Genomic DNA, 92,986 nt, shown 5'->3' with positions numbered 1-92,986 from the left:
CCCCGGCGCAGGCGGGGGCGGGCGGCGGCGTGCCATGACATGGCATGTTGGCGGCCCACGTGAGAGCACCAAGCCTTCCAAGCCAGGGTGATGCAGCGCGGTGCACGGTCCGAAGGAGCAGTTCAATCAGGCCGATCGACTCACCTGATCGGTTGCCCGATGGCAAGGAGGTTGCCCTCGCTGTCTCTGAACCAGGCACCTTTCTCGCCCAGGCCACCCTTGGACGGGTAGTTCCCCTGGACCTCGGCGATCCCGTTGATGGTCTTGAGGCCGGGAAGATCGTATTCTTCGAACACGACTCCCAGCTGCCGCAGCTCGCTAACGGTTGCCTGGATGTCATCGACCTCCCAGGCCATTTGTGTGTGATTGCCAGAGGCCGAGCCAGCCGACTCGAAAAGTACGAAGTAGCTGTTGCCGCACTTGTAGCGCAGGCCGCCGGGCCGTTCCTCAACTGGCTCAAGACCGAGCTTGCTCGAGTAGAAGGATCTCGCTCGCGCGAGGTCTTGCGCAGGAATCCTGGCCGCGACGTCACTGTTCTGAAGCATGGGAAACCCTCCTGGTCAAGGCTGGACCTGTGACTAGCTTAGGCGTGGGACGGGCGCTAGAGAAAGGGGTAGCAGCATGACGGTACTGGTTTTGGGATTGCTCATTTTTCTGGGTTCGCACTCGGTACGCATGGTTGCCGACCCATGGCGCACCGCGCAGATTGCCAGGCTCGGCCCCCGTCGCTGGAAAGGCTTGTACACCCTGGTTTCGATTGCCGGCCTGGCGCTGGTTGTCTGGGGCTACGGCCTGGCCAGCGCGGATCCTGTGATGGCCTGGACGGCGCCGGTGTGGGGGCGGCACGTTGCCGCATTGCTCACGATCCCGGCCTTTGTGCTGATTGCGGCGGCCTATGTGCCTCGCAACCGCATCAAGGCTGCGCTTGGCCATCCGATGCTGGCAGGCGTGCAGGCCTGGGCCCTGGGGCACCTTCTTGCCAACGGAACACTCGCGGCAGTGGTGCTGTTTGGCGCGTTCCTGGCGTGGGCGGTGGCGGACTTCGTGTCAGCGCGCCGGCGGGACCGGGAAGCAGGAACCAGCTACCCGGCCGGGACACCTGCGCGCGATGCGATGGTGGCGGTCGTCGGGCTGGCAGGCTGGGTGCTGTTCGGATTCGTGCTTCACGAATGGATGACTGGCGTGCGGGCGTTCGGATAGGCGAAGAATCTGGTCGTCAGCAGGACAGGTCGGGCAGCGCCTCATCCCGGCAGCGCAAAGGGATTAAACCCGGTCCGTTGATAGCCCTCCGCCGTCACAGCATCGTCCAGCGCCAGGGAGGCAAGGTCATCGGCCACGGCCTCGGCCTGCGGGTCGCGTTCCAGTGAGATCACCTTCAGGTAACCGTGGCACACCCCGCAGCTTTCGGCGCGCACCGTAGCTTCGGCGGTGTCGAAGCTGAGGTAGTCAAGCTCCGAGGCTTCGCCGCAGTTGGTGCATTTCGCCCGCACCATGTGCCACTGGCTCTCGCAGAGCGCGCAATGCAGATAGCGCATGCCCTGGCGGTCGCCGATCAGGATCAGGCTTGCCACGGGGGCAGTGCCGCAGACCGGGCAGGATGCGTGCTCGGCCGGGCCGCTGTCGGGCACGGGCGCCGCCCGCGCGGCGCTGGCACATTGCAGCGAGAGCGCAGCCCAGAGGAAGGGCGCGATTGCTGCCGGCACCGCATCAAAGCGGCCCTCGGTCAGCGCCTGGGCGGCGCCAAGGCGCGCATCCGCAGGGAGGGCGCGCAGCGCCGCAAGATGCGGGGCGACCGGGGCGGGAACATCGTGCGCGAGCCGCTCGATCAACCGATCAAGCAGGGCGCCCCAATGCCCCTCCTGCGGGATGGCCCTGGCGTCTGCCGGGGCGGACACATCGGCCTCGGCCACAAGCGATGCCTGCACCTCGGCCACGCGGGCGGCCAGGCGCAGGTAATCGGCAAGGTCGTGCCCTTCGGCCAGCGCGCGCAGGCGTGCGGCGCGGCGGCTGTAAAGACCGGCAAGGTCTGGCTGGATCAGCGGCGTGAAATGCCGGGAGGCCTCGTCCGATAGCAGTGTTCCCGGCGTGGCCTGATGCTGGTTCATGCCTCGTTCCCCTTCGCTTGCGCCGCTTTCGACTCCTTTGCCTGCAACTCGCCATACCAGCGGTCATGGTGCTGCCTGGCCCAGGCGCGCGAGACGTAGCCCGTCACCATGCCGGTGATCGAGCCGCGGACCCAGATCGCCAGATAGATGTGGCCCACGATCAGCAGGATCAGGCCGATCCCCGCGACGGAATGGGCCAGGATCGCCAGGCGGAGCACGGGAATCGGGAAATACTCGGCGAAATAGGCGCGCCACATGATCAGGCCGGAGACCAGCAGGGCCAGGATCGAAGCCATAATGAGCCAGAACAGCACCTTCTGGCCGGCGTTGTACTTGCCGATCTGCAGCGGTTCGCCACCATGCTGGTTCAGCAGCACTTCCCTGGCGCGGCGGAACCAGATCGCGTCGGTGCGCGCGGGCATGTTGTGGCCGACAAAGCGCCAGAACATGTAGCACAGCCCCGCGAACACCGCGATGCCCAGGAACGGGTGGAGCAGCCGTGCCATCTGCGGCGTGCCAAGGAAGCCGCTCAGCCAGCTCACCGTCGGGAAGAACCACGAGATTCCCGAAACCGCCGCAAGGAAGAAGCAGAGCACGATCGCCCAGTGACACAGCCGCTCGGCGAATTTCGTGCGCAGGATCCTGTCGTTGTTGGTCGCCATTTCCGGTCTCCGCTTATGCTGCGCCGTCAGTCGGGGCGTCGTGTTCGTCTGATTCGGTGATGTTGGGGCCGACCGCCATGAAATGCGCCGCCATGCCCACGACCGCCGCCGCGCCGACGAAGCCGGCTACGGGTTTCAGGCCATCCTTCCAGCCGGAGACCACCGAGCTGATCTCCGGGTCCTTCGGCAAGCCCGCGTAACGCTTCGGGTCGTCGGCATGTTGCAGCACATACATCACGTGGGTGCCGCCGACCCCCGCCGGGTCATACAGGCCGGCCCTGGCATAGCCGCGCTCATTCAACTCGGCCACGCGCTCGCCGGCAAGGGATTGCATCTCTGCCTTCGAGCCAAAGGCGATGGCGCCGGTCGGGCAGGTCTTGACGCAGGCAGGCTCCTGCCCGACCGAGACGCGGTCCGAGCACAGCGTGCACTTGTAGGCCTTGTTGTCCAGCTTGGAAATACGCGGCACGTCGAAGGGGCAGCCCGCGACGCAATAGCCGCAGCCGATGCACAGGTCGGACTGGAAGTCGACGATGCCGTTGGCGTACTGGACGATGGCGCCCGGCGCCGGGCAGGCTTTCAGGCAGCCGGGATCCTCGCAATGCATGCAGCCGTCCTTGCGGATCAGCCATTCCAGCTTGCCCGCCTGGTCCTCATGCTCGGTGAAGCGCATCAGGGTCCAGGTGTTGGGCGACAGGTCGCGCGGATTGTCGTAGACGCCGACATTCTCCTGCACGTCGCCGCGCAGGTCGTTCCATTCGTTGCAGGCGACCTGGCACGCCTTGCAGCCGATGCAGATCGACACGTCGATCAGCTTGGCCACTTCCATCTGATGGTCGCGGATACGAGGGGCGGGTGTCAGCTCCGACGAGGCCGAGCTACGGATGATGTTCTGCGAGTTCATGTTTGCGCTCCCGCCACTTTTTCAATGTTTACAAGGAATGCCTTGAATTCCGGCGTTTGCGAATTGGCGTCGCCGACACCGGGCGCAAGCGTGTTGGCGAGATAGCCCTTGCGGGTCGCCCCCTCGAAGCCCCAATGGCAGGGGATGCCGATCTGATCGACCGCCTGCCCGGCCACCCGGAGCGTGCGCATGCGCTTGGTCACCACGGCCTTGGCAGTGATATGGCCGCGCTTGGTCGTGATCTTCACTGTGTCGCCATGCGCGATGCCCTTGTCCGCGGCCAGCTTTTCGCCGATCTCGACGAATTGCTCGGGCTGGAGCATGGCGTTCAGGTGCGAGTGCTTGGTCCAGTGGCGGAACAGTTCCGTGATGGAATAGGTCGTGGCGACATAGGGGAACTCGGTGCGGTTGCCCATCCGCTGCGCATCGTTCTGGAAGATGCGGGCGGTCGGGTTGTGCGTGACCTTGTCGTGCAGGGGGTTCTTGGCGATCGGGCTTTCAACCGGCTCGTAATGCTCGGGGAAGGGGCCGTCGGTCATGCCGCCGACGGAGAACAGGCGCCCGACGCCTTCGGGCAGCATGATGAAGGGTCCGACGGGCGTGCCGGGCGCCGCAGTGAGCGGAAAGTCGGGCACGTCAGCGCCCACCCATTTCTCGCCGTTCCAATGCAGGATCTGGCGCTTGGGGTCCCAGGGGTTCCCCATCTCGTCCATCGAGGCGCGGTTGTAGAGGATGCGGCGGTTCGCGGGCCACGACCAGGCCCAGCCCGGCGTGTTGCCCAGGCCGGTGTCGGTGTTGTCGCGCCTGGCCATCTGGTTGCCCGCCTCGGTCCAGGAACCGGCGAAGATCCAGCAGTAGCTTGAGGTGGTGCCGTCGTCGCGCAGTTGGGCGAAAGAATCCAGCAACTGGCCCTTGCGCAGGATCTTCTTGCCGGTCTCGTCGAACACGTCTGCCAGCGCGTAGCCGTTGGCTTCCTTGGCCATTTCCTCGGGATGCGGGCTGTGCGGATCGTGATAGGTCGCCTCGTCCCAGGTCATGTGCAGCACCTGTTCCGGGCAGGCGCCGCCTTCCTTCTCGTAGAGCCGCCGCAGCTCCATCATGATGCCGCCGAGGATGGCCGGGTCATGACGCGCCTCGCCCGGCGGCTGCTGGCCCGCGTAGTGCCATTGCAGCCAGCGGCCGGAGTTCACGACCGTCCCGTCTTCCTCGGCAAAGCAGCTCGACGGCAGCCGGAAGACCTCGGTCATGATCTCTTCGGTCTTGACGTCGTTGAACTTGCCTTCGTTGCGCCAGAAGTTGGAGGTCTCGGTCACCAGCGGGTCGATGACCACGAGGAACTTCAGTTTCGACAGCGCGGCCGAGGTCTTGTTCTTGTCAGGCATCGCCGCCAGCGGGTTGAACCCCTGGACGACATAGCCGTTGACCTTGCCCTCGTACATCAGGTCGAAATAGGCCAGCATGTCGTAGCTGCGGTCCCATTTCGGCAGCAGGTCGAAGGCCCAGTTGTTTTCCGCAGTGGCATGCTTGCCGAACAGGTTCTTCTGCAATGAGACGAAGAACTTGGGCAGGTTCTTCCAGTAGTTCACCTGATCGGGCAGCACGGCCTTGGGCGTGGCATCGGCCAGGTATTGCTTCAGGGTCTGCTGCCTGTCGGCGGGCAGGTCCATGTAGCCCGGCAGCCGCACCGACAGCAGGCCAAGGTCGGTATAGCCCTGGATGTTGGAATGCCCGCGCAGCGCATTGACGCCGCCGCCGGACATACCGACATTGCCCAGCAGCAGCTGGATCATCGCGGCGCCGCGGATGATCTGCGCGCCACCGGTGTGGTGCGTCCAGCCGAGTGCGTAAAGCCAGGTCAGGGTCTTGTCCTTCGCCGAGCACGAGCCGACGATCTCGGCGATCTGCAGGAAGTCGGCCTTGCGGACGCCGGTGATCTCCTCGACCTTCTCGGGCGTGTAGCGTGACACGTGCTGCTTCAGCAGGCTCAGCACGCAGCGCGGATGGCGCATCGAGGGATCGCGTTTCGCGTTCCCCGCCGCGTCCAGCTCATAGTTCCAGGAGGATTTGTCGTAGACGAGCTTCTGCGGATCGAAGCCCGAGAACAACCCTTCGTCGAAGCCGAAATCCTCGCGTACGATCAGCGACGCGTTGGTGTACGCGCGTACATAGTCGTGCTGGATCTTGTCGTGCTGCAGCAGCCAGTTGACCATGCCCATCAGGAATGCCGTGTCCGACCCCGCCCGGATCGGTGAGAAGATATCGGCAACCGAGGCGGTGCGGTTGAAGCGCGGATCAATGACGATGACCTTGGCCTTGTTCCTGATCTTGGCCTCGATCACCCACTTGAAGCCGACCGGATGGGCCTCGGCCGGGTTGCCGCCCATGACGATGACGACATTGGCGTTCTTGATGTCCACCCAGTGATTCGTCATCGCGCCGCGCCCGAAGGACGGCCCCAGCGCCGAAACCGTTGGCCCGTGGCACAGGCGCGCCTGGCAGTCCAGCGCCAGCATGCCCAGCGATCGGGCAAACTTGAAGTCGAGAACCCCGGTTTCGTTAGATGCCGCCGACGAGGCGAGCATGCCCGAACTGAGCCAGCGGTTGACCAGCTGGCCCTTGTCGTTGCGCGCGATGAAGTTCTTGTCGCGGTCGTCCTTCAGCAGGCGGGCGATGCGCCTGGTCGCATCGTCCCAACTGATGCGCACCCACTCCTTTGATCCCGGCGCGCGATATTCCGGATACTGCAACCGGTTCTTCGAATGGACGATGTCCAGCAGCCCGGCGCCCTTGGGACAGAGCGAACCACGGCTGACCGGGTGATCGGGATCCCCCTCGATGTGGAAGATGCGGGGCTTCGCGTTCCTGGCGCCGTCACCCAGCGAATACATCAGCAGGCCGCACCCGACCGAGCAATAGGTGCAGTTGTTGCGCGTCTCTTTCGCACGCAGCAGCTTGTAGGGGCGCACGCCGGCAGGCGCCTGCGCCCAGGCAGTACCCAGGCCCAGCGCCGAGGCCGAGACGGCAACAGATCCAAAGCCAAGGATCTTGAGGAACTGCCGACGTCCGATATTGGTGGTGTAGGTCATCGTGGTCTCATCGTCATTTCTTCTTCCGCCCATCCCTGCTGCCAGGGGTGGGGGCGATCGCATTCGAGACCCGCAGCTTCATTTGGGCGCACGTATCCTCGGGGCGTCCGGATCGCGATCGATCACGGAGATGCCCCGTCCGGCACGTCCCTGAGGTGCATGCGCAAGAGGATGACCAACCACAAATGACGTCGCGGCGCCGGTCACGACGCGACGTCATCCGTGCCGGTTTTCCGCGCGCACGGCTCCACGAGCGGAGGAATGCCGCTCAGGTTCGAATGCAGACTAATTTGGATAAGCGATGAGAATGAGCCCGAAACGCCCTGCGGATTGCCCTGCAGATGCGCGGCCCCACCGGGGCACGACGTCGGGACGGGTATCGCTCGCTGAGGAGCGTAGCACGACCGGCCGATTACTCCAAATAGGGGAAAGTCCGGTTCGGCGCGGGCGGCTCATGCCCCAAGGAAGCGTCACGCTTGACTTCCATGCTGGCCGTTTCTACCAATGATATTGAACAGAACGGCAATTGGCCTGTGCCGCTGGCATTCCTGCATGCGGCGAGGGCTTGAAGATCTTTGCACTCCATGGGCTGGCAGAGGCCAGATGAGTGATGACGCAAGAGCTGACATTTCGCGCCCTGCTGTACCGCTACTTCTTCTTCGGCTGGCTGTACCGGGACGCCAGCAAGGGCAACCGCGCTGAACGAGCCCTCGCCTGGCATTTCAACAAGGCGCGCGCGCATTGGCTGCTAACCTACATGCGGCGCTGGCTCTGGTGCGGTGTCTGCTGCTATGGGCTGGGTAGCGTGGTGGAGTTGGTGCTGTCCGCGCCTGCGCTGTCAGCACTCTTCTACGTGCCCGGAGCGCTCTGCGTGCCGGTCAATGTTGTCATCGTGGTGCTCTGGGTCGGCCTGAAGACGCTGCCCGGGCCGCTGTAAGCGGCGACCGGCTGGGCTGGCATCCGGCTGCGACGCCAGGAATGGCGCATGGGCGACCACTTCGCCCCCTCAATCCGCCGTTGCGCCCGACCGTTTCACGACTGTCGCCCACTTCCGAATCTCGCTATCCACAAACTTCCCCGTCTCAACCGGAGTCATCGGCATCGGCTCCGACCCGCGATCCGTAATGAACTTGTGCAGTTCGGGCGATTGCAGTGCCTTCACCGTCTCCGCATTGAGCTGATTGACGATTGCCGGCGGCGTGCCCGCGGGCGCCATCATCACCGCCCATCCAAGCGCTTCGAAACCCGGTACGCCTTCCTCACGCACGGTTGGCACCGACCGCAACTGCGGCACGCGCTTTGACGTTGTTACAGCAAGCGGCACGGCCTTGCTGGTCTGGATCAGCGGCAGGGCGGCGGTCACGGAATCGACCATCAGCGGAATCTGGTTGCCCAGGAAATCCGCCTGCGCGGGGCCGCTGCCCTTGTAGGGAATATGCACGATAAACACGCCGGTCTGCGCTTTGAGCATCTCGGCAGACAGGTGCTGCGTGCCGCCGATGCCAGCGCTGGCATAGCTGTACTTGCCCGGTGCGGCCTTGGCCTTGGCGATCAGGTCGCGCAATGACGTGAAGCCCGATTGTGGCGTAGCCAGGAACACCAGCGGCACCGAGAACACACCCGAGATCGGCGCGAAGTCCTGACGCGGATCGTAATTGGTCTTCTTGTACAGCGTCTGGTTGATGGCCATCGCGCTGCCGCCCATGACGAGCGTGTAGCCGTCTGCCGGGGCTTTCGCGGCCACTTCCATGCCGATGTTGCCGCCGGCGCCGGCGCGGTTTTCCACCACGATTGACTGGCCTAGCTGCTTGCCCAGCCTCTCGGCCAGGGCGCGCGCGAAGATGTCAGTGGCCTGTCCGGGCGGGAACGGCACGATCAGCTTGATGGGGCGGTCCGGATAGGCGGCGTGGGCGGTGCTGGCGACGGCCAGCAGCAGCGCAACAATGTGTTTGCTCGACGGCTTCAACGGAATCTCCTCGAATGATTGTCGGTGTGTGACGAGGCGCCCGGATCCCGGAAGAGGGCAAGGTGACGCGCGCGTCTAATATCGATGTTATGGGTCAAATGCCTGGGCGCGCACCGCGCTTCGCCCGGCCCCAGGATCAACTGTCAAATTTTATTGAACATTTTGTCAATGTGAAGAGGGATTGTATAGCGCATTTATCCAAGCAAGAATGCTAGGCTGACCGCGATGGGGACCTTTCACGCCCGAGGAAGAGCTTCTGCTTCCTTCTGTCGCACCGTCGTCGGCGATGCGCTGAGTCTTCATCGCCGGTACCGACGTTCGGGATTCCGGCACGCGCCATCCTGCGTGCTGCGCTATGTGGCAGCCCTGCCGGCATCGCGTGACGCCAGCCCGACATAAGCTACGATTATTCACAGACGGCTCGTGCCTCGAAACAGCCCATGGAGACCAACAATGCAGACGCCTGATCAATCCCAAGGCATCGATTTCCCGCTTGAGGGCGTGCGCGTACTCGACTTGTCGCGCGTGTTTGCGGGGCCGCTGTGTGGTCAGGTACTGGCCGATTTCGGCGCAGAGGTGGTCAAGGTGGAGCACCCCGGCCGCGGCGACGACACGCGCGACTGGGGCATGCGCATCGGCAAGACCGAGACCACCTACTACAACAGCATGAACCGCAACAAGCGGTCCATCACGCTGGATCTGCAGAGCAAGGAAGGCGTGCAGATTGTCTACGACCTGCTGCCGCAGTTCGACGTGGTCATCCACAATTTCAAGACCGGCGGGGCCGAGAAGCTGGGCCTTGGCTACGAACAGCTCAAGGCGATCAAGCCCGAGCTGATCTACTGCGCGGTTTCCGGCTACAACACCAGCGGCCCCGAGGCCAAGCGTCCCGGCTACGACCTGGTGATCCAGGGTGAGGCCGGCCTCATGGCGCTCAACGGCGAAGCCGACACGCCGCCGCTGAAGTTCGGCGTAGCCGTGGTGGACCTGATGACCGGCATGTATGCCGCGCAGGCGGTGCTGGCTGCCTTGTTCCGCCGCGAGCGCAAGGGCAAGGGCCAGCTGATCGAGATGGCGCTGTACGACTGCGGGCTGATGGTCACCGGCTACTACGGCCTGGACGCCATGCTGCTCGGGCGCGACCCCGCCCGCTATGGCAATGCCCATCCGTCCATCGTGCCCTATGGCATGTTCGAGTCCGCCGATGGCCCGCTGATCATCGCGGTGGGCAACAACAGCCAGTTCGACAAGTTCTGCCGCCAGGTCATCGAGCGTCCGGACATCGTCGAGGACCCGCGCTATGCCACCAATGTGGAGCGCGCCAGAAACCGCGAGACGCTGACCCCGCTGATCACGGGCCTGATCCGCAGCTTTGCGCGCGACCTGCTGCTCGAGCGCATGACCGCCTGCGGCATTCCCTGCGGCAAGGTGGCGGGACTGCACGAGGCTTTGACCAGCGAACGGACCCGCGAGGGCGGTCTGCTGCGCGAGATGCCCCATCCCGTGGCAGGCAGCACGCACGTGTTCGCGCCCCCATATCGTCTGGATGGCCAGCGCCTGCCGATCCGCAACGCGCCGCCCACGCTGGGCGAGGGCACGCGGGCGGTACTGCAGAACCTGCTGCAGATGAGCGATGAGCAGTTGCAGGACCTGCAGGCCCGCGGCGTGCTGACGCTGCCCGAGGCACCGCAGCAAGCCTGAGTATTCGCGCCGCGCGGACGCTCATGGGCGTCCGCGCAGCCCTGCCCGGCAAGGGGGGCTTGGGTTCCCTTGCACTGATTCAAACTGGAACAACATCGTGCGCACTCGAAATTTCACCCGTATGGTCCACTCCCGGCGTCGTGCCATTCTGGCCCTGGCCGCAGTGCCGCTGCTCGCCGGCAGCGCTTTCGCGCAATCCTGGCCCAGCAAGCCGATCAAGCTTGTCGTGCCGTTCCCGCCGGGCGGGCCCACGGATACGGCGTCGCGCATCGTCGGCCAGAAGCTGGCCGAGCGCCTGAAGCAGCCCGTCGTGGTCGAGAACCGCGCCGGTGCATCGGGTTCCATCGCTGCCGCGCAGGTAGCCAAGAGCGCGCCTGACGGCTACACGCTGATGATGCTGGCCACGCCCACGCTGCTGGCGCCGCACCTGTACAAGAAAGCGGGCTACGACACGACCAAGGACTTCACGCCCGTGGCCACGGTCTATGACCTGCCGATCGTGGTGGTGGTCAACCCGACGCTGCTGCCCAACGTGACCGACCTGCCCAAGCTGATCGCACAGGCCAAGGCACAGCCGGGCAAGCTCAACTACACCAGCTCCGGCGCGGGCAGCTTCGGCCACCTGAGCATGGAACTGCTCAAGCAGATGGGCGGCTTCGAGATGCAGCACGTGCCCTACAAGGGCGGCGTGCCCGCCATCAGCGACACCCTCGGTGGCCAGGTCCCGATCATGTACGCCGACCTCGTCGCCGCGCTGCCGCACATCCAGGCGGGCAAGCTGCGCGCCATCGCGGTCGGCTCGCCGCAGCGCGTGAGCATGCTGCCGGACGTCAAGACCATTGCCGAGCAAGGCTTCAAGGGCTACGACGCCGTTTCCTGGGGCGGCCTGCTGGCGCCGCCGGGAACGCCCAAGGAGGTGGTGGACCGCGTGTCGGGCGAGGTCGGCAAGATCCTGGCCGACAAGGATGTACAGGACAAGTTGCTGAAGGCCGGCGCCATTGCCAACTACCAGGCGCCGGCGCAGATGGGCCAGCGCATCCAGCAGGACTATTCCAAGTGGGGCAAGGTGATCCGCGAGAAAGGCATCGCGGTCGAGTAAGCGTCTGCAAGCCGGGCACGCTGCAATGGCGTGCCCGGTGCCAGTTGGCGAGGTTGGAGTGGCCTTCGCCGCGGGAAGTGGGTGCCACGGGCTACCAGGAGTCTTCCCCCGACACTTCTCATTTGCTCTTCAATCCGTTTGCCTTCTGCGCGTTCTCCAGGGCTTGCTTGTTGCACGCCAGCCCTATAACTCTCAGTCAGATTCCATATTGGAATTTAAATAATGGCCTCGGTAAAGTGGTGCGCACAAGGTGCAGGACGCCGTTGTCCTGACCAGCACACTGAGGAGACCAGGCCATGCCAGGCAACACCGAGCAGCAAGCGCAGGCAACATCGCACGCCGGCGACAAGCAGAGCGCAGTCCGGCGCTATGAAGTAACGCGCTCGGCGGCGATCTCCATCGAGGTCTACGAGCTGGGTGCCGGCCCGGCCATCGTCTTGCTGCCGTCGCTCGGCCGCGGCGCAACTGACATGCTGGAACTGGCCGAGCCGCTTGCGGCTGCCGGTTATCGCGTGCTCTGCCCGGAGCCGCGCGGCAATGGCCGCAGCGTCGGCCCGCTTGCCGACAAGACGTTGCACGACTGGGCAGGCGATATCGCGGCCGTGATCGAGCATGCCGGCCAGGCGCCGGTCGTGATCGTCGGGCATGCCCATGGCAACTGGATCGCCCGCACCGTGGCCAGCGACCGGCCCGACCTGGTGCGCGCGCTGGTCCTGCTGGCCGGCTCGGCGGGCAAGGTGCCGAAGGACGTCGATGCCGTGCCGATTCCGCCGGAGGTACGCGCCCAGATCGAGCGCTGCGGCGATACCAGCCTGCCGGACGCGGTGCGCCTGGAAAGCCTGCGCGCCGTATTCTTCGCGCCGTGCAATGATCCTGCACCGTGGCTGCAAGGCTGGAACACGGAGCTGATGACGATGCAGACGCTGGCTCAGAAGCGCACACCGGTCGATGACTTCTTCGCTGGCGGCAACGTGCCGATCCTGAATGTGCAGGCTGAGTACGATGTGATTGCACCGCAGCGCTATGCCAATGTGCTGCGTGACTACCTGGGTGAGCGCGTGACCAACCTCACCATCCGCGATGCCGCGCATGCCTTGCTGCCGGAGCGGCTGGACGAGGTTGTGGCGGCGATCATCGACTATGTGGCTGCGCTGTCTCCGGCGCGAAGCACGGTGGCTTGAAGGCGGCATGACGGTGCCGAGATGCGGCTTAGTAGCCGATCGGTTCGCTCATCACTTCGCTCACGACCCGCATGACCAGATCGCTGGGCGCCTGCTCACGCCAGATTGCATAGAGCTGGATGTGGCCAGCGGTCTGGCCGATCTCGCGGAACACCACGCCTGGCAGCCCGGCGCGGGCGTAGGAACGCGGCACCAGCGCCACGCCCAGGCCGAGCTTGACCATCTGGAAAGTGGTCAGCGGATTGCGCGCCGTATGCGCAATGACGGGACTGAAGCCGGCATGCAGGCATGAGGCGATCATGCCGTCGAACAGCGCCGGCGCGTGCTCACGCGAGAATGCCACCAGCGGCACGCCCTCGAGGTCGCGGAGCGCCAGCGCCGGCCTTGCGGCGAGTTCGTGGCCCTCGGGCACGACGATAGTGAAATACTCGGTGAAGATCGGCGTCTTGCCGAGGCCGCTGCGCGTCGGGATCGAATGCACGATGCCGATATCGAGCTTGCCCTGCATCACGGCATGCGCCTGGTCGGCCGAGCCCATGTCGGTCACGGCGATATGCAGTCCGGGAAAACGCTCTGCCATGCGCGTCAGGATGGTAGGCAGCACATGGAAGATGCCTGACGTCACCATGCCGATCTGCAGTGTGCCGATGTCGCCGGCCGCCGTGCGCCGCGCGGTGGTCACGGCTACGCGCACCTGTTCGAGCACGGCGCGGCAGTCTGCCTGGAAGGCACGGCCCGCGTCGGTCAGGCGGACTTCCCGGCGATTGCGCACCAACAGCTCCACGCCCATCTCGTCTTCCAGTGCCTTGATTTGCTGGGAGAGCGGTGGCTGCGACATGTGCAGCCGCACCGCCGCCTTGCTGAAGTTCAACTCATCCGCGACGGTCACGAAATAGAGCAGTTGCCGGAGTTCCATGGTGCTGATTTCCTTGCGGGACAAGGTACTAGGATAGCCGCAACCAACCCGGGGTAGCGCGCTGCCGTGTCATATGCCAGCCCTATAACTCATGGTGCGAAACAGTATTGGACGGTCTGCCGGCCCGTCCCTACAGTGGCCTGCATAGCGCGGCGGCATGCGGACGAAAGGATCCGGAAGCCTTTGGAGACCGCGCAAAAACCAAGGAGACAGCCATGAACAGGACAGGCAGAACAGGGCGGCGTGCGGCGCTGGGTGGGATCGGCGCGATCGCGATGATGGCCATGATGGTCGGATCGCAGCCGGCGGCGTTCGCGAGCGAGGCGTATCCCAATCGCCCGATCAAGATGATCATCCCTTACACCCCGGGCGGCTCGATCGATACAGTCGGGCGCCTGGTGGCTGCACAGCTGCAGCGTCAGCTTGGGCAAGCGATCGTTATCGAGAACCGACCGGGCGCGTCGGGCATGATCGGGTCCGAAGCGGTGGCGAAGGCATCGGCTGACGGCTATACGCTGCTCTTCAATGCCTCCAGCCAGGTCTACCTGCCGCTGGTCGCGAAGAACGCCCCTTACGACGCCATCAGGGATTTCACCCCGATCGCACAGGTGGGGCATGTGCCGCTGATCGTCGTCGCCAACACCAGCCTCCCCACCAGCTCGCTGCGCGACCTGGTCAAGCTGGCGAAAGCCAAGCCGCGGACCTACACCTGGGCCACCTCCGGGCTAGGCACCACCAGCCACCTGGCCGAGGAGATGATCCTCCACGCCTTCAAGCTGGAGATGGATATCGTGTCCTACAAGGGCGCCGTGCCGCAGTTGAACGACGTGATGGGCGGTCACGTGTCGGCGGCGGTGTCGCCGATGCCAGGCGCATATCCGTTCGTCAAGGCGGGGCGGCTGAAGGTGCTGGCGGTCACCAGCAGCAAGCGTATTCCGCAGCTTCCCGGCGTGCCGACCGTTGCCGAGAGTGGCCTGCCCGGGTTCGAGCTGCTGTCGTGGTACGGGCTCTGGGGTCCCGCCAACCTGCCTGCGGAGATCACCCGCAAGCTGTCGCAGGAGGTCAACAAGGCCGTGCGCGAAGCCAGTCTTAAGACGCGCTTCGACGAACTGGCCTTTGAAACCGTGCAGTCCACGCCTGAACAGTTCAAGGTGGTGATCAAGGATGAGATCGACAAGGTCGCGGGCATCGTCAAGGCAGCCAGCATCCGTATCGATTGAGCGAAGGGCAGGGACAAGGACAAGCAAGCATGCATCAACAAACGCAATCGATGGCCATCACCCGGGAGCTCGCCGGATGGATCGCCGGCATCCGCAACGCCGACCTGCCGGACGCGGTCCGGCAGGCGGTCGCCGGACTCTCGCTGGATACGTTCGGCGCCGGCCTGACCGGGCATGACGAGCCCTGGTCGCAGGCTATCCGTGGCTGGGCCGACGATGGTTACCTCGCTCCGTGCGATGGCGGGGCACGCGCATGGGGCCGGCGAGGCAGGACGTACCGCGCCGCCGATGCCGCGCTGGTCAATGGCGCCGCTGCACACGCCTACGAGCTGGACGACTTCCATAATGCAAAGGTCCACTTGGGCGCGGTCGTATTGCCGGCGGTCTTCGCGTTGGCGGAGACGCTCGAGGTGCCGCCCGAGCGGGTCGAAACCGCTATTGCCGTCGGCTACGAAACCATGATCCGCTGCTCACTGGCGCTGCAGCCGGCGCTGGCCAGGATGAAGGGATGGCATATGACCGCCGTGTGCGCGCCACTGGGCGGAGCCGCGGCATCGGCGGTGATGCTGGGGCTCGACGCCGAGCGCACGGCGTGGGCGCTGGGTCTTGCCGGCACCCAGTCGGGCGGACTGTTTGCGTTCGCTTGCGACGGCGCGGATTCGAAGCGCTTCCATCCGGGGCGCGGCGCTCAGGCCGGCGTGATGGCTGCCGAACTGGCGGCGCGCGGCCTGACCGGCCCGACGCAGTTGTTCGAGACCGGGGACGGCGGCTGGCTCAAGGCGTTCTCGGAGTCGCCCAAACCGGAAAGGCTGCTGGCAGGGTTGGGCAGCGACTGGCACATGCCCCGGACCAACTTCAAGCCCTATGCTTGCTGCGGCAGTGCCCATGCGCATGTCGATGGTGCGCTGCGGCTGCGTGCCGACTGGGCGGGGCAGGGGCCGATTCGCGTCGGCATGCCGGCCGTTGTCGATGTGCAATGCGGCTACCGCTATGCGCCGGGCAGTGTGCTGAACGCGCAGATGAGCGCCCGTTACGCGCTGGCGGTGGCGCTGCTGGATGGCGAGGTGCTGCCGGCGCAGTTCGGGCAGGCCCGCCTGGCGGATCCGAAGATCATCGCGCTGGCCAACGCGATCGAGATCGTACGCGACCCCGAACTCGACGCGCTGTATCCGGCCAGCTTCTGTGGCTGGGTGGAGCTGATGTCGAAGAACGGTGAGCCGCTGCGTGCGTACCAGGCCAACCCGTCGGGTTCCGCGGAGAATTCGGCGCGCATGGCAGCCATCCGGGACAAGTTCCGCGCCTTGACGGCGGACGTGCTTGCGCCCGCGCAGGTTGAGGTGCTGATCGACGCATTTGGCAAGCTGGCGACGACGCCGGTGCGCCACATCCTCGCCGCCGCCGAATCCGTCGCCTGAAGCCGGAATGCCGGCGACCAGAATAGCTTTCATCAAACCAACAATGAAGCGGAGACAGCCCGGCCGACCCAGTCGCATCGCGCCCCATCGGTGCCCTGGCCTGCGTTCCGCTTCCGACCATCGACACGGAGCGCAAGCGAATGGAACGCCTCAAGCCACTGAAACCCGAAGAACTGACGCCCGAGCAGCAGGAAGTCCACGCGGCCATTGCCGCCGGTCCGCGCGGGCAGGTTCGCGGGCCGCTTGCGATGTGGCTGCACCGCCCGGGCCTGGCCAACCGCGCGCAGGCGCTGGGCCAGTACTGCCGCTATGACTCGTCGTTGCCGCCGCGGCTGTCGGAGCTGGCCATCCTGGTGATGGCCCGCATCTGGATGTCCGAATTCGAATGGTGGGCACACAAGCCCATCGCGCTGAAGGCAGGTGTGGCCGAAGACGTGGTCGAGGCGATCCGCACCGGCCGTGAGCCGGCCTTCGTCAAGGAGGATGAGCGCGTGATCCATGAGTTCCTGACTGTGCTGCACGCCACGCGCAATGTGCCGGACCAACTGTACCAGCGCGCGATGGCGGTGCTGGGCAAGGACCAGGTGGTGGACCTCGTTGGACTGGCGGGCTACTACACGCTGATCTCGATGACGATCAACGCTTTTGGTGTCATGCCCCCGGCCGGCAGCGCGCCGGAGCTGGTGCGCGCCTGAATTCCGTTCAAACCGTTACCCCGAAACACAAAAGGATTCCGTATGTCAGGCCGTCTCGAAGGAAAGGTTGTCATCGTTACCGGCGCGGGTTGCGTCGGCCCCGGTTGGGGCAATGGCCGCGCCGTTGCGGTGCGCTTTGCACAGGAAGGCGCAAAGATCTTTGCCGTCGACAAAAGCGCTGACGCGATGCGTGAAACGCTGGAGCGGCTGGACGCCGCGGGTGCAGAGTTTGACTCGCACCTGTGCGACGTGACCGACACCGCCGCGGTCAAGGCCATGGTCGATGCCTGCGTGGCGCGCTTCGGGCGCGTGGATGTGCTGGTCAACAACGTCGGCGGCTCGGCCAGGGGTGGCCCGGTGCAGCTTAGCGAAGAAGACTGGGACCGCCAGCTCAACTTCAACCTGAAGAGTGTCTTCCTGACCTGCAAGCACGTGCTGCCGCACATGGAGCGGCAGGGCGGCGGCGCCATCGTCAATACCGCGTCGACTTCGGGCATGCGCTGGACCGGTTCGGCCCAGGTCGGCTACGCCTCGGCCAAGGCGGCAATCATTCAACTCTCGCGCGTGGTCGCGGTCGAGTACGCCAGGAAGAACATTCGCGTCAACACGGTGATCCCCGGCCAGATGCATACGCCCATGGTGGAGGCGCGCCTTGCCGGGCAACGTGCGGGCGGTGATGTCGACTCACTGCTGGCCCAGCGCCAGGCACGTATTCCGCTCGGGTTCATGGGCGATGGCCGCGATACCGCCAATGCGGCGCTGTTCCTGGCATCCGACGAGGCGCGCTTCGTCACCGGCACGGAGATCGTGGTCGACGGTGGCATGAGCGTACGCTGCGACTGATCAGCATCCGGTGCCGGACGACCGTTCGCCGCTGGGATGGCTGCAAGCTGCGGCTGGCAATGACTCATTGCTGCGTGCCGTGTTGTCGGTTACCCCGTCCCGTCGCCACGGTTAACCCTCTTTTCGGATCCTCTGGGCTGAACCATGACCATGCACACTTTCCTTGCGCCGGCCGAGCCGGTGCGCTATCCGGATGCGCGCGTCCAGGCACTGAGCCCGCGCTTCGAGAAATACCACCTGCCCCTTGCCGCGATCGACCGCATTGCCACCGGCTGCCGCTGGAGCGAAGGCCCGGTCTGGTTCGGTGATGGCCGCTACCTGCTGTGGAGCGACGTCCCGAACGACCGGATCCTGCGCTGGGATGAGGAGACCGGTAACACCAGCATGTTCCGTAGCCCGTCAAACCATGCCAATGGCAATACCCGCGACCGCCAGGGAAGGCTGGTGACCTGTGAACATGTCGGCCGGCGTGTCACGCGCACCGAGTATGACGGCAGCATCACCGTGCTGGCGGACCGCTATGACGGCAAGCCGCTGAATTCGCCCAATGACGTGGTGGTGAAATCGGACGACTCGATCTGGTTCACCGATCCGCCGTTCGGTATCGCCGGCTACTACCAGGGCGAGAAGGCAACTTCGGAACTGCCGGAGCGCATTTACCGCATCGATCCGGCCAGCGGCCGCCTTGACATCGTCGCCGATGACGTCAGCGGGCCCAATGGCCTGGCATTCTCGCCTGACGAGGAATTGCTGTATGTGATCGAGTCGCGCACCCGGCCTCGCCGCATCCGCGCTTTTCAGGTCAGTGAAGGCGGCGAGGCGCTGGGCAACAGCCGAGTACTGGTTGACGCCGGGCCCGGCACCCCGGATGGCTTCCGTGTCGATATTGATGGCAACCTGTGGTGCGGCTGGGGCATGGGCACGCCCGAACTCGACGGCGTGCGCATCTTTGCCCCGGACGGCGAACCCATCGGCCATATCAGCCTGCCAGAGCGCTGTGCCAACCTGTGTTTCGGGGGGCGCCATCGCAATCGGCTGTTCATGGCGTCCTGTACGTCGATCTATACGCTTTATGTCAATACGCAAGGCGCGGCCGGCGGCTGACGGCAAGCACCCATTGAAGCGCCTCAGGCCTGAGTAATGTGCTCGCCGGACCCAGGTCCGTCGTCGGTTTGCAGTCCTGATTTCCCGGGGGCTGGCGGTCTGGGACTGGTTTGGGGATACGGTTGGCCCTGCAGAGTTTGTGGGCTCTGCAGGGCCTCCTTTTTTGCCGCGCGGGATGGCGCCCTATGAATTCCATACAGTGGAATTGTGGGGGTGTGGAATCGCCCGCCTGGGCCTAAGCTGTCTCCAACAAAGAAACGCGCCCGGTGCACGCAGTGTGATGCCGCGGCGTTCCGACTCGTTCCAGGAGACAAAGCATGCATCCGTTCTGCACCGGATTGTTCCGCCGGCTTGCCAAGGCAGCCATTCCGTTCCTCATGGCCGCGACAGCGCCTTTGCCGGCGCTCGCAGCCTTTCCCGACAAGCCGATCCGCATGGTGGTGCCGTTCGCCCCCGGCGGCGGCACGGACCTGGTGGCGCGTGCCATGGGCATTACCATGGGCGAGGACCTTGGCCAGCCCGTCATCGTCGATAACAAGCCGGGCGGCAGCACCATTATCGGCACCGATGCGGTGGCCAAGAGCGCACCAGACGGCTACACGCTGGTGATGGCGACGCTGGCCCACGCGGTCAACCCGAGCCTGCACAAGAAACTGCCGTTCGATACGGAGAAGGCGTTCGCGCCGGTCATGCTGGTGGGCCGCTCGCCCAACGTGCTGGTGGTGAAGCCGGACAGCCCCATCAAGACCGTGCAGGACCTGATCGCGGCCGCCAAGGCCAAGCCGGGCAAGCTCAACTACGCCTCGCAGGGCGCGGGCACTTCGGCGCACCTGGCCGGCGAGCTGTTCAAGAACATGGCCAGGGTCGACTTGAACCACATTCCTTATCGCGGCGCCGGCCCGGCGATCACGGACCTGCTCGGCGGGCAGGTCGATGTGATGTTCGCCACGGCAGCCGCAGTCGCGCCGCACCTGGAGAGCGGCAAGCTTCGGGCGGTGGCGGTCACGACCGCACAGCGCTCGCAGGCGCCGGCGCTGAGCAAGGTGCCAACGATCGCGGAAAGCGGCGTGCCCAATTATGTGGCGGATAGCTGGTATGGCCTGTTCGTACCGGCCGGCACGCCGCCGGCGGTGATCACGCGGCTGAACGCCGCGGCGAAGAAGGCCGTGCACACCGACGCGTTCCGCAAGCGCGCCGAACAGGAGGGGCTTGCCATCAGTGGCGGCACACCAGATGAGTTCGGCCGCTACGTCAAGGCCGAGAGCCAGCGCTGGAGCAAGGTCATCAAGGACGCCAATATCACGGCCGACTGAGCGCGGCACTCGTAAAAAAACAGATCGCACACATAGCACCGGACAGGACCATGGACAACTATTCCCTGATTGAACTGAAGATCGAATCGGGCATCGCGCTGCTCACCTTTAACCGCCCCGACAAGCGCAATGCCATGAGCGACGACATGCGCTCGGAATTCATCGACGCGCTGGAGCGCGTGGCGGCGGACAAGGCCATTCGTGCCCTGGTGCTCACCGGGAACGGCAAGGGCTTCTGCGCCGGCGGCGACGTGGCCGGCATGCAGCGCCGCATGGAGGCGCCCATCGGCGAGGTGGGCTTCAATGGCTGGAGCCGCCAGCAGCGGGTCCACTACACCGTGAAGCTGCTCCACACCATGCCCAAGCCCACCATCGCCGCGGTCAACGGTGCCGCGGCCGGGCTGGGTGCCGATACCGCGCTGTGCTGCGATTTCGTGCTGGCGTCCGAAGCGGCGTCGTTCTCCTGGTCCTATATCAACCGGGGCCTGATCCCGGACGGTGGCGGCATGTATTTCCTGCCGCGCCGCGTAGGGCTGCCGGCAGCGAAGGAACTGGTCTTCACGGGCCGCAAGGTCGAGGCGCAGGAGGCCGCGGCCCTCGGCATCGCGGACCGCCTGAGCAAGCCCGAAGCGCTGATCGACGATGCGCTGAGCTGGGCGGCGCAACTGAGCCAGGGCTCGGCTACCGCGATCGCGCTGGGCAAGAGCATCATGAACCAGTCCTTCGAACTGCCCGCCGACCAGGTCTTCGCCCAGGGCAGCCAGGCGCAGGGCATCTGCTACACCAGCACCGAGCATCGCGACTCCGTGCTGGCTTTCCTGAACAAGACCGCCAGCAAGGCCTGACCACATGAATGCCATCCAAAGACTTGTCACGCCGCGCAGCGTTGCCGTGATTGGCGCATCCGCCGACCCCGCAAAGACTGCAGGCCGCCCGGTTTCCTACCTGCGCAAGCATGGGTTCAGCGGGGCGATCTACCCGGTCAACCCCAAGGTCGAGTCGATCGACGGGCTGCCTTGCTATCCGGACATTGCCTCGCTGCCCGAAGTGCCGGACGTCGGCATCGTGCTGCTGGGCGCCGAGCGTGCGCACCTGGCCGTGCGCGACCTGGCGGCGCGCGGCGCCGGCGCGGCCATCGTGCTGGCGAGCGGCTATACCGAGACCGGCGCCGAGGGCGCGCGGCGCCAGGCTGAGCTGATCGAGGCGGCCGGCAGCATGCGCCTGCTGGGGCCCAATACCATCGGCCTGGTCAACCTGACCGACAACATCCCGCTGTCGGCCAGCGGCGCGCTGGAGATGGACCAGTTCCCGGCCGGCAGCATTGGCGTGGTGTCGCAAAGCGGCGGCATCCTCGGTGCCTTGCTGTCGCGCGCCGCGGCACGCGGCATCGGCCTGTCCAAGCTGGTTTCGACCAGCAATGAAGTCGACCTGGATCTGGCCGACTTTATCGATTACCTGGCCGATGACGAGGCCACCCGCGTGATCGCGCTGTATGTCGAGAGCGTGCGCAACCCGGAGACGTTCCGCCGCGCGGCGCTGAAGGCGGCGCGCGCCGGCAAGCCGGTGGTGGCGTTCAAGATCGGCCGCTCCGAGAGTGGTGCGCGCGCCGCGGTGTCACATACCGGCGCGTTGGCCGGTACGGATCGCATGTATGACGCGCTCTTTGAGCAGGTCGGCGTGATTCGCGCGCAGACCTTCTCGGACCTGCTCGACATGCCCGCCGCCCTGGCTACCGGGCGCAAACTGACTGGCAATCGCGTTGCGATCCTGACCTCGACCGGCGGCGCCGGCACGCTGGTCTCCGACAGCCTGGGCGTGGCCGGCTTCGAGACCCCGGCCCCTGACGAAGCGACCGCGGCGAAGCTGCGCGCGCTGCAGAAGGGCGACCACGCGGCGCTCGACCGCAACCCGATCGACGTAACCCTGGCCGGGCTGCAGCCCGACCTGCTCCGCGCAGCGATCCGCATCCTGCTCGACAGCCCGAGCTACGACGCGGTCGCAGTCATCGTGGGCTCGTCCAGCCTGGCCATGCCAGACCTGATGGCCAATGCCATTCGCGACTGCCTGCCCCATAGCGACAAACCGGTGATTGCGTACGTGAGCCCGCATGCGCCGGAAGTCGCATCGCTGCTCAATCGCCGTGGCGTGCCGGCGTTTTCCGCGCCGGAGGCTTGCACGGTGGCGATCGACGCGATGCTGCGTGCCGGCAAGCTCGGCGCGGTCGACGAAGCGGGCACTCCCACGCTGCCGTTGCCCGATCTCACCTCCTATGGCACCGGCTCGCTCGACGAAGCCGCGGCCAAGACCTTGTTCGCCGGTTTCGGCGTACCGGTTGCGAAGGAGGTTGTGGTTGACGATGGCGCCGAGGCGATGGCGGCGGCGCAAGCCTTCAGCGGCAATGTCGTGCTGAAGATCCTGTCGGCCGAGATCACCCACAAGAGCGATGTCGGCGGCGTGGCCGTCAATGTCCCGCCTGCGGAGGTGGGAAGCCGGCTGGCAAGAATGGCAAGCGACATGCAGTCGGCCACGGGTATCGCGCCCCAACGCTTCCTGGTGCAGGAAATGGTCAAGGCCGGCGTCGAAGTGATCCTCGGTATGCACCGCGACGCGCTGGGCACCGCGATCCTGCTCGGCATGGGCGGCGTGACCGCGGAGCTGTTCGGCGATACCACGCTGCGGCTGCTGCCTGGCGAGCGCGGATTGAGCCGCGACGCCGCGCTGGCGATGATCGGGCGCCTGAAGACGGCCCCGCTGCTGCAGGGCTTCCGGGGCCGGCCGAAGGCGGATGTGGAAGCCCTGGCCGACGCGATCGTCGCCTTCTCGCGCATGGTCGCCACGCTTGGCGACCGGCTGGTCGAGGCGGAGATGAATCCCGTGTTCGTGCTGCCCGAAGGGCAGGGTGTGATGGCCGCCGATGGCGTGGCGGTGCTGGCCGGCAACGACAAGCCCTGACGAGACCCTGGCATGTGCAACGTGCGCGACGGTGTGTTGGTGACTTCGGTCGATGGGTGCGAGATCATCTGGCGAAGCTTTGGCGACGGCCCGGCGAGCGTGCTGTTGCATGGCGGCCATGGCAGCTGGCAGCACTGGACGCGCAATATCGGGCCGTTGTCCCGGAACCGCCGGCTGCTGGTGCCAGACATGCCGGGCTTTGGCGATTCCGGTGCGGCGCCGCGCGCCGATCTGCCTGGAGTCGTCGAGATCCTGGCCCGCTCGCTGGCCCAGCTATCACCTGGCCGTGTCGACCTGGTGGGCTTTTCCTTCGGCGCGCTGGTGGCGGCGCACCTTGCGACCCATGCGGGCCTTGGCGATATCGATGTCGGTCGCCTGGCGTTGCTCGGGCCGGCCGGCCATGGCGGTCCGCGCCGCATGACGCGGGCGCTGGTCGACTGGCGCCGCTGCCACGATCCGCACGCGCTTGCCGCGGCGATGCGCGACAATCTGGCGGCATTCATGATCGCCGATCCGGCCGCCATCGACAGCGAAACCGTGGCCATCCACACGCGTGCCTGTCGCGCGACCCGCTTCCATAGCAAATCGATCTCGCGCGCAGGCGGATTGCAGCAGGCGCTGGCGCGCTTTCCCGGCCCGGTATTGATGATCTGGGGCGAAGCGGACGTGACCATGTCGCCCGAATCGATTGCCGGGATCGCCCGCGGCTCGCGGCATGCATCAGCCGACGCGCCCGAAGTCAGTGTCAGCGTGGTGCCGGGCGCCGGCCATTGGGTCCAGTATGAGGCCCACCAACAAGTCAACCGGCTGCTGCAGGCATGGCTGCAGCAGCTCCCCGACACGCCGGCGCAGGCCGGCTGAGGAGAACCTATCTTGAACGCAACCGAGGCCTTTGGGCCTTTCTTCAGCACCATCAAGGCAGGACCGCTGCCAGCCGAGGTGATGCATCATGCGAAGCGCGCGCTGGTCGACTGGCATGCGGCGCTGTTCCCGGGCATCGGCACCGATGCGGTCCAGCGCCTGCAGCGCGTGCTGGAAGAGGAGCTTGGCCGCGGCAACGCCACCCTGCCAATGGGGCAACGCGCCACGGCGCGCGCCGCGGCGCTGCTCAATGGCGCTGCCGCCCACGCTGCCGAGATCGACGACAGTTTCCGTGATGCCATGTATCACCCCGGCGCCGCCACCATTGCCGCCGCCATTGCTGCGGCACAGGACGCGGGCGCCAGCGGCGAGACGCTGCTCAAGGGCATCGTCGTCGGCTATGAGGTTTCAACGCGCATCGGCGTCGTGCTGGGCCGGGCGCACTATCGCTTCTGGCACAGCACCGCGACTGTCGGCACGTTTGGCGCGGCGGCCGCCGCGGCGTTTATCCATGGGGCGAGCGAGGAGCAGCTTGCCCACGCGCTGGCGACCGCGGCGACCTTCGCCGCCGGACTGCAGCAGGCGTTCCGCATGGACTCGATGTCCAAGCCGCTGCACGCAGGCCGCGCAGCGGAGGGCGGATTGCTGGCCGCCCGCGCCGCCATTGCCGGCATCACCGGTTCGCTCGATGTGCTCGACGGTGAGACCGGCATGGGGCGAGCGATGTCGGACGGCCCTGACTGGAACGGGCTGGCATCGACGCTTGGGAAAGACTTCCATATTTGCCGGCTGACCTTCAAGAACCACATTGGCTGCGGCCATACCTTTGCGGCAATCGACGGCGCGCTGGCGCTGAAAGCGAAGCTGGGCATCGACACCGCCCAGATCCGTCGCATTCGCGTCGCCACGTATCGCCCGGCGCTGGATATCGCCTGCTATCTCGACCCCAGGAGCGAGAACGAAGCCAAGTTCAGCCTCAAGTTCATCGTCGCCGCCGCCCTGGTGCATGGCAGCGTGCGCTTGTCGGCCTACACGCCGGAACGGTTGTGGGACAGCGAGACGCGCCGGCTGATGGACTGCATGACTGTCGAGGTCGACCCTGAAATCGACGGCTGGTTTCCTGGCAAGCGCGCGGCAAGGATTGAGATCGAAACCCTGGACGGGGCCACGGCAGACTACTTGCAGCCAAATCGCAAGGGCGATCCGGAGGACCCGCTGTCCGACGCTGACCTCGGCGGCAAGCTGATCGAACTGGCAGCGCCGGTGATAGGCGCCGATGGCGCGCGCCGGCTGGCGCAGAAGATCTGGCACTTCGAGACGGAGCCGGTGGTCAGCCTGTTTGGCTGAGCAGCGGCGCTCCGGCGCCAACGCGGTCACCAGCATGACGAACACAAGCGGTGTAGGACAAGGAGATCGGCATCGAGTAGCATTGCCTGCGGCGGGTGCAACCTCAGCAAATGCATGCACCGGACGCCGCTTTCCAGAACGGTCACTGGTGCGCAGTGATCCCCTGTCATGCCAAACAGCACCGTCAACATCGAACGGATCAAACCAGGCCAAGGCAAGGCGACGCCCAACCGCTCGCTCGAACGTGGCATTGCCGTACTGCGCGCCTTCCGCGCCGGCGCGTCCATGCTCGGCAACAGCGAGATTGCCGAGCGCACCGGCTTGTCCCGCTCGACCGTCAGCCGCCTGACGCAGTCGCTGATTGAGACCGGCATGCTCGAGTATGTCCCGCAGTGCCGGGCCTACCGGCTGGGTGTGCCGGTCCTCAGCATGGCGCATGCCATGCGCGACGGCTCGCAGGTTCTCAGGGTCGCGGCGCCGATGATGGCCGAGGTTGCCATGCGGCACAAGATCAATGTCGGACTGGCGGTGGCGGAGGGAGATGAGATGATTTACCTGGAGTCGTTCCGCTACAACCGGCGCCAGTCACTGCGCACGGTGGTGAGCGGGCAGCGCATCCCGATGGCACTGACCTCTCTCGGCCGCGCGCACCTCGCAACGCTGGCACCTGAGGCGTTCAACGCGATGATGAGGGCCATGGCCGACAAGAACCGCGGCCGCGGCTGGGGGGAGCTGCGACGCGAAATCGATGCTGCGGTGTCTTCCGTGCATGAGAAAGGCTACTGCGTCGCGTCATGGCAGCCTCAGGTTGTGGCCATGGCAACACCATTGCGATTTGACGAATATGCCGTCCATGTATTGAACGTCAGCGTATCCACGCACCAGGATGCCGGTGCTGTCGAGGCGGCGCTGGCTAAGCCACTGATGGAACTTGCAGCGGCGATACAGGAGCGGATGCCGCGCGTGGAGTAGGGGCGCTGCGGTATCGAGATCCGCGCCGGCTTTCGCCCCATGTCAAAGGACGGGCTCCCGTTATTGGCCCCAAGATTGTTGTGCGGTCTTTGGGGTTGAGCCGCACGCATCAGGCGCAGCCCCGCGTAACCGCCAGGCATGGTCATCCGCCGTAACCCAGGCGGGGACAAGATGGGGTCGCAAGGTGCCGCTCGAACCAGCCTATCGTGAGTGCCGCGATGTCTTCCAGGGCCCTGCGGTCTTCAAATCCGCGGCCGCTGGTCGGGATGAGCCTCAGTTGCCGCGGACAATGCATCTGCTCGAATGCAAGATTGTTGATCTGGATGTCTTTCGGATTGCCGCTGGCACATATCAGCAAGGCAGGGATTTCAAGCTGCCGCAGGGTTGCGCTGCCCGCGAGATCCAGCCGCCCCGCAACACAGGCCACGGCGCTGAGTTGCGTCGCGCCGCACGCGGCTGAGCGCAAGGCTGCCGCCGCTGCGGTGCCGGTACTTAGCAGGCCCACAGGCAAGCTTGCGCAAGGGGTCCCAGTACGCAGGAAGCTCAAGGTCTGGTCCAGTCTTGCCACCAGCTCATCGACCTCCGATTCCGGTGCGTCGTCGACGCGGCTGTCAGGCTGCAGGTCTACGAGCATGGTGGCGAATCCTTTCGCGCGCAGCTTGCGTGCCAGGTAATTGCTGCGGGCTGCACGGCGTTGCGCGCCACCGGCATACACCATCACCGCGACGCCGACCGGGTTCGGGGCCGTTTCGAGCATGGCCCGCAGCCGAGTGGTCTGATACGGAATCAGCATCGCCTTGCTCAACGACGGCACGCCCGCCACCGCACCTGGCCGGGCACGGGTCCGGGGCTGCGTTGGCGGTATCCCTGTCAACTGTCGCACGCGGTCGTCGCTGACCAGCTGGAACTCATGATAGAAGTGCGCGAGGTTTTCGATGCGGTCCGGAGTATCCAGGCAGATGACTTCGTCGGCCAGGGCGCGGACCCGGTCCAGCCCGGCTGGGGTGGCGATCGGGAGTGCGCATATGAGCCGGGCAGGTTGCCGCTTGCGCAGGCTGGCGAGGGCCGCATACATCGTTGCGCCGCTCACCAGGCCGTCATCCACGACGATCACCACGCGACCGCCCGGATCCGCCAGCTTGCGGACCGGCGTATACACGGCGCGCTGCCTGCGAAGCTGGTCGAACTGGGCATCACGCTGGCTGTCGGCGCCGCCATTTGCGTCCATTGCGTCCGTGCACCATGTCGCGCCAGAGTCGTCCAGTGCTACGCCAGGAACGATCCTGCGCGCCATCACCAGGTCGAAGTCAGCGCCCAGTGCGTCGGCCACAACACGCCCGACCGGCACGCCGCCGCGCGGAATCGCCAGCACCAGGGCATCGGTTCCCCGATACGCGCGCAACGCCCAGGCGAGCTCCGAGCCCGCATGCTCACGCGCCTGAAAACGTGTCTGGTAACGGCTCATCGATCTATCTGCCAGGGATCTATTGACGGACTTTCAGGACGGCGGCGCCGGTAAGCCGGCCCTCGCGCAGGTCGGCCAGTGCTTCGTTGGCCTGCTCCAGCGGATACGCGGTGGTGTGCGTATGCAGCGGCGTCCGGGCGGCGATATCCATCAGCGCGATGCCGTCGGCACGCGTGAGGTTGGCTACGGAACACAGGCGCCTTTCTTCCCAAAGCAGCTGGTAAGGCATGCTTGGGATATCGCTCATATGAATTCCGCCACAGACCACGATGCCACCCTTGTCCACGGCGCGCAGCGCCTTGGGCACCAGCGCGCCCACCGGGGCGAAAATCAGCGCGGCGTCCAGCGGCACGGGCGACTCGAGCTCGCTCGAGCCGGCCCAGCACGCACCGGATTGGTAGGCGAGTTGCTGGGCGCCTGCGTCGCCCGTGCGGGTGAAGGCGTAGACTTCGCGGCCTTGCGCCACCGCGATCTGCGTCACCAGGTGGGCGGCGGCGCCGAAGCCGTAGATGCCGACGCGCTGCGCATGGCTGGCTGCGCCCGCCATGCGCAGCGTCCGGTAGCCGATCAGGCCCGCGCAGAGTAGTGGCGCGGCGTGTTCGTCATCGTAGCCGGGCGGAATCCGGAAGCAATAGCCGCTGTCGGCAACAACGTACTCCGCATAGCCGCCATCGCGGGTATAGCCAGTGAACAGCGGTGCGTCGCAAAGATTCTCGTGATGACGCAGGCAGTAGCGACAATGGCCACAGCTATGTCCGAGCCAGGGCACACCGACGCGGTCCCCCGGCTTGAAGACGGTGACACCGGCGCCGCACGAATCCACCTGTCCGACGATTTCATGTCCCGGGATGAGCACCGGCTTGGGATGGCGCAGGTCGCCGTCGGCGATATGCAGGTCGGTCCGGCACACCCCGCAAGCTCCCACGGCAATGCGAAGTTCGCCGGGCCCCGGTTCGGCAACCGGCAAGTGGTGGAGGCGCAGCGGCAGGCCTGCGCCCTCGAAGACCATTGCACGCATGGTTTGGTGGGGCATGGCGCGCCTAACCTTCGACTTCGCTGCGGACCAGGAGCACGGGCTTGCTGGTCTTGGCAAGCACGCCTTCCGACACGCTGCCCATCAGCAGGCGCCGGACGCCGCGGCGGCCGTGGGTGCCAAGCACGATCAGGTCGGCATTCCACGCATCGGCTTCGGTGACAATGGTCAACGAGATCCGGCCCGGCGCCACCGGCTTTTCATCCAGTTTCACCGAATTGCGCACGCCTGCTTCGCTGAGCCTGGCTGAGGCGGCATCCAGTGCCTTGCGGCCGTGCGCGGTGATGTTGTCGACCAGTTCTTTTGGATTGAAGTAACTGGCCTCGAAGAACACATCGCTGTCGTCTACCACGAACAGCGCCTTGACCTCGGCCCCGGTTGCCTTGGCGATGATGATGGCCTGGCTCAGTGCCAGGTCGGAAGAACGGCTGCCATCGACGGCGAGCAGGATGCGCTGGTACATGATGGATCTCCTGAAGGGCAAGGGTGTGCTCGATGTTGCGATTCGCTGCATTCAGCGTAGGCGCCGGCCTCGATATGCGCTTGAGATAGGTCAACCCGAAGGGGCAGGCGCCGCGAGAAACTGACCGCAGACAGAAGTGATGGCCGCATGGCTTGACGGTTTTACATACCTTGTTCGCAGTAGCCTCCACCGCACATCAGGACGAACTTGAGCCATGTCGCCGCATGGCTGGCCCGTTGATCCGGGTCAAGCGCCGGTCGGCCTTGCTGCCTAGACTGGTCTGTAGTTGAGGGGGAGGGCGATCATGGCTTACGACAGCATCCTGGTGCATCTGGACAGCAGTCCGCAGGCACGGCAGCGGCTCGAAGTGGCGGGGCGACTTGCGGCGGCCAGCCAGTGCCGGCTGATCGGCATGTACGCAGGTTTCATTCCCGATCCTGCCTGGTTCTACCTCATGGACGGCGCGCAGCAATATGTCGCGGACGATCTGGCCCGGCGCAAGCAGGTCAGGGAAGACGTCCGCGCGCAGTTTCTGGCTGCAACCCAGGCCATGCCGGTGCGCGCGGAGTGGCGCGCCGCGGAGCAGGGGGCGGTGGCATCAGTGCTGCGCGAGGCCCGCGAGGCCGGCCTGGTCGTTGCCGGCCAGTACGACCCCGGCAATACGGAAGGTCCGGTGGCCCGGCAACTGCTGGAATCGCTGCTGCTGGAGACCGGCCGACCGACGCTCGTGGTGCCGTGCGCGGGCACGTTTCCATCGCTGGGTACGCGCGTGATCGTGGCGTGGAATGGCAGCCGCGAGGCGGCGCGGGCGCTTCACGACGCCGTGCCGCTGATGGCCGGCGCGCAGGCGCGCATTTTTTGCGCACAGACCGCGGCCAAGGAGGCCAGAGCCGACGCCACCCCGGTCGGCCACGCCGCACGCGTGCTGGAGCGCCACGGCGTCGCCGTGGAAATCGAACACGGTCCCGGTGGGGCTGACCTGACCATCGGCGAACTCATCCTTTCGCGCGCGGCGGATTTCGATGCCGACCTGATCGTGATGGGTGCCTACGGACACGGTCGCATGCGGGAACTGGTGCTCGGCGGTGTCACGCGTACGCTGCTTGACTCGATGACGGCACCGGTGCTGTTTTCACGATGATGCAAGGTCAAACCAAAGAGTGGAATCACGTCATGGACTTCAGAACCTTCCTTGTCGACCTGAGCGAAGATGCTGCACGGTCCGCGCGCATTGAAACGGCAGCACGGCTTGCCGAAAAGTCCGGCGGCAGCGTGGTCGGACTGACGGCAACAGGAACGCACCTGGAGCCGTTTCGCGGGGCGGGCGAAGAAGCCGGGCAATACGGCGTGCTTGCCGCGAACCATTTGCACAAGCTGGCTGCGGCTCACAGGAACGCACTCGAAACGCTGACCGGGCAAGTGTCGCCGGCCATTCCCACCCGGCACATCGTTGTCGAAGCCGAGTCTGGCTGGGCGCTTGCCGACGAGGGCCGCTTCGCCGATCTCATCCTGCCCTCAGCGCCCTCGGCACAGGCCGATGTGCCGGCTTTGCTGGCCGGGGTCGCGGAGTACGCAATGCTCAATGCAGGCCGGCCCATCCTGCTGGTGCCGGGCGGGTCCGGCCCGCGACTTGGCGGCCATGTCGCCATCGCATGGAACGGCGGCCGGGAGGCCGCGCGCGCGGTCGCGGACGCACTGCCGTGGCTTGTGCATGCCAGCGCCGTTACCGTCCTGGTGGTCAGCGCTGGCAAGTACAGCGCTGCTGGTGAGAAAGAGGCCTATCGTGACAGCGCCGATCGGCTGACAGCATGGCTGCTCAGCCATGGCATCCGCGCCAGTCTGCTGGTCGGAGAGGGCGATCCCGACCACGTTCTGCCACAGCTTGCGGCCAAGGTTCAGGCCGGCCTGCTGGTCGCCGGCGGCTATGGCCGCTCCCGGTTGAGGGAGCTGGTGCTGGGCGGCACCACCCGCGCCCTGCTGCGGCAGTCAGGCTTGCCTGTCTTCATGTCGCACTGAGGCGAACCCTCCCGGTACCTCAAGCCACGCGCCGCCCAGGCATCAGCCCGCCATATTCCTTCCCCAAAAACTCCGCCGTGTACTCCAGCAGATAGGCGCGGCAGCTCTCGCTGGCCGGTGACAAACGCTTGCTGGACATATGCGCGACATGCCAGATGCGCTCGATCGGCGTGCCGGTCACGTCCAGCAGCGCGATCTCGCCGGTGTGCAGTTCCAGCGACAGCGTGTGCAGCGACAACAGGCTGATGCCCATGCCGGCCATCACCGCCTGCTTGATCGGATGCCCGCCGCCAAAGCGTGACCGTCTCTGACCGACCCATCTCTGCCTTCCGATGATCGGATGGGCAGATGGCGGCTTCCAGGCTACAGCGGTCGTCCAGGCCTTCCTCCCGATGCGCATTAGCGTACGAACTCCGCCCCTCCTTTCACGGCGCGTTGGGCAACTTGCTGCACCAACGCGCCCGGTCTCTGACTAGCGGTTCTTCAGTGCCTCGGCAACCCCTGCGCCGTAGGCGCGATCGGCCATCGTGCAATTTCGGATATGTCGTTGCTGCACGTCCTCGCTCGCGCCGCCGAGCGAGCGTGCCGTGTTGTCGAAGAGCTGCAGCTTCTGCTCGGGCGACATTAGTCGGAACAGCGCCCCCGGCTGCGAGTAGTAGTCCTCGTCCGCGCGATGGTCCCAGTGCGCGGCTGCGCCCGAGAGCGCCAGTGGCGGCTCCGCCAGCCGCGGGCTGTCGGCCCACTCGCCGCGGCTGTTGGGCACGATGCCGGGCAGCCCGCCCTGGTTGCCGTCCACGCGCATCGCGCCGTCGCGATGATAGCTGTGCACCGGGCAGCGCGGGGCGTTCACCGGGATCTGGTGCGCGTTCACGCCCAGCCGGTAGCGGACCGCATCGCCGTAGCTGAAGAGCCGCCCCTGCAGCATCTTGTCCGGCGAGAAGCCAATGCCCGGCACGATGTTGGCGGGCGAGAACGCTGCCTGCTCCACATCGGCGAAGTAGTTGTCGGGGTTGCGGTTGAGCTCCAGCACACCCACCTCGATTAGCGGATAGTCGCCGTGCGGCCAGACCTTGGTGAGGTCGAAGGGATTGAACGGGCAGACCTGCGCCTGCTGCTCGCTCATCACCTGGATGCACAACGTCCAGCGCGGGAAGTCGCCGCCGTCGATCGCCTCGAGCAGGTCGCGCTGCGCGCTCTCGCGGTCGTTGGCGACGATCGCGGCGTCCTGTGCGTCGGTGAGGTTACGGATGCCTTGCCGGCTGCGCAGGTGAAACTTCACCCAGCGCCGCTCGTTGTCCGCGTTGATAAGGCTGAACGTGTGGCTGCCGAAACCGTGCATGTGGCGATAGCCATCGGGCAGGCCGCGATCGCTCATCACGATGGTCACCTGGTGCAGCGCCTCGGGTAGCAGCGTCCAGAAGTCCCAGTTGTTCTGGGCGTTGCGCAGGTTGCTGCGCGGGTCGCGCTTGACTGCGTGGTTCAGGTCGGGAAATCGCAGCGGGTCACGCAGGAAGAACACGGGCGTGTTGTTGCCCACCAGGTCCCAATTTCCTTCCTCGGTATAGAACTTCACCGCGAAGCCGCGGATGTCTCGCTCGGCATCCGCCGCGCCTCGCTCGCCGGCCACCGTGGAGAAGCGCACGAAGACGTCCGTCTTCTTGCCGACGCCGGAAAAGAGCCTGGCCTTCGAGTACGCCGTGATGTCGTGCGTCACCGTGAAGTGGCCGAAAGCGCCGGAGCCCTTGGCGTGCATGCGCCGCTCGGGGATCACCTCGCGGTCGAAGTGGGCGAGCTTCTCGAGCAGCCAGATGTCCTGCAGCAGCGCGGGGCCGCGCGCACCGGCGGTCTCGATGTTGAAGTTGTCGACAACGGGGGCGCCGTTGGCATGAGTCAGTTTGGTCATGGCAATGTGGGCAAAAAGAGGGATTCAGCGGAGCCTCTTCAGGAGGGAGGACTGGACGTGCAGAGTGGGAGTCGCGTCGATGGCCCCCACTTAACGGTGGACCGGCCATCGACGGTGCGGACTGATTCGACGCAATCAGGCCTTGATAAAAGCCAGCAGGTCCGCGTTGATGAGGTTCGCGTGCGTTGTTGGCATGCCGTGCGGGAAGCCCTTGTAGGTCTTCAACGTGCCGTTCTTCAGCAGCTTGACCGACAGCGGCGCGGAATCGGCGTAGGGGACGATCTGGTCGTCGTCGCCGTGCATCACCAGCACCGGCAGTCCGATCTTCTTCAGGTCGTCGGTGAAGTCGGTCTGGGAGAACGCGACGACGCCGTCGTAGTGCGCCTTGGCGCTGCCCATCATCCCTTGGCGCCACCAGTTCTGGATGATGCCTTCCTGCGGCTTCACGCCCGGCCGGTTGAACCCGTAGAACGGCCCGGCGGGAATATCGCGGTAGAACTGCGCCCGGTTCGTGGCCGTCTGCAGTTGCAGGCCGTCGAACACGTCCTTCGGCAGGCCGCCGGGATTCGACGCGGTCTTGACCATCAGCGGGGGCACGGCGTTAATGAGGCAGGCCTTCGCGGCCCGCTTCTCGCCGTGGCGAGCCAGATAGCGCACGACCTCGCCGCCGCCGGTGGAGTGGCCGATGTGGATCGCGCCCTTGAGGTCGAGATGGTTCACGACCGCGGCGAGGTCGTCGGCGTAGTGATCCATGTCGTGGCCGTTCCAGACTTGCGCCGAGCGGCCATGCCCGCGCCGATCGTGCGCGACGACGCGATAGCCCTTGGAGAGGAAGAACATCATCTGCGCGTCCCAATCGTCGGAGCTCAGAGGCCATCCGTGCGAGAAGACGATCGGGGTGCCATTGGAGGGACCCAAATCCTTGTAGAAGATCTGGACCCCGTCTTTGGTGGTGACATAGCTCATGGGTGGATTTCCTTCCGGAGTTTTAGCGCCATTCGGCGCAGTAGGAGCAGCGGACGCTGCGAATGGCAAAGCCGCTGCTGCTGCAGTGCCTGCCCCGATGACCAACAACTGACGGCGCGTGACTCGAGCGAAGCCAGGCCGTGTTGGCGCGGGATCAATTTTCATGGGTATGGATCTGAGTGGAGACGCGATCAGTCTAGCCATGGTCTCCTCGCCATGCGATATGCATCACGGGCAATTCGATGTTGCCGGATCTTCACCAATGTCGCGGCAGCGCATCCGGCGCGTGCCGCTGGGTCGTTCACCGGGCTCAGCCATCCGCGCGACAGGATCTTCAAATGCTCCGGCTCATTCATGACGGACTCTCGCTGAGCGCGATTGGTACTTCGCGATCAACAGATTTGTCCACACCCAGCCCCTAGTGCAGGCGGGCATTTGCTTCTAGATTTCAACGCATCACGTCAGCATCGATGCATCGGATCGAGACCCTCGCGGCGTGTTCGTTGTCCACCCCAGTCCGAGGAACCAACATGACCCAACGCAGTAACTACCAACAGCAGTCGACGGAGCCTTTCAAGAATCGTGACCACCGATGCGTTGCTCGCGCCACGCTTCGGTTGACGGCCGCGCTTGCAATGGCCGTTGCAAGCATCGCAACCGCCACGGCACATCCACATCCGGTACAACCGGCGCAGTACACCGATCCGACCGAACGCGCCATGCCCGTTCCCACGATGACACTCGATCTGGAACGCACCGCCCTGGTCGTGATCGATCCCCAGATCGACTTCATGAGCCCGAAGGGAGCCGCTTGGTCCGCTGTTGGTGAAGCCGTCACCGAGCAACGGCTCGTGCCGAACCTGCTGCGCCTGTTCGAGTCCTCGAAGAAGGCGGGCATCGTCGTCGCGATCTCGCCTCACTACTACTACCCGCACGACCACCGATGGAAGTTCCAGGCCCCCGCCGAGCTCTTCCAGCACAAGATCAAGATCTTCGACAGACCCGGCGCACTGAGCCTGGATGGGTTCCGCGGCTCGGGCGCGGACTTCATGCCCGAGTTCAAGCGCTACATCGAGGACGGCAAGACGATCGTCGCTTCGCCCCACAAGCGCTACAGCCCGCAGACCAACGATCTCGCGTTCCAGCTTCGCAAGCAGGGGGTCACCAAGATCGTCCTCGCCGGGATGCTGGCCAACCTGTGCGTGGAGTCCCACTTGCGCGAGTTTGCGGAGCAAGGCTTCGAGGTGGCCATCGTGCGTGATGCGGTCGCGGCCCCCAAGCTGCCTGAGGGCGACGGCAATCTCAGCGCGCTGATCAACTTCCGCTACATTGCCAACGCGCTGTGGACGACCGACGAGGTCGTCGCCCAGCTCGCGAAGCCCACTGCGCGGTGACCTGTGATTGCCTCGCCCTCCTGGGATCACCGATGTGCCATGCAGGCCGCATCGGCAGGCGAATTCGGTGGGGGTGGCCCAGTCCAGCGAAGAGTGGGGTCGACTCTCGTTCGTCTTGCCAAGTCTATTGACCCCGCAGGGGCACCATTGGCGCCAAGGCGACCTGTCGATCATCAGGCGTTGGTGAGAAAGCACCCGCGCATTGAAGGTCCAGCGCCCGGATCGCTGCCGTCATGTGGTCGACGAACACGCGGATACGCGACGGCAGGTGCTGACGGCTCAGGTAGCAGATGTAGTGGCCCTGGTCATCGGGTGCGTACTGTGGCATGGAGTGAACCAGTTTCCCCTCGCGCAGCAGATCGCAGATCAGGTACCCGCCCAACTGAGCGATGCCTTTGCCTTGGAGGACGGCCTCCAGCACGAGCCCGTCATCGTTGAACATGATGCGCGATGGCGGCGTCAGCTTTCGCAATCCCCCCTCCACCTTGAACTCCCATTCGTAGACGCGGCCCGACGGCAGACGGACGTTGATGCAGTCGTGCAGCATCAACGCGTCCGGCGACTCGGGCATACCGCGCCTTACCGCATACGCAGGCGAGGCGCACACCAAAGTCTGCATCGGGACGATCCGTTTCGCGACGATCCGGGAGTCGGCCAGGCGTCCGTTGAGAAACGAGACGTCGATGCGGTCCGACGTGAAGTCGCTCGCGACGCAGCCCAGGTGCAGCTCGATCTCGATGTCGGGGTACTTTTCCTGGAAGGCCCACAGCAGCGGTGCAACCACCTTGCGGCCGAAACCCACGGAAGCGGAGACCCGCAGGCGTCCTCGCGGCGGACCGTCGCGCAGATCGCGCAGGTCCTCCATCGCCTCCGTGATGAGAGCGACGCTGGGCTGGCAGCGGGCATGAAGGATCTCGCCTTCGCGCGTGAGCGAAATGCTGCGCGTCGTCCGACTCAGCAGACGCAAGCCGACCTGCGCCTCCAGCTTCTGGATGCAGCGGCTGACCGCGGAACGAGTGATCCCGAGCCGGTCAGCGGCCTTGGAAAAGCCGCCTTCGGCCACGACGGTGATGAAGGCGACGACTCCGGGATAGCTTGTCGCGAAGCTCGATGCAAGCGCCTCCGAGTTGTCCGCGCCGGCAGTCGCCAAAAGAGGGGACTGCATGGCGAAGCAGGACTTAGCCTGGTAGCGACCGAGCCAGTCCTCGAACCGGATCGCGCCGATGCGGGGGTTCTCCCCGGGTGTGAGCGTCCGATCGGAGAGGAGGCCACCAAAGTAGCGCGCGTGGACGTCCGGCACGACCTTGCGCGTATCCTGCGTCGCCCGCAGGAAGCGCCTGACCAGTTCGTCCAGCGGCATCGCCTCCGGACCGGCGACTTCGACCGTGCCGTTGACTGGCGGCGCGACTGCAACCTCGGCGAGCGCCGCTGCCACGTCCGCTGACGCGATCGGCTGGATCAGCGCCGGCGACAAGCGAATCTCCTTGCCTAAGGTGTCCAACGGGGCAGCCGACTGGGCAATGTCGCCGACAAACTCGTAGAACTGCGTCGCACGCACGATGGTGTAGGGAATGCCGGACGCCTTGATGAGGCTCTCCTGCGCGACCTTCGCCCGGAAATAGCCGCAGTCGGGAAGCCGTTCGCTACCAACGATCGACAGGGCCACATGGTGGCGTACGCCGGCGGCAGCGCCCGCAGCCAGGAGGTTGCGGCCCGATCGCTCGAGAAACTCGAGGGCCGTCTCGTCTCCCCATACTGGCGCATTCGCCACATCGACGACGACCTCGGCGCCGTCGAGCGCTTTGGCCAAACCCTCGCGGGTGATGGTGCTGACGCCGGTGTCGGGGGCGGGTGCGAGCACGTCATGGCCGCGCTTGCGAAGGTCCTGCACAAGCTTTGTTCCGATGAGGCCGGTGCACCCGATGACGACAATCTTCATGTTTTCTCTCCGTTTCTCGACCGCAACCCGTTGCAGTCGATGTGCGTGGAGATTGCCCGCGCGCTCCGGAGAGGTCCTTGCCTTCACCTTGAATTTCTCTGCAGGAGAGCTTGGTTCTTCGTCCAAGCGTTGCCCGATCGGAATGAGATGCTCTCACCACGGGTTGCAGTATCATCCATGGACGGAATTCGCCAGTTGCCCCCACCGGGGAGCCGAATCGGCCAGGGGATGTCAAGTGCAGTTCGTGTTTGGAGACTACGTGATCGACCCGGAACGCCGGGAGCTTTCGCATCGCGCGAAAGCCGTACCTGTCGGGCCGCAGGTCTTTGATCTGCTGCTGCATCTCGTCAGGAACCGCGACCGTGTCGTCAGCAAGGACGACCTGCTGAAGGCGGTATGGTGCGGCCGAATCGTATCGGAATCGACGATCACCAGTCACATCAATGCGGTTCGCAAGGCCATTGGCGACACCGGCGGAGAACAGCGCCTGGTCAGGACTGTCGCCCGCAAGGGTTTCCGCTTCGTCGGCGAGATCGGCGAACACATCTCCGGAGAATCGAGGGAGCCGCCGTCGGCTCTCTTCCTCCCGGGTAAGCCCTCCATTACCGTATTGCCCTTCCAGAACTTGAGCGGCGATCCCGAGCAGGAGTATTTCGCCGACGGCGTGGTGGAGGACATCATCTCTGCGTTGTCGCGCATACGCTGGCTGTTCGTCATCGCGAGCGACTCAAGCTTCACATACAAGGGCCGCGCAGTCGAGGTGAAGGACGTTGGTCGCGAGCTTGGCGTGCGCTACGTGCTGGAAGGCAGCATGCGCAAGACCGGCAACAAGGTGCGCATCACCGGGCAGCTCATCGATGCCAGGACCGGGACACATCTCTGGTCTGAACGCTTCGAAGGCACGCTGGACGACATCTTCGAACTGCAGGACCAGGTTGCGGAAAGCGTGGTCGGCGCCATCGCGCCGCAGCTTGAACGGGCGGAAATCGAGCGTGCCAAGCGCAAGCCGACGGAGAACCTGTGCGCCTATGACTATTACCTTCGCGGCACCGCGCAGGTGCACAGCGGGACGCGCGAATCAATCGAGGCGGCGCTGCCCTTGTTCTACAAGGCCACCGAGCTCGATCCGGATTTCGCGTCGGCCTATGGCATGGCGTCCTGGTGTTATATCTGGCGCAAGATGAATGGCTGGATGACCGATCAGCCCGGGGAGATTGCCGAGGGCACTCGCCTGGCGCGACTGGCGGTGGAGCTCGGCCGGGACGATGCTGTGGCGCTCACGAGAGGAGCTCATGCACTCGGGCATCTGACGGGCGACCTCGACGGCGGTATCGCGCTGTTCGATAGAGCTTTGCTGCTTAATCCGAACCACGCACCTGCATGGTCCCTGTGTGGGTGCCTGCACGCTTGTCGCGGCGAAACAGACGCTGCGATTAAGTATTTGGCGCGTGCCGTTCGCTTGAGTCCATTGGATCCGGAAATGTTCAGGATGCAGGCTGGGATGGCGCTGGCACATTTCTTCGCGGGACGCTTCGACGCCGCTTCGGATTGGGCCGAAAGGGCCAAATGCAATCTACCGAGTTTCCTTGCCCCGGTCGGCATTCTGGCGGCGAGTCATGCGCTCGCTGGCCGCATGGACAAGGCGAAGGAGGCGATGCAGCGCCTGCGCAGGCTCGATCCGTCACTCCGCGTCTCCAATCTCAAGGACTGGCTTCCGATCCGTCGCCCAGAAGACCTGACCCAGTTTTCGGAGGGGCTGCGGCTGGCCGGATTGCCCGAATGACTATGGCACGATTGCTCCATCGCCGATGGCGCATACCGGGCCGAGCAGAGCCTGCCCTCGAACGGCCGCACAGATAGCATGGATGAGACCGCGAAGGCCTTCCCTGGCCAGCGGCGTGCCGCCTGGTGCGGCCGGTGCTGCGATCATGCAGACCCATGGATGAGTCGCTTCTCAATCTCACGTCAGTCATTGAGCCGAGCGAAGGCGTCGCAATTAGGCAAGGTCGAGTCCGTCCATCGACGCCACGCAAGAGCGCGGATGCGCGCTGATGCTCGTCACCCATGATCCCGGCTGGATTACCTTGTTGCCACGGCGCGGGCCGAATTGGGGATGCTGCGGCGTGATAGCCATGTACGAAGTGCATGGGACCAACAAGTCCTATCGTGACGAGGGGTCGGCATATTCCCTTGGCCGATTACCATTTACTGAATAGTGCACGCTAATTGGTATCCAGGCATATTTTTCCCTTCTGATCGGGCTGAGGCGGACGTTTCCCTGCAAGCCATGGCGGAAGCCGGAAAAAGGCCGGGTACAAACTTGAACCGGGCGACTTGCGGCCAGCGTGCAATGGAGACTATTCCGGATCCCCCTAACCATTCGACTCTGCAGGCCTCGCCCAACGACTACGAATCCTTCTGTTGCGGAGATGCGTTGTTGGCGCACTCGCGCGGCACAAGGACCGTTGCGCGAATGTTGCACCATAAAAAACGCTGCGATTGGTGCCGATGCGACAACAGAGTGGGTACCGTGAAAGCACTACCGCGTGGTCTGTCGAAGCGTATTATTTCGTCCAAGCCGACCCCGAGGCAAATAACGCCGCGCAGCCTCGGTGAGCTCAACTTTTGGTCAACTGCCAGCAGAGAATCATGATGCAACGCCTTAACTACTTCCAGCAGTCCTCCGAACTGACCAAGAAGCTCATGGAGTTCGGCGCGCTGTTCCAGAAGACCACGATTGAAGAGCCCATTCGCATGGTGCCTGGTTCGTCGGACAAGGCGTTCGGGCTCGACAAGGCCAATCTCGAGTGACGTCTAGAAGGCGATCGCCGCGTTTGCCGCATGCGGCTAGCGATGCTTCGCCCCTCCGTTCCGACGCGCCTCCTATACGCAAGTCTTGTCATGGCACGCCCGGTGCATGACTGCGTTTCGAGGACTGCACTGCTACGCTTGCACGCAAGGCAGACCACCACTTCCATCCGCCATGGACATCTCCGCCCAACACGAGTCGTCCGCCGATGCATCCGGCGCCGTGCCGGAAGCGGCCCCGGCCGTCGTAGTCTTGCACGAGCGGCAGATGTATCCGCACTTATCTGCCGCCGATATCGCGCGCATCGCGCCCTATGGCCGGGAACAGACCTGGCAGGCCGGCGAGTACGTGGTGCGTACCGGGGATCCGGCCAATGGCATGATCCTCGTCATCGAAGGGCGCGTGCGCATTGTGCAGCGCGATGGCATCGGTGACAGCGCTCTGGCCTCCGAGCACGGGCCCGGCAATTTTCTGGCCGAGATCGGCCAGCTTTCTGGCACGCCCGAACTCGTCGACGGCATCGCCATCGACGATGTGCGCGCCATCGTCGTGCGCCCGGCGTGCTTGCGCGCGCTGATGGTGGCCGAGGCCGCGCTCGGCGAGCTGGTCATGCAGGCGATGATGCTGCGCCGCACGGCGCTGATCCAGCGTGGACGCGGGCCGACGCTGATCGGCCGTGGGAGCGATCCGGCCATGTTCGACCTGCAGGCGCTCCTGCGGCGTAACAACTATCCGTACTCGGTGGTTGATATCGACGCCGATGCTGAAGCGGCGGAAATGCCCGGCAAGTTCGATGCCACCGATGACGATCTCCCGCTCGTCATCGACCCCAATGGCACGGTGCTGCGCCGTCCCGATACCACGCAGGTGCTGTCGTGCCTGGGGTTGCTGCCGCATATCGATGGCAGCCGGATCTATGATGTGGCGATCATCGGCGCGGGTCCGGCCGGGCTGGCGGCGGCGGTCTATGCGGCGTCGGAAGGGTTGCGCGTGATCGTGCTCGATGCGTTGTCGCCCGGCGGTCAGGCTGGTGCCAGCGCGCGCATCGAGAACTACCTGGGATTTCCCGCCGGAATTTCGGGCCATGCCCTTACCACCAATGCATATGCGCAGGCGCAGAAGTTCGGCGCGCACATCGCCTTTCCCACGGAAATCGAACGGCTCGATTGCGGCGCCGTACACGAGTTGCGTACGCGGGCCGGCGATACGATCCAGGCACGTACCGTCATCATCGCCAGCGGCGCCGCGTACCGTCGGCCGCCGATTCCGCGCCGGGCCGAGTTTGAAGGGAGTGGCGTCTACTACTGGGCGTCGCCGGTGGAAGCCAAGCTCTGCGCCAAGCGGGAAGTCATGCTGGTGGGTGGCGGCAATTCCGCCGGCCAGGCCGCCGTGTTCCTGGGCGCCCATGTGGCGCACGTCCACGTTGTGATTCGCGGCGATAGCCTCGACACCAGCATGTCGCGCTACCTGATCGACCGCATCGCCGCGCAGCGCAACATCACGGTGCATGCCCGCACCGAAGTGGTGGACCTCGAAGGCAATACGCGGCTGACAGGCGTAACCCTGCGTGATTGCAATATGGGCACGCAGATGACGATGCGGGTGCAGCACGTGTTCCTGTTTACCGGCGCGCAGCCGAACACGTCGTGGCTGGACGGCTGCGATGTGGGGGTAGATGCCAAGGGGTTCGTACTGACCGGCATAGACGCCGGGCTGCAGTCCAATACGCTGGAAACCTGCGTGTCGGGCGTCTTCGCCATCGGCGATGTCCGCTCCGGCTCGACCAAGCGCGTGGCCACTGCGGTGGGCGAGGGCGCAGCGGTTGTGTCGCAGATCCACGGCTATCTCGCTGTCGCTCGGGAAGCGGCCTGAGCCCCTCGGGGCAGGCTCTGGGCGCCCGTATTGTCTCTCGCTACCGGTGATTGGTACACGTCCCTGGATATGCGCGAGGTGAGCATGGCGTCGAAGGCTGTTCACTGCAGGGCACACGCCGCTGTGCGGTACAGGCGATCAAACGAAGCGATCCGGACTCCTGCGTCGGACGTTTGTGAAGGCTTAATGAATGTCTTCCGAATGCTCGCACCTTCAAAAGTATCCGTCGACAGGCCGCGCCACTGGACTAATTCGGAACCAACGCGTACCACATATATACGCTCGTCCCATCGTTGAACAGGAAAATCTGTCGGCGACGATAACCGCGCATAGCCGCGCCGACGCTTACTGAGCGGTTCGGAGGTTTTGAGCCCGGGACTGCACCGCATCAACCCACAACTGGAGGAGGTGTAGCATGAGCAACCAACAAAAGGTCATTGTTATCACCGGCGCTTCGCAAGGCATGGGGCATGCCGCATTCCCGGCAGCAGGAGATCGCTGCACGCCGCCCAGGATGGCGGTGCAACGAAGTCGAATTCTTCGTCACGCGGATCTCGTTTGAAGCCCTCGACAAGGAGCGTGCTGCAAGTCTGAGCGATGTGCCGACCAGACTTAGTCTGCCCGAGAGGGACGTCGATCGCCTGATCGAGGCGGGGAGGGATGCCATCCTTGGCAACCCGGTGATCCGCGAGTTCGAGCGCGAATCGACCGAGGCGCGATAGTCCCGCGGCACGCGGCGTGGGTGAGGCGGGCGGTGGCGAGAATCTCAAAATGGCCGGAATCAGGCGTAGGCCCACCCGCGCGTGGGTGCGCGGGCGCCAGAGGCAACTACCTACAGTTCTCCGCCATTGGACCTTGATAAGGCAACGGCCGCGCTACGCTACAGAACGGCCGTCCGAAGATTGCACAGTCTTAACCCCGAACCAACCGCATGTACGCCGGCCGCGCGGAGGACGGGAAACCTGCGGGGGGGAAAGTCCACGGGCGGCGTAATTCAATTTTCGGGCTGACGTTCGCTCTCGGCGTCATTGTGGGCAAAAGCCTTCTGCGCTGTCTCCCCGATCTTCCTCGATCTCCGCTCGACATCTGCTTTGGCAGCATTGAGTACGTCCGTCCTTCACTGCAGCCCCCTCCTGCGCGATCGCGCGCACCGTCCCTCGCAGGGCGGCATTGTCCAAGTTTGCCGAACCCTGCGTACAACCCGTGACGGCTGCCCAATCGGTATCTGCCGTCATAAGCTGTTGCACAGGAGCGGCTATGCGCTGTTTCTACATGTCTATTTCAAACTGGAGAGGACAATGTTAATGCTCAAGGGATTCCATCATTTGACCCTCGGCGTGAGGCACGCACAGGAGGATGTGGACTTCTACGTCAAGCTGCTCGGGCAGAGCCTCGTGAAGAAGACCGTGCTCCTTGACGGCGAGGACCCCATCTACCACCTTTATTATGGCAACGCGAATGGCGATCCAGGGACCCTGGTGACGTCGTTCCCGTTCCGTCAGCGGGGCGTCATGGCGCGTCCGGGATCGGGCCAGGTGCGGGTCATCAACTACTCGGTTCCCAAGGGCTCGCTCGAATTCTGGCGCAGCCGCTTCGATGCCATGGACGTGCCGTATGACAGCGAGATCGTCGAGCGCTTCGGAGAGCGCCGCCAGCGACTCCAGCATCCGTGCGGCATCGAGTTCGATCTCGTCGAAACGGATCTCGACTCGCGCCCGGCTTGCGTGGCCAGCGATATCCCCGAAGCCCATGCCATCCGCGGCGTCCACAGCATCACGCTGTCGCTGCGGGAAGTCGCCGAATCGATCCGCTTCATGAGCGAAGCGATCGGGTTCCGGAACGCAGGCCAGGCGGGATCCTACTACCGCTTCGAGACGTACACCGGCGGCCCGGGGACGATCGTCGAGTTCCTGCATGAGCCGGACCGGCACCAGGGTTCGTCGATCTACGGCGAAGGCACGGTCCACCATGTGGCCTTCGCGGTGGATAACGTGGAGCAGCAGGCGATCCTGAAGGAGAGAATGTTTGCCCTGGGCTACATCGATACGTCCGAATCGGTGCACCGCAACTACTTCCGCTCGATGTACTTCAAGATGCCCGGCGGCGTGATGTTCGAGGCGACCACCACCGACATCGGCTTCGCGATCGATGAAGAGCCCGGCCATTTTGGCGAGGAGTTCCAGCTCCCGCCGTGGCTGGCGGATCGCAAGGACGAGCTGCTGGGCCGGCTCGAGCCCATCTCTGTATGACGTTGCCGGGGATCACCATGCAAAAACCGAAAGTACTGATTGTTTTCTACTCACGAAACAGCTCCACCGAGATGCTGGCCAAGGCTGTCGCCGAGGGGGCCCTCGAAGCTGGCGCAGAAGTCCGCATGCGGCGTGTGCGGGAGGTTGTCGGCCCCGACGTCATGCGGCAGGCGCCGGGCTGGCTCGAGAACGCCACGGAGATGAACGCGAAATATGAGGCGCCGACCGAAGCCGATGCCGAGTGGGCTGACGCCATCGTGTTCGGCACGCCGACGCGGTTCGGGTCGATTTCGGCCGAACTCAAGGCGTATATCGACGGGCTCGGCGGCCTCTGGTTCGCGGGAAAACTGAATGACAAGGTGGGCTCGGTCTTCGGCTCGACGTCCTCGCGCCACGGCGGCAATGAAGCCACGCTGCTGGCGACCTACGCGCCCATGGCGCACCTGGGCCTGATCATCGTGCCGCTGGGCTATGCCGACGCGGCGATGTTCAAGGCCGGCACCCCGTACGGCGCGACTCACGTCTCGCAGCGTGACGCCGTGAAGCCCGACGACGATCACCTGGCGGTTGCCCGGTTCCAGGGCCGCAGGGTGACGACCGTCGCTCGCGCCTTGCACGCCCAGCCGCAGCCCGTGGCAGCCTGAAAGTAATAGCCCGATAGTAAAAAAGAGCGGGGACTCGCTGTCTCCGCCCTTTTTGCATCGGCACAGGCCGCTGACACGATAGCATCCGCTCAGGCTGGCGCAGTCTCCACGCAGCATGCTTGACGATCATGGACTCGAGCGCCGCGATCTTGTGACCGCAGACCGTTTCCATGACCGTCTTGAGCGCGTCACTCCGCAGCCTGGGCGTTTCTCTGTCCGCGGGCGTGCGGACACACCGCGGGCGGATCGCCGATGAAGCCGCGCGCAGACCAGAGTTCCGGGAACGGGATCTCGTTCATGGTCGGCAGGAGCCACGCAATGCCCTCGGTGCCGAAGTAGGCCGGCCGGGCGCCGAACGTCCGGCGCGTTGCCATCAGGTGCAGGTGCTTCCACGCGGAGAACCCCTCCGCGATATCGGCCAGCGTCTCGCCGAGCTGCTGCAGTTCACGGTGCTCGTCCGGGTCGGCGTAGACCTCGCGCCAGACATTCTCTACCGCCTGGTCCGGCGTGTAGGGCACACTGAAATCGCGTTCGAGTACCACCGCCGGCACGGCGAAGCCCTTGCGGCCCAGGTGGGCGAGCACGTCGTCATACAGGCTCGGCTCCGCCAGCGCCTTGCTGAGTTGTTCCCAGCGCCGGGGTTGCGGCAGGAAGTGCTGCAGGTGCTCCTCTTGCTTGATGCCGAGCAGGTAGACCATCTGCCGGTACGTCCAGCCCTGGAGGGCGGTGTCCTTGCCGAACTTTGGGCCAACGCAGGACAGGATGGCCAGCAGGTCGACCGGCGTCATCCACGCGATAGAGCGCCATGTGGCATTGAGCGGCTCGTGGTGGGCGACGACGCGCCGCAGCGTCCGGCAGGCCCCGGTCAGGTCATCGGCACGCAATTGCGCCTGCGCGGCCTGTATTTCCTTGATGATCAGCATCCAGTAGAGCTCGGACACCTGCGCCGATACGATCCAGGCGTGCTCGCCGGGATGATCGCTGACCGGGCGCTGCAGCGAGTGGAGCACGTCTGTTTGTAACCAGTCACTGTATGGCGTATGCCCGGCCGGCGACGGGGATGCGGGCTTGACGGTATCGTTCACTTTGGTCTCCTCGTGGTGGTGGGGTCAGGCAAGTTTTGTGGAACGGCGACGATGCGCAGCATCGGATGGCTGGGCGGTCATTACCACAGGCTCTCCAACAGCGCATCCAGCTTCGTGCCCGCATCCTCGCCAAGGTCGCCGACCTCGGAGGGATAGTTCTGCTTGAGCAGGACCGCCATCTCGGGGAGCTTCGCCCGATCGAAATCGACGTCGCCGAGCCGGCTCGGCAATTCCAGTGCGTCCACGGCTGCCTCAATGCGGCCAGCGAGGAATGCGGCGGGCGTGCGGCTGCCACGGTCCGTGGAGAAAATCTCAAGCTTTCGGCCATAGGCGTCGGCGCAGGCGCGGATGACGGGCGCCAGCGCAATGCACGACGTCACGCTGTGCGGTACTCCGAACGTCCCGCCGAGGATGTGCCCGATCCGATGGCTCAGGCCGTAGATGACCGAAGCAGGATAGAAATAACACTGCCACGCAGCGAGCTGAAGCTGCAGCAGGTCGTCGGTCGACACGTGGCCGCCCGCGATGGCCTCGCGCGTTTCGAGTTTGCGCGGCCACTTCTCCAGCACGGCAAGGAAGCGCTCCACGCCCCTGGCGGCGAGGATGGCGTGCGGGTGATCCACGTCGACCCGGCGCATGCCTTCCACCGCATGGTCGATCCCCTTGATGGCCGAACTCAGTAGCAGCATACGTGGCGTGTCGACAATCATCCGGGGATCGATCACCACCAGCCTGGGGGTCGTTTCGCGCACGGCATAACTGCGCTTGAACTTCTGGGGACCGACCGTTTCCGTCACGCCGAAGTAGTGGGAAAACTCCGAACCCGACAGGGTCGTCGGAATCGCGGCAATGGGCAGGTAGCGGCCGGTCTGCTGGAAATGCTGGTAGGAGACTGCCTTTGCGGCATCGAGTACAGAGCCGCCGCCGAGGGCGATGATCGATCCCGCATTGGCCTCGATGCATGCACGCAGTCCGTCGCGTACGGCGAAATCGGGCACATGCGGCGGCAGGCCGGTAAAGGTGCCCACGCCGTCGGCGATGGCAGGCCGCAGGTGCTCGCGGTTCAAGGCCTCAAGGAATTCCACGGTGAACGTCATCGGACGGCGGATGCCGTAGTTCCCCATGGAGGGGGCAACGGTTCTCAGCACGTCGTGTCCCCAGACAATCTCTTCCTGCGGCAAGCATTTCAACTGGTTCATTCCACTTCTCCACCATGTTTTTGTATGCGATCGGGGGCTCCGATCCCGAGTAGGAAGATAGGCGAATCGGGTTCGCGCGTGCGCGCGGGATTTGAGAACGGAGCGTTCAGGATTTTGGACGCCGCACATGCGCGAATGGGGCCTGTCGTTCGTTGTTTCCGGACGAAGCTTTCAAGTTTTGCCGTCTTCACAAGGCAGGGGACGTGTCTATGATCCTTTCCACCGTGGCGACCCCCACCACGAGAACGGAGACATGAAGATGGAGGCAATCCAGATGACCGAAGCGCTGATTCGCGGACGCCGCAGCAAGCGCGGCTTCCTTGACCAGCCGGTGCCGATCGAGACTGTCAGGGACATCCTGTCGGTCGCGAAATACGCGCCGAGTTCGAGCAACACGCAGCCCTGGCGCTGCTATGTGCTGACCGGAAAGGCGCGCGAGAAGATTGCGGGAGCCGCGGTCGAGGCGTATCGCGCCGATCCTGAGGGACTGGCGCCCGACTACCCGTTTTTTCCAAAGGAATTGCCGGCGCCATTCTCGTCGCGCTTCAATACGTTTCGTGGGATGCTGGGCGATGCGCAGGGCGTGCACAGGAGCGATATCGTCGGGCGCCGGCGCGACGTCGAACGGCAGTTCCGGTTCTTTGATGCGCCAGTGGGACTGATCTTCACCATGGACCGGCGCCTGGAATGGGCCAGCTTCATCTGCTACGGCTGCTTCCTTCAGAACATCATGCTGGCCGCGCGCGCACGGGGCCTGGACACCTGCCCGCAGCAGATCTGGTCGCTGCAATCGGCGGTGCTTCGTGAAGGCCTCGCCATTCCCGACGGGGAGATGATCGTGGCCGGAATGTCACTCGGCTATGCAGACAACAGTTTTCCGGAAAACAACATGGAGTTGCGCAAGCTGGAACTGGACGAGTTCGTCTCGTTCGTCGACCGGTGACACGCGGAACCGTCCAGGCCGCTCCCTGACCTGGAAAAGCGCGAAGAAGCCGATAGCCAGCGTTAGCGAGTCTCGGCAAATTGCGGAGAAGTCGAATCGTTAAGGCAGGCGCGCTTCGCCGGCTGATGCGGATGCGCCGAGCCCTCAGCCGAAAAATAGAATACAGAGACGGAGGAGACATGATTAAAGTGCCCGCGAAGTTTTCTGCGGTGGTTGCGCTCGCTTGCTTGCTGGCCTCCAACGCCGAGGCAACCGAGAATGGTCAGACCAGTTACCCTGTTGGCGTCAATACCGTATTGAATGGAATTTTGCCACCGCCTGGTGAAACCCAGTTTTACAATTACACGCTCTACTACCATGCCGGAAAGTTCGCTGGCCCGCATGGAGAAAGTCTCCTGCCCGGGTTCCAGTTGAACGCGTTTATTGACGCCCCGCGTATCGTTCACACATGGGGCACTACATTTGGCCCCTTTACTCTGTCTAGTGGTGTAATCATTCCGCTCGTTCATATTCGGGCGGACACGCCAGGCGGCGGCGGCAAGCGCAATGGAATTGGAGACATCATCGTTGAGCCGCTGTACATCGGTTATTCAAATCCATCGCGATCATTCTTCGCCTACCTCACCACCGAAATTGCAGTGCCGAGCGGGTCCTACTCAGCGAACCGAGTGGCGAACACCGGCCGGAATGTATATGCGCTAACGCCGCAACTCAGCACGACATGGTTTCCCACGCCCGCAGTTGAAGTCTCTACCACCACGCTCGTAGAGATCAGTTCACCGAATTCAGCGACTCGATATCACTCTGGCGCGGTTGCCGCACTTGAGTATCTGCTTGGCTATTCGCTGAACAGCAAGTTCCAGCTCGGACTTCAGGGATATCTGCTGAAGCAGTTCACCGATGACAAAGTCAACGGCACGCCCGTCCCAGGGAATGGGTTTCGCGGGAAAGCGGTCGCAGTCGGGCCGCAACTACGATACATGTGGTCGCCGGCGGCCGGCATTGTGTTCAAGTATCAGCGCGAGTTCGAAGTGCAGAATCGGCCGCAAGGCAACAAGTTCTGGGTTGAACTGTGCTTCCCTCTTTGATCGACTGCCCGAACCGGCCGAGGTGGCGCACCGCGCATTGACGGTTGTGGCGCGAGCGGGCGCCGGCCACGGCAACGGCGGTCATTGGGGCGCCCGACCGTGGCACTGCGCACCCCCCTTGCAGTACCATGCGATGGCAGGCACACACCATTGGCCAACTCAACCGCTACCAAGGCAGCCAAATGCTGGACCTGAAAGACGTTTTTCACTTCGTGCAAGTGGTCGACCGCGGTGGCTTTACGTCTGCCGGCAACAGCCTGGGGCTGCCCAAGTCCACGTTAAGTCACAGGGTCAAGGAACTGGAGGCTTCGCTGGGGGTTCGCCTGATTAACCGGACCTCGCGCCAGTTTGCCTTGACCGACGTAGGCTCAGAGTTCTACCAGTACGCTGTCGCCTTGCTGCAGAGCGCCGACGTCGCGGAACAGGCGATGCGCCAGAGGCTCGCGGAACCCAGCGGGATCATCCGCGTGACGGTAGCGGTCGAGCTTGCGCAGTTTGCGCTGCGCCAGGTCCTGCCGACCTTCCTGAGCAGCCATCCCAAGGTCAGCATCGTGGAAATCGCCACGGACAGGCTCGTCGACGTTGTCGGCGAGGGCTTCGACCTGGCGCTGCGCGGACATACCTCGGCGCTGCAGGATTCCAACCTGGTCCAACGGCCCATTGTCAGGGCGCCATGGTACCTGTTTGCGGGTGCCGACTACCTCGAACGGATGCCACTCCTGGAGGCACCGGAGCAACTTGCATCCCATGCCATCGTCTCGATGGTGCGCAAAGGGCCGCTGCAATGGCAACTGCGCGGGCCCGACGACAGGCTCGTCACCATCCCGGTCGAGCCACGCTTCCAGAGCAACAGCATGATGTCCCTGAAGGAGGCAGCCTGCGCCAACGTTGGCGTGGCAGCCCTGCCCGGGTATATCTGCCGGCCCGAGCTGCAGGCTGGCGTGCTGCGGCAAGTCCTGCCGGGCTGGATCGCCGCGGATGCGCGCATCTCCGCCCTCATGCCCTATCGGACCGGACTGCTTCCGGCGGTGCGGTCGCTGGTCGATTTCCTCGCCGCAGAGCTGCCCAAGGTCACCGCATTCGACGGCCGCTGACCCGGCACTACCTCCTCTGCCTCCAATGCCACGCGGGCCACGTCCCGTGTGTCCCGCCGGGCGTTCCATATTCATGGACGCTGCGTTCGGCGCCAGCCAGCTGCCAAGGCCGAGCCGATCCACTATCGTTTCCAACCAGGGATAAGCCAACCGCAACGTCACCCTGGAATGGATACATGAATCAGCTGAACTGCCTGCCACAAGACGCGATCTTCTCTGGCCACGACATACTTCCGACGGCTGTCGCGTCGCTCGACCAGCACGGCATCCGACGCCCATCCCGAACGACGGCCCCGCATTCCATGGGCTTGCGCAGCGCGCTGGATGCCCTTGCCACGCGGCAGATCACCGCGACGGCATTGACGGAGCAGGCGCTCGAACGCGCGGAAGCCAGCAAGCGGCTGCTCAATGCATTCTCGGCGATCGATTGGGACCGTGCCCTGAAGGCGGCCGCGGAAAGCGATCGCCGCTATGGCGAACGCCGGCCGCGGCCACTGGAAGGGCTGCCCATTGCGGTCAAGGATCTGATCGACACCAAGGGCATGGAGACCCGCTACGGTTCCGCAGCCTATCTCGGTCATGTGCCAGCCGCCGATGCGGAGATCGTGAAAACTCTGGTGGAGCGCGGCGCGATCATCATAGGCAAGACCACGACCCACGAATTCGCGTGGGGCGTGACAACCGCCAGCGCCAGGTTTGGCGATACCCTGAATCCGCTGGACCATACACGCATACCCGGGGGTTCCAGTGGTGGTGCCGCGGCGGCGATTGCGCACGGTGCCATCATGGCGGGCGTGGGCACGGATACCGGCGGCTCGGTCCGGATTCCCGCCGCACTGTGCGGCGTCGTCGGATACAAGCCCACGCTCGGCACGTTATCCACACGCGGCGTGTTCCCCCTGGCGCCCACTTGCGACCACGTTGGCCTGCTCGGCGAGCAGGTCGACGACGTGCTGTTGCTCGCCGATGCCGTCGACATCAAGGTTCCCGAGAGCGATGCGTGGCTGTCCGCAAGGCTGGGCGTCATTCGTGACATTGCACCGGTTCCACTCAGTCCTGAGATTGCGGTGCCATTTGATGGCGCGATGAAGCGGCTGGCGCAAGTCTTTTCCTGCGTGAACGTCAGCACTTCCGGCCTGTTCGATGCGGTATTCGGTGCCTTCGCGAGCATCGTCCTGATCGAAGGCGGCATCGAGCATTTCCGCCGCAATGACTGGGACCGTATCTCGACGCACTACAACCCGGAAACCGTCGACCGGCTGAAACGCGCCGAAACCATGGACCTGCGCGCCTATGCAGCGGCCCAGCAGGCCAGGCGAGATTTCACGGCAAGGCTGCACAAGGTGATGTCGACGGTTGACTATCTCGTGCTGCCGACATGCCCGTGCACCGCACCGCATCTCGATGCCGGCACCGTCAGCATTGGCGCCTGGACCGGCACCGTCCGCGAGGCGCTGATGACCTATACGGCGCCGTTCAATGTCGCGGGATTTCCTGCCATCTCGATTCCCCTGGCGACCGGCGAACGCAGCCTTCCCGCGGCCTTGCAGATCGTCGCGAAGCCCGGCGACGACGGTGCGCTGCTGCAGATTGCACAGCAGATGGAGCTGATGCTGCGAACGGGCACCGCCCAAAATGAGTTGCTAGACGTCAACCCAACAACCAGGAGACAACGATGAACGATAGCGCCAAACCTGAGTCCCAGGAAGCCAGCAATGAGCCATGACAAACTGACGAATATGGCGGCTGGTGCCCGTGCCGCCATCGCGGACCCGGCGCGAATCTCTCTCGTGGGAAGTGACGCCAACCCGCGCTTCGAACTGTTCCACGCCGCCAGTTCGCTCTGCTCGCAGAAAGTGCGCACGGTACTGTTCGAGAAGCAGTTGCCGTACCGTTCGAACGATATGATGATCCTCGGTTCGATGGGGCCGGATGGCCTTGTTCCGGCCGAGCACTACCATCCGCCCTACGTCCGACTGCGGTTGCTTGCAGGCCGGGAAGTGGGGCGGGAATTTGTCAGCGGCTATAGCGGGCGCACTTCGGTGGAGACCGAAGGCTTTGATCCCTGCACGGTCCCGTTGCTTGTGGACTACGAGGCTGGCCGCGTCATTGCCGATTCCAAACGGATCTGCTGCTATCTCGATGCGGTATCGCGCGATCCCATTGATCTCGTGCCGGGGGATGCCGATGCGCGTGCCCGGGTGATGCACCAGGTGAACATCGTCGATCAGCTCCCGAACGGCACCTTGCTCTACGGCTTTCATCCCGATGCCGACCGGCGGCCTGAAGCGCTCAAGACAGCCATGGAAACGGTCTACGACTACAAGATCCAGGCACTCGAAGCCATGATTGACGCCAATGCCGACGATGCGGAGCTGGTTGCAGCCTATCGCGCGAAGATCGCGAAGGAGCGGGGTGGCAAGTCGGTCCGCCACGATGCGGCATTTCAGCGCGCCGCACGTCGGCACGTCGCGGGCCTCTTGGCGGACCTCGACCATGCGCTTGGTTCGTCGTCACCGTACCTCAGGGGGGAATCATTCTCGCTCGGCGATGTGCTGTGGGGTGTCAACCTGGTCCGGATGGCTTATCTGGGGCTTGCGTCGATGTGGGAAGGCCTGCCCAACGTCGTGCGATATGTGGATGCGCTGGCCAAGCGTCCGTCCCTGTGCAAGGAAGCGGTCCAGGCTACGGTCGATTCCATGCCGCCTTCGCACTATATGCATGGCATGGCCCGCTGCGGGGAGGCGGTGCCGGTGTAGTCCGCCAGCCCGATGGCACCGGCCAATGCCGGCGCCTGTGGCGGAAGGGGAATGCGCGGAGACTCTGAATCTCCGCCCATTTGCTTTCTCAGGCCGTCACGGGCCGGGTCCCGGCGGATGCGCGCCCTGGGGTATGATCGGAGGTCAAGATCACATCCAGATCCGATCCGTTGCCACCGCCGGCAATGATTCGCTTTCCCATGCATCGGCGTTGCGGCACTGCCCGGATACGTCTGCCAGGCTATGACGAAGTCACCGGCTCAGGACCCATCCAATGCTGCGCCGCTGCATGAGCAGATCTATGCACGGATTCGTGCCTCGATCCAGCAAGGGCAACTGAAACCCGGGCAGCGGGTGCCATCCTTGCGTGCGTTTGCGGGCGAGCTAGGCGTAGCGCGCGGGACCGTTCAGGTCGCCTATGAGCGGCTCCTGGGCGAAGGCTACCTGATCGCCAGAGGCCCTGCGGGGACGTTTGTTTCCGAGCAAATTGCGCCATCGCGCCCCCACCGCGTGGCCGCAGCGGCTGGATCCAGCCGCACGCCACCGAACCAGGAACTTACCGAGTTTTCTATCGAAACGGAGGGTGGAATCCCCGCGCCGTTGCAACTGGGGCTTCCCGCGCTGGATGAGTTCCCGCGGAAACTATGGACGAGGTTGATGGCGCGGCAAGTACGCAGCGCCGGCTCGCTGACCAGGCCGGCGTCAGCCGGATTTGGCCCGCTGCGAGAAGCGTTGGCCGCTTACCTGCAGCGCTCACGGGGCATCGACGCCCAGCCGCACCAGGTGTTCGTCGTGCCGGCCTATACGGCCAGCCTTGCGCTGATTGTGGATGCGCTCAGGCTGGCGGGCGAAAGCGCCTGGGTTGAGGATCCCAGCTACCCGCCGACAGCCCAGTCACTCAGGCGCCTGAACCTGCAGGTCCGGAATGTGCCAGTGGATGATCATGGCCTCGACGTCGATTTTGGGCGTCAGCATTTTCCAGAGGCGCGCCTGGCCGTAGTGACGCCATCGCACCAGAGCCCGACTGGCGTGGCACTGACACTGCAACGTCGCGTCGAACTGCTCGACTGGGCCGGTGAGCGGGGCGCATGGATCATCGAGGACGACTACGACGGCGAGTTTCGTTACCGCGGCCACCCGTTACCGGCCTTGAAGAGCCTGGATACATGCGACCGGGTGATCTATTGCGGCACGCTTAGCAAGGTGCTGTACCCGGGGCTACGGCTCGCTTACGTGGTCGTGCCACAGAGTCTGGTGCCGACAATGGATCTGGCCTGCAGGCGCACGGTGCATGGCGGCTGCCCTGAACTCTTGCAAGCCGTGGCGGCGGAGTTTATTGCGCAGGGGCACTTCGCCCGGCACATCAAACGCATGCGCACGCTTTACGCGCGACGACGTGCAATGCTGGCCGAGGCGCTGGCTCCATACAAAACGGACGGCTTCACTGTTTGCCTGCAGGATGGCGGCATGCACCTTCTGGTCGACGTCAGGGACGATCTTGACGATCTGGCGATGGCCCGTCGTGCGCGCGAGGCAGGATTCGCCGTCCATTCGCTGACCGCCTGGCGGCAGGGTGCGCCCGGGCGGCGTGGCTTGATGATGGGTTTTGCCAATCTGCGCAGTCAGACTGAAGCCGATCGCCTGGTTGCCGAGCTGATGCGCGCGCTGAAAGCATAGACGATCGTCAGGGACGCTTGACCGTTGATTCCGCGCGGCTCGCGTCCATCATTATCGAAGCCTGGGAAGGGGCGGTCCTGCGCAGCAAGGTCGAGCGCAATGGCGACGCCTGCCGACGCGCTACCAACCATCGGTCATACCGCCCCATGTCGATGGCCCAGTCGAAAACAATAAACATGTGCCTGTTGACTGAGTCATCGTCCATTTACATTGGGGCCTGCACAAGCCAGCACGCACCGGCACCATGACCAGGGACCTGATGCCCAGACATATTCAAGGAAACGCGCGCACGCGCCAATAGAGGAGTCTCACCATGTCTTCAGATCGCAGCCTCGATCAAGGCCTATCGCGACGTAACCTGTTGTTGGGCGGGGCGGCCACAGCCAGCGCGCTGGTGGCTTCCGGCTTGCCCGGACCTGCGGCGGCGGCACCGTCGGCAGAAAAGTCGACCACCGCAAAGGCAAGCGGCAAGGCTTCAGGCGGCTACATCACGGCAAAGGACGGCACCCAGCTCTATTTCAAGGACTGGGGCGCCGGTCGCCCCGTTGTATTCAGTCATGGCTGGCCACTGAGCTCGGACAGTTGGGAATCCCAGATGATGCTCGTTGCGTCGGAAGGGTATCGCGCCGTTGCACATGACCGTCGTGGCCACGGTCGTTCAAGCCAGCCATGGAATGGCAACGAGATGAACACTTATGCTGACGACCTGGCCATTGTGTTCGAAACCCTTGACCTGCGGGACGCCATCCTGGTGGGCTTCTCCACGGGTGGTGGCGAGGTGGCCCGGTACATCGGCCGGCACGGTGCGCGACGCGTTTCAAAGGTGGTGCTGGTTTCAGCCGTGCCGCCTTTGATGGTGAAGACCGCCGCCAATCCGCGCGGACTGCCAATCGAAGTATTCGACGGCCTGCGTGCCGCACAACTTGCCAATCGGTCGCAGTTCTACAAGGACGTGCCGGCGGGGCCGTTCTATGGCTTCAACCGTCCCGGTGCAAAGCCGTCGCAGGGGTTGATCGACGCATGGTGGGCGCAGGGCATGCAGGGTGGACACAAGAGTACGTACGACTCGATCAAGGCATTTTCTGAGACCGACTTCACCGAGGATCTCAGGAAGATCGATGTGCCGACCCTGATCATCCACGGCGACGACGATCAGATCGTGCCGATCGACGCCGCTGGACGCGCATCGGCAAAGCTCGTCAGGAATGCGAAGCTGATCGTCTACCCCGGTGCGCCGCATGGGCTCACAGACACCCACAAAGACAGATTCAACGCCGACCTGTTGGCATTCATCCGTAGTTGAAACGACGCCGCATCTGCCGGGCCCCACGAAGGCGCCGGCAGACTGGGCCCACCATAAGAGGTACTTCCCATGTGCAACCACAATAGCCCCTATGCAGATCCCGTTGATCCGGCTCTGCCGAAGTCCTGCATTACGCTGGACCTGTCCCGCACCGCGCTCGTCGTGATCGACCCGCAGATCGACTTCATGAGCCCCGAAGGCCGCAGCTGGGGCGTGGTGGGAGAAAGCGTGACGGAGCAGAACCTCGTGGCCAACCTGGTCCGTCTGTTCGAGGCAGCAAAACAGGCGGGCATCACGGTCGCCATCTCTCCCCACTATTACTTCCCCCATGATCACACATGGAAAGTGCAGGGCCCCGCCGAAATGTTCCAGCATGCCATCGGCATGTTCGACCGTCCGGGCGCGCTGAACCTGGACGGATTCCGTGACTCGGGCGCGGACTTCGTGCCGGAGCTCAAGCCGTATATCGAGGATGGCAAGACCATCATCTGCTCCACGCACAAGCTGTACGGCCCGCAGGCCAACGACCTTGTCCTGCAATTGCGCAAGCAGCGCGTCGACCAGGTGATCCTTGCGGGCATGGCCGCCAATCTGTGCGTCGAATCTCATCTGCGGGATCTGCTGGAGCAAGGTTTCGAAGTTGCTGTCGTGCGCGACGCCGTAGCAGGGCCGAAGCTACCTGAAGGGGACGGATATCACGCGGCACTGGTCAACTTCCGCTTCATCGCAAACGCGCTGTGGGATACCAACGAAACCGTGCAGCGGTTGGCAGTAAAGGTTGAAGCAGCCGCGTAGCGCCCTTCTTGCGCCAGGGGCGACAGCCCCTGGCGCGGCAATGGCAGGTGCATCAATGTCTGGTTCAAAGAATGCATAGAGGCGACTCACATGCCCAAGATTCCTTCGCGCTACAGCTATTTCGCCTATGGTGTTATCCAGGCCGGCTTGACCTGCTCCATCGCTGCTGCCATCGCAAGCCTTCCATTTGCAGAAGAGGGCCGGTTCTTTCAGCACTGGCTAAGGTCCTGGAGCGTCTCCTGGCTGACCATGCTGCCGGTCGTCGTGTCGGCCACGCCCATCATTCGCCGCCTGGTCGATCGCATGACAAACCACTCTTAGGTCATACCGTCCTTGTTGATGGCCTAGTTGAAAACGATAAACATGTGCCTGTTGACTGTGTCATCGCTCAACTACATTGAAGCCTGCACAACCAGCACGCATCGGCACCATGACCAAGAACCTGACGCTCAGACATGCGGAAACGGAGGCCGAGATCCGTGCCTGCTTCCCTGTCATGCGGCAACTGCGCCCCAGGCTGCAAATGCCGGAAGACTTCCTCGACGCCGTCATGCTGCAACGCGGACAAGGGTACCGGCTGCTCGCGCTCTGGGACGATGGCAAAGCTGTTGCGCTGGCCGGATATCGGCGTCTTGACAACCTCATCCACGGGCGCTTTCTGTACGTCGACGACCTGATCACCGATGCCGAAGGCCGGGGGCGGGGTCACGGCGAGCGTCTGCTGCAAGCGCTTTGCGAGCTTGGACGCACAGAAGGCTGCCAGCGACTTGTCCTGGATACCGCACTCGCGAAAGCGCTGGCCCAGCGCTTCTATTTCCGTTCCGGCCTGCTCGCCAAGGGCCTCCACTTCTGCATGGAGCTGCAATGAAGCTCCTCAACCTGCTGCTGCTGCTCGATTGCAGCCCGCGCCGTGACTATTCCACGAGCCGGCGCTCCGAGTCGAGCTGGCGCGGGGATGCCGCGTTCCCTAACATGGAATCGTTCCACCTTCCTCAGCACGGAGAAGCATCATGAAGATTGTCGTCATTGGCGGGACCGGCCTGATCGGCTCGAAGACCGTCGCCATTTTGCGCCAGGGCGGCCACGAGGTCGTGGCCGCCTCGCCCAGGAGCGGTGTCAACAGCATCACTGGCGAGGGGCTCCAGGAGGCCCTCGCCGGCACTCAGGTGGTGATCGACCTTGCCAATTCCCCGTCGTTTGAAGACAAGGCGGTGCTGGAGTTCTTCGAGACCTCCGGCCGCAACCTTCATGCGGCGGAGACCAAGGCGGGCGTTCAGCACCATGTCGCGCTGTCCATCGTCGGCACCGACCGGACGCCCGAGAACGGCTATTTCCGTGCCAAGGTCGCGCAGGAAAAACTGATAGAGGCCTCCGGCATCCCCTACACCATCATCCGCTCGACCCAGTTCATGGAATTCATCGGCGGCATCGCCGATTCCAGTGCGCAAGGAAATATCGTCAGCCTATCGCCTGGGCTGTTCCAGCCGATTGCGGCGGACGACGTTGCCGCAATCGTTGCCGATGTGGCGCTCGCGCCACCGCGAAACGGCATCGTCGAGATCGCGGGCCCGGAACGAGCCCCGTTCAACGAGATCGTCGCCCGCTATCTCAAGGCGGTTGGCGACCCGCGTGAAGTCGTGCGCGACCCCGAGGCCCGCTACTTCGGCGGCCGGGTCGAGGAACATTCGCTCGTGCCGTTGGGCGAGGCGCGCCTCGGGCGCATCGGCTTAGAGGAATGGCTGCGTCAATCGCAGCAACGATAGGCCGCAAGGCGCATGCCCACGCAAGCAGCACCGCGTTCGTCAGTATCACATTGAGCAGATCACCAGGAGCAAACATGACCCAACGTACGAATTACTTCCAGCAATCCCCGGAACTGTCCAAGAAGCTCATGGAGTTCGGCGCGCTGTTCCAGAAGACCACGATTGAAGAGCCCATTCGCGAGCTCGTCGAGATTCGCGCGTCGCAGCTCAATGGCTGCGCGTTCTGCGTCGACATGCATATCAAGATGGCGAAGATCCACGGCGAGCGCGAATTGCGCCTGCATCATGTGGCGATCTGGCGCGAGTCGACGCTGTTCTCGCCGCGCGAACGCGCCGCGCTGGCCTGGACCGAGGTGCTGACGAGGCTTCCCGCCGACGGCGTGCCCGACGATATCTATGAGCGCGTGCGCACCCAGTACAGCGAGAAGGAACTGTCGGACCTCACCTTCCTGGTGGGGGCGATCAATACCTGGAATCGCCTGAACGTGGCGTTCCGCATGGTGCCTGGTTCGTCGGACAAGGCGTTCGGGCTCGACAAGGCCAACCTGGAGTGATGCCATGAAGACGGTCACTTCCGTTGCGGCAGCCCTTGTGTTGTCGTGCCTGACGGTTGCAAAGCCGGCCGCCGCCGCGCCGGAGGCGAGTGTCACGCCCCTGGTCAAGGAAGCGTTGCCCGAATATCCGGGGAAGGAAGCCGAGATGATCATCGTGGAGTATCCGCCGGGCAGCGCCGATCCCGTGCATCGCCATGACGCCCACGCCTTCGTCTACGTGCTCGAGGGCAGCATCGTCATGGGCCTCAAGGGCGGAAAAGAGGTAACGCTCAAACCGGGCGATACCTTCCACGAAGGTCCCAACGATATCCACACCGTCGGACGCAATGCCAGCAAGACGCAGCCAGCAAAGTTTGTCGTGTTCCTGCTCAAGAAAAAGGGCGCGCCGATCCTGACGCCGGTGAAGTAGTCGTCGTCCCTTCAGGCACCGGCAATGCCGGTGCGCACTGTCCGGCACGGCAAGAGCGGCGCTACCGCATGCTCTTGCCGTGCCGCTGTTTTCCGGGGTGGCGTGAAGGGTTGTGGGACGGAAATTGATACTACGTCGGTTTCTTGGCAATATCACCATGACAAAACCAGGTCCCGGGTAGCGATCTGGTCGGTGGTGAGGCGGTTGGCCGTGCTGCCCCTGCCGGCAGTTCGGACCTTGGATCCGCGAACTGCCGCACTGCCGCGAGACGCGCACCATGCACCTGGGAAAATCGTACACAATATCCGAGTTCACGTTCTGGTCGAGACGGCAACTTTATGCCTCGCTGGCATGCGGTTCGCTGCCCGTAGTCCTTTATCAGTTCTTCGGGCTGAAATGGCTGTCGATTCCGGTCTCGGTTGTGGTGCTGCTGGGCACCGCCACGTCATTCATCGTGGGTTTCCGGAATGTGCAGACCTACAGCAGGGCCCTGGAGGCACAGCAGATCTGGACTGAGATCCTGACCGGCAGCCGGTGTCTGGGTATGATGAGCCAGGACTTTCTGGCAGGGCAGGCGGCCGGGCGGGATCTGGTTCTCCGCCATTGCGCGTGGCTGACGGCGCTCCGCTACCAGCTGAGAACCCCAAGGATCTGGGAAAGCGCGGGCAAGGCATCCAACGTGGAGTACCGGAAGTACTACCGGGTTCCAGAGTGGGAGACGCCATTGCACGAGGCGCTTGCGCGGTATCTGCCACAGGCCGAACTCGACTCGCTTGCGCACGCCGAGAGCAAGACAAGCCGGTTGCTGGGAACGCAGTCGGCGACGATCAGGCGGCTCCTTGACGCTGGCGAGATCGGCAATGCCTTCTATCTGGAGTTGGTGGGATCGATCAGAGGCTTCTTCGCGCAGCAAGGACGGGCGGAGCGTATCAAGGACTATCCGTATCCCAGGCAATATGCGGTCGTCAACAAGCTCTTTGTCCGTACGTTTTGTCTGCTACTGCCTTTTGGCATTCTTACGGAATTCGAAAAGCTCAATGCCAGCGTTTCAGGCGTCATGCATGGCAACATGATCTGGCTGGTCATTCCATTCAGCACGATGATCTCCTGGATGTACCTCGCGCTGGAGCAAGTGGGCGAAAGCACGGAGAACCCGTTCGAAGGAAACGCCAATGATGTGCCCATGGCACAGATCTGCCGGAAGATCGAACACGAACTCATGGACATGCTGGGCGAGAAGTGCGATATCCCCGCGCCGACGGCCGAGCACGGTATTGTCCTCTGACCACTCAAGTTTATCGCTTTAGTCGGGCGTTCTGTCATGACTGCGGGACGTGCGTCGCGTGTAGGTATCCACGCCCGTGGTGTAGTGCGAGCGCATGAAGTACACCGCCGCGAATCCCAGGAAGGAGAGGGTGGCGAGCACGCGCAACTCCGACTTCGGCAGGATCTTGCCAACCACCGGGGCCATCAGCACGGTGAAGACGGGCGAGCTGAACCAGTCCAGGTTCTTGCCCTTGTCGAGCATGATCTGCAGCGACGCAACCCAGGTGACCAGCGATGCCAGGCCCACCACGTCGATCGACAGCTTGCGCGTCGGCGTTTTTCGGTCGCGGTAGATCGCCCAGGTCACGGCAGCGGCGAACAGGCCGCGGCGAGCAGCGTGGTCAGGTTGGGCGCCACGCCGCATCGCCAGGACGACAGCACGAACAGCAGGATGGCGCCGACGAACAGGCGGACCTGTCCGATCCGCTGCGTGAGCCAGCCGGTCAGCGGGATCGCGACAGCATTGGCCGCGGCGAACAGCGTGATCACCCAGGTGCCTTCGTCGATCGACACACCGAGGTTGCCGGCGATCGTCGCAAGAATTCTTGCAATGACGGGCTTATCCCAGTGTTGTCACCGGTAGTGGCGCGAGTTAATGCCCTGGCGGTTCCAGACAGCCGTCATGCCTGAGGGCGATATGTCCGCAATACCTCGTTATCCCGAGGATTGTCAATTTTCTGGCATTCCCCACGCCTCCGCTTGCCTACCATCATCGCATCGAGCGGGATCAATGGCGGATGGAGATAAGGATGAAGGTTCTTTCAGGAATGCAGGCGGACGCAGTGCACGAATTGAATGGCGACGCGTTGGCGTCCGGCGAGCAGGTAGTCGCGGACGGCGACATCGAGTTGACCTACCGGGGGATTACGCTTCGATTGATGCCATTGCTGTTCATCTGCTGCGTACTAAACCATATCGACCGTATCAACATCGGATATGCGCAACTGCAGATGAGGTCCGAACTGGGCTTTTCTGCCGCAGTGTATGGCATCGGGGCCAGCATGTTCTATGTGGGCTACCTGCTGTTCGAGATACCGAGCAATCTTGTCATGCAGAGGATTGGTGCCCGCAAGACCCTCTTGCGAATCATGTTGCTCTGGGGCTTGGCGTCGACCGCAACGCTGCTTGTCAGAACCCCGATGGAGTTCTATATCGTCCGCTTCCTGCTCGGCGTCTTCGAAGCAGGATTCTTTCCCGGCGTCGTGCTCTACCTTACGTTCTGGTACCCACCAGAGCGACGCGCCAGGATCATCGCCATGCTCATGGCAGCCGGAGTTGCCGCGGGCATGATCGCAGGTCCGCTGTCAGGATGGATCATCCAGAACCTCAACAGCCTGTGGGGCCTGAAGGGATGGCAATGGATGTTTGTGCTGCAGGGCCTCCCGGCTTCCTTGCTAGGCATTATTGCCTACTTCTACCTGACAGATCAGCCGGAGCAGGCCACGTGGCTGAGTGAAAGGCAACGCCAATTGGTTGCTTCGCATACGGCCCTTGTGCCACATCAAACGCCGGCATCTGGAGGCGGCGGGATCCGCGGCATATGGCGACTGCCGTCGTTCTTCGCGCTTGGATACCTGTACTTCGCGATTAGCTGTGGCGCCTACACGCTCAGCTTCTGGCTACCAGAGATGATTCATGGCTGGGGAGTCTCGAACGTACAGGAAGTCGGTTTCTACTCGCTCATTCCGTACTCCATCGGCATGCTGGCCATGTTTTGGGTCGCGCGTCGGTCGGATGCGCGCCGCAGTCACAGGCAGAGCTTTGTCATCGCCACTTGCGTTGCAGCGCTCGGACTTGCTGCGACAGCTTGTACAACAGGCAGCCTGTGGATGTCGATGACCCTTGTTTCGGCAGCGACCGCTGGTGTTGTATCGGCGTTCCCGGTCTTCTGGGCAATTGCGACCAGCGTCTTGCCGAAGAACGTGGCCGCTGTAGGGATAGCCGCAATAACGACCCTTTCGGGCCTGGCCGGAGTGCTTTGCCCAGCTTCGATGGGCTTGCTGAAGACAGCAACAGGAAGCACTTCAATTGGATTGTATGTCCTTGCGGCGCTGCTGGTCTCAGCCGGCGTAGTCATGTCGCGGCTTCATGGCGTGGATCGCGCTTTGCCTTCGACCGCCCCTAGTCGTCGAACGACATGAGAACGTCCATGGAAACGATCTCGACGTGCCCGTAGCGCAAGGCAACGGCACCTTGCGCAGCCATCGCCTTGAGTTCAAGAGCAAGTGTCTGGCGCGAAATGCCAAGCATCATGGCGAGCGTATCCTGGGAAACAGGGATTTTCGCCCGATGCTCGGCAGCCAGAGTTGCGTCACCACGAGCAAGACGCATCAAACGACGGGCGATCCTTGTACGAGTGGAATGGAGCGTCGCGTCTTCGAGCATCTGATAGAGCAGGCTCGTGTGCTGGCACAGCAGTACGGCGATGGCTCTCGCAAACACGGCGTTCTGCATAAATGCATTGAACGCTTCAGGGCTGAGCTTCAGGACAAGAGCGGCCTCGACCGCGGTAACGTCAAAAGCGCTTGGCCACCCGGTAATGGTGGACATTTGTCCGAACCAGTTGCCTTGCTCGAGGATGACGAGGATGCCTTCCTTGCCGTCACTGCGGACGCTTGATGCCTTCAAGCGTCCGTCAACGATACCGAAGAAGCCGGCCGGCGGATCGCCGCGCCGGAACAATGACTCGCCAACGGCGAGTCGTACCTGGGTACTGTTTCCCACCAGGTTTTGTCGCTCGGCCATGGGCAGCGATTGAAACCACGGGTTTCCGGACATTTTCTCAATGAGGGGCGCGTTGAGATCCATGATGGGGCAGTCGAAAGCGCTTAATGAATCCTGCAATTGCAAGACATCTTACAGACTGGCGAGACGGTCCGCTCGTAGCATGCGAGCACGCTGCACCGCAGTAGCGGTTTGATTGAAGCCAGGACGGTCTGCGGTTCGAGTTCACGGCCGGCCCTGCAATGACCCTTCATCGTGGAGTGACATCATCATGCGTATGCAAATCGGGACTTTCCTTGCCCGCAGACTCAAGGAGGCGGGTGTACGTCACGTTTTTGGCGTGCCTGGCGACTTTAACCTGTCGTTCCTTGAGCAGATCCAGGATGCTCCTGGTATCGAGTTCGTCGGAAACTGCAATGAGCTGAATGCCGCCTATGCTGCGGACGGGTATGCCCGTACTTCGGGCCTTGCGGCGTTTGTCACCACCTTTGGGGTCGGAGATCTCGCCGCCATCGGAGGCATCGCGGGAGCGTACGCCGAGAACGTGCCAGTCGTACATATTACGGGCGCGCCGCCGCTCCACGCAGTCAACAGTGGTGCGCTCGTCCACCATACGCTGGTGGACGGCGATTACGAGAACATCAGCCGCTGCATGTCCGAGTTCACCGTTGCCCAAGCGCGTATCACGCCTGCCAACGCCGCATACGAGATCGATCGGGTATTGCGATCCTGCTGGCTGGAGCGCCGGCCCGTACACCTGCAGTTACCGTCGGATGTCACCCACATCGTCGTTGAAGTGCCGAGCACGCCACTCTTGCTTGCCGATCCTGCGAGCGATCCGGAGCAACTCCGCGTCGCGATTCAGCGCATTGTCGAAGCGCTCGACGCCGCCCGCGCTCCCGTGTTGCTTGTCGACGCAGACGCGGATCGTTTTGGCGTGACGGACCTTATCGTCAAGATCGCGGAAAAGTGTGCCATCCCATGCGTATCGCTCATGCCGGCGAAGGGCGCAATCGATGAAACTTGCAGCCACTATATCGGCAGCTACGCCGGTGCCGCGAGCGCCGCATCAGTGCGCCACGTTGTCGAGAACACGGACTGCCTGATCGGCGTGGGCCTGCGCTTCACCGACTCGAGCACGGCGCTATTCTCGCAGCGAATCAATATGGAGTCCTTTATCGATCTGCGCCGGCACGATCTGAGTATCGGTACGACCCAGATGCCGGGCGTCACGCTACGGGACGTACTCGCCGGAGTTCACGAGAGTGCGAAGTCCAATTCCCGACCGCTCGCGGGTGAGTTGTCTGCCCCTGCGAACCTCACCGATCCGGCGCCGGTATCCGACGATGCCCCCCTGACGCACGCCACACTCTGGCCTCGCGTCCGCCGGTTCCTGCAGCCCGGTGATGTGATCGTGGGCGAAGCCGGCACTGCGCATGCGGGGCTTGTTTCGATGAGCTTGCCGGCGGGCGCAAGTTACATTGCGGCGCCAACGTGGGGCGCTGTCGGCTTTTCGTTGCCGGCGCTGTTCGGCTCGCATGTGGGTGCGTCGTCGCGGCGGCACCTGCTTTTCATCGGCGACGGCTCGTTCCAGTTCACTGCCCAGGAACTGTCTTCGATACTGCGCCGAGGCTTGAAGCCGGTAATCTTCCTGCTGAACAACGGCGGATACACGATAGAGCGGATGATCCTGGGAGAGAACTCCGCATATAACGATGTCGACAACTGGCGGTATACGGACCTGGCCCGTGCCTTCGACCGGCACGACAGGTCGCTATCGATCGAGGTGCGCACGGTAGGCGAGCTGGACGTGGCGCTCGGCCGCGCCGAATCCGCGGACTGTCTTGTTTTTGTCGAACTGAACCTGCCGAAGATGGACGCGCCCGCGCTATTGAAGCAGTTTGCCGGCCACCTGGCCAACTTCGACTATGGCGAGTGCGGTCCGAGGAATTCTGCGCCTGACCTTACACAAGGAGCAAAGGCACCCGCTCACCGCGCGCATGGCGAAAGGGTTGGAGCGTGACACTCGCCATCAGCCAACGGGAGACACCATGAAGGGCATTGCCAACCAGAACGAAGTCCTTGCCATCGAAACGCAAGGCATGCCGGCGGACCTGCCTCACAGTACATACGAGATGATCTGCCGTGGCGCGGCCATCAATCCGTCGGCGCCAGCGCTCTCGTACTTTCCTTGCGCCGACGCATTTCGCGATATCGAGTGCTGGAGTTATGGGGAACTGATCCGGGACATCACGCGGACGGCAAACATGTTCGGCAGGATCGGTGCAGGGCCGCGTTCAGTGATCGGGTATGTTCTCCCCAACTTGCCCGAAACGCATTTGGTGATCTGGGGTGGGCAAGCAGCGGGTATCGTTTGCGCTATCAGTCCGCTTCTCGAAGGCGAGGCGATCGCCGAGTTGCTCGGCGCAGCCGGTGCCAGCGTCCTTGTGACGCTGGCACCTTTCCCCGGGGCCGACCTTTGGCAAAAAGTGCAGCCCGTTCTGCACAAGATCCCGTCCTTGCGGCATCTTGTGCTCGTGAATATGGCTGATCGCGTGCCAGGTCCACGGCGTTTCGCCGACCGAATGGCGGCGGAGGATGGCGCGCTGGGTCGCGCGGTCCCGGCGCACCTCCAGTTGCACGACTTCGGTACCACCATCGCGCGTGAATCGGGAACCAGGCTTGACAGCGCTCGCCGTTTCAACGCCGGCGACTCGTCGTCTTACTTCTGTACGGGCGGTACCACTGGTATGCCGAAGATTGCCATGCGATGTCATGGTAATGAAGTCGCCAACGCCTGGAGCGCGGGCCAGTTTTTCGGGGAAAGCATCGGTCCTGGCAAGACGATCTTTTGTGGCCTTCCGCTTTTCCATGTCAATGCCGTCATGGCGACTGGCTTACTGCCTTTCTCCAGAGGTGCTCACGTCATACTCGGAACGCCTCATGGTTTTCGCGGTGAAGGTGTGGTCCAGCGATTCTGGGAGATCGTAGCGCACCATCGCGTCAACTTCTTCAGCGCGGTGCCAACGCTCTATGCTTCGCTTCTGGACGTCCCGGTCAACGCGCACGATATCAGTTCACTTGAATATGGCCTGTGTGGCGCTGCGCCGATGCCAGCCGAAGTTTTCCGCACTTTTCAGGAACGAACGGGAATCCGGATCCTTGAGGGCTATGGTCTGACAGAGGGGACGTGCGTAAGCGCAGTCAATCCTCCGAACGGCGACCGCAGGCTCGGCTCGATCGGCCTGCGCGTCCCGGGTCAGGAAATGAAAGCGGTTGTTGTCGATGATGCCGGCCGGTACGTGCGTGACTGTTCCATCGGTGAAGTGGGGCTGCTGGTCATCTCGGGAGCGAACGTGTTCGGCGGCTACTTGCGTGACGAACAGAGCGAGAAGCTCTGGCTCGAACTGGGCGACGGCAGGCGCTGGCTCAACACCGGAGACCTGGGGCGTTGCGATGCCGACGGCTATTTCTGGCTTGTCGGACGCATGAAGGACCTGATCATTCGGGGTGGCCACAATATTGATCCCACCGCAATCGAGGAGCCACTTCATCGCCATCCGTCGGTCCAGATCGCCGCCGCCGTGGGTCGCCCCGACGTGTACGCGGGCGAGTTGCCAGTGGCATATGTGCAGCTCAGACCTGGCTCCACGGCGACTGAGTCCGAGCTCGCCGAGTTCATCCGCGCCGAAATCGGTGAGCGTGCCGCGTTGCCCAAGCGAATCAGGATCGTCGACAGGATTCCGCTCACGGGTGTCGGCAAGATCTTCAAGCCGGAACTGAGGCGGCGCGAGGCCGCTGACGTGGCGCGCTTGGCGCTTGCCGAAGCGGGGATCGATTGTGAGGAAGTCATGGCGACCACAGCCGCGCCGGGCGGAATCCGGATTTCTGTCGAACTCCACGCTTCCAATCTCAAGCAAGCTGCTGCAGTGCTTGGGCGTTACCCGTTCGAAATCGGCATCTCGGTTGCACCGGACGGTACAACATCTACAACTGGCGAGGAGCGATAATGACCCGTTGGAGACTTTTCTTTTTGTTGTCGGCCTTGGTGGCGCTGGTAGCGGCGTTGTCATACACATTGGCACCCGACCCGCTGCAAGCGTTACAGGATACGGTACGCGCAACTGCACGAGTATCGTTTGTTCTGTTTCTGGTCGTGTTCACGGCGTCTTCGCTGGCGAAACTTGTGTCATCGGCTCTGACGCGAGCGTTGGTGCGTGAGCGACGCTATCTCGGGCTGTCATTCGCCTTCGCTCATTTTCTGCATGCGTTAGCAATCCTCGTCTACAGCAGCACGGCGCCCGAAGCCTTCTGGTTGGGGCGCTCGCCTGCGAGCAACGTCCCTGGCACGATCGGCTATGTAGCTATTCTATTGTTGACGATCACGTCGTTCGAAACTCCGATGCGCCTTGTCGGCCCGGACAACTGGAAGAGATTGCATCTCACTGGTGTCTGGGTCATCGCGATCATATTCGCAAGCTCCTTCCTGACTCGCTTCCCGCAACATGCCGGCTATGCGGTGCCCGGTATGATAATGCTGGCTGCAATGCTTCTGCGTGTCGCAGTACAGTTCGGGAACGCTCGCGGGAAGGGCGCGGCAGTATTCACGTCCGACCATCGCGGAAGTTCTAGGGATTCTGGCCGTATGTCGGAGCCTGACGTCCGAACGGTAAGGGACCGGTAGCCATACGTGTTCCTGCGCTAAGGCATCGAGCGTGGCGCGGCCTGTGTTGTCCCAATGAAGCTTAACCAGACGGGAACGCTGACCGAAACGTCCTGTGGCCATCGCGCCGGTTGGCCGCCAGCCGCGAGACGGCGTCCCCTCACAAGCGCTTCAGGGGCCGGAACGGTAAATAACCGCAGCCGAAGCTGCGGTTATCCTTCATTCCCCAGTATGACCAACCGCCATCAAGCCTGCCCTCGTAGCGGCCGCGCCAGACATTCGCCTCAGTCCGAGGGGAAATGCTCCGCAGCAGTCCGATCAAGCTGCAGCTTGATCAAGAGGATTCGCAATTCTCTCTAGCCTTTGTCATCCGAAGGCCTTCACCAGCTGCCGCTGCCCAGTGGGTTCCGACCGGGACGGGACGGATGGCTCTCTAATCCCAGCCAACCCTCCTGGAACCTCAGGCCACCCGCCGCCCGGGCATCAGCCCCCCGTACTCCCTCCCCAGAAACTCCGCAGTGTGCTCCAGCAAATAGGCGCGGCAGCTCTCGCTGGCCGGCGACAAACGCTTGCTGGACATATGCGCAACATGCCAGATGCGCTCGATCGGCGTGCCGGCCACGTCCAGCAGCCCGATCTCGCCGGTGCGCAGCTCCAGTCCCAGCGTGTGCAGCGACAACAGGCTGATGCCCATGCCGGCCATCACGGCCTGCTTGATGGTCTCGTTGCTGCCCAGGGTGATCACCTTGGCCGGCGTGAACAGGTGGTCCCGGAACATGTACTCCGCCACGGTGCGGGTGCCTGAACCCGGTTCGCGCAGCAGGAAGGTCTCGTGACGCAGTTCCTGCAGGTCGAACCCCTTTGCATCGTGTAACGGGTGCCGCGGCGAGGCCACCAGCACGTGCGGATGCGCGGCGATGGGTTCCGACACCGCATCCAGTTCGCGCGGCGGGCGGCCCATCAGCGCGAGGTCGATGGCGTTGTCCTGCAGCAGCCGCAGCAGCGTTTCCCGGTTGCCTTCGGCGATGCGCAGATCCACGCCCGGGTGCAGCGCGGTAAAGCCGGCCAGCAGCTTGGGGGCGAAGTACTTCGACGTGCTGATCAGCCCGATCGTGATCGAGCCCTGCTCGACGTCCTTGACCGCCTGCAAGCCTTCCTCGGCGTCCTTGACCTCGCCGAGGATCCGGGACGCATGGTGCAGCAGGCGGTCGCCGGGCTCGGTCAGCGTGAGCTGCCCCTTGACCCGCTCGAACAGCGCCATGCCGACCACGGATTCAAGCTGCTTGACCTGCATCGAGACCGCAGGCTGGGTCAGGTGCAGTTCTTCGGCCGCGCGCACGAAGCTGGCGTGCCTGGCCACGGTGACGAAGATCTGCAACTGGCGAAGGGTAAGGGCGCGCAGGAAGGACGACATGGGCGGTTGGGGGCGGCTTTGGATGGTCCCGTGATGTGCAGCTTGGTCCGCACTTAAGGGATTGCTTATACAGGGGCTAAGAATATCTGAATTTACCTTATGTGGGTGGGCTTATATCTTTGCATCAACGCAGCAGCCAAGACGCTCAACCACGCAAGGAGACAAGCATGAACGCACCTGAATCGGTCCAAGCCAAGCCGCGCAAGCGCTACGACGCCGGCGTCATGAAGTACAAGGAAATGGGGTACTGGGACGGCGACTACGAGCCCAAGGATACCGACCTGCTGGCGCTGTTCCGCATCACGCCGCAGGACGGTGTGGATCCGGTCGAGGCCGCCGCCGCGGTTGCCGGCGAGTCCTCCACCGCCACCTGGACGGTGGTGTGGACCGACCGCCTGACCGCCTGCGACATGTACCGTGCCAAGGCCTACCGGGTCGACCCGGTGCCCAACAACCCCGAGCAGTTCTTCTGCTACGTGGCCTATGACCTGTCGCTGTTCGAGGAAGGCTCGATCGCCAACCTGACCGCGTCGATCATCGGCAACGTCTTCAGCTTCAAGCCGATCAAGGCGGCGCGCCTGGAAGACATGCGCTTCCCGGTCGCCTACGTGAAGACCTTCGCCGGCCCGTCCACCGGCATCATCGTCGAGCGCGAGCGCCTGGACAAGTTCGGCCGTCCGCTGCTGGGCGCCACCACCAAGCCCAAGCTGGGCCTGTCGGGCCGCAACTACGGCCGCGTGGTGTATGAGGGCCTGAAGGGCGGGCTGGACTTCATGAAGGATGACGAGAACATCAACTCGCAGCCCTTCATGCACTGGCGCGACCGCTTCCTGTTCGTGATGGACGCGGTCAACAAGGCCTCGGCCGCCACCGGCGAGGTCAAGGGCAGCTACCTCAACGTGACCGCCGGCACCATGGAAGAGATGTACCGGCGTGCCGAGTTCGCCAAGTCGCTGGGCTCGGTCATCATCATGATCGACCTGATCGTCGGCTGGACCTGTATCCAGTCCATGAGCAACTGGTGCCGCCAGAACGACATGATCCTGCACCTGCACCGCGCGGGCCATGGCACCTACACCCGGCAGAAGAACCACGGCGTGTCGTTCCGCGTGATTGCCAAATGGCTGCGCCTGGCCGGTGTCGACCACATGCACACCGGCACCGCGGTGGGCAAGCTGGAAGGCGATCCGCTGACCGTGCAGGGCTACTACAACGTCTGCCGCGATGCCTACACCCATGCCGACCTGTCGCGCGGGCTGTTCTTCGACCAGGACTGGGCTTCGCTGCGCAAGGTGATGCCGGTGGCCTCGGGCGGCATCCACGCCGGCCAGATGCACCAGCTGATCAGCCTCTTCGGCGACGACGTGGTGCTGCAGTTCGGTGGCGGCACCATCGGCCACCCGCAGGGCATCCAGGCCGGCGCCACCGCCAACCGCGTTGCGCTGGAAGCGATGGTGCTGGCGCGCAACGAAGGCCGCGACATCCTCAACGAAGGGCCGGAGATCCTGCGCGATGCCGCGCGCTGGTGCGGACCGCTGCGGGCTGCGCTCGATACCTGGGGCGACATCAGCTTCAACTACACGCCGACCGACACCTCGGACTTCGCGCCCACCGCGTCGGTGGCCTGAGCCCTGGCGCGACGCCACCAAAGCACGACGAGCGAACCCAAAGAACGAGAGGACATCATGCGTATTACTCAAGGCACTTTCTCCTTCCTGCCCGACCTCACCGACGCGCAGATCACCAGCCAGCTTGAATACTGCCTGAACCAGGGCTGGGCGGTCGGCATCGAGTACACCGACGACCCGCATCCGCGCAATACCTACTGGGAGATGTTCGGCCTGCCGATGTTCGACCTGCGCGATGCCGCCGGCATCCTGCTGGAGATCAACAGCGCGCGCAGCACCTTCCCCAACCACTACATCCGCGTCACGGCCTTCGATTCGACGCATACGGTGGAGTCGGTGGTGATGTCGTTCATCGTCAACCGTCCTGCGGACGAGCCCGGCTTCCGCCTGGTGCGACAGGAAGAGCCCGGCCGCACCATGCGCTACTCGATCGAGAGCTACGCTGTGCAGGCACGCCCCGAGGGCAGCCGCTACTGAGCGGCGCCGGCGATTTCCTGACTGTGCAATCCCACGGTTGCGCCGCCGCAAGGCCGCGCACCCGGGGGGGAGTTGCGCCTCGAATCTTTCGAGCCGGATGCTCGATTGATCCTCACGGAGCCTGCCATGTCCGCACCTGAAACGACCGCACCGCTGCAGCCGCCGGCCGCTCCGGCCGGATCGCTGGCCGAGTCGCTGGCCAGCTCGGGCATCACCGAGCTGCTGGCCCAGCTTGACCGCGAGCTGATCGGGCTGAAGCCGGTGAAAGCGCGCATCCGCGATATCGCCGCCTTGCTGCTGGTGGACAAGCTGCGCGCCGCGCGCGGTTTCAGCGCCGGTGCGCCCAGCCTGCATATGTGCTTCACCGGCAATCCCGGCACCGGCAAGACCACCGTGGCCATGCGCATGGCGCAGATCCTGCACCAGCTGGGCTACGTGCGCCGCGGCCACCTGGTGGCGGTGACCCGCGACGACCTGGTCGGCCAGTACATCGGCCATACCGCGCCCAAGACCAAGGAGATCCTGAAGAAGGCCATGGGCGGGGTGCTCTTCATCGACGAGGCCTACTACCTCTACCGCCCGGAGAACGAGCGCGACTACGGCCAGGAGGCCATCGAGATCCTGCTGCAGGTGATGGAGAACAACCGCGACGACCTGGTGGTGATCCTGGCCGGCTACAAGGACCGCATGGACCGCTTCTTCGAGTCCAACCCGGGCATGTCCTCGCGCGTTGCCCACCACGTCGATTTCCCCGACTACCAGCTCGACGAGCTGCGCCAGATCGCCGACCTGATGCTGTCCGAGATGCAATACCGCTTCGACGACGAAAGCCGGGCCGTGTTTGCCGACTACCTGGCCCGGCGCATGGCGCAGCCGCACTTTGCCAATGCCCGCAGCGTGCGCAATGCGCTGGACCGCGCGCGCCTGCGCCATGCCTCGCGCCTGCTGGACGATGCCGGCACGGTCGTCGACGACCATACCCTGACCACCATCACGGCGTCTGACCTGCTTGCCAGCCGCGTGTTTTCGAAGGCCGCGCCGGACGCACGGACGCCGGCCAAGGAGTAAGCCATGCAAGCCCTGATTTTCGATGTCGACGGCACCCTGGCCGATACCGAAAGCGCGCACCTGCAAGCCTTCAACGCCGCCTTCGCCGAGGTCGGCCTGGACTGGCACTGGGACGCGCCGCTCTACACGCGCCTGCTCAAGGTGGCCGGCGGCAAGGAGCGCCTGATGCATTACTGGCGCATGGTCGACCCGGAAGAGGCCCGCGGCTGCAAGGTGAAGGAAACCATCGACGCCGTGCACGCCATCAAGACCCGCCACTATGCCGAGCGCGTCGGGGCGGGCGGCCTGCCGCTGCGCCCGGGCATTGCCCGCCTGATCGACGAGGCCGGCGAGGCCGGGCTCCCGCTGGCGATTGCCACCACCACCACGCCGGCCAACCTCGACGCGCTGCTGCAGGCGCCGCTTGGCGCCGACTGGCGCCGTCGCTTTGCCGCCATCGGCGACGCCGGCACCACGGCCATCAAGAAGCCGGCGCCCGATGTCTACCTGGCGGTGCTGGAGCGGCTGGGCCTGGAAGGCGGTGACTGCCTGGCGATCGAGGACTCGGCGAACGGCCTGCGCGCCGCCCGGGCGGCCGGCATTCCCACCGTGGTCACGCCCTCCGCGTTCAGCGCGCAGGACTCCTTCGAGGGCGCGCTGCTGGTGCTGCCGCATCTTGGCGATCCCGGCGAGCCCATGCCCCAGCACCTGCCCGGCGCGGCAAATCGCTGGGCCGACCTTGCCGCGTTGCGCGCCTGGCACCACGGCACCCTGATCGAGGCAACCTGACATGCATGCCACTGAACCCAACACCGGCCATGGCAGCCAGCGTGCCATCCGCCTGGCGCCATCCATCCTGTCGGCCGATTTCGCGCGCCTGGGCGAAGAGGTGTGCGCGATCGAGGCCGGCGGCGCAGACCTGGTGCACTTCGATGTGATGGACAACCACTATGTGCCCAACCTGACCATCGGCCCGCTGGTGTGCGAGGCGATCCGGCCGCTGGTCTCCATCCCCATCGACGTGCATCTGATGGTGGAACCGGTCGATGCGCTGATCCCGCTGTTCGCCAAGGCCGGCGCCAACATCATCAGCTTCCATCCGGAGGCGAGCCGCCATGTCGACCGCACCATCGGCCTGATCCGCGACCACGGCTGCAAGGCAGGCCTGGTGCTCAACCCGGCCACGCCGCTGGGCTGGCTGGACCATACGCTGGACCAGCTCGACCTGGTGCTGCTGATGAGCGTGAACCCGGGCTTTGGCGGCCAGGCCTTCATTCCGGGCGTGCTGGACAAGGTGCGCCAGGCACGCGCGCGCATCGACCGGCAGGTGGACGCCGGCGGGCGGCCGGTCTGGCTGGAGATCGACGGCGGCGTCAAGGCCGACAACATTGCCGCGATCGCGCGAGCGGGCGCCGACACCTTCGTTGCCGGCAGCGCCGTGTTCGGCGCGCCCGATGCCGACGGCGGCTACTCGAGCATCCTTTACCGCTTGCGCGAGGCCGCCACGGTCACGTAGCCCGCCCCGCACCGGCACCACACAAGAATGCATAGCCAATCTATAGGAGACCTGTCATGCCTGAAGTCCAAAGGATGACCCTGACGCAGTTCCTGATCGAGGAACGCCGCCGCTATCCGGATGCCAGCGGCGGCTTCAACGGCCTGATTCTCAACGTCGCCATGGCCTGCAAGGAAATCGCGCGCGCGGTTGCCTTCGGCGCGCTGGGGGGCTTGCACGGCAAGGCCAGCAATCAAGCCGGAGAAGCAGGGGCCGTCAACGTGCAGGGCGAAATCCAGCAGAAGCTGGACGTGCTGAGCAATACCACCTTCCTGCGCGTCAACGAGTGGGGCGGGTACCTGGCCGGCATGGCGTCGGAGGAGATGGAGGCGCCTTACCAGATCCCGGATCACTACCCGCGCGGCAAGTACCTGCTGGTGTTCGATCCGCTCGACGGCTCATCCAACATCGACGTCAATGTCTCGGTGGGCAGCATCTTCTCGGTGCTGCGCGCGCCTGAGGGCGCAAGCGCCGTCACCGAGCAGGATTTCCTGCAGCCCGGCAGCGCCCAGGTGGCGGCCGGCTACGCGCTCTACGGTCCCACCACCATGCTGGTGCTGACCGTGGGCAATGGCGTCAACGGCTTCACGCTCGATCCCAACCTGGGCGAGTTCTTCCTCACGCACCCCAACCTGCAGGTGCCGGCCGATACCCAGGAATTTGCCATCAATGCGTCGAACAGCCGCTTCTGGGAAGCGCCGGTGCAGCGCTACATCGCCGAGTGCATGGCCGGCAAGAGCGGGCCGCGCGGCAAGGATTTCAATATGCGCTGGATCGCGTCGATGGTGGCCGAGGCGCACCGCATCCTGATGCGTGGCGGCGTCTTCATGTACCCGCGCGACTCCAAGGATCCCGCCAAGCCGGGCCGCCTGCGCCTGCTGTACGAGGCCAATCCGATCGCCTTCCTGATGGAGCAGGCTGGCGGGCGCGCCAGCACGGGCCGGCAGACGCTGATGTCGGTGGCGCCGGGTGCGCTGCACCAGCGCATTGGCGTGATCTTCGGCTCGCGCAATGAAGTGGAACGGATCGAGGGCTACCACACCGACCAGACCGATCCCGACCTTCCGAGTCCCCTGTTCAACGAGCGCAGCCTGTTCCGCGCGTCTGCCTGAGGTGCCTGGCCATGTCAGAACGTTATCCCATTATCGCCATCACCGGCTCCTCGGGCGCCGGTACCACGTCGGTGACCCGTACCTTCGAGAACATCTTCCGCCGCGAGGGCGTGAAGTCAGTGGTGATCGAAGGCGACAGCTTCCACCGCTATGACCGCGCCGAGATGAAGGTCAAGATGGCCGAGGCCGAGCGCACCGGCAATATGAACTTCAGCCACTTCGGCGAGGAGAACAACCTGTTCGGCGAGCTGGAGAACCTGTTCCGCTCCTATGCCGAAACCGGCACGGGCATGCACCGGCACTACCTGCATAGCCCGGAGGAAGCCGCGCCGTTCGGGCAGGAACCCGGCACCTTCACCCAGTGGGAGCCGCTGCCGGCCGATACCGATCTGCTGTTCTACGAGGGCCTGCACGGCGGCGTGGTCACCGATTCGGTCAATGTCGCCCAGTATCCCAACCTGCTGATCGGCGTGGTCCCTGTCATCAACCTGGAATGGATCCAGAAGCTCTGGCGCGACAAGAAGCAGCGCGGCTATTCGACCGAGGCCGTGACCGACACCATCCTGCGCCGCATGCCGGACTACGTGAATTACATCTGCCCGCAGTTCTCGCGCACGCATGTGAACTTCCAGCGCGTGCCGTGCGTGGATACGTCCAACCCCTTTATCTCGCGCGAAATCCCCGCACCCGATGAAAGCATGGTGGTGATCCGCTTTGCCAACCCGAAGGGGATCGACTTCCAGTACCTGCTGAGCATGATCCACGACTCCTTCATGTCGCGCGCCAACACCATCGTGGTGCCCGGCGGCAAGATGGAGCTGGCCATGCAGCTGATCTTCACGCCCTTCGTGCTGCGCATGATGGAGCGCCGCAAGCGCGCCGCGCAGTAAGGACTCGACCGTGAAACGCCGACTCGCGAGGATCTCCTGAATGAACGCACCAGAACGCATCGATTCCGCAGCGCGCTGTGCCAACGCGCTGCGCTTCCTGGCCGCCGACGCGGTGGAGCAGGCCAAATCGGGCCACCCCGGCGCACCCATGGGCATGGCCGAGATGGCCGAAGTGCTGTGGCGGCGCCACCTGCGACACAACCCGGCCAACCCGGCCTGGCCCGACCGTGACCGCTTCGTGCTGTCCAACGGCCATGCGTCCATGCTGCAGTATGCGCTGCTGCACCTGACCGGCTACGACCTGCCGATGTCGCAGCTGCGCCAGTTCCGCCAGCTGCACGCGGCCACGCCCGGCCATCCGGAGCTTGGCGTGACGCCGGGCGTGGAAACCACCACCGGGCCGCTGGGACAGGGCCTGGCCAATGCCGTCGGCATGGCGCTGGCGGAGAAGCTGCTGGCCGCCACCTTCAACCGGCCCGGCTTCGACATTGTCGACCACCACACCTACGTCTTCCTTGGCGATGGCTGCCTGATGGAAGGACTCAGCCACGAGGCCTGCTCGCTGGCGGGCACGCTCAGGCTGGGCAAGCTGATCTGCCTGTACGACGACAACGGTATCTCCATCGACGGCGAGGTCGCCGGCTGGTTTGCCGACGACACCCCGAAGCGCTTTGCCGCCTATGGCTGGCATGTGATTGCGGACGTCGACGGACACGATGCGCACGCCCTCGATGCCGCGCTGCACGAGGCCAAGGCCGAGCGCGACCGGCCCACGCTGATCTGCTGCCGCACCGTGATCGGCAAGGGCGCGCCCGCCAAGGCCGGCGGGCACGATGTGCACGGCGCCCCGCTGGGCGCGCCGGAGATCGCCGCCATGCGCACCGCGCTGGGCTGGGAAGCCGAGCCCTTCACGGTGCCGGCGGATGTCGCCGACGCCTGGGATGCACGCGCGCAAGGCGCCGCGCGCGAGGCCGAATGGGAGGCGCGCTTCGTCAGCTATTGCGCCGCGCACCCCGAACTGGCCGAAGAATTCGTGCGCCGTGCCAATGGCCGCCTGCCCGAGGGCTTCGATGCCGAATTGATGGCGTTGCTGGACGCGCCGTCGCCGCTGCAAGGCAAGATCGCCACGCGCAAGGCATCGCAGCTGTGCCTGGAGGCGCTCACGCCCGCCTTGCCCGAGCTGCTGGGCGGCTCGGCCGACCTGACCGGGTCCAACCTGACCAATGTCAAGGCGTCGGTCTGGGTCAACCATGCCGGGCATGGCAACTACGTGAGCTACGGCGTGCGCGAGTTCGGCATGGCCGCCGCGATGAACGGCATTGCGCTGCATGGCGGGCTGATCCCCTACGGCGGCACCTTCATGACCTTCTCGGACTACTCGCGCAATGCCATCCGCATGGCGGCGCTGATGCGCCTGCGCGTGGTCCACGTGCTGACCCATGACTCGATCGGGCTCGGCGAGGACGGTCCCACCCACCAGCCGGTGGAACACGCCGCCAGCCTGCGCCTGATCCCCAACAACCAGGTCTGGCGTCCCTGCGACGGCGCCGAGACCGCGTACGCGTGGCTGGCCGCGCTACGGCGCGAGGATGGCCCGAGCTGCCTGGTGCTGTCGCGGCAGGCGCTGATGCCGTTCGAGCGCAATCCGGCCCAGCGCGCGGAGATTGCGCGCGGCGGCTATGTGCTGCGCGATGTGCCGGCGCCGCGCGTGGTGCTGATTGCCACTGGCTCCGAGGTGGAAATCGCCATGCGCGCGGCGCTGGACCTGGCCGATGCCGGCATCGCCGCGCGCGTGGTGTCCATGCCCTGCGTGGAGCTGTTCTACGCGCAGGACGTGGCGTACCGCGACACCGTGCTGCCACCTGGCCTGCCGCGCGTCAGCGTGGAGGCGGGCGGCACCTGGTTCTGGCGCGGCGTGGTGGGCGAGCAGGGCCTGGCGCTGGGCATCGACACCTTCGGCGAATCCGCGCCGGCCGAGGCGCTGTACCAGCACTTCGGCCTGACCCCGGCGCATGTCGCAGCGGCCGCGCGCGTGCTGCTGGAGGAGGCGTGATGGCTACCGTATCCATGCCCTGCACCGCGGTGCTGATCGACCTGGACGGCACGCTGGTCGACAGCGCGCCCGATATTGTCGAGGCCGCCAACCGCATGCTGGCCGACTTCGGCAGCCCGGCATTGCCGTTCGACACCGTGGCCGGCTTCATCGGCCGCGGCGTGCCCAACCTGGTGCGGCGCGTGCTCGAGACCGCCGGGCTTACGCCGCGGGTTGAGGCCGCCGAAGCCGTGGCGATGTTCCACCGCCACTATGCCGAGACCAACGGCCGCCTCGGGTCGGTGTTCCCGGGCGTGGAGGCAGGCCTGGAGGCGCTCAGGCGCCAGGGCTACCGGCTTGCCTGCGTCACCAACAAGCCGCGCGCGCTGGCGGTGCCGCTGCTGGCGCTGACCGGGTTGTCGCAGTACCTGGAAGTGCTGGTGGCGGGCGACTCGATCGCGCAGATGAAACCGGATCCCGAACCGCTGCGCCACGCCTGCAACCTGCTCGACGTCGATACGGCGCAGGGCGTGCTGGTGGGGGATTCGGCGGTGGACGTGGCGGCGGCGCGCGCGGCCGGCATCCCGGTCTGCCTGGTTCGCTATGGCTACGCCGGCCCCGGCGGGCCCGCGGCGCTGGGCGCGGATGCGCTGCTCGATTCGCTGGAGGCGTTGCCGGCGCTGCTGACGCCGGCGCGGCTGGCGCCAGCCGCCTGATGTTGCGCCGGCGCGCCAGCGCGACCGGCAAGGATACCAAGACAAGTAAAGGAGACAGCATGACTATCAAGGTTGCCATCAACGGCTACGGACGCATCGGCCGCAATGTGCTGCGCGCCCACTATGAAGGCGGCAAGCGGCACGATATCGAGATCGTCGCCATCAACGACCTCGGCAACGCGGCCACCAATGCGCACCTGACCCAGTACGACACCGTCCACGGCCGCTTCCCGGGCGAGGTCTCGGTCGACGGCGATGCCTTCCGCGTCAACGGCGACCGGATCCGCGTGCTGGCGCAGCGCAACCCGGCCGAGCTGCCGTGGGGCGAGCTGGGCGTGGACGTGGTGATGGAATGCACCGGGCTCTTCACCAGCAAGGAAAAGGCCTCGGCCCACCTGAGGGGCGGCGCGAAGAAGGTGATCATCTCCGCCCCCGGCGGCAAGGACGTGGACGCCACCATCGTCTACGGCGTCAACCACGGCGTGCTGAAGGCCACCGACACGGTGATCTCCAACGCCTCCTGCACCACCAACTGCCTGGCGCCGCTGGTCAAGCCGCTGCACGAGAAGCTGGGGCTGGTGAACGGCCTGATGACCACCGTGCACTCCTATACCAACGACCAGGTGCTGACCGACGTCTACCACGAAGACCTGCGCCGGGCGCGCTCGGCCACCATGTCGATGATCCCGACCAAGACCGGCGCAGCCGCCGCGGTCGGGCTGGTGATGCCTGAGCTGGACGGCCGGCTGGACGGTTTTGCCGTGCGCGTGCCGACCATCAATGTGTCGCTGGTCGACCTGTCCTTCGTGGCGGCGCGGCCGACCACGGTGGAGGAGGTGAACGGCATCCTGAAGGCCGCCGCAGAAGGCGAGCTCAAGGGCATCCTGGACTACAACACCGCGCCGCTGGTCTCGGTGGACTTCAACCACAACCCGGCGTCGTCCACCTTCGACGCCACCCTGACCAAGGTCAACGGCACCCTGGTCAAGGTGTCGGCCTGGTATGACAACGAATGGGGCTTCTCCAACCGCATGCTGGATACCGCGGTGGCGTTGGCCCACGCACGCTAGCAGATCGCCATGATGAGCCTATCCCATGCTACGAACCCGCAACCGAAACCCGCGGCGGCGCCGCACACGCTGGCCGCACTGCTTGCAGCCGGTGGACTGGCTGGCAAGCGGGTCTTCATCCGCGCCGACCTCAACGTCCCGCAGGATGCAGCGGGCGCTATCACCGACGATACCCGCATCCGGGCTTCCGTGCCCGCCATCGCGGCCTGCCTGCAGGCGGGCGCCGCGGTGATGGTCACCTCGCACCTGGGCCGGCCGCAGGAGGGGGCGCCCGACCCGCGCCACAGCCTGGCGCCGGTGGGCCGCCGCCTGTCTGAACTGCTGGGCCGCCAGGTGCCGCTCTTGTCCGGCTGGACCGAGGGCGGCTTCCAGGTGCCGCCCGGGCAGGTGGTGCTGCTGGAAAACTGCCGCATGAACACGGGCGAGAAGAAGAACAGCGACGAACTGGCGCAGAAAATGGCGGCGCTGTGCGATGTCTACGTCAACGACGCGTTCGGCACCGCCCACCGCGCCGAGGCGACCACGCATGGCATCGCCAGGTACGCCCCCATTGCCTGCGCCGGCCCGCTGCTGGCCGCCGAGATCGACGCGCTGGGCAAGGCGCTGGGCCAGCCGGCGCGTCCGCTGGTGGCGATCGTGGCCGGCTCCAAGGTCTCGACCAAGCTGACCATCCTGAAGTCGCTGGCCGACAAGGTCGACAACCTGATCGTCGGCGGCGGCATTGCCAATACCTTCATGCTGGCCGCCGGCCTGAAGATCGGCAAGTCGCTGGCCGAGCCTGACCTGCTGGCCGATGCCAGGGCCATCATCGACATCATGGCCAGGCGTGGCGCCTCGGTGCCGATTCCGGTCGACGTGGTGTGCGCCAAGGAATTCAGCGCCACTGCCGCGGCCACCGTCAAGGACGTCAAGGACGTGGCCGACGACGACATGATCCTGGACATCGGCCCCAAGACCGCCGCGATGCTGGCCGAGCAGCTCAAGGCCGCCGGCACCATCGTCTGGAACGGCCCGGTGGGCGTGTTCGAGTTCGACCAGTTCGGCAACGGCACCAGGGTGCTGGCCCAGGCCATCGCTGAATCGAAGGCGTTCTCGATCGCCGGCGGCGGCGACACGCTGGCCGCGATCGCCAAGCACGGCATTGCCGACCGCGTGGGCTATATCTCGACCGGCGGCGGCGCGTTCCTGGAATTCCTGGAGGGCAAGACGCTGCCCGCGCTGGCCGTGCTGGCACAGCGCGCCGCTGCCTGAACCCGACCTCACCGATTCTGCAATCAGTAAAGGAGCTTCATCATGGCACTCATTTCCTTGCGCCAGCTGCTGGACCACGCGGGAGAGTTCGGCTACGGCGTGCCGGCCTTCAACGTCAACAACCTGGAACAGATCCACGCCATCATGGAGGCGGCCCAGGAAACCGACAGCCCGGTCATCCTGCAGGCCTCGGCCGGCGCCCGCAAGTATGCTGGCGAGGCTTACCTGCGCCATATGGTGCTGGCCGCGGCCGAGACCCATCCGGATATCCCCATCGTGCTGCACCAGGACCACGGCTCCAGCCCGGCGATCTGCCAGGCCTCGATCCGCTCCGGCTTCACCAGCGTGATGATGGACGGCTCGCTGCGCGAAGACATGAAGACCCCCTCCGACTACGACTACAACGTCGAGGTCACGCGGCGCGTGTGCGAGATGGCGCATGCGATCGGCGTGTCGGTGGAAGGCGAACTGGGCTGCCTGGGCTCGCTCGAAACCGGCCAGGCCGGCGAAGAGGACGGCGTGGGCGCGGCGGGCACGCTGTCGCACGACATGATGCTGACCGACCCGGCCCAGGCGCGCGACTTCGTTGCCCGCACCGGCGTGGATGCACTGGCGATCGCCATCGGCACCAGCCACGGCGCCTACAAGTTCTCACGCAAGCCCACCGGCGACATCCTGGCGATGGACCGCATCCGCGAGATCCACGAGCAGATCCCTGACACCCACCTGGTGATGCACGGCTCCAGCTCGGTGCCGCAGGAATGGCTGGAGATCATCCGCCAGTACGGCGGCGACATCAAGGAGACCTACGGCGTGCCGGTCGAGGAGATCCTGCGCGGCATCAAGATGGGGGTGCGCAAGGTGAATATCGATACGGATATCCGCCTGGCCATGACCGGGGCCATCCGCAAGTCCTTGTCCGACGACCGCAGCGAATTCGATCCGCGCAAGGCGCTGCTGGCGGCCAAGAAGGGGGCGAGAAGCGTGGTCAAGCTGCGCTTCGAGGCCTTCGGCTGCGCCGGGCAGGCCTCGCGGATCAAGCCGGTGCCGCTGGAGCGGGTGGCGAAGCTCTATTCCTGAAGGAGCATCCGCACCACGAGCCCAGGCACACGCACCCCTCTCCCGCGAGCGGGCGAGGGGTGCAAACCGGCAGCAGGAGTTGTTCGCGTGACTAACCCCAACGCCGTCACCAGCAACCTGGCGCGGCACAAGGAGCAAACATGGCCAATCGACGCGAAGTGCCCGGTATCAGGAAGTACGACGGTCCCGCCGGCGGCTGGGGGGCGCTGAAGGCAACTGCCACGGCGATCCGCACGCAGATGGATACCGTCAAGGCGCCGATCACGCTGATGCGGACCAACCAGCCCGACGGCTTCGATTGCCCCGGCTGCGCATGGCCCGACAAGGAGCACCGGTCGACCTTCCAGTTCTGCGAGAACGGCGCCAAGGCCGTGACGTGGGAGGCAACCACCAAACGGGTGCCTCCCGAGTTCTTTGCAACCAATACGGTGTCGTCGCTGTTGAACCGGACCGACTATGAGCTCGAAGACTTTGGCAGGCTGACGCATCCCCTGGTCTATGACCGCGCCACCGACACCTTCCGCGCGGTGGAATGGGAGGCCGCGTTCGCCCGCATCGGCGAAATCCTGCGCGGGCTATCGCCCGACCAGGTCGAGTTCTATACCTCGGGCCGGGCTTCCAACGAAGCCGCCTACCTGTACCAGCTGTTCGCGCGCGAATATGGCACGAACAACTTCCCCGACTGCTCGAACATGTGCCACGAGCCCACCAGCGTGGGCTTGCCGCGCTCGATCGGCATCGGCAAGGGCACGGTGTCGCTGGAGGACTTTGACACCTGCGAGCTGATCATTTCGATCGGCCACAACCCGGGCACCAACCACCCGCGCATGATGGGGACGCTGCATGAGGCGTCGCGCCGCAAGGTGCCGATCCTGGTGTTCAACCCGCTGCGCGAACGGGCGCTCGAGCGCTTTGCCGACCCGCAGAACATGGTGGAGATGGCCACCTATGGTTCCACCCGGATTGCGTCGTCCTACTTCCTGGTCCGCGCCGGTGGCGACGCCGCCGCCATCAAGGGGGTGATGAAGGCGCTGCTGGACCTGGAAGCCAGCCAGGGCAATGTGCTGGATCACGACTTCATCGCGGTCCACACCGAGGGCTTCGAGGCGCTGGCCGACGATCTGCGGTCGACCGAATGGGCGGATATTGAAAAGACCAGTGGGCTGACCCGTGCGGACCTGGAACTGGTCGCGGCGGCCTATGCCAAGTCGAATGCCACCATCGTTACCTATGGCATGGGCGTGACCCAGCACAACGAAGGCACGGCCAATGTGCGCCTGCTGTGCGACCTGCTGATGCTGCGCGGCAACTTCGGCAAGCCCGGCGCCGGCATCTGCCCCTTGCGCGGCCACTCCAATGTCCAGGGGAACCGGACTGTCGGCATTACCGAGAAGCCGTCGGCCGGCTTCCTGCAGCGGATCGAGGACACCTTCGGCTTCAGCCCGCCCGCCGGACACGGGCACGATGCCGTCAACGCGATGCAGGCGATGATCGATGGCAAGTCCAGGGCGCTGTTCTGCCTGGGCGGGAATTTCGCGGTCGCCTTGCCCGATCCCGAGCAGTGCTTCCCGGCCATGGGCAAGCTCGACCTGAGCGTGCATGTCGGGACCAAGCTCAACCGCACGCACCTGCTGGTGGCCAGGGAGACCTATGTGCTGCCTTGCCTGGGCCGCACCGAACTGGATGTGCAGGAGACCGGGCCGCAATCGGTGACGGTGGAGGATTCGATGTCGATGGTGCATGCCTCGGCCGGCAAGCTCGCGCCGGCGTCGGAATTCCTGCGCTCCGAGCCGGCCATCGTGGCGGGCATTGCCACCGCGACCCTGCCTGACAGCAAGGTGCCATGGCTGGAGCTCGTCGCCGACTACGACAGGATCCGCGACCTGATCGAGAAGACGGTGCCCGGCTTTGAGGATTTCAACGCGCGCGTGCGGGTCCCTGGCGGATTCCGCATGCCCTTGCCACCAACCGAGCGCAAATGGGAAACGTCGTCGGGCAAGGCCGAGTTCTACGTGTTCAAGGGGCTGCATGAAGACAAACAAGTCCATGCCGACGATGTGCTGCGGCTGGTGACCATCCGCAGCCATGACCAGTACAACACCACCATCTATGCCATGGACGACCGCTACCGGGGCGTGTTCGGGCGGCGCGACGTGCTGTTCATGAACCCGGCCGACCTGGCCGCGCGCGGCCTGGAGCATGGCGACCTGGTCGACATCGAGACCATCGCCGCGGGCCGGCAGCTGCGTTTCGAGAAGATCACTGCGATCGAATATGAAATTGCGCCTGGCTCCGTCGCTGCCTACTATCCGGAAGCAAACAGGCTGGTGCCGCTCGACTACATCGACGAGGACAGCGGCACCCCGTCCTACAAGTCAGTGCCCGTGCGCGTGGTGCGTTCGGAGGTGACGTAATGGCAGGCGAGCCCACCATCACGTAAGCACGGCTCATGCCCGCTTTCCAGCGCCGTTGTGCGCGGCCCCGAGCGCGCGCAACGGCCCTCTGTTGAAGCAATGCGACCTACCTGTGGAGGAAAGTCCATCATGCCGACCCTATGCGAAATCTGCAACGCACGTCCCGCCGTGGCGCGGGTGACGGTGGTTCAGGACGGCGAGCGCAAGACGATGTCGATCTGCGACTACGACTACCGGCAGCTGCTGCGCCACCAGGACATGCTCAACCCGTTCGACTCCCTGCTGGGTGGCGGCGGGCTGTCCCGCTTCTTCCGAGGAATGGGAGGCGGGATGGATGACGACGAGCATCCCGGATTCTCCACCGAAGTCCCGCGCGAATCCGTCGACCCCACCGATGCCTTCAGCGAGCAGACCATGGAACTGCTGCAGCGCGCCGCGGAGAAGGCGCACGAGCTGCGGCGCAATGAGCTGGACACCGAGCACCTGCTCTACGTGCTCGCCGATACCGATGTCTGCTCGGCGCTGCTCAAGGAGCTAAAGCTCTCGCCGCAGGATATCAGGGGCTATATCGACGAGCACGCGCAGACCGGAACCGCAGGGCCTGACGCGGCCATCGACCGGATGACGATCTCGCCGCGGCTGAAGAAGGCCTTCCAGTATGCCTTCCAGGCCTCGCGCGACCTCGGGCATTCCTACGTTGGCCCCGAGCACCTGCTGATCGGCCTGGCCTCGGTCCCGGAAAGCATCGCCGGGACGCTGCTCAAGAAGTATGGCGTCACCCCCGAGGCACTGCGCCAGAAGGTGGTGAAGGTGGTCGGCAAGGGCGCCGAGGATGGCCGCGTCGATACGCCCACCGGCACGCCCACGCTGGACAAGTTCGGGCGCGACCTGACCGCGATCGCGCGGCAGGGCAAGCTCGATCCGGTGCTGGGCCGTGCGCAGGAGATCGAGAGCGCGATCGAAGTGCTGGCGCGGCGCAAGAAGAACAACCCGGTGCTGATTGGCGAGCCTGGCGTGGGCAAGACCGCGATCGTGGAAGGGCTGGCGCAGCGCATCGTCAATGGCGATGTGCCGGAGGTGCTGCGCGGCAAGCGCCTGGTTGAGGTGAACATCAATTCGATGGTGGCGGGCGCCAAGTACCGCGGCGAGTTCGAGGAGCGTGCCAAGCAGCTGATTGACGAGGTCACCGCCAAGAACGACGAACTGATCCTGTTTATCGACGAACTGCACACCATCGTCGGCGCGGGGCAGGGCGGCGGCGAGGGCGGGCTCGATATCGCCAACGTGCTCAAGCCGGCGCTGGCGCGCGGCGAACTGAGCCTGATCGGCGCCACCACGCTGAACGAATACCAGAAGTACATCGAGAAAGACGCGGCGCTGGAACGGCGCTTCCAGCCGGTGCTGGTGCCGGAGCCGACCGTCGAGCAGACCATCGTCATCCTGCGCGGCCTGCGCGACAAGCTTGAGGCGCACCACCAGGTCACCTTCGCCGACGACGCCTTTGTGGCCGCGGCGGAACTGTCGGACCGCTACATCACCGCGCGCTTCCTGCCGGACAAGGCCATCGACCTGATCGACCAGGCCGCGGCGCGCGTGCGCATCGGCGCCACCTCACGCCCCGCGGATATCCAGGAACTGGAGGCCGAGATCGCCCAGCTCAAGCGCGAGCAGGACTATGCGTCGTCGCGCAAGCGCTTTGACGAGGCCAAGGGCTTCGAGGACCGCATCAACGACAAGCAGAAGCGGCTTGACGAGTTGACCGAGGCGTGGCAGCGCAAGACGGGGTCGGAGACCCTGGAGGTGACGGTTGCGGCCATTGCCGAAGTGGTGTCGCGCCTGACCGGCATCCCGGTGACCGACCTTACCCAGGAAGAGCGCCAGAAGCTGCTGAAAATGGAAGCGCGGCTGCGCGAGCGGGTGGTGGGGCAGGACGACGCGGTGGTCGCGGTCAGCGATGCGGTGCGCCTGTCGCGCGCAGGCCTGGGGCAGGCTAACCGCCCGATCGCGACCTTCCTCTTCCTCGGGCCGACCGGCGTTGGCAAGACCGAGCTGGCCAAGGCCCTGGCGGAAACCGTGTTCGGCGACGAGCAGGCCATCATCCGCATCGACATGTCCGAGTACATGGAGCGCCATGCGGTGGCCCGGCTGATCGGTGCGCCGCCGGGCTATGTCGGCTATGACGAAGGCGGGCAGCTGACCGAGCGCGTGCGGCGCAAGCCCTATAGCGTGATCCTGCTGGATGAGATCGAGAAGGCCCACCCGGACGTGAACAACGTACTGCTGCAGGTCTTCGACGACGGCCGCTTGACCGACGGCAAGGGCCGCGTGGTGGACTTCAGCAATACCGTCATCATCGCCACCAGCAACCTGGGCGCGCCGATCATCATGGACAACCTGGAGCAGCCCGAGGACAAGCGCATGCCTGAGAAGGACTTGCGCGAGGCGCTGATGAAGGTGCTGAAGGGACACTTCCGGCCCGAGTTCCTGAACCGAATCGACGACATCATCGTGTTCCATGCGCTGTCGCGCGAGAACATCCGCGCGATCGTGCAGATCCAGCTGGAGCGTGTGGTGCGCACCGCCGCCGCGCAGGACATCACGGTCAAGCTCGATGATGAGCTGGTCGATCACCTGGTCGAGGTGGGCTACCAGCCTGAGTTTGGTGCGCGGGAACTGCGGCGCCAGATCCGCCAATCGGTCGAGACCGGCCTGGCCAAGGAGATCCTCGGCGACAAGCTGAAATCAGGCGACAGCGTCGAGCTTGGCTACGACAAGGCAAGCGAAGCCGTGGTCTTCAGGAAGATGGAAGCCGTCAAGAAGCCGAAGGCAGGCAAAGCTGCCGCCAAGGGCGCTGCACCCAGGAAGGCGGACAGCACCGTCGCAGCAGGAGACTCCGGCGCTTGAGCGCAAGAGCCAGGGCAATCACGACTTTCGTGGGAGGTTCGCAAATGCAGGAGTACGACTTTTACATCAATCTGCTGAAGCCGACGCTGGGTCTCTATGTGCGCAAGGGGGAACGACTTCAGGACCTCGCCGACGCAAAGGAGTGGCAACTTGAAGGGACGGTTCCGGAGAGCGCACTGCCACCTGGCATGTTGAAGGGTCTGGAAGCCAACGGGCACGCCTTCCAGGAACTGGGAGGGTAAGCAGCCACGCGCGGGCCGCGGCCTGCTCCTATGGGTTGCGGCCGCGCGGCTTCCTTCCTGCCAGCATTACTTCTCGTCGACAAAGAACTCGATACCTTCGTCGATGCATTCTTTCGGCTGGGCAAAGGTAATCCAGCCATGACCCCTGAGCGTGATTTCGTCACGGCGCAGGATGAGCGCGCTTTCGCCATCGATCTTCACATGGGTGCCGTTCGAGCTTCTGTCGATCAGGACAAAGCGGCCGCCGCGCGGCTCCACCGTCGCCTGGAATCTCGAAACCTGCCGGTCCGTGACGACAATGCTCATGGTCGTGTCCCGGCCGATGGTGACAGGCGGCGAGGCGGTGTTCATTTCGAAGACGGTTTCCCGATACCGCAGCGAAAGCAGTGCCGAGCGGGCCAATGCAAGATCCACCGGGGCCACCAGGGTCAGGTCGATGCTCTGCTGCCAGATCGCTTCGTACAGCTCGATCACCTGGTGCTTGCCGCGCACCTGTATCGGATACAGGTAGCGTGTCATCTGGCGCAGCCCTGCTGAGAGCTGCTCCACCGCGTTCTTGCTGGTGATGATCTGGCCCCGCGACGCCAGGCTGGCCAGTCGGGCGGCGAGGTTGACGGTGTCGCCGAACAGGTCGCCGGATTCATCCGACAGGATCGGGCCATGGTGAAAGCCGATATGGATCGCCAGCGGAGCGCCGATGATCGGCGGCAGCCCGGCGACGGCCTCCTGCATGTCCAGTGCCGCCCGCATCGCATTCTCCGCGGTGGGAAACAGCACCATGATTTCGTCACCGATGGTCTTGACCACCCGGCCTTGCGCGGCCGCGGAGTGGGACTTCATCAGCGCCAGGCACTGGCGGATTGCGCCAAGCGCCGCCGCATCGCCGGCCTGCTCGTAGAGCCTGGTGCTGTCGCAGACGTCCGCGAACATCACCGATCCATCAGAGGCGTCTTGTCGCGAATCTTGGTCCATATGCATCACAGGCCGTTTGATCGGAGCGCGCCATGCCTTCGATCGGCAGTGCGCTTCGTCTGCATGATTCTGCATCATAGAACTTCATCGCGACATTGCAGCGCTGGTGACCATCCCGCAAAAGTGCTGCTTGCCGATCCGGGCGCCTGGGGCCTCTGCTGCCGTTTCGTCTTGCCAGGGATCGCATCAGGCACTACAACGATCTAGCACGCCGACGACGGTGAAGGAGGAGGCTCCATGAAGCATGACGCCCGCAACCCCCTCGTCGCCGCCATTCGCCAGCTCTTGGCGGGGTCGGTCCTGACGCTTCCGGTGCTTGCCTTCGCTGCCGGGCCCGGCGGATCCTTCCAGCCCACGCAGGTGTCGGCCACGCCGGACCGCAATGCGGGGCTGCAGGCCTTCGCGCAGATCGAGCGTGTGCTGCTGCATGCCCGCTGCCTGAATTGCCACGTGCCGGACGGCCCGCTGCAGGGCGATGCGAAACGGGTGCATTTTCCACCGGTGCAGCGAGGCACCGACGGCAAGGGCGTGCCGCCGCTGCAATGCGCCACGTGCCATGGCACCCAGAACAGCCCGCTCGCGCATGCGCCGCCCGGGCTGGATACCAATGGCCAGCCGGGCTGGCACATGCCGCCGGCGAAGATGAAGATGTCATGGCTGGGCCTGTCCGGGCCGGCGCTATGCAAGGTCTTCCGGGACACCAGGACCAATGGCGGCCGTTCGCTGGCGATGCTCGAAGAACACATGGTGACCGACCACCTGGTGGCTTGGGGCTGGCAACCGGGGCCGGGGCGTGAATTGCCGCCGCTGGACAAGCCCGCGTTCGACGAGCAGGTGCGCCAGTGGATACGCAACGGCGCGCCGTGCGATACGCGCGAGCCGTTGCGCACCTCTGCCGGCCCTACACGCGCCGCCGCCGACGAAGCCTTGCTGAAGAACCTGCGCGCTATCGCCGGATCAGGCGCCTTGACCCAGACGAAAGGCACCAGCAACGGGAGCCAGCCATGATTTCCTTTCAACTGAACGGCAAGACCCAGCAGGTTGACGTGCCCGGCGACACGCCGGTGCTGTGGGTGCTGCGCGACACGCTGGGCCTGACCGGCACCAAGTTCGGCTGCGGCATCGCCGTGTGCGGCGCGTGCACGGTACATGTCGATGGCCAGCAGCGCCGCGCGTGCGTGACACCGGTGTCTTCCATCGCCGGCCGGCAGCTCACCACGATCGAGGGCATCGGCGAGGACCCGGTGGGGCGCGCGGTCGAAGAGGCCTGGGTGCGCAACGACGTCACGCAGTGCGGCTATTGTCAGAGCGGCCAGGTCATGTCGGCGGTGGCGCTGCTCAGGGTCAACCGGCGCCCGACCGATGCCGACATCGAACAGGCCATGAGCGCCAACCTGTGCCGCTGTGGCACCTACGCGCGCATCCATGCCGCGGTCAAGGATGCAGCCAAGGCTATCGGCTGAGGAGATGCCATGAGACTCATGCAGCAGGCAAGCGGCGGCATCGACCGGCGGACCTTCCTGAAACTGAGCTTCGGCTCGGGCTTCGCGCTCTGTGCCGTTCCGCTTGGCGCGCAGACGGAGGCGGCCGCGCAGCCCAAGGCGCCAGTGCAGCCATCGGCCTTCATCAGTATCGATGCCGACGGCACCGTGATGGTCACGATCGGCAAGCTTGAGTTCGGGCAGGGCGTGCAGACGGCACTGCCGATGCTGGTGGCCGAGGAACTGGACGCGGACTGGAGCACGGTGCGCTGCCAGCTGGCCCCGGCCGGCGAGGCCTATAAGGATCCGGTGTTCCATATCCAGATGGTCGGCGGCTCGACCAGCATGAAGAACTCGTGGACCCAGTATCGCGAGGTCGGCGCGCGCATGCGCGCCATGCTGCTCGGGGCGGCCGCCAGGCGCTTCGGGGTCCCGGCCGGGCAGCTGAAGGCCGAGGCCGGCGTGGTGACCGCGCCCGACGGCCGCCGGGCCACGTACGGCGAGCTGGCCGCCGCGGCCTTGGCCGAGCCGGTGCCAGCAAGCGTGCAGCTGAAGTCGCCGCAGCAGTTCAGGCTGATCGGCAAGCCCACCGGCCGGCTCGATGCGCGCGACAAGTCCACCGGCAGGCAGCAGTTCGGCATCGACACGGCGCTGCCCGGCACGCGTACCGTGGTCATGGTGCATCCGCCGGTGTTCGGCGCCAGGGTCGCGCGCTTCGACCCGGCGCGTGCCAGGGCCATCGCCGGCGTGGAAGAGGTCTACCAGGTGCCGCTGGCCGGCGGCGCGACCGGGTTGGCGATCGTGGCCAATGGCTTCTGGCCCGCGCGCACGGCGCGCGAGGTGCTGCAGGTGGAATGGGACAGCAGCGGCGTCGAGAAGCCGGATAGCGATGCGCTGCTGGCGCGCTATCGCGAGCTGGCGGCCAGGCCCGGCGTGCAGGCCAAGGCGGCGGACACTTCGGCGCTTGCCACCGCGCCACACAAGCTCACCGCCGAGTATGTCTTCCCCTACCTGGCGCACACGCCGATGGAGCCGCTCAACTGCACCATCGACTTCCGCGGCAACCAATGCACGGTGTGGGCCGGCTCGCAGTTCCAGACCGTCGACCAGGCCAACGTCGCAGCCGTGCTCGGCCTGAAGCCGGAACAGGTGACATTCAACACCATGATGGCCGGCGGCGGCTTCGGCCGGCGTGCCGTGCCCACGTCCGACTACCTGTTCGAGGCCGCGCAGGTGGCCAAGGCGCGCTACGCGGCCGGCCGGCGCGAGCCGATCAAGATGATCTGGACGCGCGAAGACGACGTGCGCGGCGGCTACTACCGCCCGATGCACCTGCACCGCGTTGACATCGGCCACGATGGCAAGGGCAAGGTGCTGGCCTGGAAGCACGTGATCGTCGGCCAGTCCATCACCAGCGGCACGCCGTTCGAGTCCTTCACCGTGAAGAACGGGGTCGACTCGACCATGGTCGAGGGCGTGAGCGACAGTCCTTATCCGTTCCCGATCGCGCTCGAGATCCATCACCCCAAGGTCAATGTGCCGGTGCTGTGGTGGCGCTCGGTGGGGCACACGCACACGGCCTACGTGATGGAGACTCTGGTCGATGAACTGGCGCGCGCCGGCGGGATCGATCCGGTGGCCTACCGCCGCACGCTGCTGCGTGAGCACAAGCGTCACCTGGCGGCGCTGGACCTGGCGGTCGAGCGCTCGGGCTACGGCAAGCGGCGTCTCTCGGCCGGGCGTGCCTGGGGCGTGGCGGTGCATGAATCGTTCGACACCGTGGTGGCCTACATCGTCGAGGCCTCGATGCGCGGCAACCAGCCGGTGGTGCACCGGGTCACCGCGGCCGTCCACTGCAATATGCCGATCAATCCGCGCACGGTCGAGGCGCAGGTCCAGGGCGGCATGATGATGGGGCTGGGCACCACGCTGCCCGGAGCCCAGATCACGCTGAAGGATGGCGTGGTCCAGCAAGGCAACTGGAACGACTACCGAGTGGCGACGCATGCGGACACGCCGCCGCAGATCGCGGTGCACATCGTGCCATCGGCCGACCCGCCGACCGGCATTGGCGAGACCGCGGTGCCGCCGATCGCACCGGCACTGGCCAACGCCGTCGCGGCGCTCACCGGCAAGCGGCATCGCAGCCTGCCGTTCACCGCGTGATCTTCGAGCAAGTCGGCATGGCCTGCGTGCGGTGATCTCTCCCCAAGCGGGAGAGCGA

81 protein-coding genes and 1 pseudogene are annotated in these 92,986 nt (G+C 64.7%); 62 read left to right on the top strand and 20 right to left on the bottom strand.

Annotated features, from left to right (window positions below; genetic code table 11):
- Positions 1–140: 140 nt before the first annotated feature.
- Positions 141–545, bottom strand: coding sequence for a VOC family protein (locus AC3WRI_RS04005; protein WP_010809259.1), 405 nt, complete (start codon positions 543–545; stop codon positions 141–143).
- Between the two features lie 76 nt (positions 546–621).
- Between AC3WRI_RS04005 and AC3WRI_RS04000 the strand changes: the two genes are divergently transcribed.
- Positions 622–1,200, top strand: a complete 579-nt coding sequence (locus tag AC3WRI_RS04000) for an NnrU family protein (RefSeq protein ID WP_037025411.1) — start codon at positions 622–624, stop codon at positions 1,198–1,200.
- Positions 1,201–1,241: 41 nt separating this feature from the next.
- Here the strand turns inward: AC3WRI_RS04000 and fdhE are convergent, their stop codons facing one another.
- From fdhE to fdnG, 4 genes are read right to left on the bottom strand one after another with little or no spacing between them, the layout of a single operon-like run.
- Positions 1,242–2,105, bottom strand: coding sequence for a formate dehydrogenase accessory protein FdhE (gene fdhE, locus AC3WRI_RS03995; protein ID WP_492292624.1), 864 nt, complete (start codon positions 2,103–2,105; stop codon positions 1,242–1,244).
- Complete coding sequence (locus AC3WRI_RS03990; RefSeq protein ID WP_010809262.1) at positions 2,102–2,767, bottom strand: formate dehydrogenase subunit gamma; 666 nt, start codon at positions 2,765–2,767, stop codon at positions 2,102–2,104. Before AC3WRI_RS03990 ends, fdhE begins: the two co-directional genes overlap by 4 nt.
- Positions 2,768–2,780: 13 nt before the next feature.
- The gene (fdxH, locus tag AC3WRI_RS03985; protein ID WP_010809263.1) at positions 2,781–3,671 is read right to left on the bottom strand and encodes a formate dehydrogenase subunit beta; all 891 of its coding nucleotides are present in this window, start codon (positions 3,669–3,671) and stop codon (positions 2,781–2,783) included.
- Positions 3,668–6,757 (bottom strand): formate dehydrogenase-N subunit alpha, encoded by a 3,090-nt coding sequence (fdnG, locus tag AC3WRI_RS03980; protein WP_010809264.1) that lies wholly within the window; start codon positions 6,755–6,757, stop codon positions 3,668–3,670. Before fdnG ends, fdxH begins: the two co-directional genes overlap by 4 nt.
- A gap of 610 nt (positions 6,758–7,367) precedes the next feature.
- On the opposite strand from fdnG, the gene AC3WRI_RS03975 reads away from it, so the two are divergent.
- Positions 7,368–7,694, top strand: a complete 327-nt coding sequence (locus AC3WRI_RS03975) for a hypothetical protein (protein ID WP_010809265.1) — start codon at positions 7,368–7,370, stop codon at positions 7,692–7,694.
- A 69-nt stretch (positions 7,695–7,763) separates the two neighbouring features.
- Here AC3WRI_RS03975 and AC3WRI_RS03970 read toward each other — a convergent pair whose 3' ends face one another.
- Positions 7,764–8,723: a Bug family tripartite tricarboxylate transporter substrate binding protein gene (locus tag AC3WRI_RS03970; RefSeq protein WP_011617248.1), complete on the bottom strand. Its 960-nt coding sequence runs from the start codon at positions 8,721–8,723 to the stop codon at positions 7,764–7,766.
- A 453-nt stretch (positions 8,724–9,176) separates the two neighbouring features.
- On the opposite strand from AC3WRI_RS03970, the gene AC3WRI_RS03965 reads away from it, so the two are divergent.
- The 3 genes from AC3WRI_RS03965 to AC3WRI_RS03955 all read left to right on the top strand — a co-directional run bounded on the left by AC3WRI_RS03965 (position 9,177) and on the right by AC3WRI_RS03955 (position 12,704).
- The gene (locus AC3WRI_RS03965) at positions 9,177–10,424 is read left to right on the top strand and encodes a CaiB/BaiF CoA transferase family protein (RefSeq protein ID WP_010809267.1); all 1,248 of its coding nucleotides are present in this window, start codon (positions 9,177–9,179) and stop codon (positions 10,422–10,424) included.
- A gap of 121 nt (positions 10,425–10,545) precedes the next feature.
- Complete coding sequence (locus tag AC3WRI_RS03960) at positions 10,546–11,523, top strand: Bug family tripartite tricarboxylate transporter substrate binding protein (protein ID WP_041688106.1); 978 nt, start codon at positions 10,546–10,548, stop codon at positions 11,521–11,523.
- Positions 11,524–11,819: 296 nt separating this feature from the next.
- On the top strand, positions 11,820–12,704 hold the full coding sequence (locus AC3WRI_RS03955; RefSeq protein WP_010809269.1) for an alpha/beta fold hydrolase: 885 nt from the start codon (positions 11,820–11,822) through the stop codon (positions 12,702–12,704).
- A gap of 28 nt (positions 12,705–12,732) precedes the next feature.
- On the opposite strand, the gene AC3WRI_RS03950 is transcribed toward AC3WRI_RS03955, so the two are convergent.
- Complete coding sequence (locus AC3WRI_RS03950; RefSeq protein ID WP_010809270.1) at positions 12,733–13,620, bottom strand: LysR family transcriptional regulator; 888 nt, start codon at positions 13,618–13,620, stop codon at positions 12,733–12,735.
- 215 nt (positions 13,621–13,835) lie between these two features.
- On the opposite strand from AC3WRI_RS03950, the gene AC3WRI_RS03945 reads away from it, so the two are divergent.
- From AC3WRI_RS03945 to AC3WRI_RS03895, 11 genes are all read left to right on the top strand, one after another.
- Positions 13,836–14,840: a Bug family tripartite tricarboxylate transporter substrate binding protein gene (locus AC3WRI_RS03945; RefSeq protein ID WP_492292623.1), complete on the top strand. Its 1,005-nt coding sequence runs from the start codon at positions 13,836–13,838 to the stop codon at positions 14,838–14,840.
- A 29-nt stretch (positions 14,841–14,869) separates the two neighbouring features.
- Positions 14,870–16,255: an MmgE/PrpD family protein gene (locus tag AC3WRI_RS03940; protein WP_492292621.1), complete on the top strand. Its 1,386-nt coding sequence runs from the start codon at positions 14,870–14,872 to the stop codon at positions 16,253–16,255.
- 140 nt (positions 16,256–16,395) lie between these two features.
- Positions 16,396–16,950, top strand: coding sequence for a carboxymuconolactone decarboxylase family protein (locus AC3WRI_RS03935; RefSeq protein ID WP_010809273.1), 555 nt, complete (start codon positions 16,396–16,398; stop codon positions 16,948–16,950).
- Between the two features lie 42 nt (positions 16,951–16,992).
- Positions 16,993–17,793, top strand: coding sequence for an SDR family NAD(P)-dependent oxidoreductase (locus AC3WRI_RS03930; RefSeq protein WP_010809274.1), 801 nt, complete (start codon positions 16,993–16,995; stop codon positions 17,791–17,793).
- 144 nt (positions 17,794–17,937) lie between these two features.
- Positions 17,938–18,897 carry an SMP-30/gluconolactonase/LRE family protein gene (locus AC3WRI_RS03925; protein ID WP_010809275.1) on the top strand — a complete coding sequence of 320 codons (960 nt, stop codon included), beginning with the start codon at positions 17,938–17,940 and terminating at the stop codon, positions 18,895–18,897.
- 317 nt (positions 18,898–19,214) lie between these two features.
- On the top strand, positions 19,215–20,210 hold the full coding sequence (locus tag AC3WRI_RS03920) for a tripartite tricarboxylate transporter substrate binding protein (RefSeq protein WP_011617244.1): 996 nt from the start codon (positions 19,215–19,217) through the stop codon (positions 20,208–20,210).
- 50 nt (positions 20,211–20,260) lie between these two features.
- Entirely contained in the window at positions 20,261–21,055 is a 795-nt protein-coding gene (locus tag AC3WRI_RS03915; RefSeq protein WP_011617243.1) for an enoyl-CoA hydratase/isomerase family protein, read from the top strand.
- A 4-nt stretch (positions 21,056–21,059) separates the two neighbouring features.
- Positions 21,060–23,162: an acetate--CoA ligase family protein gene (locus tag AC3WRI_RS03910; protein WP_492292619.1), complete on the top strand. Its 2,103-nt coding sequence runs from the start codon at positions 21,060–21,062 to the stop codon at positions 23,160–23,162.
- 12 nt (positions 23,163–23,174) lie between these two features.
- Entirely contained in the window at positions 23,175–24,023 is an 849-nt protein-coding gene (locus tag AC3WRI_RS03905; RefSeq protein WP_011617241.1) for an alpha/beta fold hydrolase, read from the top strand.
- A gap of 12 nt (positions 24,024–24,035) precedes the next feature.
- Positions 24,036–25,370: an MmgE/PrpD family protein gene (locus AC3WRI_RS03900; protein WP_011617240.1), complete on the top strand. Its 1,335-nt coding sequence runs from the start codon at positions 24,036–24,038 to the stop codon at positions 25,368–25,370.
- 168 nt (positions 25,371–25,538) lie between these two features.
- Complete coding sequence (locus AC3WRI_RS03895; RefSeq protein WP_010809281.1) at positions 25,539–26,342, top strand: IclR family transcriptional regulator; 804 nt, start codon at positions 25,539–25,541, stop codon at positions 26,340–26,342.
- Between the two features lie 142 nt (positions 26,343–26,484).
- Here AC3WRI_RS03895 and AC3WRI_RS03890 read toward each other — a convergent pair whose 3' ends face one another.
- Genes AC3WRI_RS03890 through AC3WRI_RS03880 form a run of 3 tightly spaced genes read right to left on the bottom strand, consistent with a single transcriptional unit; the run spans position 26,485 to position 29,303 of the window.
- Positions 26,485–27,807 carry a phosphoribosyltransferase gene (locus AC3WRI_RS03890; RefSeq protein WP_011617239.1) on the bottom strand — a complete coding sequence of 441 codons (1,323 nt, stop codon included), beginning with the start codon at positions 27,805–27,807 and terminating at the stop codon, positions 26,485–26,487.
- 19 nt (positions 27,808–27,826) lie between these two features.
- Entirely contained in the window at positions 27,827–28,840 is a 1,014-nt protein-coding gene (locus AC3WRI_RS03885; RefSeq protein ID WP_011617238.1) for a zinc-dependent alcohol dehydrogenase family protein, read from the bottom strand.
- Between the two features lie 7 nt (positions 28,841–28,847).
- Entirely contained in the window at positions 28,848–29,303 is a 456-nt protein-coding gene (locus AC3WRI_RS03880; RefSeq protein WP_010809284.1) for a universal stress protein, read from the bottom strand.
- Between the two features lie 304 nt (positions 29,304–29,607).
- Between AC3WRI_RS03880 and AC3WRI_RS03875 the strand changes: the two genes are divergently transcribed.
- Both AC3WRI_RS03875 and AC3WRI_RS03870 read left to right on the top strand, forming a co-directional pair.
- Entirely contained in the window at positions 29,608–30,444 is an 837-nt protein-coding gene (locus AC3WRI_RS03875) for a universal stress protein (RefSeq protein ID WP_010809285.1), read from the top strand.
- Positions 30,445–30,476: 32 nt separating this feature from the next.
- Positions 30,477–31,319, top strand: a complete 843-nt coding sequence (locus tag AC3WRI_RS03870) for a universal stress protein (RefSeq protein WP_011617237.1) — start codon at positions 30,477–30,479, stop codon at positions 31,317–31,319.
- Between the two features lie 19 nt (positions 31,320–31,338).
- On the opposite strand, the gene AC3WRI_RS03865 is transcribed toward AC3WRI_RS03870, so the two are convergent.
- The 3 genes from AC3WRI_RS03865 to AC3WRI_RS03855 form a co-directional block, all read right to left on the bottom strand.
- A complete protein-coding gene (locus AC3WRI_RS03865; RefSeq protein ID WP_492292618.1) occupies positions 31,339–31,719 on the bottom strand; it encodes a LysR substrate-binding domain-containing protein in 381 nt (126 codons plus the stop codon).
- A gap of 72 nt (positions 31,720–31,791) precedes the next feature.
- Positions 31,792–33,222 (bottom strand): catalase, encoded by a 1,431-nt coding sequence (locus tag AC3WRI_RS03860; RefSeq protein WP_011617236.1) that lies wholly within the window; start codon positions 33,220–33,222, stop codon positions 31,792–31,794.
- Between the two features lie 135 nt (positions 33,223–33,357).
- Complete coding sequence (locus AC3WRI_RS03855) at positions 33,358–34,188, bottom strand: alpha/beta fold hydrolase (RefSeq protein ID WP_011617235.1); 831 nt, start codon at positions 34,186–34,188, stop codon at positions 33,358–33,360.
- Between the two features lie 530 nt (positions 34,189–34,718).
- On the opposite strand from AC3WRI_RS03855, the gene AC3WRI_RS03850 reads away from it, so the two are divergent.
- A complete protein-coding gene (locus AC3WRI_RS03850) occupies positions 34,719–35,582 on the top strand; it encodes a cysteine hydrolase family protein (protein ID WP_492292616.1) in 864 nt (287 codons plus the stop codon).
- Positions 35,583–35,706: 124 nt separating this feature from the next.
- On the opposite strand, the gene AC3WRI_RS03845 is transcribed toward AC3WRI_RS03850, so the two are convergent.
- Positions 35,707–37,521, bottom strand: coding sequence for a LysR substrate-binding domain-containing protein (locus AC3WRI_RS03845; protein WP_011617233.1), 1,815 nt, complete (start codon positions 37,519–37,521; stop codon positions 35,707–35,709).
- Between the two features lie 235 nt (positions 37,522–37,756).
- Here AC3WRI_RS03845 and AC3WRI_RS03840 point away from each other — a divergent pair, with 235 nt between their 5' ends.
- The 6 genes from AC3WRI_RS03840 to wrbA all read left to right on the top strand — a co-directional run bounded on the left by AC3WRI_RS03840 (position 37,757) and on the right by wrbA (position 45,095).
- On the top strand, positions 37,757–39,304 hold the full coding sequence (locus tag AC3WRI_RS03840) for a winged helix-turn-helix domain-containing tetratricopeptide repeat protein (protein ID WP_011617232.1): 1,548 nt from the start codon (positions 37,757–37,759) through the stop codon (positions 39,302–39,304).
- 866 nt (positions 39,305–40,170) lie between these two features.
- A complete protein-coding gene (locus tag AC3WRI_RS03835) occupies positions 40,171–40,332 on the top strand; it encodes a hypothetical protein (RefSeq protein ID WP_231881439.1) in 162 nt (53 codons plus the stop codon).
- Positions 40,333–40,504: 172 nt separating this feature from the next.
- On the top strand, positions 40,505–42,202 hold the full coding sequence (locus AC3WRI_RS03830; protein ID WP_011617230.1) for an FAD-dependent oxidoreductase: 1,698 nt from the start codon (positions 40,505–40,507) through the stop codon (positions 42,200–42,202).
- 470 nt (positions 42,203–42,672) lie between these two features.
- Positions 42,673–42,924, top strand: a complete 252-nt coding sequence (locus tag AC3WRI_RS03825) for a hypothetical protein (protein WP_011617229.1) — start codon at positions 42,673–42,675, stop codon at positions 42,922–42,924.
- Positions 42,925–43,500: 576 nt separating this feature from the next.
- Positions 43,501–44,451: a ring-cleaving dioxygenase gene (locus tag AC3WRI_RS03820; protein ID WP_011617228.1), complete on the top strand. Its 951-nt coding sequence runs from the start codon at positions 43,501–43,503 to the stop codon at positions 44,449–44,451.
- A gap of 17 nt (positions 44,452–44,468) precedes the next feature.
- Entirely contained in the window at positions 44,469–45,095 is a 627-nt protein-coding gene (wrbA, locus tag AC3WRI_RS03815; RefSeq protein ID WP_041688100.1) for an NAD(P)H:quinone oxidoreductase, read from the top strand.
- A 188-nt stretch (positions 45,096–45,283) separates the two neighbouring features.
- Here wrbA and AC3WRI_RS03810 read toward each other — a convergent pair whose 3' ends face one another.
- Both AC3WRI_RS03810 and AC3WRI_RS03805 read right to left on the bottom strand, forming a co-directional pair.
- Positions 45,284–46,180 (bottom strand): tryptophan 2,3-dioxygenase, encoded by an 897-nt coding sequence (locus AC3WRI_RS03810; protein WP_492292614.1) that lies wholly within the window; start codon positions 46,178–46,180, stop codon positions 45,284–45,286.
- Positions 46,181–46,260: 80 nt separating this feature from the next.
- The gene (locus AC3WRI_RS03805; RefSeq protein WP_492292612.1) at positions 46,261–47,379 is read right to left on the bottom strand and encodes an iron-containing alcohol dehydrogenase; all 1,119 of its coding nucleotides are present in this window, start codon (positions 47,377–47,379) and stop codon (positions 46,261–46,263) included.
- 259 nt (positions 47,380–47,638) lie between these two features.
- Between AC3WRI_RS03805 and AC3WRI_RS03800 the strand changes: the two genes are divergently transcribed.
- The 15 genes from AC3WRI_RS03800 to AC3WRI_RS03730 all read left to right on the top strand — a co-directional run bounded on the left by AC3WRI_RS03800 (position 47,639) and on the right by AC3WRI_RS03730 (position 61,049).
- Positions 47,639–48,322 carry a nitroreductase gene (locus tag AC3WRI_RS03800; protein WP_011617224.1) on the top strand — a complete coding sequence of 228 codons (684 nt, stop codon included), beginning with the start codon at positions 47,639–47,641 and terminating at the stop codon, positions 48,320–48,322.
- 179 nt (positions 48,323–48,501) lie between these two features.
- A complete protein-coding gene (locus AC3WRI_RS03795) occupies positions 48,502–49,410 on the top strand; it encodes a SphA family protein (RefSeq protein WP_492292611.1) in 909 nt (302 codons plus the stop codon).
- Between the two features lie 182 nt (positions 49,411–49,592).
- Complete coding sequence (locus AC3WRI_RS03790; protein WP_492292609.1) at positions 49,593–50,504, top strand: LysR substrate-binding domain-containing protein; 912 nt, start codon at positions 49,593–49,595, stop codon at positions 50,502–50,504.
- A 302-nt stretch (positions 50,505–50,806) separates the two neighbouring features.
- On the top strand, positions 50,807–52,183 hold the full coding sequence (locus tag AC3WRI_RS03785) for an amidase (protein WP_011617221.1): 1,377 nt from the start codon (positions 50,807–50,809) through the stop codon (positions 52,181–52,183).
- A gap of 36 nt (positions 52,184–52,219) precedes the next feature.
- Positions 52,220–53,263 carry a glutathione S-transferase family protein gene (locus AC3WRI_RS03780; protein ID WP_011617220.1) on the top strand — a complete coding sequence of 348 codons (1,044 nt, stop codon included), beginning with the start codon at positions 52,220–52,222 and terminating at the stop codon, positions 53,261–53,263.
- A 243-nt stretch (positions 53,264–53,506) separates the two neighbouring features.
- Positions 53,507–54,940 carry a MocR-like pyridoxine biosynthesis transcription factor PdxR gene (gene pdxR / locus AC3WRI_RS03775; RefSeq protein ID WP_492292607.1) on the top strand — a complete coding sequence of 478 codons (1,434 nt, stop codon included), beginning with the start codon at positions 53,507–53,509 and terminating at the stop codon, positions 54,938–54,940.
- A 313-nt stretch (positions 54,941–55,253) separates the two neighbouring features.
- On the top strand, positions 55,254–56,243 hold the full coding sequence (locus AC3WRI_RS03770) for an alpha/beta fold hydrolase (RefSeq protein ID WP_011617218.1): 990 nt from the start codon (positions 55,254–55,256) through the stop codon (positions 56,241–56,243).
- Positions 56,244–56,312: 69 nt separating this feature from the next.
- Positions 56,313–57,038 carry a cysteine hydrolase family protein gene (locus AC3WRI_RS03765; RefSeq protein ID WP_011617217.1) on the top strand — a complete coding sequence of 242 codons (726 nt, stop codon included), beginning with the start codon at positions 56,313–56,315 and terminating at the stop codon, positions 57,036–57,038.
- A 90-nt stretch (positions 57,039–57,128) separates the two neighbouring features.
- Positions 57,129–57,359, top strand: a complete 231-nt coding sequence (locus AC3WRI_RS03760; protein WP_013953675.1) for a DUF2798 domain-containing protein — start codon at positions 57,129–57,131, stop codon at positions 57,357–57,359.
- Positions 57,360–57,468: 109 nt separating this feature from the next.
- Positions 57,469–57,906, top strand: coding sequence for a GNAT family N-acetyltransferase (locus AC3WRI_RS03755; RefSeq protein ID WP_011617215.1), 438 nt, complete (start codon positions 57,469–57,471; stop codon positions 57,904–57,906).
- Positions 57,903–58,052: a hypothetical protein gene (locus AC3WRI_RS03750; RefSeq protein ID WP_155737069.1), complete on the top strand. Its 150-nt coding sequence runs from the start codon at positions 57,903–57,905 to the stop codon at positions 58,050–58,052. The genes AC3WRI_RS03755 and AC3WRI_RS03750 overlap by 4 nt, the downstream gene beginning before the upstream one ends.
- Positions 58,049–58,801, top strand: coding sequence for an SDR family oxidoreductase (locus AC3WRI_RS03745; protein ID WP_439671831.1), 753 nt, complete (start codon positions 58,049–58,051; stop codon positions 58,799–58,801). Before AC3WRI_RS03750 ends, AC3WRI_RS03745 begins: the two co-directional genes overlap by 4 nt.
- Positions 58,802–58,875: 74 nt before the next feature.
- A complete protein-coding gene (locus tag AC3WRI_RS03740; protein WP_318232496.1) occupies positions 58,876–59,355 on the top strand; it encodes a carboxymuconolactone decarboxylase family protein in 480 nt (159 codons plus the stop codon).
- 4 nt (positions 59,356–59,359) lie between these two features.
- Positions 59,360–59,764 carry a cupin domain-containing protein gene (locus AC3WRI_RS03735; protein WP_011617212.1) on the top strand — a complete coding sequence of 135 codons (405 nt, stop codon included), beginning with the start codon at positions 59,360–59,362 and terminating at the stop codon, positions 59,762–59,764.
- Between the two features lie 277 nt (positions 59,765–60,041).
- Entirely contained in the window at positions 60,042–61,049 is a 1,008-nt protein-coding gene (locus tag AC3WRI_RS03730) for a bestrophin family protein (protein ID WP_439671830.1), read from the top strand.
- A 57-nt stretch (positions 61,050–61,106) separates the two neighbouring features.
- Here AC3WRI_RS03730 and AC3WRI_RS03725 read toward each other — a convergent pair.
- Positions 61,107–61,654 (bottom strand): annotated as a pseudogene (locus tag AC3WRI_RS03725) (MFS transporter); the annotation flags it as partial.
- Positions 61,655–61,839: 185 nt separating this feature from the next.
- Here AC3WRI_RS03725 and AC3WRI_RS03720 point away from each other — a divergent pair.
- The gene (locus AC3WRI_RS03720; protein WP_439671829.1) at positions 61,840–63,231 is read left to right on the top strand and encodes an MFS transporter; all 1,392 of its coding nucleotides are present in this window, start codon (positions 61,840–61,842) and stop codon (positions 63,229–63,231) included.
- Here AC3WRI_RS03720 and AC3WRI_RS03715 read toward each other — a convergent pair.
- Positions 63,212–63,898: a Crp/Fnr family transcriptional regulator gene (locus AC3WRI_RS03715; RefSeq protein ID WP_011617208.1), complete on the bottom strand. Its 687-nt coding sequence runs from the start codon at positions 63,896–63,898 to the stop codon at positions 63,212–63,214. The two genes, AC3WRI_RS03720 and AC3WRI_RS03715, sit on opposite strands and share 20 nt — an antisense overlap.
- Before the next feature lie 187 nt (positions 63,899–64,085).
- Here AC3WRI_RS03715 and AC3WRI_RS03710 point away from each other — a divergent pair, with 187 nt between their 5' ends.
- Genes AC3WRI_RS03710 through AC3WRI_RS03700 form a run of 3 tightly spaced genes read left to right on the top strand, consistent with a single transcriptional unit; the run spans position 64,086 to position 68,498 of the window.
- Positions 64,086–65,837 (top strand): alpha-keto acid decarboxylase family protein, encoded by a 1,752-nt coding sequence (locus AC3WRI_RS03710; protein WP_492292605.1) that lies wholly within the window; start codon positions 64,086–64,088, stop codon positions 65,835–65,837.
- Between the two features lie 28 nt (positions 65,838–65,865).
- Complete coding sequence (locus AC3WRI_RS03705) at positions 65,866–67,824, top strand: acyl-CoA synthetase (RefSeq protein ID WP_492292603.1); 1,959 nt, start codon at positions 65,866–65,868, stop codon at positions 67,822–67,824.
- Positions 67,824–68,498 carry a ferric reductase-like transmembrane domain-containing protein gene (locus tag AC3WRI_RS03700; RefSeq protein ID WP_492292602.1) on the top strand — a complete coding sequence of 225 codons (675 nt, stop codon included), beginning with the start codon at positions 67,824–67,826 and terminating at the stop codon, positions 68,496–68,498. The genes AC3WRI_RS03705 and AC3WRI_RS03700 overlap by 1 nt, the downstream gene beginning before the upstream one ends.
- A gap of 439 nt (positions 68,499–68,937) precedes the next feature.
- Here the strand turns inward: AC3WRI_RS03700 and AC3WRI_RS03695 are convergent, their stop codons facing one another.
- Positions 68,938–69,891, bottom strand: a complete 954-nt coding sequence (locus AC3WRI_RS03695; RefSeq protein WP_010809288.1) for a LysR family transcriptional regulator — start codon at positions 69,889–69,891, stop codon at positions 68,938–68,940.
- A 167-nt stretch (positions 69,892–70,058) separates the two neighbouring features.
- Between AC3WRI_RS03695 and AC3WRI_RS03690 the strand changes: the two genes are divergently transcribed.
- The 15 genes from AC3WRI_RS03690 to AC3WRI_RS03620 all read left to right on the top strand — a co-directional run bounded on the left by AC3WRI_RS03690 (position 70,059) and on the right by AC3WRI_RS03620 (position 88,309).
- Complete coding sequence (locus AC3WRI_RS03690) at positions 70,059–71,519, top strand: form I ribulose bisphosphate carboxylase large subunit (RefSeq protein ID WP_010809289.1); 1,461 nt, start codon at positions 70,059–70,061, stop codon at positions 71,517–71,519.
- Between the two features lie 57 nt (positions 71,520–71,576).
- Positions 71,577–71,996, top strand: coding sequence for a ribulose bisphosphate carboxylase small subunit (locus tag AC3WRI_RS03685; protein WP_492292600.1), 420 nt, complete (start codon positions 71,577–71,579; stop codon positions 71,994–71,996).
- A 126-nt stretch (positions 71,997–72,122) separates the two neighbouring features.
- Entirely contained in the window at positions 72,123–73,064 is a 942-nt protein-coding gene (cbbX, locus tag AC3WRI_RS03680) for a CbbX protein (RefSeq protein WP_492292598.1), read from the top strand.
- A 3-nt stretch (positions 73,065–73,067) separates the two neighbouring features.
- Complete coding sequence (locus tag AC3WRI_RS03675; RefSeq protein WP_492292597.1) at positions 73,068–73,832, top strand: HAD family hydrolase; 765 nt, start codon at positions 73,068–73,070, stop codon at positions 73,830–73,832.
- Between the two features lies 1 nt (position 73,833).
- Positions 73,834–74,559 carry a ribulose-phosphate 3-epimerase gene (rpe, locus tag AC3WRI_RS03670; protein ID WP_010809293.1) on the top strand — a complete coding sequence of 242 codons (726 nt, stop codon included), beginning with the start codon at positions 73,834–73,836 and terminating at the stop codon, positions 74,557–74,559.
- 56 nt (positions 74,560–74,615) lie between these two features.
- The gene (locus AC3WRI_RS03665) at positions 74,616–75,710 is read left to right on the top strand and encodes a class 1 fructose-bisphosphatase (protein ID WP_011617202.1); all 1,095 of its coding nucleotides are present in this window, start codon (positions 74,616–74,618) and stop codon (positions 75,708–75,710) included.
- A gap of 11 nt (positions 75,711–75,721) precedes the next feature.
- Positions 75,722–76,600, top strand: a complete 879-nt coding sequence (locus AC3WRI_RS03660) for a phosphoribulokinase (RefSeq protein ID WP_010809295.1) — start codon at positions 75,722–75,724, stop codon at positions 76,598–76,600.
- Between the two features lie 40 nt (positions 76,601–76,640).
- Positions 76,641–78,653, top strand: a complete 2,013-nt coding sequence (tkt, locus tag AC3WRI_RS03655) for a transketolase (RefSeq protein ID WP_010809296.1) — start codon at positions 76,641–76,643, stop codon at positions 78,651–78,653.
- Positions 78,653–79,348, top strand: a complete 696-nt coding sequence (gene gph, locus AC3WRI_RS03650; protein ID WP_010809297.1) for a phosphoglycolate phosphatase — start codon at positions 78,653–78,655, stop codon at positions 79,346–79,348. Before tkt ends, gph begins: the two co-directional genes overlap by 1 nt.
- 59 nt (positions 79,349–79,407) lie before the next feature.
- Positions 79,408–80,418, top strand: a complete 1,011-nt coding sequence (gap, locus tag AC3WRI_RS03645) for a type I glyceraldehyde-3-phosphate dehydrogenase (RefSeq protein WP_010809298.1) — start codon at positions 79,408–79,410, stop codon at positions 80,416–80,418.
- Between the two features lie 9 nt (positions 80,419–80,427).
- Positions 80,428–81,669, top strand: a complete 1,242-nt coding sequence (locus AC3WRI_RS03640; protein ID WP_011617201.1) for a phosphoglycerate kinase — start codon at positions 80,428–80,430, stop codon at positions 81,667–81,669.
- 42 nt (positions 81,670–81,711) lie between these two features.
- A complete protein-coding gene (fba, locus tag AC3WRI_RS03635; protein ID WP_010809300.1) occupies positions 81,712–82,749 on the top strand; it encodes a class II fructose-bisphosphate aldolase in 1,038 nt (345 codons plus the stop codon).
- A 140-nt stretch (positions 82,750–82,889) separates the two neighbouring features.
- Entirely contained in the window at positions 82,890–85,163 is a 2,274-nt protein-coding gene (locus tag AC3WRI_RS03630; RefSeq protein WP_010809301.1) for an FdhF/YdeP family oxidoreductase, read from the top strand.
- Positions 85,164–85,292: 129 nt separating this feature from the next.
- Positions 85,293–88,067, top strand: a complete 2,775-nt coding sequence (locus AC3WRI_RS03625; RefSeq protein ID WP_011617200.1) for an ATP-dependent Clp protease ATP-binding subunit — start codon at positions 85,293–85,295, stop codon at positions 88,065–88,067.
- Between the two features lie 44 nt (positions 88,068–88,111).
- A complete protein-coding gene (locus AC3WRI_RS03620; RefSeq protein WP_011617199.1) occupies positions 88,112–88,309 on the top strand; it encodes a hypothetical protein in 198 nt (65 codons plus the stop codon).
- Positions 88,310–88,375: 66 nt separating this feature from the next.
- On the opposite strand, the gene AC3WRI_RS03615 is transcribed toward AC3WRI_RS03620, so the two are convergent.
- Complete coding sequence (locus AC3WRI_RS03615) at positions 88,376–89,281, bottom strand: adenylate/guanylate cyclase domain-containing protein (protein ID WP_011617198.1); 906 nt, start codon at positions 89,279–89,281, stop codon at positions 88,376–88,378.
- Between the two features lie 237 nt (positions 89,282–89,518).
- Between AC3WRI_RS03615 and AC3WRI_RS03610 the strand changes: the two genes are divergently transcribed.
- The 3 genes from AC3WRI_RS03610 to AC3WRI_RS03600 are packed head-to-tail and all read left to right on the top strand — an operon-like array spanning position 89,519 to position 92,928.
- Positions 89,519–90,289, top strand: a complete 771-nt coding sequence (locus AC3WRI_RS03610) for a hypothetical protein (protein ID WP_011617197.1) — start codon at positions 89,519–89,521, stop codon at positions 90,287–90,289.
- Positions 90,286–90,744, top strand: a complete 459-nt coding sequence (locus AC3WRI_RS03605) for a (2Fe-2S)-binding protein (RefSeq protein ID WP_011617196.1) — start codon at positions 90,286–90,288, stop codon at positions 90,742–90,744. Before AC3WRI_RS03610 ends, AC3WRI_RS03605 begins: the two co-directional genes overlap by 4 nt.
- Positions 90,745–90,753: 9 nt before the next feature.
- Positions 90,754–92,928, top strand: a complete 2,175-nt coding sequence (locus AC3WRI_RS03600) for a xanthine dehydrogenase family protein molybdopterin-binding subunit (RefSeq protein WP_011617195.1) — start codon at positions 90,754–90,756, stop codon at positions 92,926–92,928.
- The last annotated feature ends 58 nt before the right edge of the window (positions 92,929–92,986 follow it).

It is taken from the genome of Cupriavidus sp. FW305-27, assembly GCF_058787995.1.
The sequence above is the reverse complement of the archived record's forward strand: the minus strand, read 5'-3'. Positions and strand labels throughout refer to the sequence as shown.

Excerpts from the sequence above, each read along its gene's own strand:
- AC3WRI_RS03700 (WP_492292602.1), top strand. The coding sequence starts at position 67,824 with ATGACCCGTTGGAGACTTTTCTTTTTGTTGTCGGCCTTGGTGGCGCTG.
- AC3WRI_RS03765 (WP_011617217.1), top strand. The coding sequence starts at position 56,313 with ATGTGCAACCACAATAGCCCCTATGCAGATCCCGTTGATCCGGCTCTG.
- AC3WRI_RS03625 (WP_011617200.1), top strand. The coding sequence starts at position 85,293 with ATGCCGACCCTATGCGAAATCTGCAACGCACGTCCCGCCGTGGCGCGG.
- fdhE (WP_492292624.1), bottom strand. The coding sequence starts at position 2,105 with ATGAACCAGCATCAGGCCACGCCGGGAACACTGCTATCGGACGAGGCC.
- AC3WRI_RS03880 (WP_010809284.1), bottom strand. The coding sequence starts at position 29,303 with ATGTACCAGCGCATCCTGCTCGCCGTCGATGGCAGCCGTTCTTCCGAC.
- pdxR (WP_492292607.1), top strand. The coding sequence starts at position 53,507 with ATGACGAAGTCACCGGCTCAGGACCCATCCAATGCTGCGCCGCTGCAT.
- AC3WRI_RS03720 (WP_439671829.1), top strand. The coding sequence starts at position 61,840 with ATGAAGGTTCTTTCAGGAATGCAGGCGGACGCAGTGCACGAATTGAAT.
- gap (WP_010809298.1), top strand. The coding sequence starts at position 79,408 with ATGACTATCAAGGTTGCCATCAACGGCTACGGACGCATCGGCCGCAAT.
- AC3WRI_RS03855 (WP_011617235.1), bottom strand. The coding sequence starts at position 34,188 with ATGAGCTATGTCACCACCAAAGACGGGGTCCAGATCTTCTACAAGGAT.
- AC3WRI_RS03770 (WP_011617218.1), top strand. The coding sequence starts at position 55,254 with ATGTCTTCAGATCGCAGCCTCGATCAAGGCCTATCGCGACGTAACCTG.
- AC3WRI_RS03870 (WP_011617237.1), top strand. The coding sequence starts at position 30,477 with ATGGACTTCAGAACCTTCCTTGTCGACCTGAGCGAAGATGCTGCACGG.
- AC3WRI_RS03990 (WP_010809262.1), bottom strand. The coding sequence starts at position 2,767 with ATGGCGACCAACAACGACAGGATCCTGCGCACGAAATTCGCCGAGCGG.
- AC3WRI_RS03615 (WP_011617198.1), bottom strand. The coding sequence starts at position 89,281 with ATGGACCAAGATTCGCGACAAGACGCCTCTGATGGATCGGTGATGTTC.
- AC3WRI_RS03660 (WP_010809295.1), top strand. The coding sequence starts at position 75,722 with ATGTCAGAACGTTATCCCATTATCGCCATCACCGGCTCCTCGGGCGCC.
- AC3WRI_RS03830 (WP_011617230.1), top strand. The coding sequence starts at position 40,505 with ATGGACATCTCCGCCCAACACGAGTCGTCCGCCGATGCATCCGGCGCC.
- fba (WP_010809300.1), top strand. The coding sequence starts at position 81,712 with ATGGCACTCATTTCCTTGCGCCAGCTGCTGGACCACGCGGGAGAGTTC.
- AC3WRI_RS03940 (WP_492292621.1), top strand. The coding sequence starts at position 14,870 with ATGCATCAACAAACGCAATCGATGGCCATCACCCGGGAGCTCGCCGGA.
- AC3WRI_RS03955 (WP_010809269.1), top strand. The coding sequence starts at position 11,820 with ATGCCAGGCAACACCGAGCAGCAAGCGCAGGCAACATCGCACGCCGGC.
- AC3WRI_RS03630 (WP_010809301.1), top strand. The coding sequence starts at position 82,890 with ATGGCCAATCGACGCGAAGTGCCCGGTATCAGGAAGTACGACGGTCCC.
- AC3WRI_RS03685 (WP_492292600.1), top strand. The coding sequence starts at position 71,577 with ATGCGTATTACTCAAGGCACTTTCTCCTTCCTGCCCGACCTCACCGAC.
- AC3WRI_RS03600 (WP_011617195.1), top strand. The coding sequence starts at position 90,754 with ATGAGACTCATGCAGCAGGCAAGCGGCGGCATCGACCGGCGGACCTTC.
- AC3WRI_RS03715 (WP_011617208.1), bottom strand. The coding sequence starts at position 63,898 with ATGGATCTCAACGCGCCCCTCATTGAGAAAATGTCCGGAAACCCGTGG.
- AC3WRI_RS03920 (WP_011617244.1), top strand. The coding sequence starts at position 19,215 with ATGCATCCGTTCTGCACCGGATTGTTCCGCCGGCTTGCCAAGGCAGCC.
- AC3WRI_RS03690 (WP_010809289.1), top strand. The coding sequence starts at position 70,059 with ATGAACGCACCTGAATCGGTCCAAGCCAAGCCGCGCAAGCGCTACGAC.
- AC3WRI_RS03780 (WP_011617220.1), top strand. The coding sequence starts at position 52,220 with ATGAGCCATGACAAACTGACGAATATGGCGGCTGGTGCCCGTGCCGCC.
- gph (WP_010809297.1), top strand. The coding sequence starts at position 78,653 with ATGGCTACCGTATCCATGCCCTGCACCGCGGTGCTGATCGACCTGGAC.
- AC3WRI_RS03735 (WP_011617212.1), top strand. The coding sequence starts at position 59,360 with ATGAAGACGGTCACTTCCGTTGCGGCAGCCCTTGTGTTGTCGTGCCTG.
- AC3WRI_RS03950 (WP_010809270.1), bottom strand. The coding sequence starts at position 13,620 with ATGGAACTCCGGCAACTGCTCTATTTCGTGACCGTCGCGGATGAGTTG.
- AC3WRI_RS03915 (WP_011617243.1), top strand. The coding sequence starts at position 20,261 with ATGGACAACTATTCCCTGATTGAACTGAAGATCGAATCGGGCATCGCG.
- AC3WRI_RS03620 (WP_011617199.1), top strand. The coding sequence starts at position 88,112 with ATGCAGGAGTACGACTTTTACATCAATCTGCTGAAGCCGACGCTGGGT.
- AC3WRI_RS03730 (WP_439671830.1), top strand. The coding sequence starts at position 60,042 with ATGCACCTGGGAAAATCGTACACAATATCCGAGTTCACGTTCTGGTCG.
- AC3WRI_RS03800 (WP_011617224.1), top strand. The coding sequence starts at position 47,639 with ATGGAGGCAATCCAGATGACCGAAGCGCTGATTCGCGGACGCCGCAGC.
- AC3WRI_RS04000 (WP_037025411.1), top strand. The coding sequence starts at position 622 with ATGACGGTACTGGTTTTGGGATTGCTCATTTTTCTGGGTTCGCACTCG.
- AC3WRI_RS03875 (WP_010809285.1), top strand. The coding sequence starts at position 29,608 with ATGGCTTACGACAGCATCCTGGTGCATCTGGACAGCAGTCCGCAGGCA.
- AC3WRI_RS03640 (WP_011617201.1), top strand. The coding sequence starts at position 80,428 with ATGATGAGCCTATCCCATGCTACGAACCCGCAACCGAAACCCGCGGCG.
- fdnG (WP_010809264.1), bottom strand. The coding sequence starts at position 6,757 with ATGACCTACACCACCAATATCGGACGTCGGCAGTTCCTCAAGATCCTT.
- AC3WRI_RS03905 (WP_011617241.1), top strand. The coding sequence starts at position 23,175 with ATGTGCAACGTGCGCGACGGTGTGTTGGTGACTTCGGTCGATGGGTGC.
- AC3WRI_RS03785 (WP_011617221.1), top strand. The coding sequence starts at position 50,807 with ATGGGCTTGCGCAGCGCGCTGGATGCCCTTGCCACGCGGCAGATCACC.
- AC3WRI_RS03745 (WP_439671831.1), top strand. The coding sequence starts at position 58,049 with ATGAAGATTGTCGTCATTGGCGGGACCGGCCTGATCGGCTCGAAGACC.
- AC3WRI_RS03930 (WP_010809274.1), top strand. The coding sequence starts at position 16,993 with ATGTCAGGCCGTCTCGAAGGAAAGGTTGTCATCGTTACCGGCGCGGGT.
- AC3WRI_RS03695 (WP_010809288.1), bottom strand. The coding sequence starts at position 69,891 with ATGTCGTCCTTCCTGCGCGCCCTTACCCTTCGCCAGTTGCAGATCTTC.
- AC3WRI_RS03750 (WP_155737069.1), top strand. The coding sequence starts at position 57,903 with ATGAAGCTCCTCAACCTGCTGCTGCTGCTCGATTGCAGCCCGCGCCGT.
- AC3WRI_RS03845 (WP_011617233.1), bottom strand. The coding sequence starts at position 37,521 with ATGAAGATTGTCGTCATCGGGTGCACCGGCCTCATCGGAACAAAGCTT.
- AC3WRI_RS03825 (WP_011617229.1), top strand. The coding sequence starts at position 42,673 with ATGCCGCATTCCCGGCAGCAGGAGATCGCTGCACGCCGCCCAGGATGG.
- cbbX (WP_492292598.1), top strand. The coding sequence starts at position 72,123 with ATGTCCGCACCTGAAACGACCGCACCGCTGCAGCCGCCGGCCGCTCCG.
- AC3WRI_RS03740 (WP_318232496.1), top strand. The coding sequence starts at position 58,876 with ATGACCCAACGTACGAATTACTTCCAGCAATCCCCGGAACTGTCCAAG.
- AC3WRI_RS03790 (WP_492292609.1), top strand. The coding sequence starts at position 49,593 with ATGCTGGACCTGAAAGACGTTTTTCACTTCGTGCAAGTGGTCGACCGC.
- AC3WRI_RS03605 (WP_011617196.1), top strand. The coding sequence starts at position 90,286 with ATGATTTCCTTTCAACTGAACGGCAAGACCCAGCAGGTTGACGTGCCC.
- wrbA (WP_041688100.1), top strand. The coding sequence starts at position 44,469 with ATGCAAAAACCGAAAGTACTGATTGTTTTCTACTCACGAAACAGCTCC.
- AC3WRI_RS03975 (WP_010809265.1), top strand. The coding sequence starts at position 7,368 with ATGACGCAAGAGCTGACATTTCGCGCCCTGCTGTACCGCTACTTCTTC.
- AC3WRI_RS03665 (WP_011617202.1), top strand. The coding sequence starts at position 74,616 with ATGCCTGAAGTCCAAAGGATGACCCTGACGCAGTTCCTGATCGAGGAA.
- AC3WRI_RS03795 (WP_492292611.1), top strand. The coding sequence starts at position 48,502 with ATGATTAAAGTGCCCGCGAAGTTTTCTGCGGTGGTTGCGCTCGCTTGC.
- fdxH (WP_010809263.1), bottom strand. The coding sequence starts at position 3,671 with ATGAACTCGCAGAACATCATCCGTAGCTCGGCCTCGTCGGAGCTGACA.
- AC3WRI_RS03805 (WP_492292612.1), bottom strand. The coding sequence starts at position 47,379 with ATGAACCAGTTGAAATGCTTGCCGCAGGAAGAGATTGTCTGGGGACAC.
- AC3WRI_RS03865 (WP_492292618.1), bottom strand. The coding sequence starts at position 31,719 with ATGCGCATCGGGAGGAAGGCCTGGACGACCGCTGTAGCCTGGAAGCCG.
- AC3WRI_RS03835 (WP_231881439.1), top strand. The coding sequence starts at position 40,171 with ATGATGCAACGCCTTAACTACTTCCAGCAGTCCTCCGAACTGACCAAG.
- AC3WRI_RS03945 (WP_492292623.1), top strand. The coding sequence starts at position 13,836 with ATGAACAGGACAGGCAGAACAGGGCGGCGTGCGGCGCTGGGTGGGATC.
- AC3WRI_RS03675 (WP_492292597.1), top strand. The coding sequence starts at position 73,068 with ATGCAAGCCCTGATTTTCGATGTCGACGGCACCCTGGCCGATACCGAA.
- AC3WRI_RS03610 (WP_011617197.1), top strand. The coding sequence starts at position 89,519 with ATGAAGCATGACGCCCGCAACCCCCTCGTCGCCGCCATTCGCCAGCTC.
- AC3WRI_RS03925 (WP_010809275.1), top strand. The coding sequence starts at position 17,938 with ATGACCATGCACACTTTCCTTGCGCCGGCCGAGCCGGTGCGCTATCCG.
- AC3WRI_RS03820 (WP_011617228.1), top strand. The coding sequence starts at position 43,501 with ATGTTAATGCTCAAGGGATTCCATCATTTGACCCTCGGCGTGAGGCAC.
- AC3WRI_RS03965 (WP_010809267.1), top strand. The coding sequence starts at position 9,177 with ATGCAGACGCCTGATCAATCCCAAGGCATCGATTTCCCGCTTGAGGGC.
- rpe (WP_010809293.1), top strand. The coding sequence starts at position 73,834 with ATGCATGCCACTGAACCCAACACCGGCCATGGCAGCCAGCGTGCCATC.
- AC3WRI_RS03895 (WP_010809281.1), top strand. The coding sequence starts at position 25,539 with ATGCCAAACAGCACCGTCAACATCGAACGGATCAAACCAGGCCAAGGC.
- AC3WRI_RS03755 (WP_011617215.1), top strand. The coding sequence starts at position 57,469 with ATGACCAAGAACCTGACGCTCAGACATGCGGAAACGGAGGCCGAGATC.
- AC3WRI_RS03935 (WP_010809273.1), top strand. The coding sequence starts at position 16,396 with ATGGAACGCCTCAAGCCACTGAAACCCGAAGAACTGACGCCCGAGCAG.
- AC3WRI_RS03705 (WP_492292603.1), top strand. The coding sequence starts at position 65,866 with ATGAAGGGCATTGCCAACCAGAACGAAGTCCTTGCCATCGAAACGCAA.
- AC3WRI_RS03890 (WP_011617239.1), bottom strand. The coding sequence starts at position 27,807 with ATGAGCCGTTACCAGACACGTTTTCAGGCGCGTGAGCATGCGGGCTCG.
- AC3WRI_RS03960 (WP_041688106.1), top strand. The coding sequence starts at position 10,546 with ATGGTCCACTCCCGGCGTCGTGCCATTCTGGCCCTGGCCGCAGTGCCG.
- AC3WRI_RS03850 (WP_492292616.1), top strand. The coding sequence starts at position 34,719 with ATGACCCAACGCAGTAACTACCAACAGCAGTCGACGGAGCCTTTCAAG.
- AC3WRI_RS03710 (WP_492292605.1), top strand. The coding sequence starts at position 64,086 with ATGCGTATGCAAATCGGGACTTTCCTTGCCCGCAGACTCAAGGAGGCG.
- AC3WRI_RS03910 (WP_492292619.1), top strand. The coding sequence starts at position 21,060 with ATGAATGCCATCCAAAGACTTGTCACGCCGCGCAGCGTTGCCGTGATT.
- tkt (WP_010809296.1), top strand. The coding sequence starts at position 76,641 with ATGAACGCACCAGAACGCATCGATTCCGCAGCGCGCTGTGCCAACGCG.
- AC3WRI_RS03885 (WP_011617238.1), bottom strand. The coding sequence starts at position 28,840 with ATGCCCCACCAAACCATGCGTGCAATGGTCTTCGAGGGCGCAGGCCTG.
- AC3WRI_RS03860 (WP_011617236.1), bottom strand. The coding sequence starts at position 33,222 with ATGACCAAACTGACTCATGCCAACGGCGCCCCCGTTGTCGACAACTTC.
- AC3WRI_RS04005 (WP_010809259.1), bottom strand. The coding sequence starts at position 545 with ATGCTTCAGAACAGTGACGTCGCGGCCAGGATTCCTGCGCAAGACCTC.
- AC3WRI_RS03760 (WP_013953675.1), top strand. The coding sequence starts at position 57,129 with ATGCCCAAGATTCCTTCGCGCTACAGCTATTTCGCCTATGGTGTTATC.